This window comes from Pseudomonas sp. BF-RE-21 (genome assembly GCF_019947305.1).
Lineage (GTDB): Bacteria > Pseudomonadota > Gammaproteobacteria > Pseudomonadales > Pseudomonadaceae > Aquipseudomonas > Aquipseudomonas migulae.
Map to the genome: position 1 here is coordinate 55,003 of NZ_JAGYGF010000009.1, position 97,039 is coordinate 152,041.

Here is a 97,039-nt window from a genome sequence, read left to right on the forward strand (position 1 = left end):
AATTCTCGCCGCAAACCGCTGAAGCGGCTGCGCAGCCGGTACCGACTCAGACTGTCGCTGCACCGGTGACCGGCGCTACCAAGCCGACCCAATACACCACCACGCCGCGCGATACCCTCTGGGAAATCGCTGCGAAGGCGCGCAATGGCGGCTCGGTTCAGCAAACCATGCTGGCCATCCAGGCGCTGAACCCGGATGCCTTCATCAACGGCAACATCAACCTGCTGAAAACCGGTCAGGTGCTGCGCCTGCCGGATCAGACGCAAGTCGCCAGCGTGCCGCAACCCAAAGCCATTGCCGAAGTCGCTGCGCAGAACACTGCGTGGCGTCAGGGGCGTCGCTATGTGGCGAAGCCTGGAGCAGGGCAGCAGCAACTCGACGCGACCAAGCGCCCTCGCGCTGAAGGCGCTCCCGTGCAGCCCGCCAAGGACAAACTGAGCCTGGTGTCTGCCGAGTCCGGCAAGGCCGGTGGCAAAGGTGCTGCAGGTGATGCGAAGGCCTTGAGCAACAAACTGGCCCTGGCCCAGGAAAGCCTCGACACGACCCGTCGTGACAACGCTGAACTGAAAAGCCGCATGACCGATCTGCAAAGTCAGCTGGACAAGCTGCAACGCCTGATCGAGCTGAAGAACAATCAACTGGCCAAGATGCAGGCAGAAGGTGCTGCGGGTGCGCCGGCTGCTGCTGTCGCGGCGGCCCCGGCGATCTCGGCCGAATTGACGCCGAGCCCTGCGCCTGTAACGCCAGCCCCGGTGGCGGCCGCTCCTGAGGCAACGCCAGCTCCGGCTGAAGCGCCTGTCGAGCCAGCGCCAGCCGCGTCTGACGATCAGAAATTCAACGACCTGCTGACCAATCCGGTACTGCTGGGTCTGGTCGGCGGCGGGGCAGTGGTTCTGCTGCTGTTGCTGCTGTTGCTGGCCCGTCGCCGCAAAGCCCAGCAGGAAGCCGAGAAACACCTGCGGATGGCCCGTGCCTTGTCCGAGGAGCAGGATTTCTCCGCTGATCTGGATTTGCCTGAAAGCAGCTTCGAAGGTCTGGAAGTGCCGCCGCCAAGCGTGAAGCTCGCGACCGCGCCAGCTCCTGCACCCGCGCCCACCCCGGCTCCCGCTCCGGCACCGGTCATTGAGCCAGTGGTGGTCATGCCGCCGATTGCCGCGCCACTGGTCGCGCCTGCCGCTGATCGTGATGACGACGTGCTGACCAAGGCGCAGTCGCACATGGCCGCCGGTCGCCTGAATCAGGCGGCGGCGTTGCTGGAAGATGGCATCAAGCAGGAGCCTCAGCGCAGTGACCTGCGTCTGAAGCTGATGGAAGTCTATGGCCAGCAGGGCGACCGCGACGCGTTCGTGGCCCAGGAGCGTCAGCTCGTGGCCAACGGCGAAAACTTCGCCCGTGTCGAAGAGCTGAAAAGCCGCTTCCCGGCCATGGCGGTCGTCGTGGCGGGTGGTCTGGCTGCTGCGGCCGTCGCTGCCGAACTGGACGCCGAATACGTCAAAGAGCTGTTGATGGACGAGTCCGAAGAGCCGGCGCCGGCACTGGCCGATGACGACTTCGACAGCGCGTTTGATTTGAGTCTGGATGATCTGGAAAACGTCGTTCCTGTGGTGGCTGCGCCTGAGCCGACGCCTGAGCCAGAACCAGAGGCTTTGGCCGAACTGGATGAATTCCCGCTGGACGACGACCTGAGCTTTGAGTCGGTGTTGCAGCAACAGACTGAAATCAAGGAAAACCTCGACGACCTGTCGGACTTCGATCTGGACATGGACCTCGGTGCCGATCCGTCGCCAGGGATCCTCGATGAAGACGATTTCCTGTTGAGCCTGGATGACGACGTCAAGGACTTGCCTGCCGTGGAAGTGCCAGCCGCCGCTCCTGAGGTCGCGCTGGATGATCTGGAGCTGCCGGCGGATTTCGATCTGTCGCTGGCCGATGAAATGGACGCTCCGGATGCATTTGCCGCTGAGCTGGATGACGTCAACGCCGAGCTGGATCGTCTGTCGCAGAGCATTAGCGAGCCGACCTTCACTGCCGAAGACGCATTGGCTTCCGCCGCTGATGAGCCGGAATTCGATTTCCTCTCCGGCACCGACGAAGTCGCCACCAAGCTCGATTTGGCCCAGGCCTACATCGACATGGGCGACGCCGACGGCGCGCGGGACATCCTCAATGAGGTGGTCAGCGAAGGTGACGCGGGTCAGAAGAGCGAAGCCAAGGAAATGCTTTCGCGTCTGGCTTGAGTGATCGGTAAGGCATAAACAAAACGGCAGCCCATTGAGGCTGCCGTTTTTGTTTTACCGATAATGCGATGGTGTCTGTTGAGGTGTCTTCGCGGGCAAGCCTCGCTCCTACAGGAGTTGTGGATTCCCGTAGGAGCGAGGCTTGCCCGCGAAGCTTTTCGGTTCAGGCCAGCAAATCCTCATAAAACGCACCAAACGGCCGGGTAGGGTGGGCGATCTGGATTTCCAGAATCCATAACCCCACATTCGGACATTCCTCGAAATTCCCCAGATCCCCGGCACGATAAATCGCATGGGGGAAATCACTGACCCGGTGCCCCTTGATTTCCAGGTTCAGCTTCCAGCCCATCGCCGTCGCCTGTTCGTCGGCGTAGCGATACAGCTCGGGACCGGCCACCTGCCGGGTTCGCCAGTAATCGTGAACCTGATCGAACAAGGTCTTCGCGGCCGTCGCGCACGCCTTCATCTCGGAATCGTCGCCGACGACGAACGTTGCGCCGGAGTCGCCTTCATGGCGATCCCAGACCACGCCGAGGTCGATAAAGAAAATGTCGTTCTCGGCCAGTACCGGATCGCCTTCGGAGCGTTGCTTGAAGGTTTTCAGGGTGTTTTCGCCAAAGCGGATCTTTGACGGGTGCCAGATGCGGTCCATCCCGAGTTCGTTCAATACGTCGAGGCTCATGGCCAGCGCCTCGGACTCACGTATGCCGGGTTTGATGCGTCGGGCCATTTCGTCGATGGCTTCCCACGTCTTGCGTTTGGCGTGCAGCATGCCTTCCAGGCTGTACGCCAGGCCGACGGCTTCTTTGAGAGGTGCATTCATCATCAGGTCTCGGTGGTGTTCTGTTTTTTTTCGTTGTGTAGTTATCTATATAGCGAAGTCTGTATGGACACTGCAACGGCACAAACGACACACGCCTCTGGCGCCCCGGTCCGGCGGCCTTATAATGCCCGCCTTTGCGTAGATCAGCAGGCTGTCACTCCTTGGCAAATATAGATAACCCGGCCGCCGAAATGGCGGCCGACGGCTTTTTCCGCATCGCGTTGGGCGTTGAATACAAAGGCTCTCGCTATCGCGGCTGGCAGCGTCAGGCCTCCGGCGTGCTCACGGTGCAGGAAACCCTGGAAAACGCCTTGTCCAAAGTTGCCGACTCACCCGTGTCGCTGCTGTGCGCCGGGCGCACGGACGCCGGCGTGCATGCCTGCGGGCAGGTGGTGCATTTCGATACACAGGTCGAGCGGTCGATGAAAGCCTGGGTCATGGGCGCCAACATCAACTTGCCCCACGACGTCAGCGTCAGTTGGGCCAAGGTCATGCCGGCGCATTTCCATGCGCGGTTCAAGGCCATCGCCCGGCGCTATCGCTACGTGATCTACAACGATCAGATCCGTCCGGCGCACCTGAACGAAGAAATTACCTGGAATCACCGTCCGCTCGACGTCGAGCGCATGGCTGAGGCTGCGCAATACCTGGTCGGCACCCACGACTTCAGCGCTTTTCGCGCCGGGCAGTGCCAGGCCAAATCGCCGGTCAAGGAGCTGCATCACCTGCGCGTCACGCGTCACGGCAAGATGATCGTGCTGGATATTCGCGCCAGTGCCTTCCTGCACCACATGGTGCGTAACATTGCCGGTGTATTGATGACCATCGGCGCCGGCGAGCGTCCGGTGGAGTGGATGAAGGAAGTGCTGGAGAGCCGTATTCGCCGTTCTGGCGGGGTAACGGCGCATCCATTCGGCCTGTATCTGGTGCAGGTCGAGTACCGCGACGAGTTCGAATTGCCTGAACGTTACATTGGCCCACACTTCCTGACCGGTTTCACCGAACTTGACGGCTGACGCCCTCGAACGCATTTGTTACCATCCGGGACTTTCTCGGATTTACCCTGAGGTTTTATCGACATGTCAGCCGTTCGCAGCAAGATTTGCGGGATTACCCGCATAGAAGATGCGTTGGCGGCGGTCGAGGCCGGGGCTGATGCCATCGGGTTTGTGTTTTACGCCAAGAGCCCGCGGGCCGTGACGTTCCAGCAAGCGCGCGACATCATCAAGGCGCTGCCGCCGTTCGTGACGACCGTGGGTTTGTTCGTCAACGCCAGCCGTTGTGAGTTGGGAGAGTTGCTCGACGCCGTGCCGCTGGACCTGTTGCAGTTCCATGGCGACGAAACCGCTGCCGACTGTGAAGGCTGGCATCGGCCGTACATCAAGGCGCTGCGGGTCAAGGCCGGCGACGACATTGCGGCGGCATGCAATGCGTTTCCAAGTGCCAGCGGTATCCTGCTCGACGCCTACGTTGAAGGTGTACCTGGCGGAACCGGCGAAGCGTTCGACTGGTCTCTGATACCGCAAGGCTTGAGCAAGCCGATCATCCTGGCGGGCGGTTTGACGCCGGACAACGTCGCCGAAGCGATTACCCGGGTTCGGCCTTACGCCGTGGACGTCAGTGGTGGAGTAGAGGCGAGCAAGGGCATCAAGGATCACGCAAAGATTCAGGCATTCATTAACGCAGTACGCAGCAGCAAGTAGTTGATGTGACGGCTGGCAGACTGCCGCCGTCCCAAAATGCACTGCGCTGCACAAAGCAGGCACGGCTGAGGATTGATGGGTTGTACGCAGGTCACGCTTCACTGACCCGGCCACCCACCGATCATCGCCACACACATGAATTTAGCTCAAGGGCATACGCGGGGCTGCGAACCAGAGCGTTCGGGCCGCCGGTACTGGAGAAAGAAAGCATGAGCAACTGGTTAGTAGACAAACTGATCCCTTCGATCATGCGTTCCGAGGTCAAGAAGAGCTCGGTGCCTGAAGGTCTGTGGCACAAATGCCCGTCTTGCGAGGCTGTGCTGTATCGTCCGGAGCTGGAAAAGACCCTGGATGTTTGCCCCAAGTGCAACCACCACATGCGTATCGGCGCCCGCGCCCGTATCGACATTTTCCTCGACGCCGAAGGCCGCAGCGAGCTGGGTGCGGACCTGGAGCCAGTCGACCGCCTGAAATTCCGCGACGGCAAGAAGTACAAGGACCGTCTGACCGCTGCGCAAAAGCAGACCGGCGAGAAAGACGCACTGATCTCCATGAGCGGCACCCTGCTGGGTATGCCAGTGGTGGTTTCGGCCTTCGAATTCTCCTTCATGGGCGGTTCCATGGGTGCGATCGTCGGTGAGCGCTTCGTACGCGCCGCCAACTACGCCCTGGAAAACAAATGCCCGATGATCTGCTTCGCCGCTTCCGGCGGTGCGCGGATGCAGGAAGCCCTGATTTCCCTGATGCAAATGGCCAAGACCTCTGCGGTACTGGCGCGTCTGCGTGAAGAAGGCATTCCGTTCATCTCCGTGCTGACCGATCCGGTCTACGGCGGCGTCTCCGCCAGCCTGGCGATGCTTGGCGACGTGATCGTCGGCGAGCCGAAAGCCCTGATCGGCTTCGCCGGTCCACGCGTGATCGAGCAAACCGTTCGCGAAAAGCTGCCGGAAGGCTTCCAGCGCAGCGAATTCCTGCTGGAGCACGGTGCGATCGACATGATCATTCACCGTCAGGAACTGCGTCCGCGCCTGGGTAACCTGCTGGCGCAACTGACCGGCAAGCCGACGCCGAAATTCGTCGCCGCGCCAATCGAGCCGATCGTCGTTCCGCCGGTGCCTGCAAACATATGACCCAACGCACCCTTGGCGAGTGGCTCGCCTACCTTGAGCAGTTGCACCCTTCGGCCATCGACATGGGCCTTGAGCGCTCGCAACAGGTAGCGTCCCGCATGGGGCTGGGCAAGCCGGCGCCTCGGGTGATCACGGTCACCGGCACCAACGGCAAGGGTTCCACCTGCGCATTCGTGGCTTCATTGCTGCGAGCGCAGGGTCTGAAGGTTGGTGTCTACAATTCTCCGCACCTGCTGCGTTACAACGAGCGGGTGCAGGTCAACGGCGTCGAAGCGACGGATGCCGAGCTGTGCGAAGCCTTTGCTGCGGTAGAGGCGGGGCGTGGCGAAACTTCCCTGACTTACTTCGAAATGGGCACCCTGGCGGCGTTCTGGCTGTTTCAACGGTCAGCGCTGGATGCCGTGGTGCTGGAAGTCGGTCTGGGCGGGCGGCTGGACACGGTCAACGTGGTGGATGCCGACATGGCGCTGGTGACCAGCATCGGCGTGGATCACGCGGATTATCTGGGCGACACCCGTGAGTCAGTGGCCTATGAAAAGGCCGGCATCTTCCGCCAGGGCGCGCCTGCGCTCTGTGGCGACCTGAATCCTCCTCAACCTCTGCTGGACAAGGCGCGCGAGCTGGCTTGCCCGTTTTTCCTGCGGGGGCGCGATTTTGACCTCGGTGTCACCGATCACAACTGGCAATGGCGCGGTCTTGACGCTCAAGGGCGTGTAGTCGAGTTGCATGATCTGCCGTTGCTTGATCTGCCGATGGAAAACGCCGCGCTGGCGTTGCAGGCGTACCTGTTGCTTGGTTTGCCTTGGGTCGATGCGCAGATTATTGATGTGCTGAAAGCCACGCGAGTGGTCGGTCGCCTCGACCGCCGCCAGTTCGACTGGCAGGGCAAGCGTCTGAACCTGTTGCTGGATGTGGGGCATAACCCTCACGCCGCCGAGTACCTGGCCCGTCGTTTGGCGAGCCGACCGCCGGCCGGCAAGCGTCTGGCGGTGTTTGGGTTGCTGGCGGACAAGGATCTGGATGGTGTTGTCGGCGAATTGAATGCTAGTGTCCAGCACTGGGCTGTTGCGCCGCTGGATTCTCCGCGGGCGCGACCGGTCGCCGATTTGCACGGGGTGTTGCACAACCTTGGTGCTTCAGTCGCGTCCTATGACAGCGTGGCCGCCGCCCTGGAAGGGCAGTGTGCGCTGGCGACGAGCGACGACGAAATTCTGTTGTTCGGATCATTTTATTGTGTTGCCGAGGCCCTTGAATGGCTGGCCCGGCGCTCCACGGAGGAAGCGGCAAATGGCATTGCTGGATAAGGCTTACAAACAGCGCATGGTCGGCGCCCTGGTGCTGGTGGCGCTGGCGGTGATTTTCCTGCCGATGCTGTTTTCCCGTCAGGATGAGCAGCGTCAGGTGACGGTCGAAGCGCCAGCCGCCCCGCAAGCGCCTTCGGTGCCGCAGGTGCAGGTCGAGCCGGTGGCGGTACCTGAGCCGCAAGTCTTGCCGCAGGAGCCTGTGCCGAGTGATGACGACATCGCGCAGCAGGAAGAGCCCGTAATGCCGATCGCGCCGACTGCACCCGTCGCGCCTGCGCCTGCCGCAAAACCGGTAACGCCGCCTCCGGCACCGGCTCCGGTCAACAAACCGACGACTGCGCCGAGCCAGCCGATTACCGCTGCACCGGGTAAGCCGGATACTACTCAAAGCCGCGTCGACGCCAATGGCCTGTCGGTCAGTTGGTCGGTGCAACTGGCCAGCCTGTCGAGCCGCGCCAGCGCAGAAAACCTGCAAAAAACCCTGCGCAGCCAAGGCTACAACGCCTACATTCGCACGGCTGACGGCAAGAATCGGGTGTTCGTGGGGCCGTTGATCGAGCGTGCGGAAGCTGATCGTCTGCGCGACTTGTTGAACCGCCAGCAGAACCTCAAGGGTTTTGTGGTGCGCTTCCAGCCTGAGCGCGGTTGAAAACTATCGACCCGATTTGAAATGCACTGACAATCGCAGCTTACCGATAAGCATGGGCTCTGCTAAAATGCGCCGCCTTATCCGTCTGTAGGCTGCACTGTGCCATTTACCTGGGTTGACTGGGCGATCGTAGCAATCGTCGCCATCTCCGCATTGATCAGTCTGAGCCGCGGCTTCGTCAAAGAAGCATTATCGCTGGTGACCTGGATCATCGCAGGAGTCGTCGCCTGGATGTTCGGTGGTGCATTGTCCGAATACCTCGCCGGATACATCGAAACGCCATCGGCACGTGTGATCACGGGCTGCGCAATAATGTTTGTCGCCACGCTGATCGTAGGCGCAATGATCAATTATCTTATCGGCGAATTGGTTCGCGTCACCGGGTTGTCCGGGACCGATCGATTCCTCGGCATGGCCTTCGGCGCCGCGCGTGGCGTGTTGCTGGTGGTCGTGGCGGTCGGGCTGTTGAGCCTGGGGCCGGTACAGCAGGACGGGTGGTGGCAACAGTCGCAACTCGTGCCAAAATTTCTATTGGTCGCAGACTGGTCCAAAAACCTGATTCTCGGGTGGAGCAGTCAGTGGCTTGCCAGCGGTATCAGCGTACCCGCTGAAATACCGTTCAAGGAGCACCTCTTGCCGACGGCCAAAACGCCTCAGTGAGTTGTGTTCAGTTCAGATCCATTAAGTAGGGGTTGCGTCGCATGTGTGGCATCGTCGGTATCGTCGGTAAGTCGAACGTCAATCAGGCGCTGTATGACGCGCTAACCGTCCTCCAGCACCGCGGCCAGGACGCTGCCGGTATCGTGACCAGCCATGACGGCCGGTTATTCCTGCGCAAGGACAATGGCCTGGTGCGTGACGTGTTCCATCAGCGTCACATGCAGCGTCTGGTCGGTCACATGGGCATTGGCCATGTGCGTTACCCGACCGCGGGCAGCTCGACCTCGGCCGAAGCTCAACCGTTCTACGTCAACTCGCCTTACGGCATCACCCTGGCGCACAACGGTAACCTGACCAACGTTGAACAGCTGGCCAAGGAGATTTACGAATCTGACCTGCGCCACGTCAACACCAATTCCGATTCGGAAGTGCTGCTCAACGTGTTCGCGCACGAACTGGCCCAGCGTGGCAAGTTGCAGCCTACCGAAGAAGACGTGTTCGCTGCCGTCACTGACGTGCACAACCGTTGCGTCGGTGGTTACGCTGTCGTGGCGATGGTGACCGGTTACGGCATCGTCGGTTTCCGCGACCCGCACGGCATCCGTCCGATCGTTTTCGGTCAGCGTCACACCGACGAAGGCGTCGAGTACATGATCGCCTCCGAAAGCGTGTCCCTGGACGTGCTCGGTTTCACCCTGATTCGCGACCTGGCACCGGGCGAAGCGGTCTACATCACTGAAGACGGCAAGCTGCACACCCGTCAGTGCGCGACCAACCCGTCCCTGACTCCGTGCATCTTCGAACACGTCTACCTGGCGCGTCCGGACTCGATCATTGACGGTGTCTCGGTTTATAAAGCCCGTCTGCGCATGGGTGAGAAGCTCGCCGAGAAGATCCTGCGCGAGCGTCCGGATCACGACATCGACGTGGTTATCCCGATTCCGGACACCAGCCGTACCGCTGCTCTGGAGCTGGCGAACCACTTGGGCGTCAAGTTCCGCGAAGGCTTCGTGAAGAACCGTTATATCGGCCGGACCTTCATCATGCCGGGCCAGGCCGCACGGAAAAAATCCGTACGCCAGAAGCTCAACGCCATCGAACTGGAATTCCGCGGCAAGAACGTGATGCTGGTGGATGACTCGATCGTTCGCGGCACCACTTGCAAGCAAATCATCCAGATGGCCCGCGAAGCTGGCGCCAAAAATGTCTACTTCTGCTCCGCGGCACCGGCCGTTCGCTACCCGAACGTCTACGGCATCGACATGCCGAGCGCCCACGAGCTGATCGCCCATAACCGTTCGACCCAGGACGTCGCGGATCTGATCGGCGCAGACTGGCTGATCTATCAGGACTTGCCTGACTTGATCGAAGCGGTCGGTGGCGGCAAGATCAAGATCGACAAGTTCGATTGCGCGGTGTTCGACGGCCAGTACGTGACCGGCGACGTCGACGAGGCTTACCTGAACAAGATCGAGCAGGCACGCAACGATGCCTCCAAGGTCAAGACGCAGGCAGTCAGCGCGATCATTGATCTGTACAACAACTGAGTAAACGCGCGGCCTGTAGGAGCGAGGCTTGCCCGCGAAGCTTTTGGTGTTCCCAAAGGCCCCTTCGCGGGCAAGCCATGCTCCTACAGGCCGTTTTTGTATCTATTAGCGAGTAGGGCAAGGAGTGACAGCATGAGTCAGGATTGGGATGCCGGTCGGCTGGACAGCGACCTCGAAGGCGTAGCGTTCGATACCCTGGCCGTACGCGCCGGTCAGCACCGCACGCCGGAAGGCGAACACGGTGATCCGATGTTCTTCACTTCCAGCTATGTATTCCGTACCGCCGCCGACGCGGCCGCACGTTTTGCCGGGGAAGTGCCGGGCAACGTTTACTCGCGTTACACCAACCCGACCGTGCGCGCGTTCGAAGAGCGCATTGCCGCGCTGGAAAGCGCCGAGCAAGCCGTGGCCACCGCCACTGGCATGGCCGCCATCATGGCGGTGGTGATGAGCCTGTGCAGCGCCGGCGATCATGTGCTGGTCTCGCGCAGCGTGTTCGGTTCAACCATCAGCCTGTTCGAGAAGTACTTCAAGCGCTTCGGCATCGAAGTCGATTACGTGCCTCTGGCGGATCTGTCCGGCTGGGACGAGGCGATCAAGGCCAACACCAAATTGCTGTTCGTCGAGTCGCCGTCCAATCCGCTGGCTGAGCTGGTGGACATCGCCGAACTGGCGAAAATCGCTCACGCCAAAGGCGCGATGCTGGTGGTCGACAACTGCTTCTGCACGCCTGCGCTGCAGCAGCCGCTGAAGATGGGTGCGGACATCGTCGTGCACTCGGCGACCAAGTTCATCGACGGCCAGGGCCGTTGCATGGGCGGCGTAGTGGCCGGTCGCAGCGAGCAGATGAAAGAAGTGGTCGGTTTCCTGCGTACCGCCGGGCCAACCTTGAGCCCGTTCAACGCGTGGATCTTCCTCAAAGGCCTGGAAACCCTGAACCTGCGCATGAAGGCGCACTGCGCCAATGCCCAGCAACTGGCCGAGTGGCTGGAGCAGCAGGACGGTATCGAGAAAGTCCATTACGCCGGCCTGAAAAGCCATCCGCAACACGCGTTGGCACAGCGTCAGCAGAAAGGTTTCGGCGCCGTGGTGAGTTTCGAGGTCAAGGGCGGCAAAGAGGGCGCGTGGCGCTTTATCGATGCAACCCGATTGATTTCGATCACCGCCAACCTTGGCGACAGCAAGACCACCATCACCCACCCGAGCACCACCTCCCACGGCCGTCTGGCGCCGCAAGAGCGTGAAGCAGCGGGCATTCGTGACAGCCTGATCCGCATTGCGGTCGGTCTGGAAGACGTGGCCGACCTGCAGGCTGATCTGGCGCGCGGGTTGGCTGCCTTGTGATCGAGTTGTCCACGCCGACTACCAGTTCCAATGGCCGCGTCGCACTGGTGACCGGTGCTGCGCGGGGCATTGGTCTGGGGATTGCGGCCTGGCTGATCAGCGAAGGCTGGCAGGTGGTGCTGACGGACCTGGATCGGGTGCGTGGTTCGAAGGTGGCGAAGGTGCTGGGCGACAACGCCTGGTTCATCGCCATGGACGTCTCGAACGAAGGGCAGGTGGCGTTGGGTGTTGCCGAAGTGCTGGGGCAGTTCGGGCGTCTGGATGCGCTGGTGTGCAACGCGGCAGTGGCCGATCCGCACAACATCACCCTGGAAAGCCTCGATCTGGCTTACTGGAATCGGGTACTGGCGGTAAACCTCAGCGGGCCGATGCTGTTGGCCAAGCACTGTGCGCCGTACCTGCGTGCTCACAGCGGTGCGATCGTCAACCTGGCCTCGACCCGCGCCGGGCAGTCAGAACCCGACACGGAGGCCTATGCGGCGAGCAAGGGCGGACTGCTGGCCTTGACTCACGCCTTGGCAATCAGTCTTGGGCCGGAAATTCGCGTCAACGCCGTCAGCCCTGGCTGGATCGATGCGCGAGACCCTGGGGTGCGGCGTGCCGAACCCCTCACCGAAGCCGACCATGCGCAGCATCCGGCGGGCCGGGTAGGGACGGTCGAGGACGTGGCGGCGATGGTTGCCTGGTTGCTGTCGAAGAATGCGGGTTTCGTCACGGGCCAGGAGTTTGTGGTCGATGGCGGCATGACCAAGAAGATGATTTACAGCGAATAGCAGTGCGGGGGCGGTCTTCTGCATTGATGCCGAATGTGTCGGCCTCTTCGCGAGCAGGCTCGCTCCCACATTAAAAACGCGGCCCACTGTGGGAGCGAGCCTGCTCGCGAAGCGGTCTGACGGCCGCGCACATCCCCGGGGATGACACGATTTTGTCTTTTTCAGAAAAACTTCAATCCTGCTATTGACTTAGCTTCGTTAGGTGCGTAAATTTCGCGGCCTCAGAGAAGCAAAGGGTGATTAGCTCAGCTGGGAGAGCGTCTGCCTTACAAGCAGAATGTCGGCGGTTCGATCCCGTCATCACCCACCACTTCTTGAGACTCTTGCGAAAGCAGGAGGGAAGCTGAAAAGCCTCCACCGACGCGCAGCGGTAGTTCAGTCGGTTAGAATACCGGCCTGTCACGCCGGGGGTCGCGGGTTCGAGTCCCGTCCGCTGCGCCATATTTTCCAAGTCAGGTTTATCCCTGATTTGAGATTGAAAGAGAGATTGAAAAGTCTCTGAGCTTCAATCAGACGAGTTAGGACGCAAGTCCAAAGCGATACGCAGCGGTAGTTCAGTCGGTTAGAATACCGGCCTGTCACGCCGGGGGTCGCGGGTTCGAGTCCCGTCCGCTGCGCCATATCTGCCTCAAGGCCCACTGAACGCCTTGGAGCTACGAAGAAGCCTCTGGTGATCTTCGAGTCGATAGCAAAGACCCTGGTCGAAAGACCGGGGTTTTTTGTGTCTGAAATTTGGCTTTTATGCCACTTCACGCTTACCCATATGACCTTTCTGCACGTCCGTTGCATAAAGGACTTCCTTCGTAGCTCCGACATTAATTAGAATCACTCTCATTTACGATAACTCCTTGGTGCAGGGCTTCTTGAGATGAGTGATGCAGCGATGCCGAAGGAGCAAACCCTCCACGACCTGTACCGCGATCACCGTGGCTGGCTGGAAGGCTGGTTGAGAAGGCGCATGGGCAACGGCTGTGATGCGGCGGATTTGAGCCAGGATACGTTCCTGCGCGTGCTCGCCAGCTCTCAGCGCATCGCTGACTTGCAAGAGCCCCGTGCCTATCTGCTGACCGTCGGCAAACGCCTGCTGAGCAACTTCTATCAGCGTCGCAGCCTTGAGCAAGCCTATCTGGCTGCGTTGGCGTCGATGCCTGAAGACTGTGCGCCATCACCCGAACAGCGCTGGTTGCTGCTGGAAACCCTGCAAGCACTGGATGAGCTGCTCGACGGACTGCCAAGGGCGGTGCGCCGGGCGTTTCTCTGGAGTCAGCTCGAAGGCTTGAACTACCAGCAAATCGCCGAGCGCCTGCGGGTGTCGGAGCGCACGATCAAACGTTACATGGCGCAAGCCTACGAGCATTGCCTGTTGGTGGAACTGTGAACAGTCAGTCTTCATCCGATCCCCGTCAGGCCGTCCGGGCTGCCGCGCAATGGCTTGCGTTGCTCGAGTCTGGTGGCGCCAATGAGCAGGACCGCGCGAACTTGCAGCGTTGGCGCGACACCTGCGCCAGTCACGAGCAGGCCTGGCAGAAGGCCCAGGCCTTGCGTCAGCGTTTCGCCGATCTGCCGTCGGCGCTGGCGCTGAGCAGCCTGGACCGTCCTGATCCGGGCCGACGCGCAGTGCTGAAGCGCGCATTGGGCGCCGTGGCGTTGGTGCCGACGGCTTGGCTGATCAGTCGACAATTGCCGCTGGATGTCTGGCGTGCCGACCTGCACACCGCCACAGGCGAGCGCAAAACGGTGCAGCTCGCCGATGGCAGTTCCTTGCAACTCAACACCGCCAGTGCCGTCGATGTGGGTGTGCAGAACCGCCGCGTGAAGTTGATCGAGGGCGAACTGTCGCTGAAGGTGCCGGGCATTGCGCCGCTGACGATCCAGACGAAGTTCGGCAACGTTATCCTCAGCCAGAGCGAAGTCTGCGTGCGCCAGGAGGCATGGGGCTGTCGGGTGTCGGTGTTCAACGGTAGCGTGCAGTTGCAGCCCCTGCATGGGGCGGCACTGGCATTGCGCGAGGGGCAGCAGGTCAGCCTTGAAGCGGCGGGTGTCGGCGCGATCACGCCATTCGATGCACTTGCGCCGGGTTGGCGTGAAGGCGTGCTGATGGCGAAGAACCAGCCGCTGGGGGATTTCCTGCGCGAACTCGGCACTTACCGACCGGGCGTTCTGCGCTGGGAGCCTGAACTGGAAAGCCTGCGTGTCACCGGCAGTTTCCGTCTCGACGACACGGATCGCGTCCTCGCGCTGCTTGCAGCCAGTCTGCCGTTGGAGGTGCATTCCCGAACCCGCTACTGGGTCACGTTGCTGCCGCGCAAAAATAGTGTGTAAAGCCTGTCCCCTTTTTTCGACTCGCTTGTCATTCAAGGCATGTGAACGAATCAAGAGAGCAAATTCAATGCCTGCACCTTGTTATCCGCGTCTGCGTCCGTTGTTGCACCTGAGCCTGTTGTTGGGCCTGAGTGCCAGTCCATTGTTCATAACCGCAAGCTGGGCCGAAGAGAGTGCCCGACGCAGTTATCAGGTGCCTGCCGGCAGCCTGAGTGATGCGCTGACCCGTTTCGCGGGGTTGTCTGGGGTCAATCTCTCGGTTGATCCGGCGCTGGTCAGCGGTCGCAACAGTACCGGGCTGTCTGGCGATTACGCGGTCGAGGAGGGCTTTGCGCGACTGTTGCAGGGTTCCGGTCTGCAGTTGCAAGCGGTGGGCGAGCAGGCGTACATCCTGACCCCGGCGCCAGAAGGCAGCAGCCTGCAACTGGCCCCGACCTCGATTCTCGGTGCCACCGGCGGGGCGGACGGCGAGGTGTATGCCGGCGGTCAGGTTGCGCGTCGCGGCTCGCAAGGTTTGCTGGGCTCGAAAGACTTCATGGAAACGCCGTTCAGCATGACCACCTACACCAGCGAGGCGGTCAAGAACTTGCAGGCGCGTACCCTGGGCGAGCTGATCGCCAGCGATCCTTCCGTTCGCGCCACCAACCCGGCCGGTGGGCGCTATGAGCAATTCACCATTCGCGGGTTCAGCCTGTTCAACAGTGATGTCGCCTACAACGGCCTCTACGGCGTTTTGCCGACCTATACGATCGACATGGAAATGGCCGACCGCGTCGATATTCTCAAAGGCCCGAGCCAGCTCATTAACGGCATCTCGCCGCGAGGTGCCGTGGGTGGCGGGATCAACGTGGTGCCCAAACGCGCGACCGACAAGCCGATCACTTCGTTTACCGGCAACTACGCGTCTGACAGCCAGACCGGCGGTGCCGTGGATATCGGCAGGCGCTTCGGCGAAGACAACAAGTTCGGCATTCGTTTCAACGGCGTAAAACAGTCCGGCGACACCGAATGGGATCACCAGAATGTCGACCGCGAGATGGCCGTACTGGGGCTGGATTTCCGCGGTGAGCGCCTGCGACTTTCGACCGACCTGGGGCGCACCGAGCGCGATACCGACGCCCCGCAGGAGCGCGTGCAAGTTGGCGCCGCCGCACAGGTTCCGCATGCCAGCGATGTCCGCCACAACTATGCGCAGCCCTGGAGCAAGGCGAGTACCAACGACACGTTCGGCGCGGTGAACGGTGAGTTCGATGTCAGCGATAACGTGATGCTGTACGGCGGTGTGGGCGCGCGCGAAAGCAATCATGAATTCCTCCGTCATGCTGTTGCGGTCACCAATAACCGGGGCGACTTTAGCGTTCAACCCCGTGACTTCACCCGAGACGAAAGTGTCCGGACGGCTACCGCCGGGGTGCGCAACTGGTTCCATACCGGGCCCGTGAGTCACGAGGTCAACCTGGCTGCCAGCTATTTCTACATGGACTTTGAAAATGGCGGCGCCCGTTATGCCACGGCTAACAGCAACCTCTATAACCCGGTAGTAACGCCGACGCCTGTCAGGCCCACTCGACTCGATTCGAAGGTCTACACCGAGAACCGCTTCAGCGGTCTGGCGCTGTCCGACACGCTGGGGTTCTTCGATGATCGCCTGTTGCTGACCTTCGGCGCCCGCTGGCAGCGGGTGAAGGTTGACGACTGGACGGACGATGTCAAAGGCGACACGGCCTACGATGAGGAAAAGGTTTCGCCGTCGGGCGGCATTCTGTTCAAGGCTACCGACAAGCTGTCGCTGTACGCCAACTACATGGAAGGCTTGAGCCAGGGCAAGATCGCGCCATCGACTTCGGTGAACGAGGACGAAATCTTCCCGCCGTTCATCAGCCGTCAGGTCGAGGTTGGCGCCAAGTATGACGCAGGTGCGTTTGCCGTGACCGCAGCGGTGTTCCGGATCAAGCAGCCGGCCTATGAAACCAACGCCACGACGCGCGTCTTCGGCCCGAACGGCAAGCGCCAAAACGAAGGTGTGGAACTGAGTGTGTTCGGTGAGCCGCTCAAGGGCTTCCGCCTGCTCGGCGGTGTCATGTACATCGACAGCGAGTTGACTGATACCGCCAACAGCACCTTCGACGGTAACCGCGCGCCGGCGACGCCGAAATACAACGTCAACCTCGGCGCCGAGTGGGATGTGCCGACCATGCAGGGGCTGACGCTGACCAGTCGCGGCATCTATTCCAGCTCGCAGTATCTGGACCAGTCCAACGTCAAGGAAATCGATTCGTGGGAGCGTTTTGATGTAGGCGCCCGCTACGCGTTCAAGGTCGAGGAAAAGAACATCACCTTGCGCGCCAACATCGAGAACGTGGCGGGCAAGCGTTACTGGAGTTCGGCCGGTGCTTCGGATGACAGCGAGCCGGGATTGACGCTGTCGACGCCGCGCACGTACCTGCTTTCGGCGACTGTCGATTTCTGAATCGAACCTGTGGGAGCGAGCACGCTCGCTCCCACAAAATAGTGCGGTATTGCTTAGTAGCCGAACCTGTCTCTCAATCCGTAGTACCAGGCGCCCAGCGCCGCAAACGGTGTGCGCAGCAATTGCCCGCCCGGGAAAGGGTAGTGCGGCAAGTCGGCAAACGCGTCAAAACGCTCAGCCTGACCGCGCAACGCTTCGGCCAACACTTTGCCCGCCAGGTGCGTGTACGTCACGCCGTGACCACTGCAACCCTGGGAGTAGTAGATGTTGTCGCCCAGGCGTCCGACCTGCGGAAGACGCGACAGGGTCAGCAGGAAATTGCCGGTCCAGGCGTAATCAATCTTCACGTCCTTGAGCTGCGGGAAAGCCTTGAGCATCTTCGGTCGGATGATCGCTTCAATATTCGCCGGGTCCCGCGCGCCGTACACCACGCCACCGCCGAAAACCAGGCGCTTGTCGCCGGTCAGACGGTAATAGTCGAGCAGGTAGTTGCAGTCTTCGACACAGTAATCCTGCGGCAACAGGCTCTTGGCCAACGCTTCGCCCAATGGCTCGGTGGTAATCACCTGCGTTCCACACGGCATCGACTTGGCTGCCAATTCTGGCACCAGATTACCGAGGTACGCGTTGCCCGCCACGATGATGAACCTGGCCCTGACCCTGCCCTGAGGCGTGTGCACTATCGGAGTTGCGCCGCGCTCGATGCGTACCGCCGGCGACTGCTCATAGATAGTGCCGCCCAACGACTCGACCGCCGCGGCTTCGCCGAGTACCAGGTTCAGCGGATGAATGTGCCCACCACTCATGTCGAGCATGCCGCCAACGTATTGCTCGCAGTTCACCACTTCACGAATGCGGCGTTGATCCAGCAGCTCAAGTTGCGTGTGACCAAAACGCTCCCACAGACGCTTTTGCGATTCCAGATGGCCCATCTGCTTGCCGGTGAGCGCGGCGAACACACCACCGTCCTTCAGGTCGCACTGAATATTATATTTGGCGACCCGCTCACGAATGATCCGTCCACCCTCGAACGCCATCTGCCCCAACAACTGCGCCTGCTTGGGGCCAACGCTGCGCTCGATCACATCGATGTCGCGGCTATAACTGTTAACGATCTGGCCACCGTTACGACCCGATGCACCGAACCCCACCTTGGCGGCTTCCAGCACCGTGACCTTGAAACCGTTTTCCAACAGAAACAGGGCAGAGGACAGACCTGTGTAACCGGCACCGATCACACAGACATCAGTCTCTACATCACCCTGCAAGGCCGGGCGCGGCGGAACCGCATTGGCCGATGCGGCGTAGTAGGACTCTGGGTAGGGTGTGTTCGCCATCCTGCTGCCTCTGTTTAATATATTTTACGAGTGCATCGATCCTACCCGAGTTAAAAATCGACCGCCAGCCACCGCAAAATCTTCCTTGCAGCCGCGAAATTAAATATTTTGCATATTCATAGGGTTAGCTCGAAAAAAGGTGTTGACACCCTTCCGGAATTCCGTAGAATGCCGCCTCACAGCAGGCACGTAGCTCAGTTGGTTAGAGCACCACCTTGACATGGTGGGGGTCGTTGGTTCGAGTCCAATCGCGCCTACCAAACAAAATCCGCTCTGCTGGGCGGTCTAGAAGGGCTCACCGAAAGGTGGGCCCTTTTTTGTTGTCTGCGATTTGAAAAACTCCCAGCTCAGAACGCCAATTCGGCACTTGCCTCCAGGTACTCGATCTTCTTTTCGTCGTGCCCCTCCTGATAGTGCTTCGTCATCCTCTCGTTCGCATGCCCCATCAACGCCTGAATGTACTCCTGTGGGAAGCTTGCTGCTCGTACAGCCATCTGAAGTGCGGATCTCGTGAAAAGAGGGGAGGCTCGCCGGCTGGCATATGGTCGTAGGCGCGCGCTGCATCCGGGGCCTTGCTGAGCTCCTTGGTCAGGTAGTCCGGGGTTGCCGACGCCCGGTGGTCCTTTGCGTCGATCTGTTCTCGGCGCCGCGCCTTGGGCTTGTAGTGGATCAGGCGTGGCGGCACCAGTGGCGACCGCTCCGTGAGCTGGAGCAGGCCAGGCAGCCTCTGAGGCTGGAGGGGAGGGGAGGCACACATTTTTCAAGGGTGTGCCTTGGCCGGAGATTGGTATGGATTCCTGTGGCTACGTTGGACTTGTAGCCTGTCTGGCGCTTTCCAATACCCTTTTTTTAGTAAGCTTCGAAATCGGCAACTCGATGAAGGCAAAGCTCCACCAAGAAAACACCATAATCAAAGAGCAAGTAATTATTAGTGTAAGCGTCAGGTTTAAATCAAAGTGATTTTTTGCGCTCAGCATGTACCAAATCACTATCGGATGGATGAGGTATGTGGAGTACGAAAAATCACCTAACTTGGTAAGTATTGAAAGTTTAGGAAGATATCTTTCTTGCGATATGATCGCGATCACGATTATTGCGCTCGGAATCCCAAGCCGCATTGGGTCATGAGTGTCGGTGTCTGGCATTAATGCTACTGCTGCAATCGATATTGCTACCAGAGGAATGGCAGCCATCGGGTTGATTCGTTTAAGTAACCCAAGCTGGTAAATGATGGAGATTATTATCCCCAGCAAGAATTCATATACTATTGGGGCCCCGTAGAATAAGAACGATCCACCCATTTTTGGCAATATGTAAGTCGATATGATAACCCCGAAAAATATCGCAGGAGCTAGAAGAGCGCGGGGCAGGAAAAGAGATAAAAAGAATATCGCATAAAAAAGCACTTCGTAATTTAGCGTCCATCCTACTGTGAGGATCGGATATATTCCTATGCCAGACGGATTTGGGGTGGGAATGAAAAAAAGACTTTTTAGCAGGGATATGCTATCGACGCCCAATAAGGGCATTATGGATGGAGCCCAGTAAATCGTCGCAGCGGTAATAAGGGTGAAAATCCAGTATGCCGGTACTATTCGAGCGGCTCTTTGTATGAAAAACTCTCCAGGTGTCAACGGTCTCTGGGAGGCAGAAGTAAAAATGACAAAGCCACTGATTACGAAAAAAATATCAACCCCGATAGATCCGTATAGCGCGATGATATTTGATACTTCATTACTTTTTCCATAACCGAAAATCTGAATGTAGTGGTGGAATACTACAATCCATGCGGCGAGAGCTCTAAGAATCTGAACTGAATTTAGCATTACGATTTCATTCGAAAAAATTGAGTATACCGATAAGCGATCAAGTCCGCCTCTTCTCTGGTGGTCCCCACGGTCAATCGTCTGCTGCGGACGCCTGAGCTGCTGGAACAGACCGAGTGGGCGGCGAAGTCGGCGGCGTGGTTCTGGAATTCGAGAAGCCGGAACGTGCCGGCCGATGCCGGAATTTGAGGCGCAAGCGGCGAACGAAGCCGGGGAGCGCGAAAAAGGAACAATCCCTCAACAGTCAATCAACAAAGCGATTCAAGATGGTGTCTAGTCCTGAATAAGGTTTACACCTGTTTCAGGACTGGACACTGAGATTTGCAAAGCCCTCGCCGCGCTACATCATCAGGTCGGCTCTAACCTTCATGTAAGCCGTAGGCTTACATTTGCCGGAACACCAAAAGCCAGGACCTGGATCCACCGATGGTTACTGAGCGACTTGATTAAAAGTTTTTCGGATGTCGGTGCCGAGTATTTCGGTGATCTTTTGATAGCCTTCAAAGTTCGGATGGACTGCGTTATCCCAGAAATAGCTTTGGCTGTTTGGAAGCTTCCTGAACTCGGAGCCCAAGTCGATAACTTTGCAGTCGCATCCCTCGCCATTCCACGCAAGTAACAATCTGTTCACTTCTTCATTGTGTGCATCATGTTCGTCAAGACGAGGAAGCAGGGTGGAGATGATGACCTGTCCGCCTTTTTCGTTCAGTGCCTTCGCAATCGCTTTCAGGTTTTCAATCGTTTTCGGTGCCGCCCAAAAATTCCAATCGTTTGTTCCTGCAAGCACAAAGTAATAATTGGATGGTTTGATTTTGTCCAGGCGGTCAATGACTTGCTGGGTATTGTTGCCACCTTCACCGGCATGGCCATAACCAACCACATCGGTGTGAGGCCCTACAAACTGCACTCCAGGCAACTCTGGGGCGAGTAGGCAACGGAAATAACGGCCGTAGCTCCACCAGGTAATCGAGTCGCCTACCATCGTCAGGGTTTTAGCGTTTTTCACGGGTTCTGTTTTAAGGGCGTAAAACTCGTAGATCCCGGTTTTTTTCGGAGCTTTTCCGGATTCCCACTCAACGTTCCCGACATAAGAAACCCCGTCAATCAGGAAAGCCTCACCCACACGGAATCTCGCAGATGATTTGCCGGAATCCATTTCATAAAGAGTGTCAAAGTCGAACACTGCATTCTTGCCAGTGATGTCGCCGGTCTCCGGCGAGAATTTGATCGCGTCGGATTTCAGCCTTTTCGTCTCAAAAGACCCAATCAGGGTTTTCCCGACGATGGTCGTGGGTTGCATCTCGCAGGTTGCTTGCGCTGTAGAGGCGCACAGCATGAGGAAAAATATTATTTTGCGCATTGGAGCGATCAGATTCATGCCGAATGATGAGCGGGAGTCTACAAGGAGAATGATCGGGTGTCTGTCACATGGCCATCATTGCAAACAAGCGCAGCGCCGGCCTGAGTGAGGATCTTCTTTGCACCTGCTTGCAGCTCGCGAATGACTTTGTTTTCTTTTCTTCGTTTGCGTCTCCCGCGTGGGGGAGGGGCAATCCCCGATTTTATGGGCTACTACTGACAGGCTGATCCAACTCAAACCTGACTGGAGTATCTCGATGCTTGCCCACTGGTTTTTTGCGGCGATTCATCTCTTGGCTTACGCCCTGGGTTTCTGGGCCGTACTGACCCGCGGCAGCGCTTTTCGGCGGTTGGCCTTGGGGCTGGGTGAGGCGCGCAGCGTCTTGATTGCAGATAATCTGTGGGGCATTTCAGCGGTCATTCTGCTGGTCACCGGTGGGATGCGAGCCTTTGCCGGGTACGAAAAGGGCACTGACTACTATCTTCACCAGCCATTGTTTCATCTGAAGATGACACTTTTCGTACTGATTCTGCTACTTGAAATCGCGCCGATGATCACCCTGATCAAATGGCGGATTGCGCAGGCGCGTGGCGCAGCCATTGATGCCAGTCGTGCGAAGCTGTTCGCGCGGATCAGCCATATCGAAGCGCTGCTGGTGATGTTGATGGTCGTGGCGGCCACGGGTATGGCGCGGGGAGTGACGTTTGGTTAGCCGAGTACGAATGCATACTTCCCCAGGCTTAATCCGAAACGTCCGACAGCCATGACGTGAGACATGCCGGTAGTATCGGCTTCACGTTCGGGGGTGGGGGATGCAGGAGTGATCGCTGTGCGTGAATCTTTAGCCAGCCGTGGTTCGGGGACGAACAGGCTGGCTACTGACTGCAGCAGGATTCAGGATTGCGGCTTGTCCGGGGCGGTCAGGCCTGCCTGAATGCGCTGATAGATTTCTTCGCGGTGTACCGCAACGTCTTTCGGGGCGTTGATGCCAATTCTGACTTGCTGGCCGCTTACGCCCAGAATGGTGATCGTAATGTCATCGCCAATATTTATGCTTTCACCGACTTTGCGGGTGAGTATCAGCATGGTCTTCTCCTTGATTGCTTTGTAGGGCACCTGATTCGGACAGTGCAGAGGTCGGTGGTATCTATAGATTAGTGCGAAGTTTCACGGTTTGGGTGCCTCTTTCTGACGCGCAGATGCTGCATTGATTCCCAAGGCGTAACTATACAGAGGCCGCCTCCATGATTCTCGTTGTTTTGCGCCCATTTTGCGGCACTCGAGAAGTATTCATGGGTGTTAAAATCTCCGCTTTCAGCATTCAGAGGGAAGCGTTGTGCGCAAAATGGCTTTGGTAATCGCAGTACTGGCATTGGCGGGATGCGGTGAGGATAAGCGCGCTGATGCGCCAAAGCCGCAGCCAGCCGTGGCGGCAGCGCCAGCGGCGGTATCTGCGCCGCAGTGGGATCTGGAAGTGCGAGGTGAAATAACCCAGGCTGTCAGCGACCTGAGTGGCTGGCTGATCGAGCACAGTTTCGTTTCCAGCGTGATCAAGGAAAATGGCAAGACCCGCATCCTGATGGGGCCATTCAATTCCAAAGCCGAAGCTGAAGCCAAGCAGGAAGAAGTGCGCGCGGCGCTGACCCGGGCGAAAAAACAGAACATCGAACTGCTGGTCATCGAGCATCCGGTGACTCAGTAAGACGTCATCGACCGCCCAAACGCTTGGGCGCCAGCAGCACGATTGAAAACGAAAAAGGCCTGGGGCATTCAACCCCAGGCCTTTTTGTTTTCAACAAGCGCTTAACCGCAAGCTTTCATGTCCACCGGCCCGACAAACTCGTTGCCGCGCCCCATCACGCACGCCACGCTCTGATTGCGCTGACGTTCCCAGGCCTGTACCGGATAGGTTTTGTTCCATGCTTCGTACAGTTGCCGATCCTGTTTCGACAGGCGCAAACCGTACTGCTTGCTCATGTAAAAGTACGTCCGGGCGATCATGCCGCGAATGGAAGGGCGGGGCATGACCTTTTTGGCCTTGAAGTCGACCTGGGTCAGGCACGAACCGTATTGACCCGATTGCTCCGGCAACCAGCCAAAACTGAAATTGCTGCGATCGCCATTCACCTCGCCGATGCTCGGCACCAGATTATGCAAGTCGGCCTCGGCCTTCTGGTAAGTCGGGTCGTAGCGCGTGCAGTTCTTGCGTCCGCCTTCCTGCCAGCACTGACGCTGATGGCCGATCTGCCAGGCGGGGACGATGTGTTCCCACTCGATGCGTGAAGCACGCTTGGCATTTTTGCGTGGCACATAACCGCAGGCCGACAGGTCCACCTTGTTGCCGGTGTATTTACAGCCGCAATAGAACTCGGTGGATTGCGGGGCGTACAGCTTCCAGGCGACTTTCTTGGCTTCGTTGAAGGTGCGCGGGGCGTCAGCTTGCGCGCCCATCGCGAAGAGCAAAAACAGCAAAGCAAAAAAACGGACACTCATTGACTCAATCTTCCTTCGGCACAACCCAGAAAATCTGCACACCGCCATCGTCGCGGTAGGCGAGGGTGACGTTGTCGTTTTCGTCGATTTCTTCGAGTAGTTGCTCCCACTCATCCACTGGCTCGTCCGGAAGACGGAAGATCAGGGCCGCCTTGGCTTTCTGGGCGGTGGGGGAGTTGATGATTTTCTGAACGCGCATACCCATGCGTACATAGGCATCAGGAGAGGCAGAGGTGGTGGCCACGGAATTGTCCTTATTAAGCTGTACGTGCATACAGTATTTAACTGTAGGCATTTTCGCAACTGCTTAAAATTCAAGAAAATCCTCTGACAGCAGTTTTTCCCGATTGGTGTAGGACGAAGGAGATTTTTTTATCAGATAGGAGGCCACTCGCCGCAGTGGGCGAGTGGTGAAAGCGGTGCCCGACCGGAACCGGTCGGGCGAGGGCGAATCAGTATTCCCAGAACATCCGTTGCAGCTCTTTGCTGTCGTTGGTCTTGGTCAGCGCGACCATGGCCAGGATGCGAGCCTTCTGTGGGTTCAGGTCATGGGCCACAACCCAGTCGTACTTGTCGTCCGGCTGTTCGGCGTTACGCAATACGAAGCCACCGGCGTTGACGTGGGAGGAACGAATGATTTGCACGCCATCCTTGCGCAGGGCTTGCAGGGCTGGAACCACGCGCGAAGACACCGAGCCGTTGCCGGTGCCTGCGTGGATGATGGCTTTGGCGCCGGATTGAGCCAGCGCTTTGTAGGCGGTATCACTCACGTTGCCGTAGGAATAGGCGATTTCGACGTCAGGCAGGCTCTTGATGTTCTTGATGTCGAACTCCGAGTCCATGGTGTGACGCTTGGCCGGCAGGCGGAACCAGTAGGATTTGCCTTCGACCACCATGCCGAGAGGACCCCAGGCACTTTTAAACGCCTCGGTCTTGATGTTGATCATCTTGCTGACGTCGCGACCCGACTGGATTTCATCGTTCATGGTCACCAGTACGCCTTTGCCGCGCGCATCTTTGCTGCCGGCCACGGCCACGGCGTTGTACAGGTTCAGCATGCCGTCTGCGGACATCGCGGTGCCTGGGCGCATGGAGCCCACGACGATGATCGGCTTGTCGGTTTTTTCCACCAGGTTCAGGAAGTAGGCAGTTTCTTCCAGGGTGTCGGTGCCGTGGGTGATGACGATGCCATCGACGTCTTTGCTGTCAGCCAGTTCGGCCACGCGACGACCCAGTTGCAGCAGGTTGTCGTTGGTAATGCTTTCGGAGGCGATCTGCATGACCTGTTCGCCGCGAACATTGGCCAATTGGCTCAGTTCCGGAACGCCGGCGATCAACTGTTCGATGCCGACTTTCGCCGCTTGATACGTCGCGCTGTTGGCGGCGCTGGCGCCCGCGCCGGCAATGGTGCCGCCGGTGGCCAGGATCACCACGTTCGCCAGTTTCTGTTTGGTTTCGACTTCTTTCGCCTGAAGGGCTGTCGGAAGGAGTAGCAGGAGGGCCAAGGCGCCCGGAACAAAAGTCTTGAAAGCAGATGTCATTATTTTTCTCTCTAGTAGTGAGACGGTGCGGATGCAGGTTCATCTAGATGCGCCCCGGACAGATCTGAATGTCTGGGGTGAATGAGAGGGAGCAGGATCTGTACCAGTCATGTCTGGAAATAAAAAATAGCTTTAACCCAATGATTTGTATCAATTATTCGGGCTGTGTTGAGCGAGGTTTAAACGCCCTGTTGTCCGGTTTTCCGAATATGTTTGTTATTTGCGTTCGGCTCTCCGAAAAGGGCTACGGCTTCTGTTGAACAGGTCTTCTTGCCAGACGGCAAATCATTGCTAAAGAAACCTGCGCGCAGGTCGATGCCTCTCTGAGGGATCTTTTTTTTTCAGGAGTTCACATGTCGTTTTCGATAGGCTTTCCCAATGCAGGCGCAATCACCATCGGTGGCAAATCCACCGCAACGATCAAAGCCTTGAGCGAATCAACTTCCGAGGCTTCGACACTGGCGTTGGGTACCGAGGAGGAGGGTGGCGCCACCAAGGTCCGGACCGGCGGCGCGGTGATCGAAACGAAAACGGAAAGCGATAGCGAAAGCGGCAGCGACCAAAGCGTCGTGGTGAAGATGTTGCTCAAGCGTATGCAGGAGCTGCAGCAGCAACTGCGTGAACAACAGCAACAATTGACAGCGGCTCAAGTGGCTAATTACCCGACACCGGAAGCCAAGACCGATGTCGTCATGTCGATTCAGGGGCAAATTGCCAACACCAGCGGGGCGCTGGCGGAAGTCACAGGCAATCTGGTCAAGGAACTGGCCAAGAGCTCCGGCTCGGGCGGTGTGATCAGCACCACGGCATAAGCGGTTTTGTTACCGCAAGCACAAACCGTGTTTTTCGGCCGTTGACAAATAGCGGCAGGGTTCGCATAGTTCGGTCTACGCAAACGTTTGCGCGGCACTGCCGATGGCTTGTTCCATCGGTTTACGCGGTGAAACTTATGCCAGCGCAAGCGTTGCTCAGAATAATCATAAGATCGGAGTGAACCCATGAAGCTGCCATTCGCTGGACGTCTTCTCGCTGTCGCTATGCTGGCTGCCGCATCCACCGCGTTGCCTGTCTCCTCGGCCTTCGCCGACACTGAAAAACCCAAAGTCGCACTGGTCATGAAATCTCTGGCCAACGAATTCTTCCTGACCATGGAAGACGGCGCCAAGGCCTACCAGAAAGATCACTCCGCCGATTTCGACCTGATCTCCAACGGCATCAAGGACGAAACGGACACTGCGGGCCAGACACGTATCGTCGAGCAAATGATTCTGGCCAAGGTCAATGCACTGGTGATCGCACCTGCTGACTCGAAGGCCATGGTCCCGGTGATCAAGAAAGCCATCGATGCCGGCATCACCGTGGTCAACATCGATAACCAGCTGGATCCAGCGGTCGTCAAAAGCAAAAACATCAATGTTCCGTTCGTAGGTCCCGACAACCGCAAGGGTGCGCGTCTGGTGGGTGAGTACCTGGCCAAGCAGCTGAAGGCCGGTGACGAAGTCGGCATCATCGAAGGTGTGTCCACCACCACCAACGCCCAGGCTCGCACTGCAGGTTTCAAGGATGCGATGGAAGCGGCGCAGATCAAGGTCGTGTCCCTGCAATCCGGTGATTGGGAAATCGATAAAGGCAACAAGGTCGCCGCGTCGATCCTCAGCGAATACCCGCAAGTCAAAGCCCTGCTGGCCGGCAACGACAGCATGGCTGTCGGCGCAGTGTCTGCCGTGCGTGCCGCGGGCAAGGCCGGCAAGGTGCAAGTGGTCGGCTACGACAACATCAACGCCATCAAGCCGATGCTCAAGGATGGCCGTGTCCTGGCCACCGCTGACCAGTTCGCTGCCAGGCAAGCCGTGTTCGGCATCGAGACGGCGCTGAAGATCGTCAAGGGTGAGAAAGTCGACAGCGGCACCAACGGCGTAATCGAAACTCCGGTAGAGCTGGTTACCAAGTAGTCCTTCTGGCGACACAACGGTGCTCGCCCGTCCGGGCGAGCGCATGGAGAGTTTTTATGTCTGTTTGCGCTCCGAACGCTGTCCTCTCGGTCAGCGGTATCGGCAAGACCTACGCGCAGCCTGTCCTCACCGGTATCGACCTGACGCTGATACGCGGCGAAGTGTTGGCGCTGACCGGCGAGAACGGCGCCGGCAAAAGCACGCTGTCGAAGATCATTGGTGGATTGGTCGCGCCGACCACCGGCCAGATGCAATTCCAGGGGCAGGATTACCGCCCCGGCAGCCGTACCCAGGCTGAAGACCTGGGCATTCGCATGGTCATGCAGGAACTCAATCTGTTGCCGACCCTGTCGGTGGCGGAAAACCTGTTTCTCGATAACCTGCCCAGCAACGGCGGCTGGATCAGTCGCAAGCAATTGCGCAAGGCCGCGATCGAAGCCATGGCACAGGTCGGGCTCGATGCGATCGACCCGGACACCCTCGTCGGCGAACTGGGCATCGGTCACCAGCAAATGGTCGAGATCGCCCGCAACCTGATCGGCGATTGCCATGTGCTGATCCTCGACGAACCGACCGCGATGCTGACGGCCCGTGAAGTCGAAATGCTGTTCGAGCAAATCACGCGCCTGCAAGCTCGTGGCGTGTCGATCATCTATATCTCCCATCGCCTCGAAGAGCTGGCGCGGGTGGCTCAGCGCATTGCGGTGTTGCGCGACGGCAATCTGGTTTGCGTCGAGCCGATGGCCAACTACAACAGTGAGCAATTGGTGACCTTGATGGTTGGCCGTGAGCTCGGTGAACACATCGACATGGGGCCGCGCAACATCGGCGCGCCGGCGTTGACGGTCAAGGGGCTGACCCGCTCCGACAAAGTGCGCGATGTCTCCTTTGAGGTGCGCGCCGGCGAGATCTACGGGATCTCCGGTTTGATCGGGGCAGGGCGCACCGAGTTGCTACGCCTGATCTTCGGCGCCGACACAGCGGACAGCGGCACGGTTGCGCTGGGTTCGCCGGCACAGGTCGTGAGTATTCGTTCGCCGGCGGACGCGGTCGGTCACGGCATTGCCCTGATCACCGAAGACCGCAAGGGCGAGGGCTTGCTGCTGACGCAATCGATCAGCGCGAATATTGCCCTGGGTAACATGCCGGAGATTTCCCGCGGCGGTTTCGTCAACAACGGTGACGAGATGTCGTTGGCCCAGCGTCAGATCGACGCCATGCGCATCCGCAGTTCCAGCCCGACGCAATTGGTCTCGGAGTTGTCCGGCGGCAATCAGCAGAAAGTCGTGATCGGCCGTTGGCTGGAACGCGATTGTTCGGTGTTGCTGTTCGACGAGCCGACTCGCGGCATCGACGTCGGCGCCAAATTCGACATCTATGCACTGCTCGGTGAGCTGACTCGTCAGGGCAAGGCGCTGGTGGTGGTGTCCAGCGACCTGCGCGAATTGATGCTGATCTGCGACCGCATCGGCGTACTGTCGGCGGGGCGCCTGATCGAGACATTCGAGCGCGACAGCTGGACCCAGGATGACTTGCTTGCCGCTGCTTTTGCCGGCTATCAAAAACGTGATGCGCTGCTCAACGAAGCAGCGCCTAGGGATCTTCCATGAAAACTGCAACATCTGCCGGTAAACGTAGTGGCAATTTTTACGGCCTCGGCACCTATCTGGGCCTGGCCGGTGCCTTGCTGGCGATGGTCGCGCTGTTCTCGGTCCTGAGCAGCCATTTTCTGTCTTACGACACGTTCAGCACCCTGGCCAACCAGATTCCGGACTTGATGGTGCTGGCGGTCGGCATGACGTTCGTGTTGATCATCGGCGGCATCGACCTGTCGGTGGGCTCGGTGCTGGCACTCGCGGCGTCGACGGTCAGCGTGGCGATTCTCGGCTGGGGCTGGAGCGTATTGCCGGCAGCATTGCTCGGTATGGCGGCGGCCGCATTGGCAGGGACGATCACCGGTTCGATCACCGTGGCGTGGCGGATTCCTTCGTTCATCGTCTCCCTCGGCGTGCTGGAAATGGCGCGTGGTGTGGCGTATCAGATGACCGGCTCGCGCACCGCCTATATCGGTGATGCCTTTGCCTGGCTGTCCAACCCGATCGCCTTCGGCATTTCGCCGTCGTTCATCATTGCCTTGCTCATCATCTTCATTGCCCAGGCCGTGTTGACTCGCACGGTGTTCGGTCGCTATCTGATCGGCATCGGCACCAACGAAGAAGCCGTGCGTCTGGCAGGGATCAATCCGAAACCCTACAAGATTCTGGTGTTCAGTCTGATGGGACTGCTGGCCGGTATCGCCGCGCTGTTCCAGATTTCCCGCCTGGAGGCAGCGGACCCGAATGCCGGCTCCGGCCTGGAACTGCAAGTGATCGCCGCGGTGGTGATTGGCGGCACCAGCCTGATGGGCGGGCGCGGTTCGGTCATCAGCACGTTTTTCGGGGTGTTGATCATCTCGGTACTGGCGGCCGGTCTGGCGCAGATCGGCGCAACCGAACCGACCAAACGCATCATCACCGGCGCGGTCATCGTGGTGGCGGTGGTGCTTGATACCTATCGCAGTCAGCGCGCAAGCCGGCGGACCTGAGTCATGGCAACAATCAAGGATGTGGCAGCGCTCGCGGGGATTTCCTACACCACGGTTTCCCATGTGGTGAACAAGACCCGGCCTGTCAGCGAAGAAGTGCGGATCAAGGTCGAAGCGGCAATCAAAAGTCTCGACTACGTGCCCAGCGCCGTGGCCCGCTCATTAAAAGCCAAGACCACCGCGACTATTGGTCTGCTGGTGCCCAACAGCCTCAACCCGTACTTCGCCGAGCTGGCGCGCGGCATCGAGGATTACTGCGAGCGCAATGGCTATTGCGTGATCCTCTGCAATTCCGATGACAACCCGGACAAGCAACGCAGCTACCTGCGCGTATTGCTGGAAAAGCGCATTGACGGGCTGATCGTGGCGTCGGCCGGTGGGGACGCGGTGCTGGCAGAAGGTCTGGCGGGCGTGCGAACGCCGATGGTGATTGTCGACCGTGGGCTGGAAGGGGTTGATGCGGACCTGGTGCGCATCGATCACGAGTACGGCGCTTATCTGGCGACCCGTCATCTTCTGGAATTGGGGCATCGGGACATCGCCACCATTGGCGGGCCGGCCAGTACCAGCGTCGCGCAGATGCGTCTGGCAGGTTATTGCCGCGCCTTGAAAGAGGCGGGCGTCGAAGTGCCTCGCGAACGCATACTGGAAAGCGACTTCACCAGTACCGGCGGTTACAGCGCGGCCGCGATCCTCCTGGAAAACAATCCGCCCAGCGCCATCTTCGCCGGTAACGACATGATCGGCATCGGCGTGTTGCGCGCCGCCGCCGAGCGCAATATTCGTGTGCCGAGCGAACTGTCGGTGATTGGCTTCGACGATATCCAGATGAGCCGTTATGTCTACCCGGCGCTGACCACCGTGGGGCAGTCGATCCTGCAGCTTGGCGAGATGGCGGCCGAAGTGCTGTTGCGCAGGATCGCCACACCGGCCATGGCCACCGATCAACGGATCGTAACGCCCAGTATTGTCCTGCGCGAATCGACTGCACCGCTGGCCGGTGTGTTTGCCCACTTCCGTTAAACAGAAAGCACCGTTGAAATTGCATTTATGAGTAGTGATGTATGCCAGCAAAAGTAGTGGTGATAGGCAGCCTGAACATGGACCTGGTGACCCGGGCCTCCCGGCTGCCCCGTGGCGGTGAAACGCTGATTGGTGAGTCGTTTGCCACGGTCTCCGGTGGCAAGGGTGCCAATCAGGCGGTTGCTGCGGCGCGACTGGGTGCGCAGGTGTCGATGGTCGGTTGCGTGGGCAGCGATGCCTATGGCGAGGAACTGCGCGGAGCGCTGTTGGCCGACCGTATCGATTGTCAGGCGGTCAGCACCGTCGATGGTGCCAGCGGTGTGGCGCTGATTGTGGTCGATGACAACAGCCAGAACGCGATCGTGATTGTCGCCGGTGCCAACGGTGCATTGACGCCAGCAGTGATTGACCGCTTCGATGCGGTGTTGCAGGCAGCGGATGTGATCATCTGTCAGCTCGAAGTGCCGGATGCCACGGTCGGTCATGCGCTCAAGCGCGGTCGTGAACTGGGTAAAACCGTGATTCTCAACCCGGCGCCCGCCAGCCGACCGTTGCCGGCAGACTGGTATGCGGCCATCGACTATCTGATCCCTAACGAGAGCGAGGCCTCGGCCCTTAGCGGTTTGCCGGTGGATTCACTGGAAACCGCCGAAGTCGCAGCGACCCGATTGATCGCCATGGGGGCCGGCAAGGTGATCATCACCCTCGGTGCCCAAGGCTCGCTGTTTGCCAATGGAAGCAGCTTCGAACACTTTCCGGCGCCGAAGGTAAAGGCGGTCGATACCACGGCGGCGGGCGATACCTTTGTCGGCGGTTTTGCTGCCGCACTGGCCGCCGGCAAAAACGAGGCGCAAGCGATCCGTTTCGGCCAGGTCGCTGCGGCGCTGTCAGTGACCCGTGCCGGCGCGCAACCCTCGATCCCCACTTTGTCCGACGTACAGGCCTTTAAAGCACCATGAAAAAAACACCGTTGCTCAACATCGCGCTGTCGCGACTGATCGCTTCCCTGGGGCATGGCGACATGGTCGTGATTGGCGATGCCGGCCTGCCGGTTCCGCCGGGTGTCGAGCTGATCGACCTGGCCTTGACCCACGGCGTTCCGGATTTCATCAGCACGTTGAAGGTTGTGCTCAGCGAAATGCAGGTCGAAAGCCACGTCTTGGCCCTGGAAATTATGGACAAACAGCCGTCGGCGCTGGTGACGCTGGATGAGTTGAATGCCGAAGGTTCGCTGGGCCGGCGTGAGCTGCTCAGTCATGACCAATTCAAAGTCCTGAGCCGACAGGCGCGGGCGATTGTTCGTACAGGCGAATGTCAGCCGTACTGCAACGTCGTGCTGGTGGCCGGGGTCACGTTCTGATTCGTTTTCGTCTGTCTGCTTTTCCACGCACAAGGAGTGCGCTATGTACCGCTATGCTCAGAAATTGCACTATCTGCTCCGGAGTCTGCTGCTTTTGTCCCTGATTACCGCAACAAGCGCCCAGGCGGCGGAAAAGATCGACTTGATCATCGACACCGACCCGGGTGCCGACGACGTGGTCGCTTTGCTGTTTGCGCTGGCGTCACCAGAAGAACTGAACATCCGCGCGTTGACCACCGTCGCCGGCAACGTGCGTCTGGACAAGACCTCGCGTAATGCGCGGCTGGCCCGCGAATGGGCGGGGCGCGAGGATGTGCCGGTTTATGCCGGTGCGCCGAAACCGCTGATGCGTACGCCGATTTATGCCGAGAACATTCATGGTAAGGAAGGCCTGTCGGGCGTCACCGTGCATGAGCCGAAGCAGGGTTTGGCAAAGGGTAATGCAGTCAATTACCTGATCGACACCTTGAAAACCGCCAAACCCCACAGCATCACCATCGCTATGCTCGGTCCACAGACCAACCTGGCGCTGGCGCTGATCCAGGAGCCCGAAATCGTTCAGGGCATCAAGGAAGTGGTGATCATGGGTGGTGCTCACTTCAACGGGGGCAACATCACCCCGGTGGCCGAGTTCAACCTGTTCGCCGACCCGCAGGCTGCTGAAGTGGTGCTGAAAAGTGGCGTCAAACTGACCTATCTGCCATTGGACGTGACCCACAAAATCCTCACCAGCGAAGCGCGCCTGAAGCAGATCGCCGCACTGAACAACAATGCCAGCAAGCTGGTGGGCGATATTCTCAACGAGTACGTTAAGGGCGACATGGAGCACTACGGTCTCCCGGGTGGCCCGGTACATGACGCCACGGTCATTGCCTACCTGCTCAAGCCGGAGCTGTTCTCCGGCCGTTCGGTCAATGTGGTGGTTGATAGCCGCGAAGGCCCGACCTTTGGTCAAACCATCGTCGACTGGTATGACGGCTTGAAAGCGCCGAAAAATGCGTTCTGGGTTGAGAGTGGCGATGCCCAGGGTTTCTTCGACCTGCTGACCCAGCGTCTGGCTCGTCTGAAGTAAGTTGTACTCCCGCAGGTGCCAGCCTGCGGGGTTACTCCCTTTCGTTGTATTCAGCGCCCTTGTAGTCGGCCGGGTACTTCTCGAATATCTGTGCGATGAAGGTTTGCGCCGCTTCAGTCCCCAGTTCCTTGACCAATAGATCGATACCAATGATTGCCAGCTCTTCCGGACTGCCCGGGCTGTAAGAGCTGTGGCCTTGCGGCCACTTGGCTTTGATGTCGGCGTCGATGCTTACGGTGGTCATGTTGGCGCTCGTGAATTCGGGAAAGTCTGGGTGTGAGTTAAGCATTTTGCAGAGTGTTTGGCACTCCGACTTAGGCATGAGGGAAAGGCTATGCGACACTTGGGTTTTGATGATTTTTCAAGGACCGTGCTGTGCAGATTGATTTGAACTCTCCTGACGGCTTGACCCTTGAGGCAGTGCGCCAGCTGCTGGCCTCTGCCAGTGATGATGAGCACACCCAATTGCGGGTGACCAAGGGCGGCATCGCTTACATTTCATCGGGTGTCGTGGGCGGCACGGACATCGGCGGGCTGCTGTTTCGTCTGGAGACGTGGGCCAAGGGCTCGGGGTATGTGGGATTGGTCGCGGCCAGTGACGAGGTGTGGGTCATGCAGATCTTCAATGCGCTGAAAGAGAACTGGCCATCACCACCATTCGATTACATCGATATTTATTGAGCGCAGGTCATATTCAGTCACGATTGCGGGGTGAATGACCGGGAGTGCTCAGGCAAACTCGCCGCTTGTCCGGGGCGAGGGCAGGGCGCTGGCGCTGCCTGTGAAACCAAACGCCAGATTGGCGGTCGCACGATCTCAGCTTAACTATTGAAAAAAGGAGGCTTCATGCCTTGGAAGCTCGCGTCATTGGGTACTTTGTTGGCCGCTAGTCTGCTGGCAGGTTGCAGCAGCACATCTACCGAATCGGCAACAGACCCTGTCACGACGACGGATACCGGCCACAGTCGATGCGAAGCAAAGGCTGCCGAATTCACCATTGGCAAAAAGGCTTCGCCCGCGCTGCTGGAACAGGCACGTGTTCGAGCAGGCGCGCAGAATGCCCGTATCCTCAAGCCTGACGATATGGTGACGCTGGAGTACCGCTCCGACCGCTTGAACCTGAACACCGATGCCAACCTGGTGATCACGCGCATCAACTGCGGCTGATAGCGTCCGGCTTTTGCTTCACCCATAAAAAACCCCGTCACATGGACGGGGTTTTTTTAGTGCGCCAAGAAATTACTCTGGGCGAACTTGAGCAGCTTGCATACCCTTTTGGCCTTTCTCAGCCACGAAGGAAACAGTCTGGCCTTCTTTCAGGCTTTTGAAACCGTCGCTTTCGATAGCTTTGAAGTGTACGAACAGGTCGTCACCGCCACCTTGAGGAGTGATGAAGCCGAAGCCTTTTTCATCGTTGAACCATTTAACGGTGCCGGTTTGGCGATTAGACATGGTGTATCTCCAAGAAACATATATTTTCAGTAGTACTGTGCTGCTCAGGCCAACTGGGCACACCGGGGTATCATAGTCGAAATGTTCGCTTTGGGAGCCCCCCGGACGTGCTGTTTGCCCTACAGTCGCGCTTTCTTTGTTGCCTGATGTGGCTGAAAGCCCCGATTTAAAAGGCTTTCAGCCGAAAGTAAAGACGATAAAAAAACCTGTAAAACCTGCATAAATTGTCGAAAAAAGCGGTTTTCAGATGCCTTTTACCGGCGCGAAACCCTTTTTTGACACCTTGTCGGGCTTATTTTTTCTGCGGATTATTGGCCTTGCACTTGGAAATCTGGGTCAGGGCCTGTTGTTTCAGGGCGTCACTGGCCTGGTTGTCCATCAACGACTGAATGTCGCTGGCCGGGTATGACTTGATGGCATCGGCACCACAAGCGCAGTGGGCTTTTGCCGCTGCAGCGCCGATCTGAGGGGTTGCCGCTTGAGTGCACTGAGCCATGTATTTCTCGCGCTCGCCCTTCGGCCAATCGGCATGGGCGGCCAACGGCAGCAACAGGACGATGGGGGCGACTACTGCGAACAAACGATTCAGACGCATGCTGGGATGCTCCTTGTGGGTCAATGTCTTGTTATCTGAGGGGTAAAGCGGGGTTCAAGTTCAGCACTCTGGCATAAAAAGGACTGATTTGCCCCAGCAGAAAACCTCGGCACCGCGACGACCGTTCATCTGTGCTAGCATGCCTGGCTCGAGTATTTGCAAGCTCCGCAGACCTTCAGTCACGGTGGCGGCAGATGTTCGAATAACCCTGATTTGAATCCCAGTCACTCTGGTTCGGTTTTCCGGTTGGCCGCAAGGCTCCTGCCGCTGTAAGGCAGGCGTTCGTCATTGAATGGCCTGGACCGGATCTTGTACTGGCTCATCCCAACCCACGTGACCTTTGGTAGGGGTCACCACTAGGAGAGGAGGCGCCATGCCAACTATTACTCTTCCCGACGGCAGTCAACGTTCATTCGATCACCCGGTTTCCGTAGCCGAGGTCGCCGCATCCATTGGTGCAGGTCTGGCCAAGGCCACCGTGGCCGGCAAGGTCGATGGCAAGCTGGTCGACGCCAGCGACATCATCAGCGCCGACGCTACGCTGCAAATCATTACGCCAAAGGATGAAGAGGGGCTGGAGATCATTCGCCACTCTTGCGCCCACCTGGTTGGCCATGCGGTCAAGCAGCTGTATCCGACCGCCAAAATGGTCATCGGCCCGGTCATCGACGAAGGCTTCTATTACGACATCGCCTTCGAGCGTCCTTTCACTCCGGACGACCTGGCCGCCATCGAACAGCGCATGCAACAGCTGATCGAAAAAGATTACGACGTGATCAAGAAAGTCACTCCGCGCGCCGAAGTGATCGAAGTGTTCAAGGCCCGTGGCGAAGACTACAAGCTGCGCCTGGTCGAGGACATGCCGAACGAACAGGCCATGGGCTTGTACTATCACGAAGAATACGTCGACATGTGCCGCGGTCCGCACGTGCCGAACACCCGCTTCCTGAAATCCTTCAAGCTGACCAAGTTGTCCGGCGCCTACTGGCGTGGCGATGCCAAGAACGAGCAATTGCAGCGCGTTTACGGCACCGCATGGGCGGACAAGAAGCAGCTGGCGGCTTACATCCAGCGCATCGAAGAAGCTGAAAAGCGCGATCACCGCAAGATCGGCAAGCGCCTGGGCCTGTTCCACACCCAGGAAGAGTCGCCGGGCATGGTGTTCTGGCACCCGAACGGCTGGACGCTGTATCAGGTACTCGAGCAGTACATGCGCAAGGTTCAGCGCGACAACGGCTACCTGGAGATCAAGACTCCACAAGTCGTTGACCGCAGCCTGTGGGAGAAATCCGGGCACTGGGCCAACTACGCCGACAACATGTTCACCACTCAGTCGGAAAACCGCGACTACGCCATCAAGCCAATGAACTGCCCTTGCCACGTGCAAGTGTTCAACCAGGGCCTGAAAAGCTACCGCGAGTTGCCGATGCGCCTGGCCGAGTTCGGTGCCTGCCACCGTAACGAGCCATCGGGTGCGCTGCACGGCATCATGCGTGTGCGTGCGTTCACTCAGGACGACGCCCACATCTTCTGCACCGAAGAGCAGATGCAGGCCGAATCCGCTGCGTTCATCAAGCTGACCATGGACGTCTACGCCGACTTCGGCTTCAAAGATGTCGAGATGAAGCTGTCCACTCGTCCGGAAAAACGCGTCGGTTCCGACGAGCTGTGGGACCGCGCCGAAGCCGCATTGGCTGCAGCCCTTGATAGCGCTGGCCTGCCGTACGATCTGCAGCCGGGCGAGGGTGCGTTCTACGGTCCGAAGATCGAGTTCTCGCTGAAAGATTGCCTTGGTCGCGTCTGGCAGTGTGGTACCCTGCAGCTCGATTTTAACCTGCCTGTCCGTCTGGGAGCCGAATACGTCTCCGAAGACAACAGTCGCAAGCATCCGGTGATGTTGCACCGGGCGATCCTTGGATCCTTCGAACGTTTCGTCGGAATCCTGATCGAGCACTACGAGGGTGCATTCCCTGCGTGGCTGGCTCCGACCCAGGCAGTGATCATGAACATCACTGACAAACAGGCCGATTTTGCCGCCGAGGTTGAAAAAACTCTCAACGAAAGCGGATTTCGTGCCAAGTCTGACTTGAGAAATGAAAAGATCGGCTTTAAAATCCGCGAGCATACTTTGCTCAAGGTTCCCTATCTCTTGGTTATCGGAGATCGGGAAGTCGAGATGCAGACTGTCGCTGTGCGTACTCGTGAAGGTGCTGACCTGGGCTCGATGCCCGTCGCCCAGTTCGCTGAGTTTCTCGCGCAAGCGGTTTCCCGGCGTGGTCGCCCAGATTCGGAGTAATTATTATTAAGCGTGAAATGAGACAAGATAAACGAGCTGCACCGAAAGCCCCGATCAACGAGAATATCTCGGCACGCGAGGTTCGGTTAATTGGGGCTGAAGGTGAACAGCTTGGGATTGTGTCAATTGAAGACGCGCTTCTTAAGGCTGAAGAGGCCAAGCTGGATTTGGTGGAGATTTCCGCCGATGCAGTACCCCCTGTTTGCAAACTGATGGACTACGGCAAATCGATCTTCGAGAAGAAGAAGCAGATTGCCGCGGCCAAGAAAAACCAGAAGCAGATTCAGGTTAAAGAAATCAAGTTTCGTCCAGGGACGGAGGAAGGGGATTACCAGGTAAAACTGCGCAACCTGGTACGTTTCCTGAGTGATGGGGACAGGGCCAAGGTATCCTTGCGATTCCGCGGCCGTGAGATGGCCCACCAGGAGCTGGGGATGGAACTCCTCAAGCGAGTTGAAGGTGACTTGCTCGAGTACGGTTCGGTCGAACAGCATCCTAAGATGGAAGGACGCCAGCTGATCATGGTCATCGCCCCGAAAAAGAAGAAGTAATCAACAGGGCACGGCAGGCCTTCTGATTATGTTTATCAACTGAATGCGGAGTATCCGAACATGCCAAAAATGAAAACGAAAAGTGGTGCTGCTAAGCGGTTTCTGAAAACTGCTAACGGTATCAAGCACAAGCACGCTTTCAAGAGCCACATCCTGACTAAAATGTCGACCAAGCGTAAGCGTCAACTGCGCGGTAGCAGCTTGCTGCATCCGTCTGACGTGGCAAAAGTCGAGCGCATGCTGCGCCTTCGTTAATTTTAGTCAAGAATAGAGGAAGTAACTCATGGCTCGTGTAAAGCGTGGCGTCATTGCCCGTAAACGTCACAAAAAAATTCTGAAACTTGCTAAAGGCTACTACGGCGCTCGCTCGCGCGTATTCCGTGTTGCCAAGCAAGCGGTAATCAAGGCAGGCCAATACGCCTACCGTGACCGTCGTCAGAAAAAACGTCAGTTCCGCGCTCTGTGGATCGCTCGTATCAACGCTGGTGCACGTATCAACGGTCTGTCCTACAGCCGTTTCATCGCCGGCCTGAAAAAAGCGTCCATCGAGATCGACCGTAAGGTTCTGGCTGATCTGGCAGTGAACGAAAAAGCGGCGTTTGCTGCGATTGTCGAGAAAGCTAAAGCCACCTTGGCTTAAGTACCCCCGACAGTCACCCGGCCTCACCTCTGTGGGGCCAGGTGTTAAACGTCATAAATAGGGGAAGAGCCTTCAAGCTCTTCCCCTATTTTGTATCTGGAGTCTGTACATGGAAAACCTGGATGCGCTCGTCTCTCAAGCACTAGAGGCTGTGCAAAGCGCTGAAGATATCAATGCCCTGGAGCAAATCCGGGTTCACTACCTTGGCAAAAAGGGTGAATTGACTCAGGTGATGAAGACCCTGGGGAATTTGCCGGCAGAAGAGCGTCCGCAAGTCGGCGCCCTGATCAACGTTGCCAAGGAGCGTGTCACAGAGGTTCTCAATGCCCGCAAGGCACTGTTTGAAGAGGCCGACCTGGCCGCCAAACTGTCTGCCGAGTCCATTGACGTGACCCTGCCTGGCCGTGGCCAGACCTCGGGTGGTCTGCATCCGGTTACTCGCACTCTGGAACGTATCGAACAGTTCTTCACCCACATTGGCTACGGCATCGCCGAAGGTCCTGAGGTCGAAGACGATTACCACAACTTCGAAGCGCTCAACATCCCAGGCCATCACCCGGCCCGGTCGATGCATGACACCTTCTATTTCAATGCCAACATGTTGTTGCGCACCCATACCTCGCCGGTACAGGTCCGCACCATGGAATCGAAACAGCCACCGATCCGCATCGTCTGCCCAGGCCGTGTGTACCGTAGCGACTCCGATATCACCCACTCGCCGATGTTCCACCAGGTCGAAGGCCTGCTGGTCGATCGCGATATCAACTTCGCCGACCTGAAAGGGACCATCGAAGAATTCCTGCGCGTGTTCTTCGAAAAAGAACTGGCCGTGCGTTTCCGTCCTTCGTACTTCCCGTTCACCGAGCCATCCGCTGAAGTCGACATGGAATGCGTGATGTGCAGCGGTAAAGGCTGCCGTGTCTGCAAACAGACTGGCTGGCTGGAAGTGATGGGCTGCGGCATGGTTCACCCGAACGTGCTGCGCATGTCCGGGATCGACCCGGAAGAGTTTTCGGGCTTTGCCTTCGGCATGGGCGTTGAGCGTCTGGCCATGCTGCGTTACGGCGTGAACGACTTGCGTCTGTTCTTCGACAACGACTTGCGGTTCCTCGCGCAATTTCGCTAGTCGTAACGAATTCTTAGGAGAGCAGGATGAAATTCAGTGAACAATGGCTGCGTGGCTGGGTTAGCCCGCAGGTAAGTCGCGACGAGCTGGTTGCCCGTCTGTCGATGGCCGGTCTTGAGGTCGATAGCGTTACGCCGGCCGCCGGTGAATTCAGCGGTGTGGTGGTGGGCGAGGTGCTGAGCACCGAGCAGCACCCGGACGCTGACAAGTTGCGTGTTTGCCAGGTCAGCAATGGCTCGGAGACTTTTCAGGTCGTGTGCGGTGCGCCAAACGTGCGTCCGGGCCTGAAGATCCCGTTCGCCATGATCGGTGCCGAACTGCCGGGTGACTTCAAAATCAAGAAAGCCAAGCTGCGTGGCGTTGAGTCCAACGGCATGCTGTGCTCGCAAGCTGAACTGCAAGTGGGCGAAGGCAACGATGGCCTGATGGAGTTGCCGGTCGATGCGCCGGTCGGTCAGGACATTCGTGAATACCTGAACCTGGACGACGCCAGCATCGAGGTCGACCTGACCCCGAACCGCGGCGACTGCCTGTCCCTGGCCGGTCTGGCCCGTGAAGTCGGCGCGCTGTACGCCGCTGAAGTCACCCGCCCGGTCGTGGCGACCGTTCCAGCCGTGCACGATGAAGTGCGTTCGGTTGAAGTGCTGGCACCAGCCGCTTGCCCGCGTTACCTGGGTCGAGTGATCCGCAACGTCGACCTGTCCAAGCCTACGCCGCTGTGGATGGTCGAGCGTCTGCGTCGCGCCGATGTGCGCAGCATTGATGCGGCCGTCGACATCACTAACTACGTGATGCTGGAGCTGGGTCAACCGCTGCACGCGTTCGATCTCGCCGAAATCAATGGCGGCATCCGCGTACGTATGGCCGAAGAAGGCGAGAAGCTGGTGCTGCTCGACGGTCAGGAAGTCAGCCTGCGTAGCGATACGCTGGTGATCGCCGACCACACCCGCGCCCTGGCAATCGCCGGCGTAATGGGCGGCGAGCACAGCGGCGTCAACACCGCGACCACTCGTGACATTTTCCTTGAAAGTGCGTTCTTCGATCAGATCGCCGTGGCTGGCAAGGCTCGTTCCTATGGCCTGCACACCGACGCCTCGCACCGCTACGAGCGTGGCGTGGACTGGCAACTGGCCCGTGAAGCCATGGAGCGCGCCACTGGCCTGCTGCTGGACATCACTGGCGGCGAAGCCGGCCCGATCATCGAGACCGTCAGCGAACAGCACCTGCCTTCGATTGCGCCGGTTACTCTGCGTGCGCAACGCATCACTCAGATGCTGGGTATGGAAATGGATTCGACCGAAGTCGAGCGACTGCTCAGCGGCCTGGGTCTGAAGATTTCTGCCGATGGGGCAGGGCAGTGGCGCGTTGAAGTGCCAAGCCATCGCTTCGACATCAGCCTCGAAGTCGACCTGATCGAAGAACTGGCCCGTCTATACGGTTACAACCGTCTGCCGGTTCGTTACCCGCAAGCCCGACTTGCGCCGCAAGCCAAGGCTGAAGCGCGTAGCGATCTGCCTGAACTGCGTCGCCTGCTGGTGGCTCGCGGTTATCAGGAAGCGATCACCTACAGCTTCATCGATCCGAAACAATTCGAGTTGTTTAATCCGGGTGTCGAGCCGCTGCTGCTGGCTAACCCGATTTCCAACGACATGGCGGCCATGCGCTCGTCCCTGTGGCCTGGTCTGGTCAAGGCGCTTCAGCACAACCTGAACCGTCAACAGGATCGCGTGCGTCTGTTCGAAAGCGGTCTGCGTTTTGTCGGTCAGCTGGAAGGCTTGAAGCAAGAGCCGATGCTGGCGGGTGTCGTTTGCGGTACTCGTCTTCCGGAAGGCTGGGCGCAAGGCCGCGACGTCGTGGATTTCTTCGACGTGAAAGCTGACGTGGAAGCGGTTCTGGGCTTCGCCGGTGCACTGGATTCGTTCACGTTCGTGCCGGGCAAACACCCTGCGTTGCACCCGGGTCAAACCGCACGCATCGAGCGCGAAGGCCGTTTGGTAGGTTTCGTTGGCGCAATCCACCCTGAATTGTCGAAAACCCTCGGTCTCGATCGTCCGGTCTTCGTTTTCGAGCTGGTTCTGGCCGAAGTGGCGTTGGGTAAAATGCCTAAATTCCAGGAGTTGTCGCGCTTTCCTGAAGTGCGTCGTGACCTTGCGCTGATCGCCGAAAAAGACGTCGCAGCCAGTGCTGTACTGGACGTAATCCGTGAAAATGCAGGGGAATGGCTGACGGACCTCAGGCTATTTGACGTGTATCAGGGTAAAGGCATTGATCCTGATAGAAAAAGCCTTGCAGTCGGCTTGACCTGGCAGCATCCATCGCGCACTCTTAATGACGATGAGGTGAATACCACGACGCAAAACATCCTCACCTCGCTCGAACAAAGGTTGAACGCCACGTTAAGGAAGTGACGTATGGGGGCTCTGACGAAAGCTGAAATGGCGGAACGTCTGTATGAAGAGCTGGGCCTGAATAAACGGGAGGCCAAGGAATTGGTCGAACTGTTTTTTGAAGAAATCAGGCACGCTCTTGAAGACAACGAACAAGTCAAATTGTCCGGTTTCGGCAATTTCGACCTTCGGGACAAACGCCAGCGGCCTGGCCGCAATCCGAAAACGGGTGAAGAAATCCCGATCACGGCTCGCCGTGTGGTCACCTTTCGTCCAGGGCAGAAGTTGAAGGCCCGAGTTGAGGCTTATGCTGGAACCAAGTCATAACGACGAGCTACCCGTCATCCCAGGCAAACGCTACTTCACCATTGGTGAAGTCAGCGAGCTGTGTGCGGTAAAACCACACGTGCTGCGCTATTGGGAGCAGGAGTTTCCTCAACTCAACCCCGTCAAACGGCGCGGAAACCGTCGGTACTATCAGCGACAAGATGTGCTGATGATCCGGCAGATCCGCGCGCTTCTTTACGATCAAGGGTTCACCATCGGCGGCGCACGCTTGCGTTTGTCCGGCGATGAAGCCAAAGACGACACCACTCAATACAAACAGATGATTCGGCAGATGATCGCCGAATTGGAAGATGTGCTGGTGGTCCTCAAGAAATAAATTCATGCGTTTGAATACTTCCAGTTTTCAAAAGCTTGCGATATATTCTTGAGCGTTCTTCGAGATGAAGGACGAGTTTCACGCCTAGTCGGGGCGTAGCGCAGTCCGGTAGCGCACTAGCATGGGGTGCTAGGGGTCGAGTGTTCGAATCACTCCGTCCCGACCATATTCCCTGAGTAAAATCAGACACTTAAGCCGATCAGTTTAGATCGGCTTTTTTGTGTCTGCGCAAAACCCGCGCAAAACCCGCGCAAAACTGGCGCAAAACTACCCGGTGATTTCGCTGATATTCAGGTCCGGAATTGCCTTAGCCCAGACGATTCCCTCGTGGTCCCGCTGGTAGTTTTTGGTCATGCCCTCGCTCGCATGTCCTGCAATTTTCTGCCCATCCTTTCCGGTTTACTTCTACAGGTGCAGCGACAATGCTCGAACCTCGTGAAAGCCAGGCATCTCTTCTTCTTTCTATCCCTTGCATGACATCCTTCTGCACACGGTAAGCAATATCGACAAAATTCTGGGTGAGGGGTATGCAGTGGCTCATCCCGAGCTGATCGCGGCCTGCGTATCTGCAGCGACTTCTGAATTCAACAACGGTTTGATGATCGTCGCCATTCAGGAAGCAAGTGACAAAATCGCTAGCGCTCTTGAGGATGTAGCCAGAAGTCTTTGTCTGATTAATTCAATCAATCGTTACCCTCGCCGGCACTTAACTCGGTCGGTTTGGGGCGATCAAACCGCCGCTGTTGATTCCGGCGAATAATCCATCCACGAAAACTTTGTTGGTGACTTATGCCGCAAGTCGTTCTGCGGTAGTTTGATCTTTGCCCTGATGATTACGTCTCGGCACCGACCCAGTTTGCGAATCCTGTCGGCGTAATCGGCGGCGTCGAACATACTGCTGAGCTGCGCAACGCGCTTGCCGTCCATGATCTTGATCACTCGATCCTCTACGGCCTGAAGCCACTGGCTCATCGTGAGCTCAATCCGCTTACCCTTTTCGATCTTGAAGTCACGGACCTTGCGCTTCGCCTCTACGCGGGCAAAGTGCTCATTCATTCCGAATACGGCAAAGGTGCTCATGGCATCACTCCAGGCAGTCGAGCGCTTTTTGCAGCAGCGCATTCAGTGAAAGCTCCCGGTCGTCCGGGTCCATTGCTCGCTTGATCCACTGGCTGGCCTCGCCGGCACCATCGCGAAGATCTTCGAGTTCGTCTTCGTCATCGCTCGCCTGGCTTTCGAGGCGGCGTATGTCTTCGCGTAGTTCTTCACGCTCGGCGCTCGGATCGATGCTCTGCGAGGTTAATCGGCGGGTCAGTTCGGCGGCGGCCGCCGGATCAAGCGCGGCGTAGTGCAGGCACTCTTCGTCGCTTAACGCATTTGCGGGAATGCTCATTGGCAATCTCCAGGCAGACGCCTGCCTCGCCGACTGGCGTGCTTCGTTGAAGCGGGGTATTTGTGTTCGGCCCGGCATGGAGCCGGAAGGAGACGCGTGTGGGTACGATTGAACTCAGCGACCTGCGAGGTTATTTCAAGGAGCTTGCCGCTCCAGCATTTGAGGAGTTCTGGTTTGAGTACCAGGCTGACATACCTGTCGATATTGGCAGATTCATGTTCATCTACCGTCGGTTGGTAACGGCACTCTTCTTCTTAAACCACATGACTGATAAAGCAGCAAAGCAGCGCGGCGCCGAGAATCCTGCGGAGGTGATCAAGATGGTAAAAACCCGCGATCCGGAAGCAGGTACGGCGCTTGATGTTTGCCGCTTACTTACCAACGATGTTAAACACCCAAAGACGCAGTCCCAGACATTTAGCTTGCGAGATCGGGTAGGAACCGATGAGGATGGCGTAAATCAACTTCCTTGCTGGATCTACACCGACAAGTCCGGGAATAGCCATGACCTCTGCGATATTGCTCAGCGAGTCTGGAAATACTGGATTGATTATCGGCATGAGCGCGAAGTCTCCACGCCTCCGTGACAGGAAGCGAATGTGGCATTTTTGTGAGTGGTGGGGTATTACGGATAACCGGCATGGGGCCGGAATAAGGAGAGAAAGATGGTAGTCAGAAAAAGCACTACTAGAGGCAGCGTGCGGGTTGATTTGGCCGCCGCACCCGCAGGCGGATGGGACATTGCTTCGGTCAGCGTAAACGGTCGCGTAGTTCCTCCGACCCGCAAAGGTGAGTTCGCTACCGACCAAGAGGCAGAAAATGCGGCATTCGCCCGCGCCGAGGAGTTCGCCAAGCAGTTCAACCTCGATAAGCGATACTAGGTCGTAGAACCTCATCGCCGGGATCGCGCTTCAGCTCGGCCATGCTCTGCTCGTGAAAAGATTGCCACACCTTTTTGGGTATTTCGTAAGGTGTCGTGACACAGCGAAGCATTTGGGTAGCAGTCTCGAAGTCCGCAGCAATCACATTGCGTAGCAGGTTCTGATACACCTCCTGCTGGTTGTTGAAACCGTGCTCTTTCATCAAGCGCTTGAGGTCCGGCATGAACACGCCGGCCTCTTCAACCTTGAAGACACCAACACCCTTCTTCGCATCGTCCTCGGCCTTCTTGGCCCGTTTCTTCTTCTGCTTCAGCGATTCCGCCGTCGGCTCCTGCTGTTCCTCGGCCATGCCCAACCTCTTCAATTCCGTGGGTCGGTATATCCAGCCATGTCTGTCGTCGGCGCTGGCGCATTGATGGGGCGCCTGCTGAAGCGATACCCTGAATGTGGCAACGTTCTGATGAAGTACTACACCACACGGGACAAGGCTTTGGTTGATGTGGGTAAGAAATTGGGCTTCGGTGAAGAGAGGACCAGGCAGCTCTGGAAGGCTGGAATTGCTTGGACTGATGGAGCCTTGGATGTGTGGAGAGAGGCAGCGTAGCGGATGGTGTGGTTCGCAAGGGGGACGTATAGTTGAAAGCATGCCATGGAGGAGCTTAGAGCCGCTATTATGAGTCGTGTTTACAAATATCTTGATACCGATCGCTTAGGATTTTTGAGTGATGGTTTAATACGTTTCACTCCCCCAGGTGCTCTCAATGACCCGTATGAGTGCCTTCCATCCATATCTGAGGAGTTGGAGGCGCTCGCCATTGCGGAGATTAAAACTCAGCACTTCCGTAATTATGAACCACTACCTACAGACAGCCGCGCCCATCGTCGGCTGAAGTTAAAATCAGCCACCAAGTTGTGGGAACAAAAGCAAAAAACGCTTATTAGCAATCAGGCAAAGTTCAGTGGAAATTTTTTGGAAAATGCTCTGGGCAAAATGAATTCTGCCCTAGGGATTCTGTCAGTGAGCACGAGATGGGATAGTGCTTTGATGTGGTCGCACTATACGAATTCTTATTCCGGGTTTTGTGTGGGCTTCCATAGAGATCATGATTTTTTCAGCGGACAAAACGCACATCAACGACCGAATTTTCCGCTTTCGCCAGTGGAGTATTCGGTGCGGCGATTAGTAATGTCAGCTCGTCGGCTAAATCCAGAGGAGTCTATCCGGTTGCTTCTGACAAAATCAGTCAATTGGGAGTATGAAAAGGAGGAGAGGAAAGTCGCGTTTCTCAACCAGGCTGACGATACGATTGACTCCCAGCCGTTCAAAATATCTCTATTTAAGGTTCCCTTCGACGCGATCGCTGAACTGATAATTGGTAATCGTGCATCACCACAAGTAAAGCAACAGGTTCAGGAGGCCGCGAAACGGCTAAACGTTCCATGTTACGAAACGCGGGTGTCGAGAAACTCGTTTGATGTCGAGAGAGCGCTTTTACCTGTATTGAGTTGAATCGTATTAGCGAATTCAAGGTGTGCTTGACAGGGCCGGGCCCGATATGTAGATTTCAGTAGCTTTGCGGTTTTTCCGCGAGCAAAGCCCGGCCCTTGAGCCGGGTTTTTGCTATTTGAACAGACAAGGATGGTTTGCTTGAGCGGATATGAATTAGTTGCAGCATTGGCCAGTAACCTTTCGTGGCCAGTTGTGGCGCTGATCGTTTTGATTTCCCTTCGTAGCCAGATCGCGGTTGCAGCTACCAGAGTTGCCACATTTAAGGCAACGAAGGACGGCATTGAAATGACCATGGGTGAGACCTCCAAGGAGGTGATCGGTAAGGACCCTGCGCCGCAGATAGAAAAGGAAGTGCAGAAGAAGCAGATCCTCGCGAGCGGAGGAAGTGCTAGCGGTTCCTACAAGCTATACGCGAACGGTGTCATTGTTACTCGCCGTATGGTTACTTTGAGTCCCGGTCATTCTTCACATGATCTTGTTCTTCCCATTGCTATGGTGAACGAGGCCACAAGCGTCCAGTTTATTGGCGATATCCAGGCCAAGGTCGTGAAGCTGAACCAAACAACTATTGCGTTTGAGTTCACTCCATCAAATGTTGAGCGAATAGTTGAAGTTGTTGTGACTGGTCTTTGATTCGTAGGTGTTAGAACACGCCGCTACCAATAAAATTATTACGAAGCCTCGGCATTTGCCGGGGCTTTTTCGTTTTCGGCTCCAGCACACCCATTGCTCCGAGCTGGGAGTGCTGTTGGAGCCGATTTGTTACATCGATCGCGTCAGGCAGCCTCGACAGACACTGAAAGACGTTTGCCGAGAGCCGCCAATGCGTTTTCCAATTGCTCCATTTTCGAAGTGTGCAGGAAGTCGACCAGGCGATCACCCTGGGCCTGATGTACGCCGAGCAACCGGCACAGATCAGCCTTGCGCATATCGCGGGCCATCATCTCGTTCCATAGCGCGATCTTGGCAACGGTTACCGCTGGCAAGTGAACGACGTGCTCCCCCTCCAGTGGGGAAGATGCTGCCGGAATGGCGCGGCGCTCATCGACATAGATCGACAGGGTGGTCTCGATACCGTCCACCGCTTCACTCATTGCGTGCTGCTCATCATCGCCATAGCTGTTGAATTGCGGCAGGTCACGGCAGAACACGGCGAGCCCGGGTGCATCGTCTCGCTCAAATCGAATTGCATAGTTGTACATGGTCACTCCTCGGAGGTGATCGTCCAGCGTTCAGATGTGGTGAAGGGGCTCTCAGAGCCCCAGTTGTTTAATGATCGCCTTGCGGGTCGGTTCTGGCATTTCCTTGCTACCGTGATCCGCGAAGGTTGTCCTTTTGCCGTTTGGGGCGGTGACTTTGAAGTGGCTTCCTTTGCCTGCTTCGAAGGTCACCCCTTGGGCCTTCAACCATTGTCTGAACTCGCTGAACTTCATCACCTCGCCTCGTTGTTTGGATGAGTCCATTCTACAACATTTCTGTGTTAATATAACAGAAATGTGTTGTTTGCTTTTGGATTGTTTCTGGGCCTGCGCAGGCCCTTTTATTCCTTCACTCCCTTGCTGGGAGGATACCGAGATGCCAAACATGCCTGAAAAGGATCCTGGTCTGTGGGCCGCTGCGCTTGCCTGGTTGGTTTTGCATCAACCTCAACTCTTTGCCGCTGGTTTGTCGGTCGTTATTGCCGTACTGCGGGTGATGTATGGCGGTGGCACGCGCCGTCAGATGTACCTGGAGGGCGCGCTTTGCGGGCTGGTTACGCTGTCACTGGTGCCGCTACTCGAATGGATGGGCCTACCGCAAAGCATGGCCACATTCGCTGGAGGTACCGTCGGATTCCTTGGTGTAGAGAAGGTGCGCGGCTTCTACGAGCGCGCCGCAGCTCGCAAGGTAGAGGGCTAATTACAGTCAGAAGTGACGGGGTGAAAGATGCTTAAGACGATGCCCGCACCAATGTGGAGGAGCTTTCTAAGGCCTTGAGAACCGTTGGTAGCAAGCAACTCCCTTTTGCTTTTGCCCTGATGTCCACACGATTGGCGATGCTGGTTAAGCAAGGTGAGCTATCAGTGTTGAGGGCTCGTCTCGATAGGCCAACCGCAACCACGATGAATAGCCTTTATGTGAAGACCGCCAAGAAGGGCAACCCTGAGGCGCGCACCTTCTTTAAGGATGCGTGGGCCTCGGGCGTACCAGCAGAAACCTACCTGCAACAGGCAGTGAAGGGCGGTCGCCGGCCTCATAAGCGTTTCGAGAAAGCACTGATTGCCCGCGGCATCATGAAGTCAGGGCAGTACGCTATCCCAGCAGCATCAGCACTCAATCCGGAGGTCACTATGCGGATGAGGTTTACGCCGAGAGCCGAAAGCACGGCGTGCACTGGGTTGTGCCGATCCGTGGTGCGACCATCTACGGCAACGCTACCGTTTGGACCAATGTTTATGGGGGAATTTATTTTTAGTTTGTGTCATCTGGCCTATATCAGTCAGAATTTTTCCTCCAGGTTCTCCCGTGCTAGGGTCGCTAAAGCTTCTGACGGCAGCTGGTGGAGAGAGGACAAATGAAATCGATAAGCGCTATGTGCGGCCATGTGAAACGCCGGCTCAATCAGAATGAACCTCTAGAAGGAAAGGTTCTGGAGTTCGCCCTCGACATTGTCGGAGAGACAGACAATGACTTCCTGAATGGGATCGCTGAAAAATTAAAGGCAGGCGAAAAACTCGACGACTACGAGCACCACATTATGGTTGATGTGATTCTCTTGCATGTGAGATTGGGGTCGTAGCATTCTCTCGAATGGGGTTGGTTTTGTTCGGCAGGACGCCGGAGGAGGTTTACTACTGTAGGAATATACAACGCTAAGTTATTGATTCTTATAGGGTGATGTGTCGGTTTTGGGAGGACCAAAAACCACCATATTTCCCTTTTACATCAATAGGTTATAGATGGATCCCGGTCACCTTGACATGGTGGCGTCTGCCGCAGGGAGGTACCGGCGAGGTTCTCCCTTTAGCCGTGTAGTCCTACACTGCGTACTTGATGAACCACTGGGCTGCGAGATCGGCTAGCCAAACATCTTGCTTAGAGATATGCAGCATAAGCCCGCGAAGATCCGCAAGGTTCAATATGCAATAGATGTTTGTCTTATGATCACCTTTCGACCCAGTTCTGCGAATTGCATCCTTCTGATCGAAGGACATCAAATACAACGCGTCGTGGCCTTTGATGCGCTTCGCAGCCCAGTGCGCTAGGTGGTTACGTATGTCGCGATGCAATTCAATGTCATCGAGCTTTTGATAGATCACGCTAGCGGTGGCAACATCGAGCCCCATTGCGGCCACACCCGTTTTCACAGTCTGGGCAAGCTCTGAAGAGTGAGGGTTTTTCTTCGAGGCAGTTATCAGGCCAGCATGAACAAAAATTTCAATTGAGCGCCTGAGATTGAATTCCAAAAAATTGAAAGACTGAAGAAGATGTCCGATCAATGCTGCGTCGGCTTCGGTCAAGGGTTCCAATTTTGAAAGCGCGTCGCCCTCTAAATATGCATCCAGGGTTTCAATGTATTTCAGAGATTCTGCGTGAGTCATTCTTGAGTCCTTTCTTTTTTGGGGGAGGGCCGGATTTCGCCAGCAATATACCACCTCAAAGAAAATGCAGGCCTTGCGCAAAACCTCCTCTGGAGGCCGCGTGTTTCCGTTTGCATAAGCACAAAAAATCAGGTTTTTTGCTATGCTGAAAAAGGCTTTTTATTCTTCTAAAACAATAGCTTGGGTCGCTATGGTCCCCAGCATGGGGTGCTAGGGGTCGAGTGTTCGAATCACTCCGTCCCGACCATATTCCCTGAGTAAAATCAGACACTTAAGCCGATCAGTTTAGATCGGCTTTTTTGTGTCTGCGCAAAACTACCCGGTGATTTCGCTGATGTTCAGGTCCGGAATTTCCTCAGCCCAGATGACTCCCTCGTGGTCCCGCTGGTAGTTTTTGGTCATACCCTCGCTCGCATGGCCAGCAATTTTCTGCCCATCCTTTCCGGTTTTCTTGTACAGGTGCAGTGGCAGCGCTGCATTGGTTGCAGGGTTTGGCATGGCAATAGAATTCCTCGCCCGCCGTTCACCGACAGGCTGTGAGTCGTAAGGTTTTGGCTTGCAGTCGGACGAATTCGGCGGGGGCGCTGACGGTGGGTATCAGGGAATAGCTGATATACGAGGAAGGCCTGCTCGAATAAGGTCCAGTAGTTCGCCCTGCCAGCTGTTTCAGAGAAATGCTGAGTGGCCGCAACTGGTCAGGGTGGGCTTACTTCTTGGTCGCGGATCCTTGTAGCAGTACATGTAGGCGAACCAGGCGAGGGCGATCATGGCGAAACCTCGCGCCGAGCTCACTGCACATACGGGCCGTCTTCAGTGTCGAAATGCCGAGCAAGAACCACTCATATGCCGGAGGTGTTTCGGGCTTCCATCCGAGGCAGTGAGCCTCACCATCAACCCAGTAGGGGTGGGCGTCCAAGTCGAACTCCCACGATTGTCATTCCTGCTTACGTAGACGCAAAATCAGCGGCTCAAGCGCGGGGCGCTTGTTTTTCCATTCTTCTTTGGTAATGCCGAGCAGTACCACGTCAATTCGGCTTCCGTTTTTCAGAATGTTCTTGCGTCTAACACCTTCAAGTTCAAAGCCAAACTTCTGGTGCATTTTTATTACGGCAGAATTAGTTTCCAATACCTCGCAATTGAGCTTTTCCAGGCATGCGTCATTGAATGCATAGTCAAGCATCCAAAACTCTACAATGCTTCCTATGCCTTTTCCTTGATGTTCAGTGTCTAGATAGAACGCCCAATCGGCTGTTTGTTGAGCTGCATTTATGGCGTTGAGTGAAACGACACCGATGGACTGCTCATTCCTCATGGCCACGAACACCGCTTGGCGCTTGTTTCCTTCCAAAGAACGCAACCAATCCTCGTGCTCCTCTTCGGTGATTTCGTGGGAGGTGTACATGTTATTTCGGACATCCTCCTGGTTTCGGAGAGTGCGCACATGTGCTTGAACAGAGGGGCTGGCGTCAACTAAAGGAATAAACTGCACCGGATTACCTCACGGGGACCAGAAAACTTAAAAGGCTAACAGCTTCATAGAGAAAATACCTTTTCAAGCGACTTGGTTTGCAGAGTCACTCCGGAGCCATCAGTACCGCAAGCGTCACTTTGGTGATTTTACAGAGGACCGCATCAAGTCCGATGACTTGATGCGGTGGCTCACTTCTAGATCCGAAACTGGCTAACCAAACGACCTAAACGATTACCTAACTCACTGAGACTTCTGGAAGTTATTGCACCATCTTTGGCGTCCCCGGCGACCACATCAGCCGCCAGGGAGATGTGAGTCATACTACGGTTTACTTCCTCGGCCACAGCGGTCTGCTCTTCGGATGCGCTGGCGATCTGAGCGTTCATGTCGTTAATTGTATAAATCAGTTGGCTGATGGCATCCAGCGACAATCCCGCCTGGTTTGCCAGTTCCCCTGTTGTTCGGCCTGTTTCGCTGGAGCGGCCCATCGTGATCATGGCATCGTGGGTGCCTTTTTGAAGCAGGCTGATCATCCCATGGATTTCCTGGGTACTCTTTTGCGTACGGCTGGCCAGGGCTCGAACTTCGTCGGCGACCACTGCAAAACCACGACCCGCATCGCCAGCCCTTGCTGCTTCAATGGCGGCGTTCAAAGCCAATAGATTGGTTTGCTCCGCAATAGAGCGAATGACGTCAACTACACCGGCAATCAACTGCACGTCCTTGTTCAAGCTGTCCAGTGACGAGCTACTTTGTCCTATTTCCTCAATCAACGAATGAATGCTTTCGATGCTTTTATTGACGACATCTCTTGCCTGCCCACCTACATCGCTGGTTTCTCGTGCTGCTTGCGAAGCACCTTGGGCACTGACGGAAACCTGATGCGCAGCCGTGGACATTTCATGAATGGCTGTCGCCACTTGATCAGTCTCTTGGCGCTGACGATCCATGGCCTGCTCTGAGCGCTGTGCCTGGGCCGACATATCTTCGACCAGTGCCGTCAGTTGCCCGGTCATCTCCACGATTTGACGCACAAGGTTATGAATTTTTTCCACAAACAAGTTGAACGAGTGAGCCAAATCGCCCAACTCATCGTTACTCGAAACTGGCAGGCGGTGTGTCAGGTCGCCATCTCCAGCGGCGATGTCGTCCAGGTTCTTCTTGATGGCCAGTAAAGGTTTCACAATGCTGTTTCCTAGCCAAATGCTAATCAGCGCCACAAGGAGCAGCACGCAAACGGCGAGGAAAAGGATATACGCGGTGTACTGACCGATTCGCTCATAGCGCTCACTGGCGATGGCCTGTACCTGAACTTCAAGATCATCCAGATTCACTTGCGTGCCCACGATCAAGTCCCACTTCTCCAGATAAACGGTGTAACCGAGCTTGGGCGTAGGTTTCGGGCTGACGGGGGTTTGCCAGTCGTACCGGAAAAAATGTGTACCCGTCTTGGCCGCTTCAACCAGCCCTCGAATCACATACACGCCGTTGGCATCTTTGCTATCAACAAAGCTCTTGCCGATATCGGTGTTCAGGTTGGCGGAGAACACTCGAACAGACGAAGAGTCATAGCCGTAAAAATAGTTTTGTTTAGCGAAACTCAGCGTTCGCAGAATCTTCACAGCCTGATCCCGAGCGTCGGAATCCCCATTTTTGGAAGCGTCGTATATGGGCTGAATCGACGCTTGGGCAATTTCCATATAGTGCTTCAGTGAAGTTTTTCGCTCATTGATCAAGAGGTCGCGCGTCTGCTCAACCTCCTCGGATGCCAGCTTTTGCAAAACCCAAAAAGTAATGCCGCTGATCACTGCAGCCAGCAAAAGGCCAGGGATGATCGTCAGAAGGATGACTTTGCTACGAAGACTTAGCGTCACGATGAGTTTCGCCTCACTCAAGAGATTTTATTTTTATCCACCCATTTTTATCTCGGCCAAGGCTGGCTCGACGACGCATAAAAGGAGGGAAGCTTTTAGGTTGGAGCGGTTGAGCCTGGAGCGATTTAAGGCCTTCTTTTGTTAAAAACACTATTAATGATCGATCGATCAATAGTAGTCTACGCTCAGCTCAAACGGCTTGTCGATGGCCGGTGAGGACGATGGCTGAGTCACCTTCAAGCCAGGTGCTGATATTGGAGATGAGCAGGCGCGATGCACAAAGGTGTTTGCCGGCAATGAGGTATCTCGCTCAATTGCGCGCCATTGACTCAAGAGGGGACGTTGACTACGCCGCGCATCTTTTGCGCAGGACGCAACGTGACGTTGCGTCCTGCCCATATTCTCTCGAGGGGGAGTGCCGCCTATTTTGTTGACCTGACAAACAGTAAAGCGAGTGACCTTTCATTGGAAAGTCACCGCTGTCGAACTTCAGGAGTCTATGGCATGGGCGTTTCTACAAGTGGTACAGCAACGACGATACAAAAAGCTTCAATGACCAGAGGGCTGGTGCTTCTGTTTGCGTTTTGTTGCGGTGCCATCGTGGCCAACATCTATTACGCACAACCGATCATCAGCTTGATTGCCCCGGATATCGGTATGTCGAGTGGCCACGCGAGCCTTATTGTTTCGCTGACTCAGATTGGTTATGCACTCGGATTGTTTTTCCTGGTGCCCTTGGCGGACCTGGTCGAAAACCGCCGACTGATGATAGCGACGATCGTGATTACGATCTTCAGTCTGGTCGCCGCTGGTTTAGCCCGGCAGCCGAGCGTATTTCTTGTCGTATCGGCGCTCATCGGTTTCAGCTCGGTCTCCGTGCAAATGCTTATTCCATTGGCCGCGCATCTGGCACCGGAAGAGTCTCGCGGCCGAGTGGTTGGCGGGATCATGGGAGGCTTGCTGTTGGGGATTTTGCTTGCGCGGCCGCTGTCGAGCCTGATTGCTGATCATTTGGGCTGGCGGGCAGTGTTTATCGGGGCTGCTGCCTTGATGCTCATCATCTCCATAGTGATCGGCATGACCATGCCCAAATGGCAGCCAGCCCATCGTGCGTCGTATGGTCAACTGCTGATGTCCCTTGGACAACTGTTTTGCCGCGAACCCGTATTACGTCAGCGAGCGCTTTATCAAGGGCTGATGTTTGCATCGTTCAGTTTGTTCTGGACCGCCGTACCGCTGGTGTTGAGTCGTGAGTTCGGCCTCACGCAAAGTCAGATTGCGATGTTTTCTCTGGTCGGCGCCATCGGTGCAGTCGCTGCACCTATCAGTGGTCGACTCGCTGATGCAGGGCACACTCGACGAGCCTCACAGTTGGCCATGGTGCTGGGCGTGGTGAGTTTCCTTCCAGCCTTCATTAATCCCTTTTACGGTGTGATTGGTTTGGCTGTCACCGGTGTTGCGCTGGACTTTGCTGTGCAGATGAACATGGTGCTTGGCCAACGAGCCGTCTACGCCTTGGGCACCGCCAACAGAGGCCGCCTGAATGCGTTGTACATGATCAGTATCTTCGTTGGCGGTGCAATCGGTTCCTCGGTGGCCAGTTCGCTTTATGAACATGCCAGCTGGTTGGCGATTGCAGCGGTGGGAAGCACCTTGTCGCTGGTCGCTCTGATCGCCTTCTCGATTGTTTCTCGTCGAGCCGGGCAGGTTCACTGAGTCAATCGGTCGCTGGAACGCGCAATGCCCAAGATGAGAACGGGGATAGTCGAGGAGTGTCATGGACAAGTTGCTCGCATTGAAAATGTTCGTCCAGGCTGTGGATTCGAAGGGCTTTTCTTCCGCTGCTCGACAGTTGGGCCTGGCGACGTCTTCCGTGACCCGGATGATCGATGGGCTTGAGGCTGAGCTGGGCGCTGTCCTGCTTAACCGTTCCACGCGGCAAATCTCATTGTCAGATGCCGGGGCCGCCTACTACTTGAAAGCGCGGGAGGTGTTGAACGCTGTAGCCGAAGCGGATGCTTCGGTCACTGACCGTGGGGAAGTCCCCGCAGGGCATCTTCGTATTTCCGTACCTGTGGCACTGGGACGTCGTCTGATTGCGCCGCATATCGCCGCGCTTTTGAAGCGTTACCCGCAACTCGTGTTGGACATGACGCTTTCAGACGACATTGTTGAGTTGTTGGGTGAGCGCGTCGATCTATCGATCCGGTTGGGCTCCGCAGCAACAATGGACGGTGTAGTCAGTCGTCCTGTCGGTCATTTCAGTCGTAGGGTGGTTGCCAGTTCCGAGTACCTGAATGCGCATGGTTTCCCCGAACATCCTATGGACCTCATGCAGCACGAATGTATGCGCTTTAGTTATGGCCAAAAGCAACAGGTTTGGAGTTTCTTAAAGTCCGGTGAGAAGACTCGAGTACCTATTGAAGGCCGCTTTAAAAGCAACAATGCGGAGGTTTTGCGCGAGGTTGCGCTGGCGGGCGGAGGGGTGGCTCTTTTACCTGATTGGCTCGTCAACGATGATATTGGTAGCGGTCACCTGACGTCATTGTTCGAGTCTTTTGTTGTCAATCCGAACGACGCGAGTTCGGTTATCTCTGCGCTGTATCTCCCCAATCATCGCGGCTCCAGGCGCGTCAATGCATTTATCGATTTCATCAGCGAGTTGCTCGGGCCTGAGGGCTTGCCAGTGAGCTGATCTCGTTACCGTTGCTTAATTTAAAGCGTTGGATTTCGACGTAATGGACCACTTTCGCTGTGTAGATACAGCAGATCCGGGAGGCTTGAATGAGCGCCGCAACATTGCATTACGTCTACGACCCGTTCTGTGGCTGGTGCTATGGAGCGGCACCAATGATCACGGCGGCCACCACGATTCCTGGCCTGGAAATTCAGGCTCATGGTGTAGGCATGTTATCGGGAGACAAAAGCAAGTTTGTGTCGGGTGAGTGGCGCGATTTTGTTCGTCCTCACGAAGCTCGGATTACCGCGTTCAGCAAACAAACCTTCGCAGACGCTTACGTCCAGGGCGTACTCGACCATGAAAACGTTTACCTGGACTCTTCACCGCCCATTGCAGCCATGATGACGGCTCAACAGCTGTCAGGACGCGGCATTGAAATGCTCAAGCGTTTGCAAGTCGCGTACTACCAGGAGGGACGGGCCATTGCTGACCGTGGGGTGATTGCCGACATTGCCGGCGAGCTTGGCTTTGAATCAGATAGGTTTATGGCGGTTTTTGATTCGGTCACCGCAGAGTCATTGCAGGATCATCTTGAGCGCAGTAACGGGATGCTGGAAGCCCTGAATGCGCGTGGCTTTCCAGCATTTGCGCTGGAAATCGATGGTGAGATGGAAGTGTTGGCCATGGGGCATTATTTAAGTCGACCCACATTGTTCAAGAAGGATATTGAAAGCCGCCTGGCCAAATAGGTGTGGTTCATAGCCAGCACATTCTTTTGTTTTGTATGATGCCTGAATGAAGCTCTAGTGAGGCGTTATGCAAGACTCAAAAAATGTGGACGAGAACGAGCCAGGCAAGTCAAAGGACTCCGCAAGCCTCGTCAAATCGACAACTCGACGCCTTTCGCCAGAGGTCAGGGAAAAGCAGATTGTGCAGAAAGCCATCGAGCATTTTGCGACGTGCGGATTCTCGGGGAGCACCCGTGAGCTGGCGCGACAACTTGATGTTACCCAGCCTTTACTCTATCGATATTTCCCTAGCAAAGAGGCGCTGATAGATCGCGTGTACGACGAGGTGTACCAGTGGGATACCTCGTGGGAAGCGATGATCAAGGATCGCTCGGAACCCCTTCAGTCTCGTCTGGTTCGTTTCTATACCTCATACGCAGGGGTGATTCTGCGGCGGGAATGGATTCGTATCTTCGTTTTCGCCGGGCTGACACGTGAAGGTATCAACGATCGGTATCTCGCCAAATTGCGTGAGCGAGTCTTCATTCCGGTCATCGCAGAGATTCGCCATGCTCATGGATTGGCACCCTCCTCAGGTGAAACGATCAATGACAAAGAGCTGGAATTGATCTGGAGTTTGCATGCCAGCATTTTCTATATCGGCGTGCGCAAATGGATTTACGATCTTCCAGTAACTGAGGACATTGATGCGCTGATCGAGCAGATGGTCGATGCATTCCTTAACGGCAGTCCCCACGTATTGCAACAAGTCGATAACGACCTCGGCGAGAAGCCTAGCTTGAATTGACCGGCTTCAATTTGAGTTGGTTTTTCTGCTTTACCCGCCCGCTGATCTTTTGCTTTGCCTCTCTTTTTTGTCGACCACTCATCACCTGTTTCAGTCTTCAGCTGATCAGGTGGTAGGGGGCGTACGCTTGTCATTTTGCCCTGAAAAGCCCTTTCCCAACGCTTGAAACCTGCTTCCCCTTTGCGTCGCCATGACGTGGTCCAGGCCAGCCTTCAAAAATTTGACCCATCGGCTATTTACTTCAATTTCGTCAGGACGTATTGTTTATCGAGTGATAAATAAATACAAAAAACGTTGGAGGCACCATGCAAGTCCTGAAGCTCGCTCATTACTCGATCCGGTCGTTCGACCTGGAGAAGTCCAGCCGATTTTATGAAAGGGTGCTCGGTTTTACCCCTGGCTATCGGCCGCCGTTCGATTTTCCTGGCGTTTGGTTGTACATGGGAGGAGATGAGGAGGACTTTGGCACGGTCCACATTATCGGGATTGACCCTTCCAACCCCGAAGGTCTGAAGAACTACCTCGGCGATAAAGAAATCCCGCTGACAGGCACTGGAACCGTTGACCACATTGCCTTTCTGGTAACTGGCCTGGTTGCATTCTGGAGCGTCTTCAAGGCCGAAGGCATTGCCTGGCGTGATCGCACCGTTCCGAGCCTCGGCCTGCATCAGGTTTTCATCGAAGATCCGTCAGGTGTCACCATCGAGCTCAATTTTCCAGCCTCCGAGATTGAAGCGGTTGGTTCTTACGCCTCCCATGTAGCTGCCACTGTGGGAGAGCGGCCATGATCAATACGTTGAATAAACCCCGCGCTATTGTCGTGGGCGGTTCGTTGGGTGGTCTGTTTGCAGCAAATATGCTGTTACGCAAAGGTTGGGATGTTGAGGTTTTCGAACGTGTTCCGGATGAACTCGCTGGACGAGGCGCCGGGATCGTTACACACCCTGAATTGTTCGAGGCGATGGCCGCTGCGGGAATTCCCCTCGATGCATCTGTCGGTATCAATGTGCTTTCGCGTGTCACGTTGGCCCAGGATGGCGATGTGGTGCTTGAAAACGCGCTCCCTCAGACGTTGACCGCGTGGGGGAAAATGTACCAGGTTCTTCGCGCCGCATTTCCGGACTCGCTGTACCGCTGCGGTGGTAGCGTCATCTCGGTTGAAAGCACTGACACGCATGCCAGCGTCACGTTGGCCGATGGCACAACTCATCAAGCGGACGTCATTATTGCCGCTGATGGATTTCGGTCGACAATCCGCCAGCATTTTTTACCTGACGTACACCTGCAATACGCTGGATATATCGCATGGCGTGGGTTAGTCGATGAAAGTGCTCTATCGGACTCTGCCCACGCAGCGCTATTCGATAAATTCGCTTTTTGTTTGCCGCCACACGAGCAGATCCTGGGGTATCCAGTTGCCGGGCACTCCAACAGCACTCTTGTAGGCGAACGCCGTTATAACTTCGTGTGGTACCGCACCAGTGACGACGACGATTTGCGCGATTTGTTGAGGGACGAAAGCGGGAAACAATTTGAAGGTGGAATTCCTCCGGCGCTGATACGCCGTGATGTGCTCGACACTATGTACCAGTCCGCCGAGACATTACTTGCCCCGCAGTTCGCCGAAGTTGTAAAGAAAGCCGCGCAACCGTTATTCCAGCCCATTTACGACCTGGAAGTACCAAAGATGAATTTCGGGCGTGTCGCTTTGCTCGGCGACGCGGCATTTGTGGCGCGTCCCCATTGCGGAATGGGTGTTACCAAGGCCGCCGGTGACGCGTTGGCAATCGTCGAAGCACTTGAGCGACATGCATCCGTTGAAGAGGCACTGGCGGACTATAGCGAGCAACGCTGTCGTTTCGGGGCGTCGATTGTTCAGCATGCCAGGCATTTGGGTGCGTATATGCAGGCGCAACTGAAAAGCGAGGAAGAGCGCGAAATGGCTGAGTTGTACCGGACCCCCGAAGCCGTAATGCGCGAGACAGCGGTGCCCGTGAAGTTTTAATTCAGCCAAAAGCCCTTTGCAGGAGACAACCATGGAACATGCATATCCGCAAGACGGTGGCTCGGCCCTGTCCGCTGAACAGGTTGATAACGCTATTCAAAACCCGATTCTCGAAAATCCGGAGTTTCGTGCTTTGGTAAAACAGCGACGGATATTTTCGTGGAGTATGACTGCCCTGATGCTGGCAGTTTATTTCGGATTTATTCTTTCTCTAGCCTTTATACCGGCCCGTTTGGGTACACCTATCATCGAAGGGCAACCGATGACATGGGGCGTGCCAATTGGCTTTGGAATGCTCGCCTTCACGATTCTTCTCGTTGCTGTCTACGTATGGCGAACTAATACCTGCTACGACCCTAAAATAAAAACAATCATCAGGAGCTTCAACAAATGAAGCGTCTACTTATTGCAGTCTCAGCCATCCTGGCTTCGGTAGCGGTATACGCTGCCGACGCTCCGAGCACAGTCCACAAACATAACCCCATTGCCATCGGCATGTTTCTAGCGTTTGTTATTTTTACTCTGTTTGTCACACGATGGGCCGCACGCAAAAACAATAGTGTTGCCGATCACTATGCCGCAGGCGGAAAAATTACCGGCTTCCAAAATGGTTGGGCCATCGCCGGAGACTATATGTCCGCGGCGTCTTTGCTGGGTATCTCCGCGTTGGTTTTTACCAGCGGTTTTGATGGACTGATCTACTCAATCGGTTTCCTTGCAAGCTGGCCGATCATTCTGTTCCTGATTGCCGAACCATTACGCAATCTAGGTCGCTACACGCTGGCGGACGTACTGTCCTATCGCCTGAAACAACGACCCATACGAGCGTTTGCGGCGTCCAGTTCGATCGTGATCGTTCTGCTTTATCTGGTTTCTCAGCTGGTAGGCGCTGGAAAGCTGGTGGAATTGCTGTTCGGTTTCGATTACACCGCAGCCGTGCTTCTCGTCGGTACGCTAATGGTCATCTATGTTTTCTTTGGCGGGATGCTGGCAACCACCTGGATTCAGATCATCAAGGCAGTCTTACTGCTGACTGGCTGTGTCTTCATGGCTTTCATGGTCTTGTCCGAATTCGGATTCAGCCTGAACCAGCTGTTCACTCAAGCTACCCAAGTGCATCCATCCCATGTAGCAATCATGAGTCCAGGAGGGCTGATTACTGACCCTGTGTCTGCGATTTCCCTGGGGCTGGCATTAGTCTTCGGTACGGCAGGTCTTCCACATATTCTCATGCGGTTCTTCACCGTCGGTAACGTCAAGGCTGCACGCCAAAGTATTCTTTATGCCACCGGTCTTGTCGGCATAGGGTACGCACTGATCGTCATCATCGGTTTCGGCACCATCGCCCTGGTTGCCAGCAATCCTGCCTATCATGATGCGTCAGGTGGAATATTGGGTGGCGTTAATATGGTTGCGATTCACCTCGCACATAACGTCGGCGGCAATGTCTTCCTCGGGTTTATGTGTGCGGTATCGTTCTCGACAATATTGGCAGTAGTGGCAGGGTTGACCCTTGCAGGCTCGTCTGCCGTTTCTCATGATCTTTATGCACATGCCTTGCGCCGTGGTACCGCAAGCGACCGTGAAGAAATGCGCGTCTCTCGTGTTACAACCATCGTGCTGGGTGTGTTGTCGATTCTGTTGGCGATTGCTTTCGAGAAACAGAACATCGCATTTATTGTGAGCTTAACGTTCTCCATCGCCGCAAGTTCCAATTTTCCAGTGCTGTTGTTGTCGATTTACTGGAAGGGCTTAACGACGCGTGGCGCCGTGATTGGCGGGTCGTTGGGGCTGGTGTCTGCAATTACCCTGTGCATTCTCAGTCCTACTGTTTGGGTCAAGATTCTCCATCATCAGCAAGCCTGGTTCCCGTATGAATACCCGGCCCTGTTCTCAATGGCTGTCGCATTTATCGGTATTTTCTGGTTCTCCATTACTGATCGTTCCGCCAGCGCCGTAGTTGAACGCAGTCGATTCGAAAATCAGTTGGTCGATACGGAGCTGGGTACGCCGGCAACATGGAAAGCGCAACTTAAAGCTGATTAAGCCAGGTGATGGCTGTCTGCATTAAATAACTACAAGTTTCTGCATGAACGTGTAGCTCCTGCAACGCTGGTCGCGAGAAGTTGATTTTTAATAAGCGAACTATGGTTTGGCTGTGTGCTTCTCGCGCACCATAAGCTGTCGGAATACCTACGTCTGGAAAGTCGCTTAATAGTTCATACAAAAATAACAATTTAAACTTGGGTGAAAATAAATGAAGTGTACTTTTGCTGTGGCGGCAGCCATGTGTGTATTGGCGCAGCAAGCCCATGCGGCTGGTTTTGTCGATGATAGTAAGGCAGCGATTAAACTGCGTAACTTCTATATCAATAGCGATTACCGAGACTCGGCAACACCCGCTCAGAAAGCAGCCAACCAGAGTTATCAAGCGGAGTGGGGGCAAGCCTTCCAACTCGAATTCTTCTCGGGTTATACCCCGGGGCCTGTGGGTTTTGGTGTTGATGCGTTGGGTATGCTGGGCGTCAGGCTGGATTCAAGCGCCGGTAAACATGGCAATCCGACGGGCACGAACTACGGTGGCGTGGTATTTCCAAGTGACGGCGACCATGCGGTTGACGATTTCTCCAACTTGGGGCTGACCGGGAAAATGAAAATATCCAAGACCGAACTGAAGCTTGGAACTCTGGTCCCAAAACTGCCGGTGATCTTCAGCAATGACGGGCGTTTGTTGCCTCAAACCTGGCAAGGAACCCAGGTTTCTTCGGCCGACATCAAAGACCTGACCTTGATCGGTGGGCAAATTGAAGAGGTGAAGGGGCGCAACTCCAGCAACAATGAAAATATGTCCATTGCAGGCGCCAATAATGCGGTCACTGGCCGCTTCAGTAATAAATTCATTTACGCCGGTGGCGATTACAAGCTGACTAAAGATCTAACCTTGCAGTACTACTACGGCAATCTCAAAGATTTTTATAAGCAGAATTTTCTTGGCCTGATTCACAACTGGGCAATCGGACCTGGTGTGCTGACCAGTGATGTTCGATACTTTAATAGCAAGGATGATGGTGCAAACGGCCATGATCCTGCGTATTTTACGACGGGCTACTACGGCGGTAACACGCTGAAAGGAAAAGTCGATAACGATTTGTACAGTGGGTTGTTTACCTACGCGGTTGCGGGTCACACTTTCGGAGCCGGCTATGAGGTCAGTGATGGGAAAAGTGACTTCCCTTATTTAAACCAGGGGGACGGCCCCACCACCTACACCATCACGGAAATGCAGGTTCAGAAGTTTGTTCGTGCTGGCGAGAAGTCGTGGCAAGCCCGTTACTCTTTTGACTTCGCAAAACTGGGTCTGCCTGGTGCGACGGCAGGTGTTGTGTATGTTAAAGGTAATGATATCAATACTGTCGCATCTAGCAATTCCAGCGAATGGGAACGTGATGTTACGCTCGCCTATGTCGTGCAATCAGGCCCCTTCAAAGGCTTGGGTGTCATGTGGAAAAATGCAATGGTGCGGAATAATATCCCGAACGCCCGCCAACAAGACGAGAATCGCGTGATTATAAATTACCAATTGGCATTGTTTTGATTTTTTAAACGCAGGCGATAGTTTGTAGCGGAAACTATGCGGTGAGTCAGTGCTGTTGTGACTGGCCGCTGTAACTGACAGGCAGCGCTTTAACAGGTGTTGCATGTACATGTCGTTCTCTTCCAACGGCATGTTTTTAAGTAGAGTAACGTTTCCCTTAGTTGGGGTAGGGCGGTGCAAGTGATCCTTCACCGCCCTTTTTTATTCTGCACAGGGGGCGTTCATGATCCCAGTGCATCCTGCCAACCACGTCGCGCCAACGGCAGATCCAGCAAGCGTTTGCCGATGGCATCACTGATGGCGTTACCCAGCGCCGCGGCCATGGGGCCCTGGACGATTTCCGCCGCGCCGAGGAATGGCTGGCCGGGCTGATCAATCATGTGCACCTCGACCTGTTTCGGCAACTCGGGAAAACGCATGATCGGATAGCCGCTCCAGTCGAAGCTATGCATGCCGCTGGCGTCATAGAGGATTCGTTCATAGAGCGTCCAGCTGGCGGACTGAACGATGCCACCCTGGACCTGATTGAGTAGCCCATCGGGGCTGACTATTTGCCCCACATCGACGGCGGCCACCACCCGATCAATCGTCACTTGCCCGGTCTGCCGTTGCACATGCAGCTGCACGGCGATGGCGCAGTAACCCATGATGTTTTTATAGCGAGCGAAGGCGAAGCCGATTCCGCTGCCGGGGCCAGTTGCCTTTTGCGGCCAACCGAAGCTGCTGGCCACACGTTCCACCACCGCCCGTGCTCGTGGATCGCTCAAGTGATTGAGGCGAAATTGCACCGGGTCCACGGCGGCCTGCGCTGCCAGTTCATCGACAGTGCTCTCGATGGCGAACACGTTGATATGGGCGCCGAGCGAACGCATGGCCGAGGTCCTGAACGGCATGCTCAAAACGAAGTTCAGATCGACCTTCAGGTTGGGTATCTCGTACAACGGAACCGAGTTACGGTCGCCGTCACCCTCGGGCTGGGCAATAGGGATCGAAGGGGCTGGGGTGAAGGGCCTGGCCAACAGCCACGCCGGTAACAAGCGCCCGGCATTGACGATACGTTCGTTGTGCGGCGTGCTCCAGAGTTCGTATTTCCAGTCCCGAAGGCGCCCGCCGTCGTCCAGTCCTGCTTCCACTTCGGCAAGCATTGCCGAGCTGTAGGGCTCCCAAAGATTTTCCTGCTCGCGCATCCATTGCACCCGTATCGGCTTGCCGGGTATGGCCATGGCGATCAGCGCGGCATCGGCTGCGGCGTCATCCGCGCCGTTGTGGCCGTAGCAACCGGAGCCTTCGGCGTGGATGCAACGCACCTGTGCCACCGGCAGGCCGACCATCTCGGCGATGCCCATGCGCAGAGGGTAGACGCCTTGAGTGTGGGTCCAGACGGTCAGTGTTCCGTCCTGAAACCAAGCCATTGCACACGACGGCCCGATGGAGCAGTGCATGAGGTATTGCTTGGTCACCCGTGCCTTGTAGGCCCGTGGCGCAGGTTGCGCGAGGTTGCCCTTGGCGCTCACCGGGTAGCGTCGCGATGGCAACTCGGTGAGGAGTTGATGGATATGTGTTGAGTCGGGCAGCGGATTACCTTCTGTCCAGCGGGCAGAGGCGTAGCCTTCGCGCATCGCTTTGACTGCCAGCCATTCATCGGTGGCGACCACGGCGAGGTAACTGCCGTTGCGGACCAGTTTCACCACTCCGGGGAGTTTTTTGAGGGCCGCCTCATCGATGTCCAGCAGCTGACTGCCGCGCCGGGGTGGGCGTATCACACGGGCATGCAGCATGTCGGGCAGACGCATGTCTTGCACATAAGCCGCACCGCCGCTGACCTTGGCTGGAATGTCCAGTCGAGGCAATGATGTGCCGATCAGGGTGAAGCTGCTGGCTGGCTTGAAGGGCGAGCTGGCCGATGCGAAGCGATGCAGTTGAACCCCGACAACCGCTTGCACGTAGGTCATGCTGCGACCTTGCGCATCGTAGATCACGGCGTCCCGCGTGCTCAGGCTGTCGACTTTCTGCTGCCATTGCCGTGCCGCAGATTCGAGTAATAGCTGACGCACCTGGGCCGCGGCGTTGAAAAGCGCAGTGCCGCTGTCGACGATTGTATGGCTGCCGGCGGTATAGCCTTCATTGGGTGTCAGCGCGGTGTCGGCGGTGAGAAAACGGATGAGCCCGGGCGACACTTCCAGGCGCTCGGCGGCGATCTGCAGGAGCGCCGTTTTGACGCCGGTACCCAGCTCCACTTTGCCGGTGTAGACGGTGATGCCATCTTTTGCGTCAATGCGGATCCAGGCGTCCAGATAGGGCGTGGCCCGCAGGCTGCCCGGCAGGTCAGGTGCCAGGATTTGCGTGCCCAAGGTGTCCACTTCGGTGTCGGCGAAGGCGCGCGGAATGCCCGGAAGCATCGCGAACCCCATCACCAACGCACCATTGATCACGAACGCACGGCGGCTCAGATTGACGTTTTGCGTCGAGGTTTTCATACCTTGGCTCCCTGCGCGATGACCGACTTGATAGCGGCGAGGATCCGCACATGGGTGCCGCAGCGACACAGGTTGGGTGCCATGTGGCGACGGATCGTTTCATCATCCGGACGAGGGTTGGCCTCCAACAAAGCCTGCGCCCGTACGATCATCCCCGCGATGCAATAACCGCACTGGGCCGCCTGTTCGTCGATAAAGGCCTTCTGCAACGGCCCCGGTTGGTCGGCGCTGCCCAGGCTCTCCACGGTGCGCACAGATTTTCCCGCCAGCGCGCCGCACGGTGTCAGGCATGAAAACACCGGTTTGTCGTCTACTAAAACCGTGCAGGCGCCGCACTGACCCAGGCCGCAGCCGTACTTGGCACCATTGAGCCCCACCTGGTTGCGCAAGGCATAAAGCAGCGGCATGTCTTGCGCAATGTCCAGTACATGAGTCTTGCCGTTGATGTCGAGTGTGATCACGGTTGCTGCTCCTGAGCCCGAATGCTCTTGATAGTTTTTTCCAGGTCCGTCCAGGGTCTGGTCGCGCAGCTTTCGGTGCGCAAATACTCGGCAATGGCGGCCAGATGGCTATCGTCGAGGTTGTGTGCAAAGGCCGGCATGTAGTGGCTGGGGGCGGCACTGGACATCGGGATGCCTTGCAGGATGGTTTGGATTAAATTGCGTGGTGAGTCCGCCGTTACTGCCGAAGTGCTTGCCAGAGCGGGCCTCGACTCAATGGCGCGCATCGGGGCGGCGGTGCCGTGGCAGCTCGCGCAGGCACCTTCGAATAACGAGGCGCCCAGAAGCGCCTTGGCACTGGGCTTGGCCTCAGTGGTACAGGGCGGCAACGTCGCATCCGGTGAGGTTTTCTTGAGGTCAAGAATGTACTGCGCGATGGCATGGGCATCTTCCTCCGGCATCTGCGCGATGCTCAGGCTGACCGGCAACATCGGGCCCGCTGCTGCGCCGTGTCCTTCGGCGACCTCGCCGGTCAGGTAGGCGACCAGTTGGGCTTCATTCCAGGGATGTTGCGCCGAGGCCATTGCGCGCAGGGCAGGGGCCGTCCAGCCGTCGACGATACCGCCGTTGAACAGCTCGCTGCTTTTCTCCCCGCCAATCAAATTCAGGGGCGAATGGCAGGATGAACAGTGTCCCGCGCCCTCGACCAGATAGCGTCCACGGTTCCATTGCGCTGTTTGCCCGGGAAGTGGTTCCAGTGGATCCCCATGCAGGAACAGCAGGTTCCAGAAAGACACCAGCGGACGGAAATTCATGGGAAAGACCATATGGTTTTCCGGTGCGGTGTAGTTGACCGGGTCCACGCTCATCAGGAAGGCATAGGCATCCGCAATATCTGCATCGCTCATCTTTCGGTAATGCACGTAGGGGAACGCCGGATAGAGAAAATGGCCGTCGCGCGCAATGCCTTCACGCATGGCCCGTTCAAAGGCGTCCAGCGACCACTGGCCGATACCGGTTTCCCGGTCTGGGGTTATGTTGGTGGTGAAGAGTGTTCCGAAGGGCGTTACCAGCGGCAAGCCGCCCGCCATGTAAGCGCCGCCAGGTCGTGTGTGGCAGACCGCACAATCGCCCGCTTCGACGACGCGTCGGCCTCTGTCCAGGGTCTCGCGATCTGCATTTTCGGGCGGGCTGACAGTGGCGATTTCCGGCCTCCACATCATCCAGAATGCAAACCCTATCCCCACGATGCCGATTGCCAGAACGGCACCGATGATCGTCTTGCGCTTCATCGCCTTACCTCTCGAGCTCAGTTAACGACAGATTTTTCAATCCGCCGCGTGCGATTGGCGTACGGCGACTTTCTGTGGCGTGAGCTTAGAGAGGGCGGTTGTGATGGAGTACCCCATCAAGGCGCAACGCTACATTGCGCCCAGCGCAACGACGTCAGAATTAACAACCGTTAACTCGCGCCACTTGCGCGCTTGTCCAAAGATGGATCCTCAAGGAATGTACCGATGGCATTGAAGGAGTTTCATGGACAAGCTGCTCGCACTGAAAATGTTCATCCAGTCGGTAGATTCCAAGGGCTTTTCGGCGGCCGCCAGGCAACTCAATCTGGCGACTTCTTCAGTGACCAGAATGATCGACAGGCTTGAGGGTGACCTCGGTACCGTGCTGCTTAATCGCTCTACCCGGCAAGTCACGTTGACGGATGCCGGGAGTGCTTATTACTTGAAAGGCCGGGATATTCTGAATGCCATGGCGGATGCTGACGAGTCGGTCTCGGATCGTGGTGAAGTGCCCGCAGGGCAGCTGCGTATTTCGGTTCCCGTGGCGTTTGGACACCGCCTCATCGCCCCTCATATCTCCACGCTTTTAGAGCGTTACCCAATGCTCATGCTGGATATGACGTTATCTGACGACATCGTCGATCTGCTCGGCGAAAGCATCGATCTATCGATCCGGATGGGGTCGCCGGCGGCGATGGAAGCTGTGGTCAGTCGCCGCATCGGCAGCTTTCGACGCCGGGTGGTCGCCAGTGCCGAGTACCTGAATGCTCGCGGACTTCCTGACCAACCCATGGACCTCATGCGATACGAGTGCATGTGCTTCAACTACGGTGCACCGCAGCAGGTCTGGACATTTACAGGCAAGGGACAAGCGATTCGCGTGCCCGTCGACGGGCAGTTCAAGAGCAACAATGCCGAGGTTTTGCGTGACGTGGTACTGGCCGGTAGCGGGGTGGCGCTTTTGCCCGATTGGCTGGTCAATGATGATATCGACAGTGGTCGATTGACGTCCTTGTTCGACGCTTTTGTCGTCAATCCGGACAGCGCAAGTTCGGCGATCTCGGCCCTGTACCTGCCCAACCACCGCGGCTCGAAACGTATCAATACGTTTATTGATTTCCTCAGTGAATTACTCGGATCGGAGTGTCAGCTCGTGAGCTGATCGCCCCACCTTTGCGTTTTGCGAAACGCAACGTTGTGCAGAAGGTGGATTCTCTGGCGGGGACCGGGCGCCTACCGTGGGGGTGTGAAAACATTCAACCACGGAGACTGCCATGAGTTTGCACTCATCCAAGATTCAGGTGACTTACGACTTCATCTGCCCATGGTGCTGGATCGGTGAGGAAAATCTCGAACGCGCGCTTGCCGCTTCGGATTATTCAGCTGACGGCCACATTACGTTCCTGCCTTATCAGTTGAACCCGGACATGCCTGTTCAGGGCATGGATCGTAAAGCCTACCGCTCTGGCAAGTTCGGCAGCTGGGCGCGTAGCCAGGCCATGGACGCACAGGTGACCCACGCCGGCAAGGCTGTCGGTCTGGAGTTCGATTACCAACGAGTCGAAAAAACCCCCAACACCTTGGCAGGGCATCGGCTGGTATGGCGAGAGCAACTGGCGGGTAGAGACGCTTCCCTCCTGATCAAGGCCATTTTCAAGGCGTACTTCAGCGAGGGGCGGGATATCGGCGACCTCAATGTGCTGGCCGACATCGCTGCCGAAACGGGGCTGGACCGGGGGGCTGTTGTCGACTTTCTCAGCACCGAGGAAGGCACCGCTGAAGTCCTGAAGCTGGAGGCCATAACCAAGGCCTCCGGTGTGCGCTCGGTACCGAGTATTCAGATCGCAGACGACGTCATCAGTGGTGCTCAGCCCATCGAAGTAATGATCCAGATACTAAGACGAAGCCAAGCGGCTTAAGCCGTTTTTTCAATCCCTATTCATTCAGGAAATCATCATGACTCATCACTTGTTCAGCCCGATCAAACTCGGCCTGCTCACCCTTGATCATCGCGTCGCCATGGCCCCTTTGACTCGCTCCCGTGCGGGCCAGCCTGGCAACGTACCGACCTCAATGAACGTCGAGTACTACCGTCAGCGTGCCAGTGCCGCGTTGATCATCACCGAGGCTACGCAGATTTCGCAGCAGGGGCAGGGTTACGCCTGGACGCCCGGCATCCATAGCGACGAGCAGATTCAGGGCTGGAAAGCTGTCAGCGAAGCCGTGCACGCAGAAGGCGGGCGCATCTTCCTGCAGCTCTGGCATGTGGGGCGGGTGTCGCACCCGGTATTTCAACCTGACGGCGGCCTGCCGGTGGCACCGACCGCGCAGCCGGTCCCCGGCAAGACGTTCATCCTGAATGAAAAGGGCGAGGGGGTCTGGGGTGATGTACCGGTTCCTCAGGAACTGGACATTCCAGGCATTGAAGCGATCGTTGCCGACTTCCGCAAGGCCGCTCGCAATGCACTTCTTGCCGGTATGGACGGTGTGGAGATTCACGCAGGCAATGGTTATCTGCTTGACCAATTTATCAACAGCGCCAGCAATCAGCGTAGCGATCGCTACGGTGGAAGTATCGAAAACCGCGCGCGGCTATTGCTCGAAGTCGTGCAAGCCGTGACCGAAGAAATAGGCGCCGAACGTGTTGCTGTGCGCCTGACACCGATGGGGCGTTTCATGGGCATGGGCGATGACACCCCGGAACAGACCTTTGGCTACATTGCATCCCGGCTCAATCACTGGAATCTCGCTTACCTGCACCTGGTAGAACCGATGATGGTCGGCACGGTGCTCGACGAAAGTAACGATCCCCGCTGGGACGCCATCATCAAGCAGCTGCGTACTGACTTCCATGGCGTTCTGATGCTGGCGGGTGGTTACACCGGCGAAACGGCCGAGCAGGCCATCGCGCAGGGGCGTGCCGACCTCATCGCTTTTGGTCGCCCGTTCATTGCCAACCCCGACTTGCCAGCGCGTTTGCGTGGCCGTACCGAACTCAACCCGGCGGACGGCAACAGCTTTTTTGGCGGCGACGCCAAGGGGTACATCGACTATCCGGTGTTGGCATAACGCAACGTCAAATCCAGAGGCTGTGGGAATCACCCTGCTACGAGGAGAGAGGTAATGAAGAGTTCAGACGTTCCGAAGGCCTTGGTCATTGGTGGTTCCCTGGGAGGGCTGTTCGCCGCCACGGCGTTGCGTGCGATTGGCTGGCACGTCGACATTTTCGAGCGATCCCCCGCGGCGATGGATAGCCGTGGTGGAGGCATTGTTCTGCAAGCAGATGTCCTTCAGCATTTTCGCTATGCCGGAATCAAACCGGCCAATGCACTTGGAGTCCGCTCCCATGATCGTCTGTATTTGAATCGAGCTGGCACCGTCGTGCATAAAGAGCCGATGCCGCAAACTCAGACGTCCTGGAACACGCTCTACAACTCTTTGTTCTCTGCCTTTCCTGCCGAGCACTATCACCGTGGAAAGACGCTGGTTGATCTGACTCAAAATGAGCAACGAGTGACTGCGAATTTTGCAGATGGCAGCAGTGCTGAGGGAGACCTGCTGATTGGTGCCGATGGTGCGGGTTCAACCGTGCGAAGTCTGGTGTTGCCTGGGGCGCAATATACCTATTCGGGGTATGTAGTCTGGCGTGGTCTGGTTGATGAAGACGGACTTCCAGAGTTCGCCAAAGCGCAGCTTTACGAAGACTTTGTCTTTCAACAAGACCCTGAATCGTTGATGTTGGAATACATGGTGCCGGGCTTGAATGGCTCGGTTAATCCTGGCGAGCGACGGTTCAACTGGCTCTGGTATTTGAAAGCTGCCCAAGGCGCAGCATTAGATGCTGTGCTTACTGATAACAATGGTCATCGGCGTAGCCACTCCATTCCACCGGGAGCCTTGGCCGCTCAGCAGGATGCTTACCTGCGGGACATGGGTGAGCAGCATGCCAACCCGGCTTTTCGTGAACTGATTCGCCAGACAAAGGATATTTTCGTTCAAGCGATCCTTGATCTGAAAGTCCCCCAAATGGTGTTTGGTCGCGTGTTGCTGACTGGCGATGCCGCTTTTGTGCCGCGTCCTCATACGGCCGGCAGCACGGCCAAGGCCGCCCGCAATGCACTGTCCCTGGCTCAAGCGATCGACGACATTGGCGACATCGATAAAGGCTTGCTGGTCTGGCAGCAACTGCAACTTGCAGAAGGCAAGCGTATGGCGGATTGGGGGGTGAGCATGGGTGACCGGATCATGGGCATCAACTGATCCTGATTCAGCCGCTTTAACTGGAAAAAGTTCGTTTACAGGCGAGTTGTTGTTGCCGTATTTCCAGTCTGGAATATAAAAAGAGGAGAAAGCTTCAGCTCGAAGCTTTCTCCTCTTTTTGGCATCTGCATGTTTTAAGGCATTAACCATTCAGGCAAGCGCTACCGAATATCTTGTATTGCAGGTCGTGCGTTGCGCCCTTGTGATCCACATACACCATGTGCGCATCCACCGGGCCGCAAGCGTTATTTGTGTCCTCGGCGGTAGTGATGTTGATGACTTTGGCGATATCCATGTGTTCGGAGTAGTTGTAGTGCTCAGGTTCAGGAGTGGCGACCTTGACGTTGGAAGCGCTTTGGGCAGAAGCGTAAACGCTAAACATCATGAGTGAGGCGAGCATTGCGTATTTCATGAGGGTGATTTCCAGAGGTTGTTTAAGAAGGAACTCTTTGTGTGCTTCTGGAGTTAATTGTGATGTCGTGCGTTAGTTTATAAAAATACCCAATTCAAATACCGGTAATTACCACAATTGATGTGTCGCCAACGTGCCTGTCAACAAGTGACTGATAAGTTGCATGATCGACAAATCGCCAGGTATTGCTCACTTGTCCACTTCGTCATGAAGGCTTGAATCGGAGCAAAAAAAGGCCGGTCAGACCGGCCAAAGGGAAATTGAGTGTTTCGCTAAAGTTATCCGCGGAGTCCGAGGATTCTGGCCGCGTTTCCACCGAGCACTGCAGCCTTCTCGCGGGGGCCCAGACCTACGCTTTCTACAAAACGCACCGGTTGTTCGTATCCCATGTCGAAGCAGTAGTCGCTGCCCAGTACCAGATGGTCGATACCGACATTGGCGATCAAATAGTCCAGAACCGGCCCGGAGTGTGAAACGGTGTCGTAGCTGAATCGCGTCAAATAGCTGCTCGGCTTTTGAGCCAGACGCCGGGTCTCGGGACGTGAATTCCAGCCTGCGTCGAGACGCCCGACGAGTATTGGCAATGCTCCACCGGCGTGGGGCAATGACACATGCAGCTGTGGGTAGCGATCCAGTACTCCACCGAGAATCAGGTGTGAAGCCGCGATAGCGGTATCGAACGGGTTGCCCAGCAGGTTGCTCAGGTAATAGTTACTCAAGCGGCTGCCGCCAACCGTTTGTTGCGGGTGCAGGAACACTGGCAGTCCCAGCTGTTCAATGCGGGCAAAGACTGGTGCAAAGCGTGGATCGTCCAAGTCCAGACCGTTGATATTGGTGCCCATATAAACGCCCCGCACCCCGGGCAGTTCGGCTGTGCGTTCCAGCTCGATAATGGCGTCGTGCACATCCAGCATCGGCAACGTCGCCAGCACCACAAAACGCAGCGGGTGTTGGCGATGAACAGTTGACGCGGCATCGTTCCAGGCACGTGCCAGGCGAGCATTGAGTTGACGATCTGCCCAGTACACCATCGGCACGCTCAAGGACAGCGCCTGAACATCGACGCCTGCGCGATCCATGTCGAGTAAGCGCGCTTGCACATCGATAAATTTCAGGGGCAAAGGCCCTAATCCGCCGGCCGGGGTAGCGAAGCTGAATGAATTTTCCTGGCGGGTATAGCTTCCACCGAAAGCTTTGCCCTCACCGCCCAAGAGGTGCAAGAACTCTTCAGGGTAGTAATGCGCGTGGATGTCCACCGATCTCACCGGGATGTCGGCACCCCTCTTGATCGATCCCGCCGAGGCGGGTACCAAACGGGTGACCAGCAGGCCGCCCGCAGTGGCTGCCATGATGCCTAGCAGTTGGCGACGGGTCTTCGAGAGACAGCAGGGACATTGCATGGTCAATCTCCTTTTTATTGTTTTTGTTGGGCGATGAACGCCGAGACGCCTTTATTGATCAGTCGATTACTTTTGAATTTTGATTATCAATCGATAAATTGAAATAATGCAAGGGGCTTCAATTGGCCTTCGTTCTCAATCGGAATCATGGGGGGAGCGTTGGCGGTGATGAACGTTCTGCTATAGTCGCGAGCTTACTGATCGCTCGATAAAAAGGAGTGGCAATGACTGACTCCACGTCTGATCCGATAGACGCGGTTGATTGGCGGAATCGCCGCAAGAGCGCCCGCGCAGGTAGTCAGAAGCCACGCAACCCCAAACCCGCTACCGATTGAGCACAGCCATGCAAGACGCCCACCGCCTGGTCATGCACAGTCGTTACCTTTACTTTTCGATCTCGGAATCCGTTTATGGATAAGTTGCTGGCGCTCAAAATGTTTGTCGAAACGGTTCGCTGCGGTGGTTATTCGGCAGCGGCGCGCAAGCTCGGCATCTCCACTTCGTCAGTGACGCGACAGGTAGCCGGACTGGAAAGCGAGTTAGGCGCCAGCCTGCTTAACCGCACTACGCGCAACACCAGCGTCACGGTGGCGGGCCAGAACTATTTCGATAAAGCCGTGGCGATCCTCGAGGCCATCGACGAGGCCGATGCCGTCGTTACCGACCGCGGCAGTGAAGCCCAGGGGCGATTACGGGCCAGCGTCCCGGTGGAATTCGGCCGACGTATCATCGCTCCCCATCTGGGGCGGTTGCTTGAGCGCCATCCTGGCCTGGAGATCAGCCTTTCGCTGAGCGACGAGGTCAGTGACCTGCTCAGCGAGCAAATCGACGTGTCCGTGCGTCTTGGTTCATCGGTTGTCAGTGATGACATCGTCAGCAAGCGAATCGGTGATTTCCAGCGTTGGGTGGTGGCAAGTCCCGAATACCTGACGCGTACCGGGCTACCCCGGCACCCGCGTGACCTGTTGGAGCATCAGTGTCTGCGTTTTGATTACCGCACGGGTCACCACAATTGGACCTTTCAGGGCGACGAAGAAGTTATCCGCTTGAATGTGCAGGGACGGTTGCAAAGCAACAACGCCGACATTCTGCGCGAGGCGGCGTTGGCCGGTGGCGGGGTGACGCTGTTGGCCGATTGGCTGGTGCGTGACGACGTCAGCGCAGGTCGGCTCACGCGCGTGCTGGAGCAGTATGAGGTCAACCCTGGCAGTGCAAGCACCTGCATCAATGCGTTGTATCTGCCCAATCATCGTGGTTCCAGCCGCATCAATGTGTTCATAGAGTTTCTCAAGGAAATACTCGCCCCCTAAGCACGTCCTGTGCATTTGACCAGACGGCGTTGCGCGTCGCTTTTGGTCGAATCGAAATGCCGGCCGATGCCATCGCGGCGCACAGCGTGCTGCCTTGATTGCGCGCTCGCGCAACAGCAGCGTTGCCGAATGCGCAACGAAGCCTTGCAGTGGGCAGCGATTCTCCCGGCGTGCCCGGGTTCGTAAAGTGATGCCCATCAACTGACCCCGGTCGTCAACGCGCCACTCCGCGGCACTGACAAATTTTTTCAATTGGAACTCGCCCCGATTCGGCCGGCTACGGCCCGCTATCGCCTGGCGAAAGTATGAGGAATGTCCCATGAAACCCCTGCAGACGGTTCCCTTGATCCTCTCGGCTCTGGCGCTGGCGGTCGTGCTCGCTGGCTGCAAGCAAGAGGCCCCGGTACAAGCTGTCACACCGCCACAGGTTGGTGTCGTGACGCTTCAATCACAAACGTACACAGTGCAAAGCGAGCTACCGGGACGTACCGCGCCGTTCCGCGTTGCAGAAGTGCGGCCGCAAGTGGACGGTATCATCGAGCAGCGTCTGTTTGACGAGGGCAGTGAGGTGAAACCCGGACAGCCGCTGTACCGCATTGATCCATCACCGTACGAAGCAGACGTCGCCCGCGCCCGCGCATCGTTTCAACAGGCCCGTTCCCTCGCAGACCGTTATCGACAGCTGATCGGAGAAAAGGCGGTGAGCCGTCAAGAGTTCGAGGATGCACAGGCGCGACAACTGACGGCGGAGGCTGACCTCAAACGTGCCGAGATCAACCTGCGTTACACCCGTGTGCTTGCACCGATTGCTGGCCGCATCGGCCGCTCCAGCGTGACCGAAGGTGCGCTGGTGAACAACGGCCAGGCAGCGGCCATGGCATCGATTCAGCAACTCGACCCCATCTATGTCGATATCACGGAGTCATCTGCAAACCTGCTCAAACTGCGTGATGATCTCAAGCAAGGGCGCCTGGAGACGGCGGGGGCGGACGCCGCCGTGGTGAGCCTCGCGCTGGAAAATGGCAGTGCCTACGGACTGCCAGGGCGCTTGAAATTTTCTGAGGTGTCAGTCGACCCCTCCACCGGTTCGGTGACCCTGCGCGCCGTGTTTCCCAACCCGGAGCACCTGCTACTCCCTGGCATGTTTGTGCGTGCAAAACTTCAGAGCGGCGTCCGACAAGCCGCCATCCTTGCTCCGCAGCAAGGGGTGACCCGCGACCTGAAGGGTAATCCCAGCGCACTGGTGGTCAGCGCTGATGGAACCGTTGAGCAACGTCCCCTGACGGCCAATCGTACTGTGGGCAACCAATGGCTGGTGGAGCGTGGCCTCGAAGCGGGGGATCGCTTGATCACTGAAGGGCTGCAGTTCGTCAAGCCAGGCATGAAGGTCTCCGTGACTGCCGCGCAAAACGTGGCACCGGTGTTGGCCGGTGCCGTGGCTGGGGGGAACTGAACATGTCCAGGTTCTTTATCGATCGGCCAATTTTTGCCTGGGTACTCGCATTGATCGTCATGCTGGCGGGCGGGCTGGCGATCCTCAAGCTGCCCGTCAACCAATACCCTGACATCGCTCCGCCAGCGATTTCGATTCAGGTGACCTACCCAGGGGCATCGGCCCAGACCGTGCAGGACACCGTGGTCCAGGTCATCGAGCAACAGCTTAACGGCATCGATAACCTTCGCTACGTCAGTTCGGAAAGCAACTCCGATGGCACCATGGCGATCACGGTTACGTTCAACCAAGGGACGAACCCCGACATCGCTCAGGTTCAGGTGCAAAACAAACTCAACCTGGCCACGCCCTTGCTTCCGCAGGAAGTGCAGCAGCAGGGGATCCGGGTGACAAAAGCGGTCAAGAACTTCCTGATTGTGATTGGCGTCGTTTCCGAAGACGGCAGCATGTCCCGCGAGGACCTGGCCAACTACGTGGTATCCAACATGCAGGATCCGCTGTCGCGCACTTCCGGCGTCGGTGACTTCCAGGTGTTCGGCGCGCAATACTCCATGCGGATCTGGCTTGATCCTTCGAAGCTGGTCAGTTTCGGCCTGACGCCCGTCGATGTGAAAAGTGCGATTCAAGCCCAAAACGTGCAAGTGTCTTCCGGCCAGATTGGCGGCCTGCCTGCACTGCCGGGCCAACAGCTCAGCGCCACCATCATTGGCAAAACCCGCTTGCAGTCAGCAGAAGAATTCAAGGACATCCAGCTCAAGGTCAATCCTGACGGCTCCGAAGTGCGTCTGGCCGATGTGGCCGATGTCGCATTGGGCGGTGAAACCTACAGCGTCAACGCCCAGTTCAACGGTATGCCGGCGTCCGGCATCGCCATCAAGCTTGCTCCCGGGGCTAACGCGCTGGACACCACCAAGGCGATCCACGACACCCTCAACCAACTGCAACCGTTTTTCCCTCGCGGTATGAAAGTGGTCTACCCCTACGACACCACGCCAGTGGTGCGCGACTCGATCCATGGTGTGTTCCATACCCTGGGTGAGGCGATCGTGTTGGTGTTCCTCGTGATGCTGCTGTTTCTGCAGAACCTGCGCGCGACCATCATCACGACGCTGACCGTTCCTGTCGTCCTCCTGGGTACGTTCGGTGTCCTCGCGGTCGCCGGTTTCACCATCAACACCTTGTCGATGTTCGGCATGGTGTTGGCCATCGGCCTATTGGTGGATGATGCCATCGTCGTGGTCGAGAACGTCGAGCGTGTCATGCGTGAGGAGCGGTTGTCGGCGAAAGAAGCCACGATTCGCTCGATGAAACAAATCCAGGGCGCGCTCGTGGGCATCGCCATGGTGTTGTCGGCGGTGCTGTTGCCGATGGCATTTTTCGACGGGTCAACCGGCGTCATCTACCGTCAGTTTTCCCTCACCATCGTGTCGGCGATGGCCCTGTCGGTGCTCACCGCGCTGGTGTTCACGCCTGCCTTGTGCGCCACGATGCTCAAGCCCCATGACCCCACGCATGGGCTCGCACGTCTCGGCTTCTTCCGTGCATTCAATCGTGGGTTTGATCGCGGCGTGCAACGCTACGAGCGTGGTGTCGCCGGAATGTTGCGGCACAAGGCGCCGGCATTCCTGGCTTACCTGTTGATCGTCGTTGGCATGGTCTTGCTGTTCAGCCGCATCCCCACTGCGTTTCTGCCCGATGAAGATCAAGGCGTGATCTTTACCCAAGTGCAGACCCCCGCCGGGTCCAGTGCTGAGCGCACGCAAAAGGTGCTCGACAGTGTGCGTCAGTATTTGCTCGCCACTCCTGAGCAGGGGGGGGAGGCTAACGCTGTCGACGCCGTGTTTACCGTGAATGGATTCAACTTCGCGGGGCGTGGGCAAAGCTCGGGCATGGCGTTTGTTCTGCTCAAACCGTGGGAAAAGCGCGGTCCTGAAGATGCGGCGCTCGCGTTGGCCAAGCGCGCTCAAGCGAAATACAGAGGCATGCGCGATGCAATGGTATTCGCCGTGGTGCCTCCAGCAGTGCGTGAGCTGGGCAACGCTTCGGGGTTTGATTTATTCCTGCAGGATCAGGCCGGCGTCGGTCACGAAGTCCTGGGGCAGGCGCGCAATCAGTTCCTGCGTCTGGCCTCCGAAAGCAAAGTGCTGACAGCGGTTCGACTCAACGGCCTGAGCGATGAGCCCCAGTATCGGTTGAAGATCGATGACCGGCGGGCGAGGGCGCAGGGCGTTTCACAAACAGACATCAACACCACGCTCTCTGTGGCCTTCGGCGGCAACTACGTCAATGATTTCATTGACCGTGGCCGAGTCAAAAAAGTGTTTGTACAGGGCCAGGCCAGCGCGCGCATGTCCCCTGAAGATCTGGACAAATGGTACGTACGTAACGCCGCCGGGAAGATGGTGCCGTTCTCCGCTTTTGCCTCCGGCGAGTGGGTCTTCGGTTCTCCCAAACTGGCGCGCTACAACGGTGTGCCGGCAGAGGAAATACTGGGTGGTCCGGCACCGGGTTACAGCACGGGTGATGCCATGGCTGAAGCACAGGCCATCGCTGCTCAGTTGCCGCCTGGTGTCGCGCTGGCGTGGACGGGCTTGTCGTATGAAGAAAAGCTTTCCGGGTCTCAAGCGCCTGTCATGTATGCGCTTTCGCTGCTTGTAGTGTTCCTCTGTCTCGCGGCCCTTTACGAAAGCTGGTCCATTCCCTTGGCCGTGATGCTGGTGGTACCGCTGGGTGTTGTGGGGGCATTGCTTGCCACCACCTTGCGCGGCCTGTCCAACGACGTGTTCTTTCAGGTAGGCCTGCTGACGACAGTCGGGCTGGCGGCGAAGAACGCCATCCTGATCGTGGAGTTCGCCAAGGAACTGCATGAGCAGGGCATGGGCTATGCCGAAGCGGCGATTGAGGCGGCGCGGCTTCGTTTGCGTCCCATTGTCATGACCTCGCTTGCGTTCATCCTCGGGGTTGTGCCGTTGGCTATCTCCACCGGTGCAGGCTCTGGCAGTCAGCATGCCATTGGCACCGGCGTGATCGGCGGCATGTTGACCGCCACCGTCCTGGCCATCTTCTGGGTTCCACTCTTTTATGTGTCGGTGTCGTCACTGTTCGCACGTCGATCGTCCGTCGCTCTGGCCGCAGTCGCTCACGAAGAGGTCATGTCATGATCAAACCATTCAGTTTTCTGGTCCTGAGTTCGTTGTTGTTCAGTGGTTGCTCTCTGATCCCGGAGTACCAGCAACCTCAGGCACCGGTGGCGGCGACTTACCCCTTGGCGCCAGTGTCACGTGATGAGAGTGCCGCAGCGCTCGATTGGCGCGAGTTCTTTTCCGATCCGGCCTTGCATCGATTGATCGAGACCGCACTGGCCAACAATCGGGATATCAGGATTGCCACGTTGAACGTCGAGGCCTATCAGGCGCGCTATCGCATTCGTCGCGCGGATCTGTTGCCGGACGTCTCGACGGCGGGCAGTGGTAGTCGTCAGCGAGTTCCGGCAGATCTGGCATCCGGTGATAAAGCGACGATCGAGAGTCAGTACTCTGTCGGGCTGAACGTGAGTTATGAGGTGGATTTGTTCGGCCGTGTACGCAGCCTCGATCAAGCAGCATTGCAGCGTTACCTGGCCAGTGAACAAGCACAGCGTTCAGCCCGTATCGGGCTGGTGGCAAGCGTTGCAAATGCCTGGCTCACTCTGCAGGCCGATCAAGCGCTGGAGCGACTGACCAGCGATACCCTCGACACCTATGAAAACAGCTACCAGCTGACACGTCGCAGCGCTGAAGTAGGTACCGTTTCAGATTTGGCGTTGAGCCAGGCACAAACCCTGGTGCAAGGCGCGCGCGGCTCGATGGCCCGGTATCGTCGGCAGGTTGCCGAAGACCGAAACCAGTTGGTGTTGTTGATTGGAGGTGAACTCCCCATCGATCTGTCGAGCGGTGATTGGGAGCGACAATCTTTACCTGAGGTGCCAGTGGGGTTGCCGTCGGATCTGCTCAACCGTCGGCCCGACATAGTGGAAGCAGAGTTATTGCTCAAGGCTGCCAATGCGGATATCGGCGCAGCCCGGGCTGCGTTCTTTCCCCGAATCAGCCTGACGGCGGATGCTGGCACTTCGAGCGAAGAGCTGTCAGGGCTCTTCAATGGAGGTTCGGGTGTCTGGAGCTTTTTCCCCCGGATCAGTCTGCCAATCTTCAATGCGGGCCGCTTGCAAGCCAGCCTGGACGTCACTCAAGTCGAGAAAGACATACAAGTGGCGCGTTATGAAAAGGCGATCCAGTCAGCCTTCAGGGAAGTCAGTGATGGACTGGCTGCAACGCAGACCTTTGGACAGCAGATCGAGGCGCAACAAGGGCTGGTCAGCGCGAGTGCCAAATACTATCGGCTGGCGGAAAGTCGCTACCTGACAGGTATCGATAGCTCTTTGACTCTTTTGGACGCGCAACGGACGCTGTTCGCTGCACAACAAGCGTTGATCAGTGATCAGTTGGCCGAACGAGCGGCAACTATCGATTTGTACAAAGCGCTGGGAGGAGGGTGGCAGGGCTGACATGACGACCACGGATCCTCCTTTTGGCCATGAAATGGATTACTCCTGCTTTTACGCCCCACAACACAGTAGCGCCTAAGTATTCGTCTGCGCAGCGCCAAAGCAGAGGGGGCGGGAATTGGACAGAGTGATGGCCATTGGCTAACGTCAGGTAGCCTCCCTCCGAATCACAAAACGGCGGATTACCAAGGCATGCAAATCGATCTACCGCCCGAGCCGGGAAGCGAATCAAGGGAGATAGAGGCATGGAGAGTGCTGGGGCGGACTTTGATTTGATCGAGGTTTCTGGAGGTCCTCGGTTCCGACCTGGAGAATCCCTTGCTCGCAAGTGAAGCTTTTTCTCAGCTCCCGAAAGCAACTCACGACACGATCAAAATCACGTTTTAGAGTTGGTTGATATTGGTAGGTTGTTGTTAGTCCCGTCGTTAGTGCCAGATAATTTGATGTTGATGGAATAGCTGGAGAAAAGTCGGGGGCAGCAGGTGGTCCAGAAGAATACTGAAGAGGCGAGGTAACGTGGAAGTGCGATGTTTGCCATCGTTAATGGCAAATTTTTCGTCTTTCAAGGAGGACTTGATATGCGCGTTCTAATTCTTTTGTTTCTTGTTCTCACGTTGCAAGCCTGCGCTCCGATATCGTATCGCGAAACCGATGAGGGAAGGTTTGAAGGCGCCTTGGATGTGCGCTGGATCAAGAATGACTATTTTCTGTTTGTTCCAAGCAAGGATGATCCGTTTCGATTTACACGTTCTAATGGTGAAGTAATTCGCCCTGGCCCCATGTATACCGATGGGGGGTCAATTCCTCGATTTTTATGGGGCGTCAATGGTTATTCCCCTTGGGGGTACGCCCCCGCTTATATCATTCACGATTGGCTTTTCGTGGCTCATGAGTGTGGTTACCCCGGGTACAAGGATTACTCGTTCAAAAATACGCACATCGTCCTGGCAGAGGGTTTGAAGGCGGTGATGGAGGTAAGTCCTGAGATTCGAAATTACTTTGTTTTTGAATCGGTGGTTGCAGCCGTCAGTTCGCCCATAGCGAAACGGCTCTGGGAGAAGGGGATATGTAACGACCCCGTAGCTTTCAACCTGCTGGGCATTCCTGAACAAACGCCTCCCGGGGAGTTGCTGATGACAATAAAATTCAAATAGTGGCTGACGCGCAATTCCACTCAGCTGCCCGAGGTCAACGCCGGAATCGTGACGGGTGATGCTGTCGTTTTCGCGGCCCAGAAGCGCCTTACAGGCAGGTGATATCAACCCTGACCAAGAAGCCCACGGATGCCGGTCAAACATTTGCCCGCTACAATGCGTGCCTCGACCGTGACAAACCAGATAAAAAATATGTCCTTGCCCAAACATCACCTGGAACTGCTCAGCCCTGCCCGTGACGTGAGCATCGCTCGCGAGGCGATCCTGCATGGTGCCGACGCCATTTATATCGGTGGACCGAGCTTCGGCGCCCGCCACAATGCCTGTAACGAAGTGAGTGAGATCGCCGGACTGGTGGAGTTCGCCCGGCGCTACCACGCCCGGGTGTTCACGACGATCAACACGATCCTGCATGACAATGAGCTGGAGCCAGCCCGCAAGCTGATCCATCAGCTCTACGATGCCGGCGTCGATGCGTTGATCGTCCAGGACCTTGGCGTGATGGAGCTGGATATTCCGCCGATCGAGTTGCACGCCAGCACCCAGACCGACATCCGCACCCTGGCACGGGCGAAGTTTCTTGACCAGGCGGGCTTCTCCCAACTGGTACTGGCCCGCGAGCTGAATCTGCAAGAGATTCGCGCCATCGCCGACGAGACCGATGCGGCCATCGAGTTCTTCATCCACGGCGCGTTGTGTGTGGCGTTCTCCGGCCAGTGCAACATCTCCCACGCACAGAACGGTCGCAGCGCCAACCGTGGCGACTGTTCACAGGCCTGTCGTTTGCCGTACACCCTCAAGGACGACCAGGGCCGCGTCGTCGCCTACGAAAAACACCTGCTGTCGATGAAGGACAACAACCAGAGCGCCAACATTCGCGCGTTGGTGGAAGCCGGCGTTCGCTCATTCAAGATCGAAGGGCGTTACAAGGACATGGGCTACGTGAAGAACATCACGGCCTACTACCGCCAGCGCCTGGACGACGTTCTTGAAGATCGTCCGGACCTGGCCCGAGCGTCCAGTGGCCGCACTGCGCATTTCTTCGTACCTGACCCGGACAAGACCTTCCACCGTGGCAGCACCGACTACTTTGTCACCGATCGCAAGGTCGACATCGGTGCCTTCGATTCACCGACTTTCACCGGCCTGCCAGTGGGCGTGGTGGAGAAGGTGGGCAAGCGTGACTTGCAGGTGGTGACCTCTGAGCCGCTGTCCAACGGCGACGGTCTCAACGTGCAGATCAAGCGCGAAGTAGTGGGCTTTCGCGCCAACATCGCCGAGCCAAAGGGGGAGTTCCTCGAAGAGGGCGAGAAGCGTTATCGCTACCGTGTCGAGCCCAACGAGATGCCGGACGGGATGTACAAGCTGCGGCCCAACCATCCACTGAGCCGCAACCTGGACCATAACTGGCAGCAAGCCTTGCAGAAGACTTCCGCTGAACGTCGTATCGGTCTGGCCTGGGTCGCACAGCTGGACGAGCAGCGCCTGCAACTCACCGCCACCAGCGAGGAGGGCGTCAGCGCCAGCGTGTCCCTGGACGGTCCGTTCGGTCTGGCCAACAAGCCGGAGCAGGCCCTGGACCAACTGCGTGATCTGCTCGGTCAACTGGGCACCACCGACTACCACGCCACCGGCATCAAGCTGGAAGCAACCCAGGCGTTCTTCATCCCCAACTCGCAGCTCAAGGCCCTGCGTCGGGAAGTGATCGAAGCGCTAACCGCGGCCCGTCTGCTGGCCCACCCACGGGGTGGTCGCAAGGCCGAAACAAATCCGCCGCCGGTGTACCCGGAATCGCACCTGTCGTTCCTGGCCAACGTCTACAACCAAAAGGCTCGCGACTTCTATCACCGTCACGGCGTCAAGCTGATCGATGCAGCCTTCGAGGCCCACGAGGAAACCGGAGAAGTGCCGGTGATGATCACCAAGCACTGCCTGCGTTTCTCCTTCAACCTTTGCCCCAAACAGGCCAAAGGGGTCACCGGTGTTCGCACCAAGGTCGCGCCAATGCAGCTGGTGCACGGTGATGAGGTGCTGACGCTGAAGTTCGACTGCAAACCTTGCGAAATGCACGTGATCGGCAAGATCAAGGGCCACATCCTTGACCTGCCGCTACCGGGCAGCGTCGCGGAGCCGGTGGTCGGTTACATCAGCCCTGAAGATCTGCTCAAAACGATTCCTCGCGCGCCCCACTGAACGGTGGGCTAACCCGCATCAGGGACAGGGACGTTTCTTGATCGGTGTCAAACGGGTAGGGCGGGCAGCTCTGTATTCTGTGAAGCAACACTCGCGCGCCCTTGCGGATGAACGCGCGAGTTCCCATTGGGCCGGAGCTCGCCGGCACTGGCGACACAATGGGATTGATGTTCCTCTCGCTGAGTCATCAGAGCCATCCCTCTCATGGTCTATCCCGTTTTTTTGACATTGCACCTGTTCGCCGCGCTGATATTCATCGGCACGGTGTTCTTCGAGGTCCTGTTTCTGGAAAGCATTCGCAAGCAATTGCCCGACAGGGTGATGATGCTGGTCGAGCAGGGGATCGGTCGTCGAGCCCGGACGCTGATGCCGTGGGTGTTGCTGGTGCTGTTCGGCGCGGGGATCGGCATGGTCTGGCAGCGCTACTTGCCCGCTCTTGCCACGCCGCTGGCGTCCTCGTTCGGCACGTTGCTGATGGTGAAAATCGTCGTTGCCGTGAGCGTGCTCCTGCATTTTCTGGTGGCCATGATTCTGTTCAAAAGCGGGCGCATGAACGCTCGTTACCTGCAATTCATCCACGGCAGTCTGTTCTGCCATATGGTCGCCATCGTCTTGCTGGCCAAGGGCATGTTTTACCTGACGTGGTGACCGATGGTCGGCCTCTGCAAACACTTGGCTGGCGGCTTGATACAAATCAAGGAGCGATGATTGCCGATCCCGGACACTGAAGATCTGCAGCCAGTCTGGGAGACCCGTCATGCTCGATTTCTTTCACAACCCTGGCGAGCTTGTCGCTCGGTGCGATCAGGGTGTGCTCGACCCCAACTGCCATGCCGATACGCAAAAGTTTCACAACGGCATCGGCTCTCTGGATTTGCTTCGTGCCTTGCGCGTCAGCCGCCAGAAACGCCGGCCGCTCTCCCTGAACTTGCGCCTGCCTTCCAGCCTCAAGCCATCCTTTTGCACCCTTGCTGATGCCTGCGGCGAGCAGGGCGCCATCGAGCAGTACCTGCGGCGTCTGGAACACGAGATCGACCTGGTCGGTTGCCACACCCATCCAGAGCAACGGGTCGAGCAATTTCACCTGGGCGGTGGAACGCCCACCATCGCCCATATTCAGCGACTGATGGGGCATTTGCGTCGCCGGTTCAACTTTCTGGCGCATGAGTCTGGCGACTACAGCGTTGAAGTGGATTTGCATCACACCGATTGGTCGACCATGGGCGTGCTGCGCGATCAGGGATTCAATCACGTCAGCATTGGCGTTCCGGACATCGACACCGAGTGCGAGATGTCCGTGGCTTGCTACCAGAATCCGGCGCCGATCCATTCGCTCATCGATGCCGCGCGCACGTTTGGTTATCGCTCCATCAACGTCGATCTGGGTTTTGGCCATGCCTGGCAAACGCCGGACAGTTTTGCGCTGAAGCTGACGACGATTATCGAGCTGGAGCCTGACCGCCTGATGGTGTTCGACTATGCACGGCCGCCACGCCGCTATCGGCCTGTGCTCGGTGACAAGGCCAGGGCGTTGTGCAGCCAGGACGACAAAGGCGCGATGCGTCAGATCTGCTTCGAGCAATTGCTTGCAGCGGGGTATCACTACATCGGCATGGGGCAGTTTGTCCGGCCCGATGATGACCTGGCGATCGCTCAGGAGCGGGGCCGCTTGAGCCGCACCTGCGACGGTTTCACCCGTCACGGCTATTGCGACCACATCGGGTTCGGTGTGGGCGCCATCAGCCGGATCGACGATTTGTACACGCAAAATACCGACGCCATTGAGCGCTATCAACGTCAGCTGGACAACGACCAGCTGCCGACAGCACGTGGCTGGCGTTTCGAGGCGGGGGAGCAGATCAGGCAAATGGTCATGGAGCGACTGGCGTGTGATCAGGAGCTGGATATCCGTGCCATCGAGCGGCGCTATGGGCTGGTGTTCCCCATGTATTTCTCATCCGTCTGGCCGTTGCTGGAGCAATTGAGTCGTGACGGTTTGATTGAATTGTCAGAGCGTTTCATCAGCATCCTTCCCGCCGGCCGGCAGGAGGTGGATGCTATCTGCAGCCTGTTTGAAAAGGAGGTGGACAGTGCAAAACATTAACCCACCTGCGAGTTGATTGATCATGAAGCCTTCATTCGATTTCAATCGTGCCCTGGTCGAAAAATATGACCGGCCCGGGCCGCGCTACACCTCTTACCCGACGGCGCCGCAGTTTCATCAGGCGTTTGCCGTTGACGACTATCAGCGTGCCGCCCACGACAGCAACCAGGCCGCTGTGCCGAAACCGTTGTCGGTGTACATCCACATTCCGTTTTGCAAAAGCCTTTGTTACTACTGCGCCTGCAACAAAATCATTACCCAAAAAACCCATCGGGCCGTCGAATACCTGACCTACCTCAAGCGTGAAATCGCCATGCAGGCCGCTTTGTTCGACAGCACGCGCAAGCTTACGCAGCTGCATCTGGGCGGGGGCACACCGACGTATTTGACCCAAGAACAACTGGCCGACCTGATGGATTGCCTGCACCAGGCATTCGACATGGACGACAGCGACAACCATGAGTTTTCCATCGAGGTCGACCCGCGCACCATCAGCAGCGAACAGATCCATTCGCTACGCCAATTGGGCTTCAATCGCCTGAGCTTTGGTGTGCAGGACTTCGATCCCGACGTCCAGGCGGCGGTCAATCGCCAACAAAGTGAAGCGCAGATTTATGCGCTGGTCGCGGCGGCGCGCGAGGCGCAATTCAAGTCGATCAGCGTCGATCTGATTTACGGCCTGCCCCTGCAAACGGTGCAGAGTTTCGACGTCACCCTTGCCAAGATCATTGCCCTGCGCCCGGACCGGATTGCTGCCTACAGTTATGCGCATCTGCCGGAGATGGTGCGCGCGCAACGGCTGATTCGCCCGGAGGACATGCCACCGCCGGAGCGCAAGCTGGAGTTGCTCGAACTGACCATCCGCCGTTTGACCGAAGCCGGTTATGTCTACATCGGCATGGACCATTTCGCCTTGCCGGATGACGAGCTGGCGCTGGCCCGCGCCCATGGCACGCTGCAACGCAATTTCCAGGGGTACTCGACCCATGCCGACTGCGACTTGATCGGCCTCGGGGTGTCTTCGATCGGCAAGGTCGGCGACAGCTACAGCCAGAGCGTCAAGGAGCTTTCGCAGTACTACGCACGCATCGATCAAGGTCTGCTGCCGGTGCATCGGGGTTATCGCCTGAGCGCTGACGACCTGTTGCGCCGCGAAGTGATCAGCGACCTGATGTGTCATGGCCGGATCGATTTCGCCAAGTTCGAAGCACGTCACGCGATCTGCTTCACCGAGTATTTCGCCGAATCATTGGCCCAACTCGGCGAGCACGTTCGCGACGGGCTCTTGCAGATTCACCGTGACGAGCTGGTGCTGTTGCCGCAAGGGCATTTGATGATGCGCAGCGCCGCGATGGCGTTTGATGCCTACTTGGGCGATCAGCAAAAAGGCCAGTTTTCCCGCACTGTTTGAGACATTCGGGCGCTCTGGAACGGGGATTGTCGGCAAGTTGATTTCAATCAAGGGACGGGGGCGCAATGCTCCCTAACATGGCCGCAGACCCTTTAAAATCAGCCTGCTCATGACAATCTCTTCGCCTTCGATACCTGGCAACCTGCGCATCTGGAGCGTTGGTCTGGTGGTGACGGTCTTGCTGATACTCGCGATGTTCGCGGTGGTTCAGGCCAAGTCATACGGCGACATCGAGCAGCGGCGCATCGAGAAGGTTTTCCCGCAAACCGATTCGGTTTCCGCAGCGGAAGGCCCGTTCAAGGTGCGGACGATATCAGCGGCCGGCAAGGTCATCGGTTATGTCTTCCAGAGCCTGGACGTGGTGGACATTCCGGCCTACTCGGGCAAGCCGATCAATACCCAGGTGATCCTCGACACCGCCGGTGTGATTCAGGATGCCTACGTCCTGGAACACCATGAGCCGATTCTGCTGATCGGTATCCCCGAAGAAAAACTCCACGGTTTCAGCGCCCGCTACACAGGGATCAAGGTCAGCCAGCGAGTGGTTGTCGGCCACTCCAGTGACCCGAGTGCGGTCACCGTGGATGCCATCGCCGGCGCAACCGTCACCGCCATGGTGGTCAATGAGGTCATCATGCGGGCCGCCCATGAAGTGGCCGTATCGCTCAAGCTGATCGAGGACAAGGGGGCAGTGGCGAGCAAGCCCGCCACCGTGCGCCAGGACTTTTTCGAGCCTGCCACCTGGGAGCAACTGAGCGGAAACGGCGCCATCCGTCGCTTGAACCTGACCCGTGGACAGGTCGATGCCGCCTTCAAAGGCACCGAGGCCGAAGGCGTCGACACGGCCGCGCCTGACCAGGTCGATGACACCTTTATCGAGCTGTACACCGCCGACCTGAACCCGCCGACCATTGGCCGCGCGTTGCTGGGTGACATTCAATACCGTGTCCTCATGCAAGAGCTCAAGCCCGGCGAGCAAGCCATTGCTGTATTGGGACGCGGCTTGTATTCGTATAAAGGCTCGGGTTATGTGCGCGGCGGGATTTTCGACCGGGTGCAATTGCGCCAGTTCGGCAATGTCATCAGCTTTCGCGACATGGACCATCAGCGCCTCTCCGACGTGTTCGCCAAGGGCATGCCCGAGTTCAATGAGATGTCGGTGTTCATTGTGCGCAAGCAGGCGGGTTTCGATCCAGGATCGCCCTGGTCCCTGGAGTTGCTGGTACGGCGTCAGACCGGTCCGGTCAGCGGCATGTTCAGCAGCTTCGAACTGTCTTATCAATTGCCCGAGCAATACCTTGAGCGCCCCGCACCGAGTGCCGAAGAACTGGCCGCCATCGAGGAAGCCAACCGGCCGATGTGGTTGACGATCTGGTATCAGAAACACTTCCAGGTCGGTGTACTCGCCACCGCGTTGTTGCTGCTGACCGCGATCCTGTTCCTGCAGGACAAGTTCACCCGCCGCCCGCATTTCCTGCACTGGCTGCGTCGCGGTTACCTGATCTTCACCGTGGTGTTCCTCGGCTGGTATGCGCTGGGGCAGCTCTCGGTGGTCAATGTCCTGACCTTTGTCCATGCGTTGTTCGAGCACTTTCGCTGGGAGCTGTTTCTCACCGACCCGCTGATTTTCATGCTGTGGGTGTTCACCGCCGCGAGCATCCTGTTGTGGGGGCGTGGGGTGTTCTGCGGCTGGTTGTGCCCGTTCGGTGCCTTGCAAGAACTGATCAACGAAGCCGCGCGCAAGCTGAAAATTCCCCAGTACGAATTGCCCTTCGCGGTGCATGAGCGCTTGTGGGCGATCAAGTACATCATTTTGCTGCTGCTGTTCGGTATCTCCCTGGAATCCATGTCCACCGCCGAATTGTTCGCCGAAGTGGAACCGTTCAAGACCGCCATCACCCTCAGGTTCGACCGCCAATGGTGGTTTGTCCTCTACGCGGTGGCGCTGCTGGTCATCAACATCTTCACGCGCAAAGTCTATTGCCGCTACATCTGCCCGTTGGGTGCCGCATTGGCGATCCCGACCAAGCTGCGCCTGTTCGACTGGCTCAAGCGCCGCAAGGAATGCGGCAACCCCTGCCAGTTGTGCGCCAAAGAATGCGAGATCCAGGCGATTCACCCGGATGGGCGGATCAATGCCAACGAGTGCCACTACTGCCTCGATTGCCAGATGACTTACCACAACGAACACAAATGCCCGCCGCTGATCAACAAGCGCAAGAAGCGCGGCAAACCGGCACCTGTGGCGGCGCAACTGATACCTGTCGTGGAAGTGACCGCCCCTGAATGACGCGCCCTTGTAGGAGTGAGCCTGCTCGCGATGGTCGCTAACGTTGACGCGTAATGACTGGCTCAACGCGGCGCTCTTGAGTCCATCGCGAGCAGGCTCGCTCCTACAGTTGACCGAGTTCTAACCGCACACCGTTTTATCCCTTCAAGGAGTACGCAGCATGACTGACACAGAATCCACAAAACCGGTGCAGGAAGAAGAGCACACCGGACTCAGCCGTCGCGGTTTTCTCGGTAGCAGCGCCGTCACCGGGGCGGTGCTGGCAGGGGCCACGACATTGGGCGGGGCGGTGTTCAGCCGCGAGTCATGGGCGGCTGCGGTCAAGGATGCGCAGGCGAAAACCCATGTCGGCCCCGGCGAGCTGGACGAATACTACGGCTTCTGGAGCGGCGGTCATCAGGGCGAAGTGCGGGTGCTGGGCGTGCCGTCGATGCGTGAGTTGATGCGTATTCCGGTGTTCAACGTCGACTCGGCCACCGGTTGGGGCCTGACCAACGAAAGCAAGCGCATCATGGGCGACAGCGCGAAGTTCCAGAACGGCGATTGCCATCACCCGCACATCTCCATGACGGACGGCAAGTACGACGGTAAGTACCTGTTCATCAACGACAAGGCCAACTCCCGTATTGCGCGCATCCGCCTGGACATCATGAAGTGCGACAAGATGCTCACGGTGCCGAACGTGCAAGCCATTCACGGCCTGCGCCTGCAAAAAGTGCCGTACACCAAGTACGTGTTCGCCAACGCCGAGTTCGTCATTCCGCACCCCAATGACGGCCACACCTTCGACCTGCAAGACAAGAACAGCTTCACCATGTTCAACGCCGTCGATGCCGAAAAAATGGAGATGGCGTTTCAGGTGATCGTCGACGGCAATCTGGACAACGCCGACATGGACTACACCGGCAAGTACGCCGCGTCCACCTGCTACAACTCGGAGAAGGCCTACGACCTCGGCGGCATGATGCGCAACGAGCGCGACTGGGTCGTGGTGTTCAACATTCCGCGCATCGAAGCCGCGATCAAGGCCGGCAAGTTCATCACCCTGGAAAACTCGAAAGTGCCGGTGGTCGACGGTCGTAAAACCGATGGCAAGGACTCCGAATTCACCCGTTACATCCCGGTGCCGAAGAACCCCCACGGCCTCAACACCTCATCCGATGGCAAGTACTTCATTGCCAACGGCAAGCTGTCGCCAACCGTATCGATGATCGCCATCGACCGCCTGGACGACCTGTTCGCCGATAAATTCAAGGACCCGCGCGAAGTCATCGCCGCCGAGCCGGAACTGGGCCTGGGCCCGTTGCACACTACCTTCGACGGTCGCGGCAACGCCTACACCACGCTGTTCATCGACAGCCAGGTGGTGAAGTGGAACATGGCGGACGCGGTACGTGCCTACAAGGGCGAGAAGGTCAATTACATCAAGCAAAAACTCGACGTGCATTACCAGCCCGGCCACAACCATGCGTCGCTGACCGAAACCAGTGAGGCGGACGGCAAATGGCTGGTGGTGTTGTGCAAGTTCTCCAAGGACCGCTTCCTGCCGACCGGGCCGCTGCACCCGGAAAACGACCAATTGATCGATATTTCCGGCGAAGAAATGAAACTGGTGCACGACGGCCCGGCGTTTGCCGAACCGCACGATTGCATCCTTGCGCGGCGGGATCAGATCAAGACGCAAAAAATCTGGAACCGTAACGACCCGTTCTTCGCCGCCACCGTGGAGCTGGCCAAGAAGGATGGCATCAACCTGGAGACCGACAACAAGGTGATCCGCGACGGCAATCATGTGCGGGTCTACATGACCTCCATGGCACCGGCGTATGGCTTGACCGAGTTCACCGTCAAGCAGGGCAACGAAGTGACCGTGACCATCACCAACATCGACCAGATCGAGGACGTGTCCCACGGTTTCGTCATGACCAACCACGGCGCGAGCATGGAGATCAGCCCGCAACAAACCTCGTCCATCACCTTCACCGCCGACAAGGCCGGCCTGCATTGGTATTACTGCAGCTGGTTCTGCCATGCGCTGCACATGGAAATGGTCGGCCGCATGAAGGTCGAGCGGGCCTGACGGTTGAGCATCGACAGGAGCGGACCGATGACCGACATCAAGGGAAACCCGATCAAGGTGATCGCGCTTGCGCTCCTGCTGATGCCCTGCAGCGTGCTGGCGGTGCAACCCATTACTACGCTTCCGTTGCGCCTTGACGCCGAGCAACGCTGGCACGTGCCGGCGGGCGAATACCGTGGCTCGTTCAGCGTCGATCAACCGATGCAGATTGTGTGCGAGCCCGGCGCGGTTTTTCAGGCGCAAGGGCAGGGCAACGGGGTGATTGTCAGCGCACCGGACGTCGGGATCGAGGGCTGCACTTTTCTGGACTGGGGGCACGACCTCACGGCCATGAATGCGGCGGTGTTCCTCCAGCCCAAGGCCCGTGGCGCGGTGATCAAAGGCAATCGCCTGCAAGGCCAGGGTTTCGGGATCTGGGTCGATGGGACTCAGGATGCGAGCCTGATCGACAACCGCATCCAGGGCGATCCGGCGATGCGTTCACAGGATCGCGGCAACGGCATTCACCTGTATGCCGTGCATGGCGCCAGGGTCATCGGCAACCAGGTGCGTGATACCCGCGATGGCATTTACATCGACACCTCCAACGGCAACCTGCTGCAAGGCAATACCCTGGAAGACCTGCGTTACGGCGTGCATTACATGTTCGCCAACGACAACCAGCTGATCGGCAACACCACCCGCCGCACCCGCACCGGCTACGCCCTGATGCAAAGCCGCAAGCTCACGGTGATCGGCAACCGCTCCGAACAGGATCAGAACTACGGCATCCTGATGAACTACATCACCTATTCGACCTTGCGCGACAACTTCGTCACCGACGTGCGCGACGGCTCGACCGGCGACAGCATGATCAGCGGTGCCGAGGGCAAGGCGCTGTTCATCTACAACTCGCTGTTCAACCGCATCGAACACAACCACTTCGAGCACAGCGCCGTGGGCATTCACCTCACCGCCGGCTCCGAAGACAACCGCATCGCCGACAACGCGTTTGTCGGCAACCAGCGCCAGGTCAAATACGTCGCCACCCGCTTGCAGGAATGGTCGGCGGATGGCCGGGGCAATTACTGGAGCGACTATCTGGGCTGGGACCGCAACAACGATGGCCTGGGCGATATCGCCTACGAACCCAACGACAACGTCGACCGCCTGCTGTGGCTGTACCCGCAGGTGCGGCTGTTGATGAACAGCCCCGGAATTGAACTGCTGCGTTGGGTGCAACGGGCGTTTCCGGTGATGAAATCGCCGGGCGTACTCGACAGCCATCCGTTGATGAAATCCACCACGCACACCCTGACCAAGGAGCCCGTCACATGAATGTCGTCGATCTGGAAGGCGTCAGCCAGCGTTATGGGCACACCACGGTGTTGCATCAGTTGAGCCTTAGCCTGGCCGAAGGCGAAGTGCTGGGTTTGTTCGGGCACAACGGCGCGGGCAAGACCACCAGCATGAAACTGGTGCTCGGTTTGTTGCAGGCCAGCGAAGGGCAAGTCAGGGTGTTTGGCCGCTTGCCCAGTGATCCGAATGTCCGGCGTCTGCTCGGCTATTTGCCGGAGAACGTGACGTTTTATCCGCAAATGAGCGGTCTGGAAACCTTGCGTCATTTCGCGCGACTCAAAGGCGCCGCGTTCGCTCAGGTGGACGGGCTGCTGGAGGAAGTTGGCCTGGCAGGGGCGGCGCATCGACGGGTCAAGACCTACTCCAAAGGCATGCGCCAACGCCTCGGGCTGGCGCAAGCCTTGCTCGGCGAACCGCGCCTGTTGCTGCTCGACGAGCCGACGGTCGGCCTCGATCCCATCGCCACTCAAGACCTGTATCGGTTGCTCGACCGTCTGCGCAGCCAGGGCACCAGCGTCATTCTCTGTTCCCACGTTTTGCCGGGGGTCGAGGCGCATATCAATCGTGCGGCGATCCTGACCCAGGGGCGTCTGCTGGCCCTCGGCAGCCTGCGCAGCCTGCGCGAGGAAGCCGGGTTGCCGACGCTGATTCGCGCCAACGGACTCAAGCATGCCGGCCCCTTGCAGGCCTCGTGGAACATCGCCGGGCACGTCACTCAACGTTGGGGCGTGGAGGGCCTCGAAGTGGCCGCGCTCAATGGCAGCAAACTGGGCCTGTTGCGCCAGTTGCTCAATGAGGATGAGCCGGCGGACGTGGAAATCACTCCACCGTCCCTGGAAGACCTCTACCGCTATTACATGGGACGGGCCGCTGCGACCCACAGTGGAGAGATTCTATGAACCCGATCTGGAACATGGCCCGCAAGGAATTCAATGACGGTTTGCGCAACCGCTGGTTGTTGGCGATCAGCCTGTTGTTCGCGGTGCTGGCCACCGGCATTGCCTGGCTGGGCGCGGCGGCGTCCGGTCAGTTGGGCTTTACCTCGGTGCCCGCGACCATCGCCAGCCTGGCCAGCCTGGCGACGTTCCTGATGCCACTGATTGCCTTGATGCTGGCGTATGACGCCATTGTCGGCGAGGACGAAAGCGGCACCTTGCTGCTGTTGTTGACCTATCCGCTGGGGCGCGGGCACATCCTGCTCGGCAAGTTCATTGGCCACGGGTTGATCCTGGCGCTGGCGACGCTGATCGGTTTCGGCTGCGCGATGCTCGCGATCGCCGTGCTGGTGGACGACGTCGAACTGAACCTGCTGCTCTGGGCCTTCGGACGATTCATTGTGTCGTCGACGCTACTGGGCTGGGGCTTCCTGGGGCTGGCTTATGTGCTGAGCAGTGTGGCGGCCGAGAAATCCACGGCTGCCGGTTTGGCGCTGGGCGTGTGGTTCTTTTTCGTGCTGGTGTTCGACCTGGCGCTGCTCGCCCTGCTGGTGCTCAGCGAAGGGCACTTCGACCCCAAAGTGCTGCCCTGGTTGCTGCTGTTCAATCCCGCCGACCTCTATCGCTTGATCAATCTTTCCGGTTTTGACGCCGTCGCCAGTACCGCTGGCGTGCTGACCCTGGGCAGCGATTTGCCTGTGCCGGGCTCGATGCTCTGGCTCTGCCTGCTGTTGTGGGTGGCGGCGCCGTTGGGTACGGCCTGGCTGCTGTTCCGTCGACGGGCGACTTGAATTCTTACTTTGGTTTTTTGGAGCACCTGATGATGAGAACGCTTGATTGGAAGACGCTGCGCAACCTGGCGGGCCTGATGGTCTGTGTGCTGCTGACGGCGTGTGACAAACCCGTGCAAGCCAGCTACAGCGATGCCCCCAGCGCCTTTCATCCCAGTGATGAGTGCCATGTCTGCGGCATGATCATCGACGGCTTCCCCGGCCCCAAGGGTGAAGTGGTCGAGCACAGCGGCATCAAGAAATTCTGCTCCACGGCGGAAATGATCGGTTGGTGGTTGCAACCGGAAAACCATCATGGCGATGCCAGGCTGTATGTCCACGACATGGAGCACAGCCCCTGGAATTCGCCGGATGACACCCAACTGATCGATGCCAAAGATGCGTATTACGTGGTCGGCACCCGGCTCAAGGGGGCGATGGGTGTGGTGTTGGCGTCGTTCTCCAGCCAGCAGGCTGCTGAAAAACTGGCCACGGAGCAGGGCGGTCGTGTGCTGCGGTTCAGCGAGATCGATCAGTCGGTGCTGCAACAACCGGCCATGTCGCACTCGACTCATTGAGCGGTCGATCCATTGAGAAAATCTGATCGCCGTCAAGTCGGTATTTTTGCATCTGTTCAAAGATAGGGTCCCGCCAGGTCCCCAGTGCTTGGCATCGACGATGCCCAGGAGAACATGATGCAAACCGAGTTTCAGGATCGTTTGGCCGTGATCACCGGCGCCAGTTCCGGGATTGGCCTGGCCTTGTGCGCGGCGTTGTTGCCGCGCGGGGTCAGGGTGTTGGCGATGTCGCGCACCGTCGGTGATTTGCCGGCCTTGCAGCAGATCTATGGTGAACGGCTGCAATGGTGTGCCGGGGACGTTACCTGCGAGGACGATCTGCAAGGGTTGGCCCGGCGGGCGGCGACGTTGGGGCGGGTGGATTATCTGGTGCCCAACGCCGGCATTGCCGAAATGGCCGACAGCCTGGACATGCCGGCCTTTCAGCGGCAATGGGCGGTCAACGGTGCGGGTGCGTTGAACACCTTGGCGGCGTTGCGCGGTGAGTTGGCGAACCCGGCGTCGGTGGTGTTTGTCGGCAGCTTCCTGACGGGGTCGAGTTTTCCCGGTCTGGCGGCCTGCATTGCCAGCAAGGCGGCATTGGCGGCACAGGCGCGCACGCTGGCGGTGGAGTTTGCCCGTTACGATGTGCGCATCAACCTGGTCTCGCCGGGGCCGACCGCGACCTCGATGTGGGACAACCTGGGCTTGAGTGATGGTGAGCTTGATGATGTTGCCGATACGCTTGGCAAGCGTCTTTTGCCGGGGCATTTTCTTGATGCGTCTGCGGTGGCCAACGTGATTATTTTTCAGCTGTCCCAGGGGGCGCGGGGGGTTTATGGGCAGGACTGGAAGGTTGATAACGGTTATACG

92 protein-coding genes, 5 tRNA genes and 3 pseudogenes (1 of these 100 cut by a window edge) are annotated in these 97,039 nt (G+C 57.3%); 74 read left to right on the forward strand and 26 right to left on the reverse strand.

Translation table 11 applies throughout. The features are described 5' to 3' along the window. Positions 1-2,237, forward strand: partial view of a FimV/HubP family polar landmark protein gene (locus tag KGB25_RS09260; RefSeq protein WP_223434815.1) — the 3' portion only. Its footprint begins 397 nt before the window's first position; the window shows 2,237 of its 2,634 coding nt (coding positions 398-2,634); its start codon lies beyond the left edge, outside the window; the stop codon is at positions 2,235-2,237. A gap of 163 nt (positions 2,238-2,400) precedes the next feature. Here the strand turns inward: KGB25_RS09260 and KGB25_RS09265 are convergent, their stop codons facing one another. After that, positions 2,401-3,060, reverse strand: a complete 660-nt coding sequence (locus KGB25_RS09265) for a M24 family metallopeptidase (RefSeq protein WP_223434865.1) — start codon at positions 3,058-3,060, stop codon at positions 2,401-2,403. A 191-nt stretch (positions 3,061-3,251) separates the two neighbouring features. On the opposite strand from KGB25_RS09265, the gene truA reads away from it, so the two are divergent. The 15 genes from truA (at position 3,252) to KGB25_RS09340 (ending at position 16,962) form a co-directional block, all read left to right on the forward strand. Continuing rightward, a complete protein-coding gene (gene truA / locus KGB25_RS09270) occupies positions 3,252-4,076 on the forward strand; it encodes a tRNA pseudouridine(38-40) synthase TruA (protein WP_032828713.1) in 825 nt (274 codons plus the stop codon). A gap of 63 nt (positions 4,077-4,139) precedes the next feature. Continuing rightward, positions 4,140-4,763 (forward strand): phosphoribosylanthranilate isomerase, encoded by a 624-nt coding sequence (locus KGB25_RS09275; protein ID WP_223434816.1) that lies wholly within the window; start codon positions 4,140-4,142, stop codon positions 4,761-4,763. Between the two features lie 209 nt (positions 4,764-4,972). Beyond that, complete coding sequence (gene accD / locus KGB25_RS09280) at positions 4,973-5,893, forward strand: acetyl-CoA carboxylase, carboxyltransferase subunit beta (RefSeq protein WP_008028281.1); 921 nt, start codon at positions 4,973-4,975, stop codon at positions 5,891-5,893. After that, a complete protein-coding gene (gene folC / locus KGB25_RS09285; RefSeq protein WP_223434817.1) occupies positions 5,890-7,197 on the forward strand; it encodes a bifunctional tetrahydrofolate synthase/dihydrofolate synthase in 1,308 nt (435 codons plus the stop codon). Before accD ends, folC begins: the two co-directional genes overlap by 4 nt. Next, a complete protein-coding gene (locus tag KGB25_RS09290; RefSeq protein ID WP_008037624.1) occupies positions 7,181-7,846 on the forward strand; it encodes an SPOR domain-containing protein in 666 nt (221 codons plus the stop codon). Before folC ends, KGB25_RS09290 begins: the two co-directional genes overlap by 17 nt. A gap of 99 nt (positions 7,847-7,945) precedes the next feature. Next, positions 7,946-8,506 (forward strand): CvpA family protein, encoded by a 561-nt coding sequence (locus KGB25_RS09295; protein ID WP_008028275.1) that lies wholly within the window; start codon positions 7,946-7,948, stop codon positions 8,504-8,506. A gap of 41 nt (positions 8,507-8,547) precedes the next feature. Continuing rightward, positions 8,548-10,053 carry an amidophosphoribosyltransferase gene (gene purF, locus KGB25_RS09300; RefSeq protein ID WP_007935163.1) on the forward strand — a complete coding sequence of 502 codons (1,506 nt, stop codon included), beginning with the start codon at positions 8,548-8,550 and terminating at the stop codon, positions 10,051-10,053. Between the two features lie 132 nt (positions 10,054-10,185). Beyond that, entirely contained in the window at positions 10,186-11,397 is a 1,212-nt protein-coding gene (locus KGB25_RS09305) for an O-succinylhomoserine sulfhydrylase (RefSeq protein WP_192416852.1), read from the forward strand. Further along, positions 11,394-12,170, forward strand: a complete 777-nt coding sequence (locus KGB25_RS09310) for an SDR family oxidoreductase (protein ID WP_008037619.1) — start codon at positions 11,394-11,396, stop codon at positions 12,168-12,170. Before KGB25_RS09305 ends, KGB25_RS09310 begins: the two co-directional genes overlap by 4 nt. 234 nt (positions 12,171-12,404) lie before the next feature. Beyond that, positions 12,405-12,480, forward strand: a tRNA-Val gene (locus KGB25_RS09315). 54 nt (positions 12,481-12,534) lie between these two features. Then, positions 12,535-12,611: transfer RNA gene (locus KGB25_RS09320), tRNA-Asp, on the forward strand. A 102-nt stretch (positions 12,612-12,713) separates the two neighbouring features. Then, positions 12,714-12,790: transfer RNA gene (locus KGB25_RS09325), tRNA-Asp, on the forward strand. A gap of 248 nt (positions 12,791-13,038) precedes the next feature. Continuing rightward, positions 13,039-13,548: a sigma-70 family RNA polymerase sigma factor gene (locus tag KGB25_RS09330; protein WP_008037616.1), complete on the forward strand. Its 510-nt coding sequence runs from the start codon at positions 13,039-13,041 to the stop codon at positions 13,546-13,548. Next, positions 13,545-14,492 carry a FecR domain-containing protein gene (locus tag KGB25_RS09335; RefSeq protein WP_223434818.1) on the forward strand — a complete coding sequence of 316 codons (948 nt, stop codon included), beginning with the start codon at positions 13,545-13,547 and terminating at the stop codon, positions 14,490-14,492. Before KGB25_RS09330 ends, KGB25_RS09335 begins: the two co-directional genes overlap by 4 nt. Positions 14,493-14,559: 67 nt before the next feature. Beyond that, the gene (locus KGB25_RS09340) at positions 14,560-16,962 is read left to right on the forward strand and encodes a TonB-dependent receptor (protein WP_223434819.1); all 2,403 of its coding nucleotides are present in this window, start codon (positions 14,560-14,562) and stop codon (positions 16,960-16,962) included. A 53-nt stretch (positions 16,963-17,015) separates the two neighbouring features. On the opposite strand, the gene KGB25_RS09345 is transcribed toward KGB25_RS09340, so the two are convergent. After that, complete coding sequence (locus tag KGB25_RS09345; protein ID WP_223434820.1) at positions 17,016-18,299, reverse strand: NAD(P)/FAD-dependent oxidoreductase; 1,284 nt, start codon at positions 18,297-18,299, stop codon at positions 17,016-17,018. A gap of 183 nt (positions 18,300-18,482) precedes the next feature. Here KGB25_RS09345 and KGB25_RS09350 point away from each other — a divergent pair. Further along, a tRNA-Val gene (locus tag KGB25_RS09350) sits at positions 18,483-18,559 on the forward strand. 543 nt (positions 18,560-19,102) lie between these two features. Here the strand turns inward: KGB25_RS09350 and KGB25_RS09355 are convergent. Continuing rightward, positions 19,103-20,125 carry an acyltransferase family protein gene (locus KGB25_RS09355; protein WP_223434821.1) on the reverse strand — a complete coding sequence of 341 codons (1,023 nt, stop codon included), beginning with the start codon at positions 20,123-20,125 and terminating at the stop codon, positions 19,103-19,105. 75 nt (positions 20,126-20,200) lie between these two features. Here KGB25_RS09355 and KGB25_RS30540 point away from each other — a divergent pair. Continuing rightward, positions 20,201-20,308, forward strand: a pseudogene (locus KGB25_RS30540) (glycoside hydrolase family 19 protein); the annotation flags it as partial. Positions 20,309-20,555: 247 nt separating this feature from the next. Here KGB25_RS30540 and KGB25_RS09360 read toward each other — a convergent pair. Continuing rightward, entirely contained in the window at positions 20,556-21,503 is a 948-nt protein-coding gene (locus KGB25_RS09360) for an SGNH/GDSL hydrolase family protein (protein ID WP_223434822.1), read from the reverse strand. Positions 21,504-21,741: 238 nt separating this feature from the next. Here KGB25_RS09360 and KGB25_RS09365 point away from each other — a divergent pair, with 238 nt between their 5' ends. After that, positions 21,742-22,197, forward strand: coding sequence for a DUF2214 family protein (locus tag KGB25_RS09365; protein WP_223434823.1), 456 nt, complete (start codon positions 21,742-21,744; stop codon positions 22,195-22,197). A 182-nt stretch (positions 22,198-22,379) separates the two neighbouring features. On the opposite strand, the gene csrA is transcribed toward KGB25_RS09365, so the two are convergent. Then, positions 22,380-22,571: a carbon storage regulator CsrA gene (gene csrA, locus KGB25_RS09370; RefSeq protein WP_008028241.1), complete on the reverse strand. Its 192-nt coding sequence runs from the start codon at positions 22,569-22,571 to the stop codon at positions 22,380-22,382. A gap of 250 nt (positions 22,572-22,821) precedes the next feature. Here csrA and KGB25_RS09375 point away from each other — a divergent pair, with 250 nt between their 5' ends. After that, on the forward strand, positions 22,822-23,187 hold the full coding sequence (locus tag KGB25_RS09375; protein ID WP_223434824.1) for an SPOR domain-containing protein: 366 nt from the start codon (positions 22,822-22,824) through the stop codon (positions 23,185-23,187). 101 nt (positions 23,188-23,288) lie between these two features. Here KGB25_RS09375 and KGB25_RS09380 read toward each other — a convergent pair whose 3' ends face one another. The 3 genes from KGB25_RS09380 to KGB25_RS09390 all read right to left on the reverse strand — a co-directional run bounded on the left by KGB25_RS09380 (position 23,289) and on the right by KGB25_RS09390 (position 25,519). After that, positions 23,289-23,978 carry an endonuclease gene (locus tag KGB25_RS09380; protein WP_008028239.1) on the reverse strand — a complete coding sequence of 230 codons (690 nt, stop codon included), beginning with the start codon at positions 23,976-23,978 and terminating at the stop codon, positions 23,289-23,291. Positions 23,979-23,982: 4 nt separating this feature from the next. After that, complete coding sequence (locus KGB25_RS09385; RefSeq protein ID WP_008037577.1) at positions 23,983-24,273, reverse strand: DUF1654 domain-containing protein; 291 nt, start codon at positions 24,271-24,273, stop codon at positions 23,983-23,985. A 157-nt stretch (positions 24,274-24,430) separates the two neighbouring features. Further along, on the reverse strand, positions 24,431-25,519 hold the full coding sequence (locus tag KGB25_RS09390) for an asparaginase (RefSeq protein ID WP_008037575.1): 1,089 nt from the start codon (positions 25,517-25,519) through the stop codon (positions 24,431-24,433). A gap of 353 nt (positions 25,520-25,872) precedes the next feature. Here KGB25_RS09390 and KGB25_RS09395 point away from each other — a divergent pair, with 353 nt between their 5' ends. The 8 genes from KGB25_RS09395 to KGB25_RS09430 all read left to right on the forward strand — a co-directional run bounded on the left by KGB25_RS09395 (position 25,873) and on the right by KGB25_RS09430 (position 33,510). Beyond that, on the forward strand, positions 25,873-26,331 hold the full coding sequence (locus KGB25_RS09395) for a hypothetical protein (protein WP_223434825.1): 459 nt from the start codon (positions 25,873-25,875) through the stop codon (positions 26,329-26,331). Between the two features lie 186 nt (positions 26,332-26,517). Beyond that, entirely contained in the window at positions 26,518-27,471 is a 954-nt protein-coding gene (locus KGB25_RS09400; RefSeq protein ID WP_223434826.1) for a sugar ABC transporter substrate-binding protein, read from the forward strand. 56 nt (positions 27,472-27,527) lie between these two features. Continuing rightward, positions 27,528-29,081: a sugar ABC transporter ATP-binding protein gene (locus tag KGB25_RS09405; protein ID WP_223434827.1), complete on the forward strand. Its 1,554-nt coding sequence runs from the start codon at positions 27,528-27,530 to the stop codon at positions 29,079-29,081. After that, a complete protein-coding gene (locus KGB25_RS09410) occupies positions 29,078-30,055 on the forward strand; it encodes an ABC transporter permease (protein WP_008028232.1) in 978 nt (325 codons plus the stop codon). The genes KGB25_RS09405 and KGB25_RS09410 overlap by 4 nt, the downstream gene beginning before the upstream one ends. Before the next feature lie 3 nt (positions 30,056-30,058). Next, positions 30,059-31,078, forward strand: a complete 1,020-nt coding sequence (locus tag KGB25_RS09415) for a LacI family DNA-binding transcriptional regulator (RefSeq protein ID WP_008037571.1) — start codon at positions 30,059-30,061, stop codon at positions 31,076-31,078. 41 nt (positions 31,079-31,119) lie between these two features. Beyond that, complete coding sequence (rbsK, locus tag KGB25_RS09420; RefSeq protein ID WP_223434828.1) at positions 31,120-32,037, forward strand: ribokinase; 918 nt, start codon at positions 31,120-31,122, stop codon at positions 32,035-32,037. Continuing rightward, positions 32,034-32,438: a D-ribose pyranase gene (rbsD, locus tag KGB25_RS09425; protein ID WP_207285164.1), complete on the forward strand. Its 405-nt coding sequence runs from the start codon at positions 32,034-32,036 to the stop codon at positions 32,436-32,438. Before rbsK ends, rbsD begins: the two co-directional genes overlap by 4 nt. 43 nt (positions 32,439-32,481) lie before the next feature. Continuing rightward, positions 32,482-33,510: a nucleoside hydrolase gene (locus KGB25_RS09430; RefSeq protein WP_223434829.1), complete on the forward strand. Its 1,029-nt coding sequence runs from the start codon at positions 32,482-32,484 to the stop codon at positions 33,508-33,510. A gap of 31 nt (positions 33,511-33,541) precedes the next feature. Here KGB25_RS09430 and KGB25_RS09435 read toward each other — a convergent pair whose 3' ends face one another. After that, positions 33,542-33,754, reverse strand: a complete 213-nt coding sequence (locus tag KGB25_RS09435; protein ID WP_223434830.1) for a hypothetical protein — start codon at positions 33,752-33,754, stop codon at positions 33,542-33,544. A 131-nt stretch (positions 33,755-33,885) separates the two neighbouring features. On the opposite strand from KGB25_RS09435, the gene KGB25_RS09440 reads away from it, so the two are divergent. Both KGB25_RS09440 and KGB25_RS09445 read left to right on the forward strand, forming a co-directional pair. After that, a complete protein-coding gene (locus tag KGB25_RS09440) occupies positions 33,886-34,191 on the forward strand; it encodes a hypothetical protein (RefSeq protein ID WP_008023976.1) in 306 nt (101 codons plus the stop codon). Between the two features lie 165 nt (positions 34,192-34,356). Further along, positions 34,357-34,677: an I78 family peptidase inhibitor gene (locus KGB25_RS09445; RefSeq protein ID WP_008037562.1), complete on the forward strand. Its 321-nt coding sequence runs from the start codon at positions 34,357-34,359 to the stop codon at positions 34,675-34,677. Positions 34,678-34,749: 72 nt separating this feature from the next. On the opposite strand, the gene KGB25_RS09450 is transcribed toward KGB25_RS09445, so the two are convergent. Next, complete coding sequence (locus KGB25_RS09450; protein WP_003179963.1) at positions 34,750-34,962, reverse strand: cold-shock protein; 213 nt, start codon at positions 34,960-34,962, stop codon at positions 34,750-34,752. A gap of 292 nt (positions 34,963-35,254) precedes the next feature. Next, positions 35,255-35,557 carry a hypothetical protein gene (locus tag KGB25_RS09455; RefSeq protein WP_192226388.1) on the reverse strand — a complete coding sequence of 101 codons (303 nt, stop codon included), beginning with the start codon at positions 35,555-35,557 and terminating at the stop codon, positions 35,255-35,257. 373 nt (positions 35,558-35,930) lie between these two features. Between KGB25_RS09455 and thrS the strand changes: the two genes are divergently transcribed. The 9 genes from thrS (at position 35,931) to KGB25_RS09500 (ending at position 43,387) form a co-directional block, all read left to right on the forward strand. After that, on the forward strand, positions 35,931-37,853 hold the full coding sequence (gene thrS, locus KGB25_RS09460) for a threonine--tRNA ligase (RefSeq protein ID WP_008023971.1): 1,923 nt from the start codon (positions 35,931-35,933) through the stop codon (positions 37,851-37,853). Continuing rightward, entirely contained in the window at positions 37,853-38,404 is a 552-nt protein-coding gene (infC, locus tag KGB25_RS09465) for a translation initiation factor IF-3 (protein WP_172435341.1), read from the forward strand. Before thrS ends, infC begins: the two co-directional genes overlap by 1 nt. Positions 38,405-38,464: 60 nt before the next feature. Further along, entirely contained in the window at positions 38,465-38,659 is a 195-nt protein-coding gene (gene rpmI, locus KGB25_RS09470; RefSeq protein WP_002553160.1) for a 50S ribosomal protein L35, read from the forward strand. 28 nt (positions 38,660-38,687) lie between these two features. Continuing rightward, positions 38,688-39,044: a 50S ribosomal protein L20 gene (gene rplT, locus KGB25_RS09475; protein WP_007905879.1), complete on the forward strand. Its 357-nt coding sequence runs from the start codon at positions 38,688-38,690 to the stop codon at positions 39,042-39,044. Between the two features lie 109 nt (positions 39,045-39,153). Beyond that, positions 39,154-40,170, forward strand: coding sequence for a phenylalanine--tRNA ligase subunit alpha (gene pheS / locus KGB25_RS09480; protein WP_007905876.1), 1,017 nt, complete (start codon positions 39,154-39,156; stop codon positions 40,168-40,170). Between the two features lie 26 nt (positions 40,171-40,196). Next, entirely contained in the window at positions 40,197-42,578 is a 2,382-nt protein-coding gene (gene pheT / locus KGB25_RS09485; RefSeq protein WP_223434831.1) for a phenylalanine--tRNA ligase subunit beta, read from the forward strand. Positions 42,579-42,581: 3 nt separating this feature from the next. Further along, complete coding sequence (gene ihfA / locus KGB25_RS09490) at positions 42,582-42,884, forward strand: integration host factor subunit alpha (protein ID WP_002553164.1); 303 nt, start codon at positions 42,582-42,584, stop codon at positions 42,882-42,884. Further along, positions 42,865-43,221, forward strand: coding sequence for a MerR family transcriptional regulator (locus tag KGB25_RS09495; protein WP_003179985.1), 357 nt, complete (start codon positions 42,865-42,867; stop codon positions 43,219-43,221). Before ihfA ends, KGB25_RS09495 begins: the two co-directional genes overlap by 20 nt. 89 nt (positions 43,222-43,310) lie before the next feature. Next, positions 43,311-43,387: transfer RNA gene (locus KGB25_RS09500), tRNA-Pro, on the forward strand. Positions 43,388-43,488: 101 nt separating this feature from the next. Here KGB25_RS09500 and KGB25_RS09505 read toward each other — a convergent pair. The 3 genes and pseudogenes from KGB25_RS09505 to KGB25_RS09515 form a co-directional block, all read right to left on the reverse strand. Further along, positions 43,489-43,683 (reverse strand): annotated as a pseudogene (locus tag KGB25_RS09505) (integrase); the annotation flags it as partial. A gap of 267 nt (positions 43,684-43,950) precedes the next feature. Continuing rightward, on the reverse strand, positions 43,951-44,301 hold the full coding sequence (locus KGB25_RS09510; protein WP_223434832.1) for a hypothetical protein: 351 nt from the start codon (positions 44,299-44,301) through the stop codon (positions 43,951-43,953). Positions 44,302-44,305: 4 nt separating this feature from the next. After that, positions 44,306-44,614, reverse strand: coding sequence for a hypothetical protein (locus KGB25_RS09515; RefSeq protein ID WP_223434833.1), 309 nt, complete (start codon positions 44,612-44,614; stop codon positions 44,306-44,308). 98 nt (positions 44,615-44,712) lie between these two features. On the opposite strand from KGB25_RS09515, the gene KGB25_RS09520 reads away from it, so the two are divergent. Further along, entirely contained in the window at positions 44,713-45,201 is a 489-nt protein-coding gene (locus KGB25_RS09520) for a hypothetical protein (RefSeq protein ID WP_223434834.1), read from the forward strand. A 271-nt stretch (positions 45,202-45,472) separates the two neighbouring features. Here KGB25_RS09520 and KGB25_RS09525 read toward each other — a convergent pair whose 3' ends face one another. Continuing rightward, complete coding sequence (locus tag KGB25_RS09525) at positions 45,473-45,844, reverse strand: hypothetical protein (RefSeq protein ID WP_223434835.1); 372 nt, start codon at positions 45,842-45,844, stop codon at positions 45,473-45,475. 324 nt (positions 45,845-46,168) lie between these two features. On the opposite strand from KGB25_RS09525, the gene KGB25_RS09530 reads away from it, so the two are divergent. Then, positions 46,169-47,005: a DUF2971 domain-containing protein gene (locus tag KGB25_RS09530; protein ID WP_223434836.1), complete on the forward strand. Its 837-nt coding sequence runs from the start codon at positions 46,169-46,171 to the stop codon at positions 47,003-47,005. Positions 47,006-47,143: 138 nt separating this feature from the next. Beyond that, positions 47,144-47,638, forward strand: coding sequence for a hypothetical protein (locus tag KGB25_RS09535; RefSeq protein ID WP_223434837.1), 495 nt, complete (start codon positions 47,144-47,146; stop codon positions 47,636-47,638). Between the two features lie 143 nt (positions 47,639-47,781). Here KGB25_RS09535 and KGB25_RS09540 read toward each other — a convergent pair whose 3' ends face one another. Further along, positions 47,782-48,207: a type II toxin-antitoxin system HicB family antitoxin gene (locus KGB25_RS09540; protein ID WP_223434838.1), complete on the reverse strand. Its 426-nt coding sequence runs from the start codon at positions 48,205-48,207 to the stop codon at positions 47,782-47,784. A gap of 51 nt (positions 48,208-48,258) precedes the next feature. Continuing rightward, positions 48,259-48,438: a type II toxin-antitoxin system HicA family toxin gene (locus tag KGB25_RS09545; RefSeq protein ID WP_223434839.1), complete on the reverse strand. Its 180-nt coding sequence runs from the start codon at positions 48,436-48,438 to the stop codon at positions 48,259-48,261. A gap of 142 nt (positions 48,439-48,580) precedes the next feature. On the opposite strand from KGB25_RS09545, the gene KGB25_RS09550 reads away from it, so the two are divergent. The 3 genes from KGB25_RS09550 to KGB25_RS09560 all read left to right on the forward strand — a co-directional run bounded on the left by KGB25_RS09550 (position 48,581) and on the right by KGB25_RS09560 (position 49,784). Then, positions 48,581-48,904, forward strand: a complete 324-nt coding sequence (locus KGB25_RS09550; protein ID WP_223434840.1) for a phage holin, lambda family — start codon at positions 48,581-48,583, stop codon at positions 48,902-48,904. Positions 48,905-48,978: 74 nt separating this feature from the next. Further along, positions 48,979-49,563, forward strand: a complete 585-nt coding sequence (locus KGB25_RS09555; protein WP_223434841.1) for a hypothetical protein — start codon at positions 48,979-48,981, stop codon at positions 49,561-49,563. Continuing rightward, entirely contained in the window at positions 49,560-49,784 is a 225-nt protein-coding gene (locus KGB25_RS09560) for a hypothetical protein (RefSeq protein ID WP_223434842.1), read from the forward strand. The genes KGB25_RS09555 and KGB25_RS09560 overlap by 4 nt, the downstream gene beginning before the upstream one ends. Positions 49,785-50,022: 238 nt before the next feature. Here KGB25_RS09560 and KGB25_RS09565 read toward each other — a convergent pair whose 3' ends face one another. The 4 genes and pseudogenes from KGB25_RS09565 to KGB25_RS09580 form a co-directional block, all read right to left on the reverse strand. Beyond that, positions 50,023-50,586: a hypothetical protein gene (locus KGB25_RS09565; RefSeq protein WP_223434843.1), complete on the reverse strand. Its 564-nt coding sequence runs from the start codon at positions 50,584-50,586 to the stop codon at positions 50,023-50,025. 315 nt (positions 50,587-50,901) lie between these two features. Further along, positions 50,902-51,060 (reverse strand): annotated as a pseudogene (locus KGB25_RS09570) (integrase); the annotation flags it as partial. A gap of 460 nt (positions 51,061-51,520) precedes the next feature. Beyond that, positions 51,521-52,075, reverse strand: a complete 555-nt coding sequence (gene pseH, locus KGB25_RS09575) for a UDP-4-amino-4,6-dideoxy-N-acetyl-beta-L-altrosamine N-acetyltransferase (RefSeq protein WP_008037525.1) — start codon at positions 52,073-52,075, stop codon at positions 51,521-51,523. A gap of 176 nt (positions 52,076-52,251) precedes the next feature. Next, positions 52,252-53,931, reverse strand: coding sequence for a methyl-accepting chemotaxis protein (locus tag KGB25_RS09580; protein ID WP_223434844.1), 1,680 nt, complete (start codon positions 53,929-53,931; stop codon positions 52,252-52,254). 504 nt (positions 53,932-54,435) lie between these two features. On the opposite strand from KGB25_RS09580, the gene KGB25_RS09585 reads away from it, so the two are divergent. From KGB25_RS09585 to KGB25_RS09625, 9 genes are all read left to right on the forward strand, one after another. Next, a complete protein-coding gene (locus KGB25_RS09585) occupies positions 54,436-55,647 on the forward strand; it encodes an MFS transporter (RefSeq protein ID WP_223434845.1) in 1,212 nt (403 codons plus the stop codon). Positions 55,648-55,708: 61 nt separating this feature from the next. Then, a complete protein-coding gene (locus KGB25_RS09590) occupies positions 55,709-56,626 on the forward strand; it encodes a LysR family transcriptional regulator (RefSeq protein WP_223434846.1) in 918 nt (305 codons plus the stop codon). Positions 56,627-56,715: 89 nt separating this feature from the next. Further along, entirely contained in the window at positions 56,716-57,360 is a 645-nt protein-coding gene (locus tag KGB25_RS09595; RefSeq protein ID WP_223434847.1) for a DsbA family protein, read from the forward strand. A gap of 67 nt (positions 57,361-57,427) precedes the next feature. Further along, on the forward strand, positions 57,428-58,147 hold the full coding sequence (locus tag KGB25_RS09600) for a TetR/AcrR family transcriptional regulator (RefSeq protein WP_192226400.1): 720 nt from the start codon (positions 57,428-57,430) through the stop codon (positions 58,145-58,147). A 305-nt stretch (positions 58,148-58,452) separates the two neighbouring features. Further along, positions 58,453-58,935, forward strand: a complete 483-nt coding sequence (locus KGB25_RS09605; protein WP_223434848.1) for a VOC family protein — start codon at positions 58,453-58,455, stop codon at positions 58,933-58,935. Then, positions 58,932-60,152: an FAD binding domain-containing protein gene (locus KGB25_RS09610; protein WP_008037515.1), complete on the forward strand. Its 1,221-nt coding sequence runs from the start codon at positions 58,932-58,934 to the stop codon at positions 60,150-60,152. The genes KGB25_RS09605 and KGB25_RS09610 overlap by 4 nt, the downstream gene beginning before the upstream one ends. 31 nt (positions 60,153-60,183) lie before the next feature. Further along, positions 60,184-60,546 carry a DUF485 domain-containing protein gene (locus tag KGB25_RS09615; protein WP_008037511.1) on the forward strand — a complete coding sequence of 121 codons (363 nt, stop codon included), beginning with the start codon at positions 60,184-60,186 and terminating at the stop codon, positions 60,544-60,546. Beyond that, on the forward strand, positions 60,543-62,198 hold the full coding sequence (locus KGB25_RS09620; RefSeq protein WP_008037510.1) for a cation acetate symporter: 1,656 nt from the start codon (positions 60,543-60,545) through the stop codon (positions 62,196-62,198). Before KGB25_RS09615 ends, KGB25_RS09620 begins: the two co-directional genes overlap by 4 nt. A 211-nt stretch (positions 62,199-62,409) precedes the next feature. Continuing rightward, on the forward strand, positions 62,410-63,747 hold the full coding sequence (locus KGB25_RS09625; protein ID WP_223434849.1) for an OprD family porin: 1,338 nt from the start codon (positions 62,410-62,412) through the stop codon (positions 63,745-63,747). Positions 63,748-63,968: 221 nt separating this feature from the next. On the opposite strand, the gene KGB25_RS09630 is transcribed toward KGB25_RS09625, so the two are convergent. The 3 genes from KGB25_RS09630 to KGB25_RS09640 are packed head-to-tail and all read right to left on the reverse strand — an operon-like array spanning position 63,969 to position 67,956. Next, a complete protein-coding gene (locus KGB25_RS09630; RefSeq protein ID WP_223434850.1) occupies positions 63,969-66,224 on the reverse strand; it encodes a xanthine dehydrogenase family protein molybdopterin-binding subunit in 2,256 nt (751 codons plus the stop codon). After that, positions 66,221-66,685: a (2Fe-2S)-binding protein gene (locus tag KGB25_RS09635; protein WP_207286473.1), complete on the reverse strand. Its 465-nt coding sequence runs from the start codon at positions 66,683-66,685 to the stop codon at positions 66,221-66,223. Before KGB25_RS09635 ends, KGB25_RS09630 begins: the two co-directional genes overlap by 4 nt. After that, on the reverse strand, positions 66,682-67,956 hold the full coding sequence (locus KGB25_RS09640; RefSeq protein ID WP_223434851.1) for a c-type cytochrome: 1,275 nt from the start codon (positions 67,954-67,956) through the stop codon (positions 66,682-66,684). The genes KGB25_RS09635 and KGB25_RS09640 overlap by 4 nt, the downstream gene beginning before the upstream one ends. 244 nt (positions 67,957-68,200) lie before the next feature. On the opposite strand from KGB25_RS09640, the gene KGB25_RS09645 reads away from it, so the two are divergent. The 4 genes from KGB25_RS09645 to KGB25_RS09660 all read left to right on the forward strand — a co-directional run bounded on the left by KGB25_RS09645 (position 68,201) and on the right by KGB25_RS09660 (position 72,216). Then, positions 68,201-69,118 (forward strand): LysR family transcriptional regulator, encoded by a 918-nt coding sequence (locus KGB25_RS09645; protein ID WP_008037504.1) that lies wholly within the window; start codon positions 68,201-68,203, stop codon positions 69,116-69,118. Positions 69,119-69,230: 112 nt separating this feature from the next. After that, on the forward strand, positions 69,231-69,875 hold the full coding sequence (locus KGB25_RS09650; RefSeq protein WP_008037502.1) for a DsbA family oxidoreductase: 645 nt from the start codon (positions 69,231-69,233) through the stop codon (positions 69,873-69,875). Positions 69,876-69,912: 37 nt separating this feature from the next. Continuing rightward, entirely contained in the window at positions 69,913-71,025 is a 1,113-nt protein-coding gene (locus KGB25_RS09655) for an alkene reductase (protein ID WP_207286470.1), read from the forward strand. 54 nt (positions 71,026-71,079) lie between these two features. Further along, complete coding sequence (locus KGB25_RS09660) at positions 71,080-72,216, forward strand: FAD binding domain-containing protein (RefSeq protein ID WP_223434852.1); 1,137 nt, start codon at positions 71,080-71,082, stop codon at positions 72,214-72,216. A 142-nt stretch (positions 72,217-72,358) separates the two neighbouring features. Here KGB25_RS09660 and KGB25_RS09665 read toward each other — a convergent pair whose 3' ends face one another. Both KGB25_RS09665 and KGB25_RS09670 read right to left on the reverse strand, forming a co-directional pair. Further along, the gene (locus tag KGB25_RS09665; RefSeq protein WP_223434853.1) at positions 72,359-72,616 is read right to left on the reverse strand and encodes a DUF2790 domain-containing protein; all 258 of its coding nucleotides are present in this window, start codon (positions 72,614-72,616) and stop codon (positions 72,359-72,361) included. 290 nt (positions 72,617-72,906) lie between these two features. Beyond that, positions 72,907-74,028, reverse strand: coding sequence for an amidohydrolase family protein (locus KGB25_RS09670; protein WP_223434854.1), 1,122 nt, complete (start codon positions 74,026-74,028; stop codon positions 72,907-72,909). A 410-nt stretch (positions 74,029-74,438) separates the two neighbouring features. Here KGB25_RS09670 and KGB25_RS09675 point away from each other — a divergent pair, with 410 nt between their 5' ends. The 16 genes from KGB25_RS09675 to KGB25_RS09750 all read left to right on the forward strand — a co-directional run. Beyond that, positions 74,439-75,338: a LysR family transcriptional regulator gene (locus KGB25_RS09675; protein ID WP_008037473.1), complete on the forward strand. Its 900-nt coding sequence runs from the start codon at positions 74,439-74,441 to the stop codon at positions 75,336-75,338. 319 nt (positions 75,339-75,657) lie between these two features. Continuing rightward, positions 75,658-76,791 (forward strand): efflux RND transporter periplasmic adaptor subunit, encoded by a 1,134-nt coding sequence (locus KGB25_RS09680; RefSeq protein WP_223434855.1) that lies wholly within the window; start codon positions 75,658-75,660, stop codon positions 76,789-76,791. A 2-nt stretch (positions 76,792-76,793) separates the two neighbouring features. After that, positions 76,794-79,952, forward strand: a complete 3,159-nt coding sequence (locus tag KGB25_RS09685; protein WP_223434856.1) for an efflux RND transporter permease subunit — start codon at positions 76,794-76,796, stop codon at positions 79,950-79,952. Next, positions 79,949-81,334 (forward strand): efflux transporter outer membrane subunit, encoded by a 1,386-nt coding sequence (locus tag KGB25_RS09690; protein ID WP_223434857.1) that lies wholly within the window; start codon positions 79,949-79,951, stop codon positions 81,332-81,334. The genes KGB25_RS09685 and KGB25_RS09690 overlap by 4 nt, the downstream gene beginning before the upstream one ends. A gap of 527 nt (positions 81,335-81,861) precedes the next feature. After that, positions 81,862-82,488, forward strand: a complete 627-nt coding sequence (locus KGB25_RS09695) for a DUF1353 domain-containing protein (protein WP_223434858.1) — start codon at positions 81,862-81,864, stop codon at positions 82,486-82,488. Positions 82,489-82,680: 192 nt separating this feature from the next. Then, positions 82,681-84,681 (forward strand): peptidase U32 family protein, encoded by a 2,001-nt coding sequence (locus KGB25_RS09700; RefSeq protein ID WP_032832365.1) that lies wholly within the window; start codon positions 82,681-82,683, stop codon positions 84,679-84,681. A gap of 204 nt (positions 84,682-84,885) precedes the next feature. Next, positions 84,886-85,329, forward strand: a complete 444-nt coding sequence (locus KGB25_RS09705) for a CopD family copper resistance protein (protein WP_008032069.1) — start codon at positions 84,886-84,888, stop codon at positions 85,327-85,329. 109 nt (positions 85,330-85,438) lie between these two features. Then, complete coding sequence (locus KGB25_RS09710; RefSeq protein WP_008037459.1) at positions 85,439-86,785, forward strand: coproporphyrinogen III oxidase; 1,347 nt, start codon at positions 85,439-85,441, stop codon at positions 86,783-86,785. A gap of 22 nt (positions 86,786-86,807) precedes the next feature. Then, positions 86,808-88,196 (forward strand): oxygen-independent coproporphyrinogen III oxidase, encoded by a 1,389-nt coding sequence (hemN, locus tag KGB25_RS09715; protein ID WP_223434859.1) that lies wholly within the window; start codon positions 86,808-86,810, stop codon positions 88,194-88,196. A gap of 109 nt (positions 88,197-88,305) precedes the next feature. Beyond that, complete coding sequence (gene nosR, locus KGB25_RS09720; RefSeq protein ID WP_223434860.1) at positions 88,306-90,486, forward strand: transcriptional regulator NosR; 2,181 nt, start codon at positions 88,306-88,308, stop codon at positions 90,484-90,486. Between the two features lie 160 nt (positions 90,487-90,646). Continuing rightward, positions 90,647-92,566 (forward strand): TAT-dependent nitrous-oxide reductase, encoded by a 1,920-nt coding sequence (gene nosZ / locus KGB25_RS09725; RefSeq protein WP_008037454.1) that lies wholly within the window; start codon positions 90,647-90,649, stop codon positions 92,564-92,566. A 27-nt stretch (positions 92,567-92,593) separates the two neighbouring features. Continuing rightward, complete coding sequence (locus tag KGB25_RS09730; protein ID WP_192226440.1) at positions 92,594-93,883, forward strand: nitrous oxide reductase family maturation protein NosD; 1,290 nt, start codon at positions 92,594-92,596, stop codon at positions 93,881-93,883. Further along, a complete protein-coding gene (locus tag KGB25_RS09735; RefSeq protein ID WP_008037453.1) occupies positions 93,880-94,803 on the forward strand; it encodes an ABC transporter ATP-binding protein in 924 nt (307 codons plus the stop codon). The genes KGB25_RS09730 and KGB25_RS09735 overlap by 4 nt, the downstream gene beginning before the upstream one ends. After that, positions 94,800-95,630 carry an ABC transporter permease gene (locus KGB25_RS09740; protein WP_223434861.1) on the forward strand — a complete coding sequence of 277 codons (831 nt, stop codon included), beginning with the start codon at positions 94,800-94,802 and terminating at the stop codon, positions 95,628-95,630. The genes KGB25_RS09735 and KGB25_RS09740 overlap by 4 nt, the downstream gene beginning before the upstream one ends. A 32-nt stretch (positions 95,631-95,662) precedes the next feature. After that, positions 95,663-96,187 (forward strand): nitrous oxide reductase accessory protein NosL, encoded by a 525-nt coding sequence (locus tag KGB25_RS09745; protein ID WP_008037451.1) that lies wholly within the window; start codon positions 95,663-95,665, stop codon positions 96,185-96,187. A 117-nt stretch (positions 96,188-96,304) separates the two neighbouring features. Then, positions 96,305-97,039, forward strand: a 735-nt coding sequence (locus KGB25_RS09750; protein WP_223434862.1) for an SDR family oxidoreductase, incomplete at its 3' end; no start/stop codon positions are given.

Excerpts from the sequence above, each read along its gene's own strand:
- rbsK (WP_223434828.1), top strand. The coding sequence starts at position 31,120 with ATGCCAGCAAAAGTAGTGGTGATAGGCAGCCTGAACATGGACCTGGTG.
- KGB25_RS09630 (WP_223434850.1), bottom strand. The coding sequence starts at position 66,224 with ATGAAAACCTCGACGCAAAACGTCAATCTGAGCCGCCGTGCGTTCGTG.
- KGB25_RS09700 (WP_032832365.1), top strand. The coding sequence starts at position 82,681 with ATGTCCTTGCCCAAACATCACCTGGAACTGCTCAGCCCTGCCCGTGAC.
- KGB25_RS09625 (WP_223434849.1), top strand. The coding sequence starts at position 62,410 with ATGAAGTGTACTTTTGCTGTGGCGGCAGCCATGTGTGTATTGGCGCAG.
- KGB25_RS09395 (WP_223434825.1), top strand. The coding sequence starts at position 25,873 with ATGTCGTTTTCGATAGGCTTTCCCAATGCAGGCGCAATCACCATCGGT.
- ihfA (WP_002553164.1), top strand. The coding sequence starts at position 42,582 with ATGGGGGCTCTGACGAAAGCTGAAATGGCGGAACGTCTGTATGAAGAG.
- KGB25_RS09330 (WP_008037616.1), top strand. The coding sequence starts at position 13,039 with ATGAGTGATGCAGCGATGCCGAAGGAGCAAACCCTCCACGACCTGTAC.
- KGB25_RS09405 (WP_223434827.1), top strand. The coding sequence starts at position 27,528 with ATGTCTGTTTGCGCTCCGAACGCTGTCCTCTCGGTCAGCGGTATCGGC.
- KGB25_RS09565 (WP_223434843.1), bottom strand. The coding sequence starts at position 50,586 with ATGACTCACGCAGAATCTCTGAAATACATTGAAACCCTGGATGCATAT.
- KGB25_RS09675 (WP_008037473.1), top strand. The coding sequence starts at position 74,439 with ATGGATAAGTTGCTGGCGCTCAAAATGTTTGTCGAAACGGTTCGCTGC.
- folC (WP_223434817.1), top strand. The coding sequence starts at position 5,890 with ATGACCCAACGCACCCTTGGCGAGTGGCTCGCCTACCTTGAGCAGTTG.
- KGB25_RS09640 (WP_223434851.1), bottom strand. The coding sequence starts at position 67,956 with ATGAAGCGCAAGACGATCATCGGTGCCGTTCTGGCAATCGGCATCGTG.
- rbsD (WP_207285164.1), top strand. The coding sequence starts at position 32,034 with ATGAAAAAAACACCGTTGCTCAACATCGCGCTGTCGCGACTGATCGCT.
- thrS (WP_008023971.1), top strand. The coding sequence starts at position 35,931 with ATGCCAACTATTACTCTTCCCGACGGCAGTCAACGTTCATTCGATCAC.
- KGB25_RS09410 (WP_008028232.1), top strand. The coding sequence starts at position 29,078 with ATGAAAACTGCAACATCTGCCGGTAAACGTAGTGGCAATTTTTACGGC.
- KGB25_RS09340 (WP_223434819.1), top strand. The coding sequence starts at position 14,560 with ATGCCTGCACCTTGTTATCCGCGTCTGCGTCCGTTGTTGCACCTGAGC.
- rplT (WP_007905879.1), top strand. The coding sequence starts at position 38,688 with ATGGCTCGTGTAAAGCGTGGCGTCATTGCCCGTAAACGTCACAAAAAA.
- KGB25_RS09705 (WP_008032069.1), top strand. The coding sequence starts at position 84,886 with ATGGTCTATCCCGTTTTTTTGACATTGCACCTGTTCGCCGCGCTGATA.
- KGB25_RS09365 (WP_223434823.1), top strand. The coding sequence starts at position 21,742 with ATGCTTGCCCACTGGTTTTTTGCGGCGATTCATCTCTTGGCTTACGCC.
- KGB25_RS09740 (WP_223434861.1), top strand. The coding sequence starts at position 94,800 with ATGAACCCGATCTGGAACATGGCCCGCAAGGAATTCAATGACGGTTTG.
- KGB25_RS09650 (WP_008037502.1), top strand. The coding sequence starts at position 69,231 with ATGAGTTTGCACTCATCCAAGATTCAGGTGACTTACGACTTCATCTGC.
- KGB25_RS09735 (WP_008037453.1), top strand. The coding sequence starts at position 93,880 with ATGAATGTCGTCGATCTGGAAGGCGTCAGCCAGCGTTATGGGCACACC.
- KGB25_RS09530 (WP_223434836.1), top strand. The coding sequence starts at position 46,169 with ATGAGTCGTGTTTACAAATATCTTGATACCGATCGCTTAGGATTTTTG.
- KGB25_RS09605 (WP_223434848.1), top strand. The coding sequence starts at position 58,453 with ATGCAAGTCCTGAAGCTCGCTCATTACTCGATCCGGTCGTTCGACCTG.
- nosZ (WP_008037454.1), top strand. The coding sequence starts at position 90,647 with ATGACTGACACAGAATCCACAAAACCGGTGCAGGAAGAAGAGCACACC.
- KGB25_RS09545 (WP_223434839.1), bottom strand. The coding sequence starts at position 48,438 with ATGAAGTTCAGCGAGTTCAGACAATGGTTGAAGGCCCAAGGGGTGACC.
- KGB25_RS09550 (WP_223434840.1), top strand. The coding sequence starts at position 48,581 with ATGCCAAACATGCCTGAAAAGGATCCTGGTCTGTGGGCCGCTGCGCTT.
- KGB25_RS09515 (WP_223434833.1), bottom strand. The coding sequence starts at position 44,614 with ATGAGCATTCCCGCAAATGCGTTAAGCGACGAAGAGTGCCTGCACTAC.
- csrA (WP_008028241.1), bottom strand. The coding sequence starts at position 22,571 with ATGCTGATACTCACCCGCAAAGTCGGTGAAAGCATAAATATTGGCGAT.
- KGB25_RS09355 (WP_223434821.1), bottom strand. The coding sequence starts at position 20,125 with ATGCTAAATTCAGTTCAGATTCTTAGAGCTCTCGCCGCATGGATTGTA.
- KGB25_RS09560 (WP_223434842.1), top strand. The coding sequence starts at position 49,560 with ATGAAATCGATAAGCGCTATGTGCGGCCATGTGAAACGCCGGCTCAAT.
- KGB25_RS09710 (WP_008037459.1), top strand. The coding sequence starts at position 85,439 with ATGCTCGATTTCTTTCACAACCCTGGCGAGCTTGTCGCTCGGTGCGAT.
- KGB25_RS09290 (WP_008037624.1), top strand. The coding sequence starts at position 7,181 with ATGGCATTGCTGGATAAGGCTTACAAACAGCGCATGGTCGGCGCCCTG.
- KGB25_RS09380 (WP_008028239.1), bottom strand. The coding sequence starts at position 23,978 with ATGAGTGTCCGTTTTTTTGCTTTGCTGTTTTTGCTCTTCGCGATGGGC.
- truA (WP_032828713.1), top strand. The coding sequence starts at position 3,252 with ATGGCGGCCGACGGCTTTTTCCGCATCGCGTTGGGCGTTGAATACAAA.
- KGB25_RS09730 (WP_192226440.1), top strand. The coding sequence starts at position 92,594 with ATGACCGACATCAAGGGAAACCCGATCAAGGTGATCGCGCTTGCGCTC.
- KGB25_RS09495 (WP_003179985.1), top strand. The coding sequence starts at position 42,865 with ATGCTGGAACCAAGTCATAACGACGAGCTACCCGTCATCCCAGGCAAA.
- KGB25_RS09590 (WP_223434846.1), top strand. The coding sequence starts at position 55,709 with ATGGACAAGTTGCTCGCATTGAAAATGTTCGTCCAGGCTGTGGATTCG.
- KGB25_RS09620 (WP_008037510.1), top strand. The coding sequence starts at position 60,543 with ATGAAGCGTCTACTTATTGCAGTCTCAGCCATCCTGGCTTCGGTAGCG.
- KGB25_RS09510 (WP_223434832.1), bottom strand. The coding sequence starts at position 44,301 with ATGAGCACCTTTGCCGTATTCGGAATGAATGAGCACTTTGCCCGCGTA.
- KGB25_RS09600 (WP_192226400.1), top strand. The coding sequence starts at position 57,428 with ATGCAAGACTCAAAAAATGTGGACGAGAACGAGCCAGGCAAGTCAAAG.
- KGB25_RS09435 (WP_223434830.1), bottom strand. The coding sequence starts at position 33,754 with ATGACCACCGTAAGCATCGACGCCGACATCAAAGCCAAGTGGCCGCAA.
- pheT (WP_223434831.1), top strand. The coding sequence starts at position 40,197 with ATGAAATTCAGTGAACAATGGCTGCGTGGCTGGGTTAGCCCGCAGGTA.
- KGB25_RS09400 (WP_223434826.1), top strand. The coding sequence starts at position 26,518 with ATGAAGCTGCCATTCGCTGGACGTCTTCTCGCTGTCGCTATGCTGGCT.
- KGB25_RS09360 (WP_223434822.1), bottom strand. The coding sequence starts at position 21,503 with ATGAATCTGATCGCTCCAATGCGCAAAATAATATTTTTCCTCATGCTG.
- KGB25_RS09385 (WP_008037577.1), bottom strand. The coding sequence starts at position 24,273 with ATGCCTACAGTTAAATACTGTATGCACGTACAGCTTAATAAGGACAAT.
- KGB25_RS09585 (WP_223434845.1), top strand. The coding sequence starts at position 54,436 with ATGGGCGTTTCTACAAGTGGTACAGCAACGACGATACAAAAAGCTTCA.
- KGB25_RS09415 (WP_008037571.1), top strand. The coding sequence starts at position 30,059 with ATGGCAACAATCAAGGATGTGGCAGCGCTCGCGGGGATTTCCTACACC.
- purF (WP_007935163.1), top strand. The coding sequence starts at position 8,548 with ATGTGTGGCATCGTCGGTATCGTCGGTAAGTCGAACGTCAATCAGGCG.
- KGB25_RS09690 (WP_223434857.1), top strand. The coding sequence starts at position 79,949 with ATGATCAAACCATTCAGTTTTCTGGTCCTGAGTTCGTTGTTGTTCAGT.
- KGB25_RS09345 (WP_223434820.1), bottom strand. The coding sequence starts at position 18,299 with ATGGCGAACACACCCTACCCAGAGTCCTACTACGCCGCATCGGCCAAT.
- hemN (WP_223434859.1), top strand. The coding sequence starts at position 86,808 with ATGAAGCCTTCATTCGATTTCAATCGTGCCCTGGTCGAAAAATATGAC.
- KGB25_RS09665 (WP_223434853.1), bottom strand. The coding sequence starts at position 72,616 with ATGCTCGCCTCACTCATGATGTTTAGCGTTTACGCTTCTGCCCAAAGC.
- KGB25_RS09455 (WP_192226388.1), bottom strand. The coding sequence starts at position 35,557 with ATGCGTCTGAATCGTTTGTTCGCAGTAGTCGCCCCCATCGTCCTGTTG.
- KGB25_RS09595 (WP_223434847.1), top strand. The coding sequence starts at position 56,716 with ATGAGCGCCGCAACATTGCATTACGTCTACGACCCGTTCTGTGGCTGG.
- KGB25_RS09525 (WP_223434835.1), bottom strand. The coding sequence starts at position 45,844 with ATGGCCGAGGAACAGCAGGAGCCGACGGCGGAATCGCTGAAGCAGAAG.
- KGB25_RS09645 (WP_008037504.1), top strand. The coding sequence starts at position 68,201 with ATGGACAAGCTGCTCGCACTGAAAATGTTCATCCAGTCGGTAGATTCC.
- pheS (WP_007905876.1), top strand. The coding sequence starts at position 39,154 with ATGGAAAACCTGGATGCGCTCGTCTCTCAAGCACTAGAGGCTGTGCAA.
- KGB25_RS09685 (WP_223434856.1), top strand. The coding sequence starts at position 76,794 with ATGTCCAGGTTCTTTATCGATCGGCCAATTTTTGCCTGGGTACTCGCA.
- KGB25_RS09610 (WP_008037515.1), top strand. The coding sequence starts at position 58,932 with ATGATCAATACGTTGAATAAACCCCGCGCTATTGTCGTGGGCGGTTCG.
- accD (WP_008028281.1), top strand. The coding sequence starts at position 4,973 with ATGAGCAACTGGTTAGTAGACAAACTGATCCCTTCGATCATGCGTTCC.
- KGB25_RS09660 (WP_223434852.1), top strand. The coding sequence starts at position 71,080 with ATGAAGAGTTCAGACGTTCCGAAGGCCTTGGTCATTGGTGGTTCCCTG.
- KGB25_RS09450 (WP_003179963.1), bottom strand. The coding sequence starts at position 34,962 with ATGTCTAATCGCCAAACCGGCACCGTTAAATGGTTCAACGATGAAAAA.
- KGB25_RS09390 (WP_008037575.1), bottom strand. The coding sequence starts at position 25,519 with ATGACATCTGCTTTCAAGACTTTTGTTCCGGGCGCCTTGGCCCTCCTG.
- KGB25_RS09695 (WP_223434858.1), top strand. The coding sequence starts at position 81,862 with ATGTTTGCCATCGTTAATGGCAAATTTTTCGTCTTTCAAGGAGGACTT.
- nosR (WP_223434860.1), top strand. The coding sequence starts at position 88,306 with ATGACAATCTCTTCGCCTTCGATACCTGGCAACCTGCGCATCTGGAGC.
- KGB25_RS09540 (WP_223434838.1), bottom strand. The coding sequence starts at position 48,207 with ATGTACAACTATGCAATTCGATTTGAGCGAGACGATGCACCCGGGCTC.
- KGB25_RS09275 (WP_223434816.1), top strand. The coding sequence starts at position 4,140 with ATGTCAGCCGTTCGCAGCAAGATTTGCGGGATTACCCGCATAGAAGAT.
- KGB25_RS09265 (WP_223434865.1), bottom strand. The coding sequence starts at position 3,060 with ATGAATGCACCTCTCAAAGAAGCCGTCGGCCTGGCGTACAGCCTGGAA.
- KGB25_RS09615 (WP_008037511.1), top strand. The coding sequence starts at position 60,184 with ATGGAACATGCATATCCGCAAGACGGTGGCTCGGCCCTGTCCGCTGAA.
- KGB25_RS09655 (WP_207286470.1), top strand. The coding sequence starts at position 69,913 with ATGACTCATCACTTGTTCAGCCCGATCAAACTCGGCCTGCTCACCCTT.
- KGB25_RS09745 (WP_008037451.1), top strand. The coding sequence starts at position 95,663 with ATGAGAACGCTTGATTGGAAGACGCTGCGCAACCTGGCGGGCCTGATG.
- KGB25_RS09680 (WP_223434855.1), top strand. The coding sequence starts at position 75,658 with ATGAAACCCCTGCAGACGGTTCCCTTGATCCTCTCGGCTCTGGCGCTG.
- KGB25_RS09445 (WP_008037562.1), top strand. The coding sequence starts at position 34,357 with ATGCCTTGGAAGCTCGCGTCATTGGGTACTTTGTTGGCCGCTAGTCTG.
- rpmI (WP_002553160.1), top strand. The coding sequence starts at position 38,465 with ATGCCAAAAATGAAAACGAAAAGTGGTGCTGCTAAGCGGTTTCTGAAA.
- KGB25_RS09305 (WP_192416852.1), top strand. The coding sequence starts at position 10,186 with ATGAGTCAGGATTGGGATGCCGGTCGGCTGGACAGCGACCTCGAAGGC.
- KGB25_RS09670 (WP_223434854.1), bottom strand. The coding sequence starts at position 74,028 with ATGCAATGTCCCTGCTGTCTCTCGAAGACCCGTCGCCAACTGCTAGGC.
- KGB25_RS09430 (WP_223434829.1), top strand. The coding sequence starts at position 32,482 with ATGTACCGCTATGCTCAGAAATTGCACTATCTGCTCCGGAGTCTGCTG.